Consider the following 112,173-nt stretch of genomic DNA (forward strand, 5'->3'; position numbering starts at 1 on the left):
CGGATCCGGCGGTCTACGGCACGGCGAAGAACGGCGGCAAGGCGGCCGGCTCCTGTGTGACCACCTCGCTCGGCGATCACACGGACACGTTCTTCGACTCCTTCCGGCGACTCCAGGAAGACAGCCCGCGGGTGCATATCGGCTCGGTCCTCGGCAGCGTCGGACAGTCGCTGGTGAACCGTACGGGCGGCCGCGCGGGCCCGCTGGAAGGGGCCTATCTCACGGGCTGGTACCCCGTCGCGAGCGATTCGCACTGGCAGCCGATGCGCAAGGTCGTCAACGATTTCGCCTTCGACGACAACCGCATCGACCCCGCGGACCAGGGCGTCCAGACGACCTGGATCGCCTATACGGTCCTGCACGCGGTGATCGAGCAGCTCGACGACGCGGGTGTCGAGGACATCACACCGCATGCCATTCAAAAGACGCTGGACGACGGCGACCATGCCATCGACACCGGCGGTCTGACCCCGAAGCTGCGCTGGCGCGAGGACGATCTGCTCGCCGTCCAGAACTTCCCGCGCATCGTGAACGGGACGGTGACCTATCAGGTCGTACGGGACGGGCAGTTGGTCGCGGCGCAGGACGGCTTTGTCAATGTCACCAAGACGCTGGAGCGGCGGGATGCGGACGAGGCCGGCTGAGCGCACGCGGTGAGCGGGGGCCGGGCGGAGGTGATCCGCCCGGCCCCGTCGCCGTTCACAGCGCTTCGGGGCGGCGCTCCGTCAGGCCGTACTTCTTGGCGATCGGGTTCCAGATCTGCGCCGCCTGCTGCTTGGCCTTGGTCGCCTGGGTGCTGGCCGCACCGCCCTGCACGGTCTGCTTGGTGCCCCTGGCCCTGCCCTTGTGGCAGTCCTTCTTGCCGCCGACCTGACCGGCCCAGGCCGCGAAGTGGTTGTCGGCGGCGGCCGAGGACTGCCAGGCCTTGGTCAGCGCGGCGGTCAGCTGCGCGTTGTTCGGGATCTTGTCGACCGGCAGCTGCTTCAGCCGCGTCACCAGGTTGTTGCGCTGTCCGGCCGCGTCCCGCAGATCCTTGGCCGCGACGCCGAGCTTGTCGCAGGACTTGATGCTCTGGACGGCGTTGACCACGGAGGAACGGCTGTTGCCGCTGTCGGCGAGCAGCGCGTCCAGGCCCTTGGCCTGCGCCTCCGCCGGGTCGGCGGACGGCTTCGGCTGCGCCTTCTCCGTCGCCGTCTTGGTGGTGCCCGTACCCGCGTCCTTCTTCTTCGCCGTGTCGTCACCGCCGCCGCTGAGCATCCAGCCGACGCCGAGACCGGCGCCCGCCAGGGCGACCACGATGATGCCGATGATCGCGGCGGCGGGCAGCCCGCGGCGGCGCCCGCCCTCGTCGTCATACGGCTGGTCGTCATAAGGCTGCTGGTAGCCCTGCTGACCGTAACCCTGCTGCCCGTAGCCCTGGCCCTGCTGGCCGTACGGCGACGGGCCCGGGTCCTCGAAGCGCGGCAGCTGCGCGGTGGCATCCGGCGCCCCGGCAGGTCCCGGCGCGCCCGGCCCGTCGCGGAAAAGTCCGTCGAACTCGGCGGGGGTCGGACGGTCCCCGGGCGCACCGGGGCGGATCCCGAACGGCGCGCCGGGCGGCGGGCCCGGTACACCGCCGCCTACCGGGGAGATCAGCTGGGTGGCCTCGGAGTCGTTCGGCGGGGCGGCCCCGGGCATCGGCTGCGGTCGGCCGCCCTGGGCCTGGCCCTGCGACGGCTTGATCACCCGCAGCATCGTGGTGGACTCGCCGGGCGTCTCGGCGCGGCCGGCCGCCTCGGACGGCAGCGGCGCGGCACCGGGGGCGCCCGGCCGGTCGGCTATCGGGGATATCAGGGCGGTGGCGTCCGCGTCGCCCGTGGTCGGGGGCAGCGGGGCGCCGGCCTGGGGGGTCGCGCGCACCAGCTCGCCGGACCGCTCGGGCTGGGGCTGCGGGGGCTGCTGGCGGTACGGCTCCGGGTGGGGTGCCTGCGGCTGCTGGGCGTACGGCTCCGGTTGCGGCTGGGGCTGCGCCGGGGACTGCCCGCCGTACGGATCGGCCGGGGGCTGCGGGGCCTGATGGCCGTACGGGTCCGGCTGCGGCGCCTGCGGCTGCCCGCCGTACGCCTGCGGCTGACCGGCTCCGTACGACGGTCCCTCGGGCGGCAGCGCGGCGGCCGGGGGCTGCGGCGCGGGCGCCTGCTGCTGCGGCATCGACGGCGGCATGGGCGGCACCGGCGGCTGCCCCTGGGGCGGCGGCGGGTAGGCCTCGCCCTGCGGCGGGAGCGCCTGCTGCGGCACCGGGGGCTGGGCGGCCGGCTGGGGTGCGTAGCCCTGCCCGGGGGCCTGGGGGTAGCCCGGCGCCGGGGCGTGGGCCGGGGCCTGGCCGTACCCCTGCTGCTGGGCGGGCGGCTGGCCGGCCTGCTGGTCGGGTCCCCAGGGCTGGCCCCAGGGCTGACCGGCCGACGGTGCGGCCTGCTGGTCGGGCACCCACGGCTCACCGTTTGCGGGCAGCACAATGCCCTCTCGCGCGGGGCCGGCCGCAGAATTCTGCGGGTCGTGGCCCTGTCCGCTCTGCGTCACCGGGACTCCTACCATCGTGCAACCTACGGAACCGTCGGCTCACGCTACCGGGTCGCAGCAACGTTCGACCACGAGCCCTGGTCACCGCCCCGCCCGCCCCTCGGCCGCGCCGGGCGGGCCGGAAATCCGGCCCACTCCGCCGCCGCACGACCTGTGCCTCCGCTGCCTTCCGTACGCCTGCGGGCCGCGCCGCCGTTACGCCGCCGCGTCCCGCAGCTCCATCCGCGCGCTGAATTCCCGTACGACCGGTTCCTCCCGGTACGGCTCGAGGCGCAGCTGGAAGTCCTCCAGATACTCCACACCCCGGTCCGAGCGCAGTCCGCTGAGCAACTCCACGGCCTGGGTGCCCGTATGGCAGGCCTGCTCGATCTCGCGCTGCTGCACTTGCGCGCCGGCCAGCAGCACCAGCCCGATGGCGCGCCGCCGCGCCCGGCTCTCCGGATGCCCGTCCAGCGCCTCCTGTGCCCGCTGTGCGGCCGGTCCGGGCTGCCCCAAGTCCCGGTGGCAGTGAGCGAGTTCATCGGCCAGATACGCCTGGTCGAAGTGGCCGATCCAGGCCGGGTCGTCGCCCGCGTCGCTGACCGCCTCGGCGCGTTCCATCGCCGCGAGCGCCCGGCCGGCCACCGTCTGGAAGGCCCGCGCGTCGCCCATCAGGGCGTGCCCGCGCGCCTCCGCCGCGAAGAACATCGCCTCCGCCCGCGGCGTGACCTGCCCGCGCGCCCCCTCTTGCGCGGCGCGCGCGAGCTGGGCGATCTCCCGTGGATTGCCGAGCGAGGCGGCGAGATGGCTCATGCTCGCGGCCAGCACATAGCCGCCGTAGCCGCGGTCGCCCGCCGCCTGGGCCAGCCGCAGCGCCTGGATGTAGTAGCGCTGCGCGAGGCCCGGCTGCCCGGTGTCGACGGCCATATAGCCGCCCAGTTCCGTCAACCGCGCGACGGCCGCGAAGAGTTCCCGGCCCACGGACTCGCGGTACGAGCCGGCGAGCAGCCCCGAGACGACGCTGTTGAGGTAATGCACCACGACCGGCCGGACATGTCCCGCCCCGAAGCGGTGGTCGAGGTCGCTGAGCGCCGCGGTCGTGGCCCGTACCGCCTCGACGTCCGCCGCCCCGACCCGCGCCCCTGCATTCCGCGCCACCTGCGTGTCCGCACCGGTGATCAGCCAGTCGCGGCTCGGCTCCACCAGGGCCGAGGCGGCCACCGTGGAGCCGCTGAGGAAGTCGCGCCGCCCGACGTCGCTGCGCCACAGCTCACAGACCTGCTCGATCGCCCCGAGAACGGTCGGCGAGAACTGGAGCCCCACCCCCGACGCCAGATTCTTGCCGTCGGCCATCCCGATCTCGTCGATGGTGACCGTACGCCCCAGTTTCCGGCCCAGCGCCTCCGCGATGATGGCCGGGGCCCGGCCGCGCGGCTGCTGTCCGCGCAGCCATCGGGCCACCGAGGTCTTGTCGTACCGCAGGTCGAGTCCGTGCTCGGCACCGCACATATTGACGCGGCGGGCCAGCCCGGCGTTGGAGCAGGCGGCTTCCTGGATCAGCGCCTGCAGCCGTTCGTTGGGCTGCCGCGCGACGAGTGGCCTGGCGGCCATGCTGTACCCCCTGTTACTGCTGCGCGTTCACCGTCGAACGCCGTTCTCCGCGATCAATTCCCCACCCATATGCCGGATATCCGAGACATCCCGGATACGCGCGATACGACCCGAGAAACACCGGTCCAGTGGTACGGGCGCCGGCCGGTGCGGCCTGGTGTCAAGTGCGCGGCGCTGGTCCAGGAACTGGGACTGATCCAAGAAGGAGAACGGTGGCGCGCGGTGCCCGTGCTCGGATCGCGGCGCCGCCATGGCCCGGACTCTCCGGTGTGCACCGCGGGCTGCCACGCGGGCGGCCTCTCCGCCCGTCAGGCAGGTGGCTACCCGCTCCCCGGACCACACCCCCATACGCGCCCCCGCCCATGCATCCATGCGCCCCAGGTGCATGAACGATGCGCCGGGGGTGTCCCCCATTCGGCCGTAACCCTTGGTGACAAGCGAAGTTGTCCTCTGCGTGGAAGAGACCATCGGAGTCACAGGAGCCCCGCAGATCCCTCAGCAGCGCGGCGAGCGGCTGCTCGAGATCGCGGTGCGTTACGCGGAGGAGCGGCATTGGGATGTGTTCCCCGGCGCATGGCTGGAGCACGGCGGTGAGAGGCCGCGCTGCTCGTGCGACGCCGCCGACTGCGCCGCACCCGGCGCACACCCCACCGCGCCCGGCTGGGCCGGCCAGGCCAGCGGCAGCGCGACGGCCATCCGCCGGATGTGGACCAAGCACCCGCACGCCTCGATCCTGCTGCCGACCGGCCGCACCTTCGAGGCGCTCGACGTGCCCGAGACCGCGGGCTGCCTGGCGCTGGCCCGTATGGAGCGGATGGAGCTGCCACTCGGCCCGGTCACCCGTACCCCCGGCCGCCGGATGCTCTTCCTCGTACTGCCCGGCGCCTCGGCGAAGGTGCCGGATCTGGTACGCAAGCTGGGCTGGCCGCCGGCCGCGCTGGACCTGATCTGCCGCGGCGAGGGCGAGTACATCGCCGCGCCGCCGACCCGTATGGGACCCCATGGCTCGGTGCAGTGGGCGCGCCGCCCCACCGCCACCAACCGCTGGCTGCCGGACGCGGAGGAGCTGATCAGCCCGCTGGCCTACGCGTGCGGGCGGGAAGCGGCGGCGGTCCGAGGTCGCTGAGCGCGCGGCCCGATCCGGCCGTGTCGGTGGCCGCCCGTATCGTTGACGGCGTCGGACGGAGGCTCGACCGGGCCTCTGCGGGGACGTCGGAAGGCAGGACCGGTGGGCAACGAACCGGAACACATCGGATCGCGGGACAGCGATGAGCGGGCCGCCGGGCCGGCCGGGCCCCCCGGTGGTGCCGCGCCCGGCTCGCCGCCCGCCGTCCGGGTCCAGGGCCTGTGGAAGAAATTCGGCGAACAGGTCGCCGTCTCCGGCATCGACCTGACCCTCCCCGCGGGCCGCTTCATCGGCCTGGTCGGCCCCAACGGCGCGGGCAAGACCACCACCCTGTCCATGGTGACGGGGCTGCTGCGGCCCGATGCCGGGCAGGTCGAGATCGGCGGCCATGACGTCTGGGCCGACCCGGTGTCCGTCAAGTCCCGGATCGGCGTACTGCCCGAGGGACTGCGCCTCTTCGAGCGGCTGTCGGGCCGCGAACTCCTCGCCTACATAGGGCGGTTGCGCGGCCTTCCCGGCGACGAGGTCGACAAGCGGGCCGGTCAGCTGCTGGACGTCCTGGACCTCTCCGGCTCCCAGAACAAACTGGTCGTCGACTACTCCACCGGTATGCGCAAGAAGATCGGCCTGGCCGCCGCGCTGCTGCACAACCCCGAAATCCTCTTCCTGGACGAGCCCTTCGAGGGCGTCGACCCGGTGTCGGCCCAGACCATCCGCGGCGTCCTGGAGCGCTACACCGCCTCCGGTGCGACGGTCGTCTTCTCCAGCCATGTGATGGAGCTGGTGGAGTCGCTGTGCGACTGGGTCGCGGTGATGGCCGCCGGACGGATCCGCGCGCACGGCCCGCTCGCCGAGGTGCGCGGCGATGCGCCCTCCCTCCAGGACGCCTTCCTCGAACTCGTCGGCGCGAACGACCGCGGCGCGAGCCAGAATCTGGACTGGCTGGGCGGCGGCGCCCGATGACCACCGAATCCCCCACGGCACCGCCCCTGACCTCCGTCTTCGTACAGCTGAAGCTGTCGCTGCTGCGCAACGGCCTGCGCCAGTCGACGGGCCGCACCCTCGCCTATGTCGCCTCCGTCATCGTCGGTCTGCTCTGCGCGGCCGGAGTGGTCCTCGCCCTGATCGCGCTCCGCGGCAACCCGCACACCGGCGCCCTCGCCGTGCTCCTCACCGGCATCCTCACCCTCGGCTGGGCGGTGATGCCGCTGTTCTTCCCCACCGGCGACGAGACCCTGGACCCGACCCGGCTCGTCATGCTGCCGCTGCGGCCACGTCCGCTGATCGTCTCGCTTCTGGTGGCGTCGCTGATCGGCATCGGTCCGGTCTTCACGCTCGCCCTGGTGGTCGGCTCGGTGATCTCCGTCGCCCACGGAGCGGTCGCCGCGGTGGTCGGCGTACTGGCCGTCGTCCTGGTGGTGTTGGTGTGCGTGTCCCTGGCACGCGCGGTCGCCACGGCCTCGGTACGGCTGCTGACCAGCCGCCGCGGCCGCGATCTCGCCGTACTGGGCGGCCTGTTCATCGCGATCGGCTCGCAGGGCGTCAACATCGCCGCCCAGCAGCTGGGCCGCCCGGACGGCCTGTCCGTGCTGGAGCCGCTGGGCGACGTGCTGCGCTGGGTGCCGCCGGCCTCCGCGATCAGCGCGGTGGACGACGCGGGCCAGGGGGCCTACGGGCGCGCGGCGGCGGGCCTGGCCCTGACGGCGCTGGCCCTGGTCCTTCTCCTGTGGTGGTGGCAGCGCACGCTGACCACCCTGATGACCTCCCCCGATTCCTCCACCCTCCAGGCCGTCGAGAAGGACAGCGCGCGGGGGTCCGGTACCGGTGACCGCGGGCTCGCGCGCCTGTTGCCCGACGGCCGCACGGGCACGGTCATGCTCCGTACCCTGCGCTACGCCTGGCGCGACCCGAAGTCCAAGATGGCCTGGGCCATGGCGCTCGGCGTGGGCCTCCTGGTCCCGCTCGCGTCCTCCGTACAGGGCAACGGCAGCATCTACACCGCCTTCTCGGCGTCCGCGCTGCTCGGCCTGCAGATGTACAACCAGTTCGGCCAGGACACCTCGGCCTTCTGGATGGTCGCCTCGACCATCGCCACCCCCCGGGACGCGTACGAGGAGCTGCGGGCCCGCGCGTTGACGCTGGCCCTGGTGGCCGTCCCGTACGTCACCCTGGTCGTCGTCGGCGCCGCGGCCTTCATCGGCCCCTGGTCGGACTTCCTCGAGGTGTACGGACTCTCGCTGGCCATGCTGGGCGCCCTGCTGGCCACCGGCGCGCTGTCCTCGGCGGTCTTCCCGTACTCGATCCCCTCGGAAGGCAACAAGAACATCGCACCGGGGCAGGGTGCGATCGCCTGGTTCAGCCTCTTCGGCGGGCTGCTGGTGGGCGCCGTACTGTGCTCGCCGCTGCTCGGACTGACGATCTGGCTGCATGTGGCCGGGCTGCACGGCCTGTTGTGGGTACTGCTGCCGGTCGGCTCGGTCTACGGCATCGTCGTGGCGGAACTGGGGCTGCGGGTGGCGGCGCCCCGGGTGGCGGGGCGGCTGCCGGAGATCTTGGCGGCGGTCAGTAAGGGGTGAGGGCCGCGCGCTCCGGTCGGCGGGCCCGCGCGCGCCGGGCCCTCGCCGGCGACCGGGCTTTGCCGGGACGTTATCCACAGGGCTCGGCGGGCTGTTCGCCTCGGCGGTAGCGTCGTGGGAACGACCGGACGAGGGGTGGTGGGGGCGGTGCTGCGCGCCGGGATGGTGCTGGTGATGGGGTGGCTGGCGGTGCTGTGCGCCGCCGGGGTGGGGCAGGCTGCGCCCGCGGGTGGCGATGCCCCGCCCCGGACCGCGTATCTCACCGAGCGGCTGCGGGAGAATCCGGTCTATGTGACCGATCAGCTGCCGCGCTCGGTGCCTCGCTCCACGGCTCCCGAATTCGCCCAAGAGGCCCGGAAGCTGGGCGTCCCGACGTATGTCATCGTCCTGCCGAGCGATGTCGAGAGGGGCTCCGACGGGCTGCTTCCCGGCGTACACGACCGGTTGGGGCGTAAGGGGCTGTACATCTCGCTGGACGAAATGGGCCTGTCGGATGTGCAGACGTACGGCGTGAGCGTGCCCGGCGCCAAGGACGCGCGCTGGGCGACGATGTACGAGCTGCCGGATGACGCCACGCCCCGCGAGGCGTTCCGGCATTTCGTCGATGTTCTGAAGTCGGGCCAGGCGGCGCAGCGGGCCGAGGAAGCCCGGGAGGCATACGGCGGCGCCTATCCGGCGGACGAACCGGCGGAGTGGCACACCTCCCGGACCGACCGCGAGAACGAGAGCTTCGCCACCGGCGTCGCGATCACCGGCATCCCGCTCTTCGCCCTGCTGGTCACCGTCCATGTGCGGCGTCGCCTGAGGCTCCGTCCGGCCCCGACGGCGACGGCTTCGGTCCCCCCGTGGAGCGTCGGTGCGAAGGCCGGCGGCCCCCGCCCCCGGCTGCTCCCGTTCGCCGCGGGCGCCCTCGCCCTCTGCGGGGTGCTGGCGTTCACCGCCGCGCAGATCTTTGACGACACCACCAGCGGCGACGGCACGTTCCCGACGGCCGCCGATATGCGGGCGCGGGTCGACCGGGTTGCCGACGGACTGCGCCGCGACCCCCTCTACGTCGACCCCGAGAGCCCGTCGGTGCTGGACGCCGCCACCCGCGCCCATCTGCGGAAGCGGCTGGGCGCCTCGCGCATCCCCGTGGTGATCGCCGCCCTCCCCACCCCGATGGACGACGAATCCGGCGGCGACGCCCAGCTGCTGGCCAAGGCACTGCACGACCGGCTGCACCGGGATGCCCTGATCGTGCTGGCCGACCCGGCGGGCGGCGCCATCGAAACCGTCAACTTCGGTGCCCCGGTCGACGGCAGCTACCTCTTGGACCGCCCGCACGACCTCTCCTACAGCGACTCCGCCGACGACCTCGGCGCCCGCCTGGACAGACTGCTCGGCTACGTCGCCAAGAGCCCGAGGGCCGCCCCGGGCGATGAGCCGTACCTCCCCTCCCCGGCGCCCGACCCGAAGCAGGAACAGGCGCTGCCCGGCCTCTTCACCGGGGACTTCGCGCCCGGGCTGCTCATCGGCACCCTGCTCGCGGGGCTGCTCTTCGGGCTGGTGGCCGCGGTCGACGCGCTCGTCCGGCGGATACGGCGGCCGAGCGGCCATCGGGCGGACGCCCCCGCCATCCCCTCACCGCGCTGGCTGCGGGAGACCGCCGGCAAGGACCTCGACGCCCTCAGCGAGGTCGTGGACCCGGCCGCCGCGCTGTCCGGGGACGCCCGGCGCCGGGCGTGGGAGAGCCTGGACGCCGCCGTGATGCTGCTCGACGGCTACAGCACCGGCCGGATCGACGCCGATGCCGCCCCGGCCGACCTCGCCTGCGCGATCGTGCTGGCCCGCGCCGGGCTCGCCGCCGTCCGGGACCCGGATCCGACGCAGAACGTCTGCCATCGCAACCCGTTGCACGGCCCCGCCCTGCAGGTGCGGCCCGCGGGACGCGGGGGACGCGGGGGACGCGGGGGTCGCGGGGGACGCGGACTCCCGGTGTGCGCGGCATGCCTGGCGGCTCCGGGACCGGTGCTCCGGCTGCGCCCCTCGGCCTCCGACAGGGCCGGCTCCGAGGCCCCCTACCCCACCCTTCCCGGGCCGCTGGCCACGCTGGCCGACGGCGCCGGAACAGATCAACTCACCCGCGAAATACGGGAGCACTACGGTGTCCACTGACCCCCGCCGCCCGGTGCGGACCGCCCTCGCGCTCGCCGCGTCGTCCGTCACGCTGCTCCTGTGCGCCGCAGGGCCGGGCGCGGCCGCCGAGAGCCCCGGGCAGAAGATCGCCAACGCCCTGAAGGCATCGCCCGTGTACGTCGATCCGTCGCTCGCCACCGCCGTCGACCCCGCCGAGCAGCGGAAGCTGGTCACGCAGATCCGGGGGACGCGGCTGCCGATCAAGGTGGTCCTGGTACCGCTGGTCGAGGGGGACAGCTGGGACGGCGATCCGCAGCAGCTCACCGAGGTGGTCCACGACCGGATGGGCGGCGGCCCGGCCATCCTGATCACGCTCGGGACGTTCCACGACGACATCGCCGCCGGCGAATGGCCGGGCGATGCCCACCAGGCGCAGAACGCCGCCGCCGCGGTCTCCTTCCAGGACGATATGGAGGACGCCGGCGTGCCCCGGCGGATCGCCCGCGCCATCGACATCATCAAGGCAGGGGACGGCGACGCGGAGTACAAGAAGGCCACCGCCGAAGGCCCCGGCGCCCGCGCCGACCGGCCCGCCTCGTCGGGTTCCCCGCTGCCGCGGATCCTGGCCCTGGCCATCGGGCCGGTGCTGCTGCTCGCGGCCGCTGGGCTGCTGCTGCGCCGCCGTTCGCGGCTGCGCGGCGAGCTCGCCACACCGTTCGCGCTGCCCCGCTCCGTCTTCGCCGCCGCCCACAGCGCCGACGAGACCGGGCTCCGGGAGCGCGCCGCCGAAGAAGTCGTACGGCTCGGCGAGGAGGCCCGCGCCGCCCAGGGCGACCCGTCCGCCATCGAGCGGGCCCTGGATGCCTACGCCGCGGCGGGCACGGTCCTGGACCACCACCGCGGAGTCCCGGACCTGGCGGGCGTGTTCGCGCTGATCGCCGAGGGCCGCGCGGCCCTCTCCGGGACCCCCGCCTCGCTTCCCCTGTGCTTCTTCCACCCCTTGCACGGCCCCGCCGCCCGCCGCATACCCTGGCGCCCGCTCGGCCGCCGCGAGCAGCTGCGGGTGGCCGCGTGCGAGACCTGCACACGGGCGGTACGCGCCCGCCGTGCCCCGGAGGTCCTCACCGACCGGCGGGAGGGCCGCCCGGTCCCGTACTTCGAGGTCCCGGCCGAGGACAGCCTCTGGGCGGCCACCGGCTACGGCTCGCTGCTCAGCGGTGACTCCCTCGCCGCCCGCGTCCAACGAGGCGAATTCACCCGCACGTTGACGTAGCGGCTACGGCGCCGGGGGCGCGGCCTGCGCGGTCTCACACCGCCGGCAGGCCGTACACCTCGTCGCCATGGGTGACCAGCAGCCGCCGGCCCGAGGCGACGACATGCCACTGCTCCATGTTCCCGGTGTTGTCGTTGTAGTGCCAACGGGCGTTGCCGGTCTTCGGGTCGAGGGCGAAGATGCCGCCTTCGTCGTCGTACGACGCGCCGTAGAGGGTGTTGCCGACGAGGACGAACTCCGTGGGCGCCCGGCGCGCGCCGGGCTCCTCGCACAGCCACAGCTTCTTGCCGTGTACCGGCTCCACGGCCCATACGCCGCCGCTGTGGTCCGCGGCGTAGAGCACACCGCCGACGACCATGGGCCGGTAGAAGCTGCGGCGCCCCTCGGAGGACAGTGACCAGTCGGCCTTGCCGGTGTCGAGGTGCACCGAGCGCAGCCGGTCGCCGCCCAGGAAGATCCGCTTGGCGTGCACGGCCGGTTGCCAGGCGATGTCGTCGCCGATCTTGCGCGTCCACAGCTGGCGGCCGGTCGCCGTATCGCGCACCGTGACATTGCGGCGGCTGTCGGTGTAGACGAGGCGGCCGTCGGCCGCGGTGCCTTCCAGGTCGTAGTCCTTGGTGCCCTTGTCCCGTGGCTTCTGCCATTCCGGCTTGCCGGTACGGATATTGATGGCGGCGATGGCCGTGAGGTCGATCCGGGTGTCTTCGGTGAGCACCGAGGCGATGACGTAGAGGCGTTCCTCGTCGGCGGCGAGGATGTGCTCGACCTTCAGGTTGCCGCCCAGCCTGCTGCGCCAGACCTCCTTGCCGGTTTCCGGGGCGAGGCCGATGACGTCGCCGTCGTACTCCGTGCTGACGAGGAACAGCTTGCCGGTCGTGAGGATCAGCGGGGCGCCCGGGGACGCGATCCCCTTGCGGGTCCACTTCGGCTTGCCGGTGACGGCATGCCGGGCGACCAGCGGGTCGCCGCTGGCCAGCAGCAGGCCGTTGTGCTCCAGCAGCGGCGGGTCGCTGCTGATGCTGTCGGTCTGCGCGGTGCGGTGCCACAGGACCTGCGGGGCGGTGCCGGGGGGCGGCGTACGGAACTTCTCCTGGTCCGCGCCGCCGGGCACCTTCCCGTCGCCGCCCGCGCCGCCCGCCCCGCCGGCGTGGCCCCTGCCGTGCCCCTTGTCCTTGCCCCCGAACGCCCAGAGCCCGGCCCCGCCGGCGGCCGCGACCCCGGCCGCGGCGCCCGCCGCCAGCCCGAAGAAGCGACGGCGCGAGGGGGCCGCGGCGGGAGAGGCGGCGGTGGCGCCGGGGGTGTCGGCCACGGTGGCACCCGCGCCGCCGGCCGGCGCGGCCCCTGCCTGGGGCGCACCGGAAAGCACATACGTAGGTGCGGTACCGAATCCGCCGTGTGCGGCGCCCGGAGCCGGAGTGGGCGCAGCCGGTGTGCCGGGCGCCGCGACGGTGGGGGTCCCGTGCTCCGGTGTCTCCAGGTCCAGGATGCGCGACGCGTGGGTGGCGATGGTCGAAGCGACCGCCCCCGGAAGCCAGTTGGCGAACACCGCGCCCGTCCCCTGCGGCGCCAGCGTTTCCAGCACCTGCTGGGGCGTGGGCCGCTGCGCCGGTTCCCGGTGGAGGCAGGCCGCGATCAGACCGTGCAGCCGCTCGGGGACACCGGTCAGGTCCGGCTCGCCGTGGACGACCTGGTAGAGGACGGCGGCCGGGGTCGTGTCCCCGTAGGCCGTATGGCCGGTGGCGGCATAGGCGAGAACGGCGCCGAGCGCGAAGATGTCGCCGGCCGTGCCGACCTGCTGCCCGAGCGCCTGCTCCGGCGGGATGTAGCCGGGCGAGCCGACGACCACTCCGGTCTGGGTCATCCGGTCGCCGTCGACGGCGCGTGCGATGCCGAAGTCGATCACCCGCGGGCCGTCGGCGGCGAGCAGCACATTGGACGGCTTGAGGTCGCGGTGCACCAGGCCGACGGAGTGGATCTCGGTGAGCGCCGCGGCCAGCCCCGCGCCGAGGGCGCGCACGCTGTGTTCGGGCAGCGCCCCGTGCCCGTCGACCACTTCGGTCAGCGAGGGGCCGAGGACGAAGGCGGTGGCGAGCCAGGGCAGCGCGGCTTCCGTATCGGCGTCGACGACCGGTGCCGTATAGCGGCCGGACACCGCCCGCGCGATCTCGACCTCCTGCCGGAACCGCCCCCGGAACCCGGGGTCCTGCGCCAGATCCGGGCGTACGACCTTGACCGCGACCGTGCGCCCGCCGGTCGACCGCGCCAGGTACACCCGGCCCATGCCGCCGGCGCCGATGCGGCCCAACAGACGGTACGACCCGAGGGTTTGCGGATCGTCCGGAAGCAGCGGGTCCATCTCGGTCTCCCCCATCGAGCGAACGTGGCACGACGCGCCGCACACACTGCGCGGAATGCGGGCCGCCAGGCCGGGACAGTGCATCGTAACGTCGCGTCCCCGGCCGCCCCTTGCCGAGGTCCGGAAGGGCCCGAGCGCTTCCTGACGGAATTAATTGCCAGGAGAGCAATGCCGCTGAATTCATACGCAATGGGGTGCGGGAGTTGGCGGAACACCACAACCGTTCGCGGCGAATTACCGCGAATCCCCTCCGTGTGCCGCCGCGGGATCCCGAACGACCGCTTCGGCAAAGCCGAAAGGGCGCTTATGCTCCGCTCACAGCCGTTCGCGGGTACACGGGGGATTGGCCAACTGTGTGGCGTGACGGGGGAATCTGCGAGGAGACACGTTTTGCTGCACACGAAGACTGCCTGGCTGCGCGCCGCCGCGCCCGTTGCCGTACTGGCCCTGGCCCTGACCGGCTGCGGCGGCAAGAAGGACGCATCCGGCGCCAAGGACGGCGCAAAGGACGACAAGGCGAGCAGCGGCTCCCAGGCCACGACGGAGAAGAACGCGGGAGACTCCGCGGCAGACGGTGAACTGAAGCCCGGACAGGGCGGAACCCGGCAGTTCAAGGAAGAGTCCGGGAAAGTCAATATCACCTACGAGATCACCGCACAGAAGATCCACGTGGGCACCGAGGCCGAGACCAAGAAACTGGTTTCGGACCCCAAGGACGCCAAGGGTCTTGTTGCCGCGACCGCTTTCGTGAAGTACACGAACAAGGGCGGCGGAGTGGTGAAGGGCCTGCCCAACGTGGACAACAACTCCGAGATCTATGCGGACGGCCGTCGCGGCGGTCTGCTCATCGGCGCCGCCGAGGACCTGCCCGGCTGCGAGGACCCGGTCGACATCGACAGCTGGAAGTCGGGCCAGAGCCATGTCATCTGCCAGACCTACATGATCCCCAAGGGCGCGAAGTCCGTGGAGGTCCACTGGGCGGAAGAGGACAGCAAGAACCCGCTCATCTGGAAGTTCGCGAACGCCGGCTGACCGGCCCGGAACCGGCCGAGCCCCGTATCCGCCGGAGCACCGCACCCGACGGAGCGCCGCACCTGACGGCTCCTCAGCTCCGCGCGCCACGGCCCCTGGGAGCGCCGTGGCGCGCGGCGCGCGGGGCTCAGCCGGGTGCCGTGGTCGTACGGAGGAACGGTTCGATGGCGTGGCACCAGGCGTCGGGCTGCTCCCAGGGGAGCAGATGCCCCGCGTCGGGGATCTCGGCGTACTCGCCGCGCGGGAGCACCCGGACCATTTCCTGGGCCTCGGCGCGGCCCAGCTCGGCGTCCAGGCCGCGGACGACCAGGGCCGGACACTGCACCTGCACCAGCTCCTCCCAGTGCGCGTCAAACACCCATGTCTCGCGCGCCCGGAGCATCTGGCGGCGCGAGAAGACCGGCCGCCAGCCGTCGGCCCGCTCCGCCATCACCTCGGCGAAGAACTCACCGCGGACCGGCTTGGGCCGCTCCAGCGTCGGATCGTCCTCGCCGAACCACTTACGGACGTCGGCGAGCGTCGCGAACGGCACCGGCCAGGAACGGAACCACTCCGTCCATTCGCGCTGCGAGGCCGCGCCCAGCGCCGAGGCCCGCATATCGCAGATGACCAGCGCGCTCACCAGATCCGGCCGCCGGGCCGCCACCTGCCACGCCGTCAGGGCCCCCATGGCATGGCCGATGAGAGCGACCGGGGCCAGCCCGAGCTGCTCGATGGCGGCGATGGCGTCATCGACATAAGCCTCGCGGTCGTACGGCCCGTCGCCGGGTTTCTCGCTGCGGCCGTGGCCACGCTGATCCAGCCCGACCGGGCGATGTCGCGCGCTCAGCCGGCGCGCGGTGTCCGCCCAGTGCGCCGCGCGTCCCATCAGGCCGTGGAGCATCAGCACGCTCGGGCCGCGCGCGGCCCCGCCCGCCCCGCCGCCGCTCTTGGGCGGGTCGGTGAACTCCCAGGCCGCGAGCCGTACGCCGCCGGCCCCTGTCACATCGATGCGCCGCACCATGTGCCCCGGCACCCCCAATCGTCCTTGGCCTGCCCCACACCCACACTATCGAACCTCTATTCGAACGCGCCGTTCTCGCGGCCAATACCCCTCGTTCGAGTGACCTCGCCCAAGGATTGACCGCGCCCGGCACGGGGAGACATCTGCCGGGAGGCGGGCCCTACCGGGAAGGGGGCCCGAAGGGAAAGACCCTGGGAGCTCGGGGCTCCGGGTCTTGTAGGGGGGACATGGGGAGGCAGGGCCCTGGCTGCTCGCAGCGCCGGGGCCCTGACCGTCCCACGGCACGGCCATCAGAGGCACCCGAGTCCCCTCCCCACCCCGGAGAGCCGACACCCCACACCTGCGCAATACGCCTCGTGCCGACATATGCCATTGCGTCAGCGCCAGCGTGGCACGACACCGGCCGAATCGCACGGGTTCCCACAAGTTCGTTCAATGCACAAACAGTTGACGAGCCCGCTGAGCGGCGCATCGGCGCAGCTCAGCGGGCTCGCGGGGAAAAACAGAAGAACGCTGCAAAAAGAAGCGGGGACAGGCGGAAGAGCCGGCAAGGGCTTCAGCCCAGACCGCCCGGCTCAGCGCTTGGCGACAAAGACATGCGAGGCGATATCGGCCTGCAGCTCGGCCGCCTCGCCGCTGCTGCCGACCAGCACACCGGCCGGCGACTCCGTCACGCTCACCACGGCGCCCGGCTGCACACCGGCCCGCCGCAGGGTGTACATCAGCTGTGCGTCGGCCTGAATCGGCTCACCGATACGGCGTACGACGACCGTCTTGCCGTCCGCCCCGGGGTCCAGATCCATCAGACTCACCATGCCGGCGTCCAGGAACGGGTCGGCCTCGGACTTCTCGCCGAGCTCCTCAAGACCCGGGATGGGGTTGCCATACGGCGATTCCGTCGGGTGCCGCAGCAGCTCGAGGACGCGGCGCTCGACCGCCTCGCTCATCACATGCTCCCAGCGGCACGCCTCGGCGTGCACCTGCTCCCACTCCAGCCCGATGACGTCGACGAGCAGGCACTCGGCGAGGCGGTGCTTGCGCATCACCCGCGTCGCCAGCCGCCGGCCCTCTTCCGTCAGCTCCAGATGACGGTCGCCGGCGACCGTCAGCAGGCCGTCTCGCTCCATGCGCGCCACCGTCTGGCTGACCGTCGGGCCGCTCTGTTCGAGCCGCTCCGCGATGCGGGCGCGCATGGGGACCACACCTTCCTCTTCCAGCTCGAGGACGGTGCGGAGATACATCTCCGTGGTGTCGATCAGTCCGGACATGCGTGCCCCTCGATGTGTCGTGCGGTGGCCCTGAACTCAATTCTGACGCATCCCACCGACAACGGTGCCTCCTCGTCCGTACACCGGACCCCGCGCACCGAGTTGCGCCGTATTGACAGGGCACTGGTCCAGACCGCAACGTGATCCGCGCCACGACTGATCCCCCGCTGCTACGCAACTGTTCCGACGCTTGTACGAGACCCGACGAGAGGGCCCGCGGCGATGCCTGAGAGCGACCAGAGTGACCAACTGGCCGGGAAGTACTTCGACGCCGCGATCGATCTGCTGCGGCGCGTACGGGACGAGACGGGCGGCCGGATCACCGCCGCCGGACAGCTGATCGCCGACACCGTCGAGGCCGGCGGCCGGGTGTTCTCCTTCGGCGCCGGGCACTCCTCGCTCCCCGCCCAGGACACCGTCTACCGGGCGGGCGGCCTGGCGGTCATGAACCTGCTGTCCGTCCCCGGGGTCGTCGGCGTGGACGTACGGCCCGCGACGCTCGGCAGCGCCCTGGAGCGCGTCGACGGGCTCGCCGCGGCCGTCCTGGACACCAGCCCGCTGCAGGCGGGCGATGTGCTGGTGATCATCTCGCTCTCCGGGCGCAATGCGCTGCCCGTGGAGATGGCGATGAACGCACGGGCGCTCGGCATCAAGGTCATCGGCGTGACATCGGTGGCGTACACGAAGGAGACCAGGTCCCGGCACACCTCGGGCACCTACCTCAAGGACCACTGCGACATCGTTCTGGACAGCGCGATCGCGGTCGGCGACGCCGAGCTGACCCTGCCGGGCATCGACGCGCCGTTCGCCCCCGCCTCCACGGTCGTCACCAGCGCGATCATGCAGGCCATGGTGGCGACGGCCGCGGGCACGCTCGCCGAGCGGGGTATCGACCCGCCGCTGCTGCGCTCGGGGAACGTCGACGGCGGCCACGACTGGAATGCCCGGGTGATGAACGAGTACGCGGACCGGATCTTCTACCGGCAGTAAGCGGCAATGAGCGGGGGCCGCGGCCTCAGCCGCCCGCCCCCGCGAGGTCCAGCGCCGCCGCGATCCGGCCCGCGACCTCCTCCGCGTAGTCCGCGTCCGCGCGGTCGAAGGGGCGGCGCGAGGGCACCCGCAAGAACGTGGCGACGCCCAGCGTGCGGCCGCGGCTGCGCAGCACCACACACAGACCGTGGACCGTGCCGTCCGGCCATTTCCGCGCTGCCGCCCAGCCCTCGGCCGCCTCCGGGCCCGCGCTGGTGCGCACCGACCCGCGCCGCTCGTACGCCTGCGCCGCCGGATGCCCCGGCGGGTACGCCACCGGGAAACCGGCCGCCGGAAACACCTCGGCGGGCCCCGGCGCCCCGGCCGGGGAGGCCAGCGCCCGCACCAGCCGCGGCGCCCGCCCCCGCCCGGCCCTGGCGGCGGCACCCATGGCCACGTCCCACTGCGCGTCCACGTCCTCCTCGTCCACCGCGCCGTACGGCGCCGGTACGGGGGCCTGGGCGAGGTCCACCAGGCCGTGATCGGCAAACCCGGCCAGGGCGAAGTCCAGATGGACGGCGGCGGCCTCGGACGGGTCCGGGCACTCCGCGGCCGCGCGGCCCGCGCGGTGCAGCTGATGGGCGCGAAAGCGCAGCAGGGAGTTGTCCTGGTCGGCCCGCTTGGCATCCGTCACGTCCTGGAACAGCCAGGCGACGCCGAGCGGCACCGGCTCCTCCGCCAGCGGCGAGGCCAGCCGGACGAAGCCGCTGCGCCAGCACCGGCGCGGATGGTCGGCCTCCTCGGAGCGCAGCGTCACCCACAGCTCGGCCACGGCCGGCGGCGCGCCCTCGGCGAGTACGTGCTGCAGCGCACCCTCCAGCTCCTCCACGCCCTGCGTCAGCAGATCGCCCAGCGGGCAGCCCAGCCGGGCCGTCCGCCCGACGCCCAGGGCGCGGGCGGCGTGCGCGTTCAGGACGGCGAGCCGCAGGTCGGCGTCCACCAGGACCACGCCCCAGGACCCGTCGTCGAACAAGGCCTCGCTGAGCGCGATGGACCGCTCCAGGTCGAGCTGGGCGTGCACCTCGCTGAAGGCGCAGTACACCCCGCCGGGCCGGCCACCGGGGCCGAGGACCGCCGAGACCTGGGTACGGACGAGGACGCGCCGGCCGTCCTTGGTCAGCAGGGCGAATTCCTGCACCTGGCGGCCCGGGGAGCGCATCGCGGCCGCGAGCACCGCCTGGATCTCCTCGGCGTCCTCGGTGCGGGCCGCCCAGCCCGCCAGGCCTCTGCGGCCGATCGCCTCGGCCGCCGTCCAGCCCAGGATGCGCTCGGCCTCGCCGTTCCAGTGGGTGACCGTGCCGTCGGCACCGAAGGCGGCGAGGGCGGCATCCATACCGTCCAGGAGCGCGGCGAGCAGGGCGGAGTCGCCGGGTCTTGCGGTGTCGCCGGTCCCGTCGGCGGAGCGGCGGGCGGCGGCCGGTGAGCCGGCCGAGGCAGATGACGACGCAGAGGAAGCGGACGAGGCAGACGAAGCCGACGAAGCAGTCACTGGCACCCCTTAAGAACACGGCCGCACGTGCTGCACCTCGCCTTATTCAACTGGAACGTGACCCAGCACACACCCGATTCACGGAAATCGTTGCGTACGGGAAATTCGGTTGTACAGGGCTGGACGGCTGCCTAACGTGTAGCGCACACGAGAAGGGAGGTGGTTCGGCAGATGATTTCGCACCGGACGCGTGAGGTGGCTGCGGGCTAGCGGCCCGTCGCTTCACCGAAGTGCAGCGCCGGACCAGCGCATTCTGCAGATGCGCAGCCGGCCAATTCCCAGCAGTCACCCGACCCGCGGGCTGCCGGTTCGTCCGACCGGCCCTTCGCGCCACCGAGCGCGGAGGAAACAGCCCGCGGGTCGTCTGCGTGCAGGGCGATGACGAGGCGTGCGCCCCCGACGGCGGACCGTACACACGGCCCGCATCACAACGGCCCGCCTCGCGCACGGCCCGCATCACAACGGCCCGCCTCGCGCACGGCCCCTCTCGTCAGGGCGCCAGCCGCTCGACCCGCCAGCCGTCAGCGGGCCCGTCGTGGACGTACCGCAGCCGGTCGTGCAGCCGGTTGTGCCGCCCCTGCCAGAATTCGACCGCCTCGGCGGCGACCCGGTAGCCGCCCCAGTGCGGGGGCGCCGGGACCTGCTCGCCCTCCGGGTAGCGGGCCGCCAACTCCTCGTAGGCGTGCTCCAGTTCGCCGCGCGAGCCGACGACCGCGGACTGGTCGCTGGCCCAGGCGCCCAGCTGGGAGCCGTGCGGGCGGGTACGGAAGTAGGCGGCGGTCTCATCCCGGCCGATGCGTTCCGCGATGCCGCTCACGATGACCTGGCGGGCGAGCGGGTGCCAGGGGAACAGCAGCGAGACATGGGGATTTTCGGCCATTTCGCGGCCTTTGCGGCTGGAGTAATTGGTGTAGAAGACAAAGCCGCGGGCGTCGAATGCCTTGAGGAGTACGGTCCTTGAGCTCGGCCGGCCGTCGGCGTCCGCCGTCGAGACGACCATCGCGTTCGGCTCGTGCAGACCGGCCGCGACCGCTTCCTTGAACCAGCGCGCGAATTGCTCGTACGGATCGGCCGCGAGATCGGCTTCGGCGAGCCCCTCGGCGCGGTAGTGCGCGCGCATGGGCGACGGGTCGGGGGTCTCGTAAAAGGGCGCGTCGGCAGGGTGCACGGCCTCATCTTGCAGCATCACCTCCGCCCGGGGCAGCCGGAAGGGGCGGAAGTCTGCCCGCCGTCGCCCGGACGTAACCCTCGCGTCAGCGAATCGACCGGTGTGCCGGATGTCACCTGCCCGTCAGGTGACGAACCCGCCAAAATCACGGGCCTGCCCACTGTGGCGTGTGCACATCGGAAGCTATCGTGTCCGGCCTGAAGGGACGCATCGCGCGCCCTGAAGAGCCCGGCACCACAGCAGCACACCGACGCAGCACACCGACGCCCCACCGCACACCGTGCCCGCCCGCGGCCCGACCCACCACGAGCGGCACCCTCGCGTGACCCATGCCCTGGCGGGGCATCACCCGGGTGACCGGTACGGACCGCGAGCTGCCCCGCGCAGCCGCGTAACCGCGCCGGCGCCCGCATCAGACTCGACTGCACGGCATCCGGTCCCAGGCCGTGTGCCGTCCCCATCATGAGGAGCCGCTTGATGTCCGACTTCGTACCCGGACTTGAGGGAGTCGTCGCGTTCGAGACGGAGATCGCCGAACCGGACAAGGAAGGCGGCGCGCTGCGCTATCGCGGCGTCGACATCGAGGACCTCGTCGGGCAGGTGTCCTTCGGGAACGTCTGGGGGCTGCTGGTCGACGGGGCGTTCAACCCCGGTCTGCCGCCCGCCGAGCCGTTCCCGATTCCCGTGCACTCGGGTGACATCCGGGTCGATGTGCAGTCCGCGCTGGCCATGCTCGCGCCCGTGTGGGGCCTGAAGCCGCTGCTGGACATCGATGAGAAGACGGCCCGCGACAATCTCGCGCGGGCGGCCGTCATGGCGCTGTCGTACGTCGCGCAGTCGGCGCGCGGGCAGGGCCTGCCGATGGTGCCGCAGCAGGAGATCGACAAGGCGGAGACCGTCGTGGAGCGCTTCATGAAGCGCTGGCGCGGCGAGCCCGACCCCAAACACGTCAAGGCCGTCGACGCCTACTGGACGTCGGCCGCCGAGCACGGCATGAACGCCTCCACCTTCACCGCCCGGGTCATCGCCTCCACCGGCGCCGATGTCGCGGCCGCGCTCTCCGGTGCGGTCGGTGCGATGTCCGGCCCGCTGCACGGCGGCGCGCCCTCCCGCGTCCTGGGCATGATCGAGGAGATCGAGCGGACCGGCGACGCCACCGCGTACGTCAAGAAGGCCCTGGACCGCGGCGAGCGGCTGATGGGCTTCGGCCACCGCGTCTACCGCGCCGAGGACCCGCGGGCCCGCGTGCTGCGCCGTACGGCCAAGGAGCTGGGCGCGCCGCGCTTCGAGGTCGCCGAGGCGCTGGAGAAGGCCGCCCTGGAGGAGCTGCACAACCGCCGCCCGGACCGGGTGCTGGCCACCAACGTCGAATTCTGGGCCGCCATCACCCTGGACTTCGCCGAGGTCCCGGCGCACATGTTCACCTCGATGTTCACCTGCGCCCGCACGGCCGGCTGGAGCGCCCACATCCTGGAACAGAAGCGGACGGGCCGCCTGGTCCGGCCGTCGGCCCGCTACGTCGGCCCGCCGTCCCGCAGCCCGCGCGAGATCGTGGGCTACGAGGGCATCGCGGGCTGATCCGCCCGGCCGTGGCGCTCGGGGGCTCTCAGAGCTTGCCCTCGAGCGCCACGGTGCGGTGTCCGCCGAGGCGCCGGATGAGCTCCGTGACGAAATCGGCCCGCAGGACGTCCCAGTTCCAGAACGAGAACCCGAGGTGGCCGAAGGTGTAGTAGTCGCCCTCCCATATCCACTGGTGCACGGGTGCCCGGACGTCACACGACGGGCAGCGCACAGGCGCGGGGTCCTCGGACTCGGCCCAGGTCTGGACGGCTTCCGCGAACAGCCCCCAGGCCTCGTCCTCCAGAACCCTGTCCTCGTCCATCAGCTCAACCCGCGTCGAGCAGTGCGGACAGGTCACGGCCTCGGGGTCGCCCTGGCCGGCGTCGAAAACCGTCCGGCCGACATGTATGGACAGCCCGAGGGCCCGGTCCGGATCGCCGTGGAACGCCTTCCCGCACTGCGGTCCGGGGGCGTAGCCGTCGCCCTCGATGTCGAACGCAGGCGCACTGGGCTCCGGCTCCACGATGCCCTCGGCCACCAGCCAGCTCAGCACCTCCGCCGCGAGCCGCGGCGCGTCCTCCGCGGTGGCATCGACGTCCACGACGGTGTCGAAGTAATTTCCCATGTCCCCCTGCACCCCCGGCCGTTGTTGCGGTTCATTCTTCTTCCCCCTGACCCGACATGGCGGACGGGGCCTCAGGACCTGGCAGAGCCTAGGGGTTCAGCACGTCATCGATGATCCTCGCCCACTGCTCCACCACCCGGTCCCGGCGGGCCGAGTCGTCCGTCAGCAGGTTGGCCAGGCCCAGCCCGCGCGCCATGTCCAGCAGTCCCTGGACGGTTTCCCGTACACCCGGCACCGTCTCGTCGGCCTCCAGCAGTGCCACCGCCGTACGGTGCGCCTCCCGCCCGACCCGGGCCTCCAGGGCCGTGACGCGGTCGCGCAGCTGCTCCTCGTCGGAGGCGGCCACCCACAGATGGAGCGCGGCGCGGAACAGCGGGCCCGTGTAGAGGTCGACCAGTTCCTCGACGATGATCCAGGTGCGGGCGATCGACCCGGCCGGCGGCAGATTGTGCGCGACCGCCTTCAGGGCGCCCTGGCGTTTCTCGGCGACATGCTCGACGGCCGCCGTGAACAGGTCCTCGCGGGTACGGAAATGGTGCTGGGCGGCGCCCCGCGACACGCCCGCCCGCTCGGCGACCACGGAGACCGTGCTGCCGCTCCAGCCGCGCTCCGCCAGGCAGGAGATGGCCGCTTCCAGGAGCCTCATCCGGGTGGCGCGGCTGCGTTCCTGCTGGGGCTGCTTGGGGCCGCGGGCGGGGGTCAGCGCGCCCATGCCGGGGCCCGTCGCTCCAGGAAGGCCGTCATGCCCTCGCGCGCCTCGGCGGAGCCGAAGAGCCGCGCGGACTGCTCGGCGAGCGCGTCGGTGTCGCGGTCGAAGGCGCGCAGTACCTCGGCCGTCACCAGCTTCTTCGACTCGGCCAGGCCCTGCGGTGAGCCCTTGCGCAGCCCCTCCAGTACGGGCGCGAGCCCGGCGTCCACATCCTCCGCCGCCAGTGTCACCAGCCCGATCCGGGCCGCCTCCGCCGCGCCGAACTTCTCGCCGGTGAGGTAGTAGCGGCCGGCGGCGCGCGGGTCCAGCCGCGGCAGCAGCGGCAGGGAGATGACGGCCGGCGCCAGCCCGAGCCGCGCCTCGGTGAAGGCGAAGGTGGCGTCCGGCCCGGCCGCCGAGATGTCGCAGGCGCCGAGCAGTCCCAGCCCCCCGGCCCGTACGTGGCCGGTGACGCGGGCGACGACCGGCCTGGGCAGCTCCACGATGGCGCGCAGCAACCGGGCCAGCCCCAGCGGCCCGTCCTTCGCCGCCCCGGAGGTGGCCTCGGAAAGGTCCGCACCGGCGCAGAACGTGCCGCCCGTGTGCGCGAGCACCACGGCGCGGGTGGCGTCGTCGGCCGCGGCGGCCGCGAGCCCCTGGTGGAGTTCGGCCACCAGGCGGGCGGAGAGCGCGTTGCGGTTGTGCGGGGAGTCCAGGGTGAGGGTGGTGATGCCGCACTCGTGGGAGCGGACCACAAGGGGTGTGGCGGGTGCGTCGGTGGTGTCCGAGGATGCGTCGGTCATCAGGCCGTAGAGCTCCTTTCCCTGCGCGTGGATCGCGCCGCGGAATCCTGTACGGGGCAGCCTGACCGGCAACGTACGCGATGACGTCACCTGCGCCGGGCGCGGCCCCCGCAACGGGCGTCCTGCCCTCAGTACGACTTGGGCAGGCCCAGCGACTGGTGCGAGACGAAGTTGAGGATCATCTCGCGGCTGACCGGCGCGATCCGCGCCACCCGGGCCGCCGTGATCATGGAGGCCAGGCCGTATTCGTGGGTCAGGCCGTTGCCGCCGAGGGTGTGGACGGCCTGGTCGACGGAGTGCACCGCCGCCTCGGCCGCCGCGTACTTGGCCATGTTGGCGGCTTCCCCGGCGCCCATGTCGTCGCCGGCGTCGTAGAGATGGGCGGCCTTCTGCATCATCAGCCGGGCCAGTTCCAGCTCGATATGGGCCTGTGCCAGCGGGTGTGCGAGGGCCTGGTGGGTGCCGATGGGCTCCTTCCAGACCTGGCGGGTACGGGCGTAGTCGACGGCCCGGTCGAGGGCGTAGCGGCCCATCCCGAGGGCGAACGCGGCGGTCATGATCCGCTCGGGGTTGAGCCCGGCGAAGAGCTGCAGGAGGCCGGCGTCCTCGTCGCCGACCAGCGCCTCGGCGGGCAGCCGCACATCATCCAGGGTCAGCTCGAACTGCTTCTCCGGGGCGGCCAGTTCCATGGCGATCGGGCTGCGGCCGAAGCCGGGGGTGTCGCGCGGGACGATGAAGAGGCAGGGCTTGAGGCGTCCGGTCCGGGCGTCCTCCGTGCGGCCGACGATCAGCGTCGCCTCGGCGATGTCGACCCCCGAGATGAACACCTTCCGCCCGTTGAGGATCCAGTCCGTGCCCTCCCGCCGGGCGGTGGTCGTGATCCGGTGCGAGTTGGAGCCGGCGTCCGGTTCGGTGATGCCGAACGCCATCTTGCGGGAGCCGTCGGCCAGGCCCGGCAGCCAGGCCCGCTTCTGCTCCTCGGTACCGAACCGGGCGATGACCGTGCCGCAGATGGCGGGTGAGACGACGAGCATCAGCAAGGGGCATCCCGCGGCCCCCAGCTCTTCCAGGACGATGGACAGTTCCGCTATGCCGCGGCCTCCGCCGCCGTATTCCTCGGGGAGGTTCACACCGAGATAGCCGAGCTCGGCCGCCTCCGTCCACAGGTCGTCGGTGTGTTTGCCCTCGGCGACGACGCGGGCGAAGTACTCACGGCCGTAGCGCTTGCCGAGGGCGGCGACGGCGGCCCGCAGGTCGCGGTGTTCCTCGGTCTCGATCACAGGGTTGCTCATGACGGCTCCTTCTGTGGGTGGATGAGGGTCGTACGGGAGCGGAAGTGCGACGGTGCGGTTCAGTCCGTGACGACGGCGAGCAGCGCGCCCACCTCGACCTGCTGTCCGGTGCGCACGGGCAGGGAGGTGAGGGTTCCGGCGGCCGGCGCGGTGATCTTGTGTTCCATCTTCATCGCCTCCAGCCACAGCAGCGGCCGCCCGGCCTCGACCCGGTCCCCCTCGGCGAGCCCCGCCGCGATCCGTACGACCGTGCCGGGCATCGGTGCGAGCAGCGAGCCGGGTTCGGTGCGGGCGGTGGGGTCGGGGAAGCGGGGGCGGGCGGTGAGGGTGCGGGTGGCCGGGGTGGGGGCGCTCCCGCCGGAGGCGGGCGGTGCGTCGACGTAGACCTGGTCGCCGTGGCGGGAGACGGTGAACTGCCGCCGCAGACCGTCGACTTCGAGCACCACCTCGTCCGGGGCGTGGCCGATCAGCCGTACGTCGGGGAAGCCCTCGGCGATCAGCCCGTCGCGCCCGAGCCGGTAGCGGATCTCGTACTCGGTGTCGGCGCAGGCATATGTCTTGACCTGCGGCCCCGACGGCACATTGCGAAAGCCCCCGAAGCGGGAGCGGCCGTGCGCGTCGGCGAGGGCGGCGGCGAGGGCGAAGACGCCGGCGCCGGCCGCTTCGGGCTCGGTCAGCGCGGCGAGATTGCGGTCGTAGAAGCCGGTGTCCAGCCCGGTGACGTCGGCGAACTCCGGGTGCCGCAGGGACCGTACGAGCAGCTCGCGGTTGGTGACCGGGCCGTGGATACGGGCCCGATCCAGGGCTCCCGCCAGCTTGCGTACGGCCTCGTCGCGGGTCGGCGCCCAGGCGATGACCTTGGCGAGCATCGGGTCGTAGTGGACGGTGATGGTGTCGCCGTCGGTGACGCCGGAGTCCAGGCGTACGCCGTCGGGCAGCGCGAGCCGGTACAGGGTGCCGGTCTGCGGGCGCCAGCCGGCCGCCGGGTCCTCGGCGTAGAGGCGGGCCTGGACGGCGTGCCCGGAGGGGGCGGGCGGGCGGGCCGGCAGCGCCCGGCCCTCGGCCACCTGTATCTGGAGGGCGACGAGATCGAGGCCGTGGATCTCCTCGGTGACCGGGTGCTCCACCTGGAGCCGGGTGTTCATTTCCAGGAAGTGGGCCCGGCCGTCGGCCGAGACCAGGAATTCCACGGTGCCCGCGCCCCGGTAGTCGATGGCGCGGGCCGCCTGGGCCGCGGCCTGGTACAGGGTCTCGCGCAGCGTGTCGCCAAGCCCCGGTGCCGGGGCCTCCTCGATGACTTTCTGGTGCCGTCGCTGGAGGGAGCAGTCACGGGTACCGAGCGTCCAGACGGTCCCGTGGGCGTCGGCGAGGATCTGCACCTCGACGTGGCGGCCGCCGACGACGTACGGCTCGACGAACACCTCTCCGTCACCGAAGGCGGCCGCCGCCTCGGCCTCGGCGGCCTTCAACTCACCAGGCAGATCGGAGAGTTCGGTGACCACGCGCATACCCCGGCCGCCGCCGCCCGCCGCCGCCTTCACCAGCAGCGGCAGCTCGGCCTCGGTGGCCGCCGCCGGGTCGACGGGCGCCAGCAGCGGCACCCCGGCCGCCGCCATCAGCTCCTTGGCCCGGGTCTTGGACGCCATCGCCTCGATGGCGGCGGGCGGCGGACCGATCCAGGCCAGGCCCGCGCCGGCCACGGCGGCCGCGAACCCCGCGTTCTCGGAGAGGAAGCCATAGCCCGGGTGGACGGCGTCCGCGCCCGCCGCCAGCGCGGCCCGCACGAGCAGATCGGCGCGGAGGTAGGTGTCGGCCGGGGCGTCGCCGGGGAGCCGTACCGCCGCGTCCGCCTCGTGTACGTGCGGCGCGCCGGCATCCGCGTCCGAGTGCACGGCGACGGTGGAAATGCCCAGCTCACGGCAGGTACGGAAGACTCTCCGGGCAATTTCCCCACGGTTGGCGACAAGTACGGAACGGATCACTTCTGCCTCACATCCGGAAGACGCCGAAGCCGCCCCGCGCGCCCTCGACCGGCGCGGTATGGAGGGCGGACAGACACAGGCCGAGGACGGTACGGGTGTCGCGCGGGTCGATGACGCCGTCGTCGTAGAGCCGCCCGGACAGGAACATCGGCAGGGACTCGGACTCGATCTGCTGCTCGACCATGGCGCGCAGTCCGGCGTCGGCCTCGTCGTCGTAGGGCTGCCCCTTGGCGGCGGCCGAGGCGCGGGCGACGATCGAGAGCACGCCGGCGAGCTGCTGCGGGCCCATGACGGCGGATTTGGCGCTGGGCCAGGCGAAGAGGAAGCGCGGGTCGTAGGCGCGGCCGCACATGCCGTAGTGCCCGGCTCCGTACGAGGCGCCCATGAGGACGGAGAGGTGCGGGACCTTCGAATTCGACACCGCGTTGATCATCATCGCGCCGTGCTTGATGATGCCGCCCTGCTCGTATTCCTTGCCGACCATGTAGCCGGTGGTGTTGTGGAGGAAGAGGAGCGGAATATCGCGCTGGTTGGCCAACTGGATGAACTGCGCGGCCTTTTGGGATTCGGCGCTGAACAGCACACCCTGCGCGTTGGCGAGGATGCCGACCGGATATCCGTGCAGCGCGGCCCAGCCGGTGGCCAGGCTCGGCCCGTACAGCGGCTTGAACTCGTCGAAGTCGGAGCCGTCCACGATCCGGGCGATGACCTCGCGGGGGTCGAACGGCGCCTTGAGGTCGCCGGGGACGATGCCCAGCAGCTCGTCCTCGTCGTGGAGGGGTGCGGCGGCCGGCCCCGGATCGGCGTGCGCCTTGCGCCAGTTGAGGCGGGCGATCACCCGCCGGGCCTGCCGTAGCGCATCCGGTTCGTCGAGCGCGAAGTAGTCGGCGAGTCCGGAGGTACGGGCATGCATCTCGGCGCCGCCCAGCGACTCGTCGTCGCTTTCCTCGCCCGTCGCCATCTTCACCAGCGGCGGGCCGCCGAGAAATACCTTCGCCCGCTCCTTGACCATGATGACGTGGTCGGACATTCCGGGGACATAGGCGCCGCCCGCGGTCGAGTTGCCGAAGACGACGGCCACGGTCGGAATGCCGGCCGCCGACAGCCGGGTGAGGTCCTTGAACAGCGCCCCGCCGGGAATGAAGATCTCTTTCTGGCTGGGCAGATCCGCGCCGCCCGATTCCACGAGCGAGACGACCGGCAGGCGGTTGGCGTAGGCGATCTCGTTCGCCCGCAGCGCCTTTTTCAGCGTCCAGGGGTTGCTGGCGCCGCCTCGTACGGTCGGGTCGTTCGCCGTGATCAGGCATTCGACGCCCTCGATCACCCCGATGCCGGTGACCAGCGAGGCCCCCACCGCGTAGTCGCTTCCCCAGGCCGCGAGCGGCGAGAGCTCGAGGAAGGGGGTGTCGGGGTCCAGGAGGAGTTCGATGCGCTCGCGGGCGAGGAGCTTGCCGCGCCCCCGGTGCCGGGCGACGTACTTCTCGCCGCCGCCCTCGACCGCCTTGCCGTGTTCCGCCTCGACCTCCGCCAGCTTCGCGAGCATCGCCGTACGACGCTCGGCGTATTCGGCACTCGCCGGGTCCAGCCCGCTTCCGAGCACGGTCAACACAACACCTCCGGTATGTCCATGTGCCGCGAGCGCAGCCACTCCCCCAGGGCCTTGGCCTGCGGATCGAACCGGGCCTGCGCCGCCACGCCCTCGCCGAGCAGTCCGTCGATGACGAAGTTCAGGGAGCGGAGGTTGGGGAGCAGGTGGCGGTCGATGGGCAGGTCGGCGCATTCGGGGAGGAGTTCGCGCAGCCGGTCCGTGGTGAGGGTGTGCGCCAGCCAGCGCCACGCCTGGTCCGTACGCACCCACACGCCGACGTTCGCCGCACCTCCCTTGTCGCCACTGCGGGCACCGGCGAGCAGGCCCAGCGGCGCGCGGCGGGTGGGAAGAGCGGAGTCGAGGGGCCCGGGGGGTTCCGGGTCGGGAAGCCGGGTCAACTCCCGGAATTCGGTGGCGGGTTGGATGTCGGCCCGGGTGCCGTCCGGCAGTACGGCCGTATGCGGCACCTCGGCCGCATCCACTGCCACCGCCTCGAAGACGCCGTACGGGGTGCCCTTGCCGGGCGGCGCGGTGACGTGGAAGCCGGGGTAGCCGGCCAGCGCCAGTTCGATCGCGGCGCCGCTGACCACCCGCCCCACCGCGTCCTGATCGGCGTCCCGCACGACCAGCCGCAGCAGCGCGCTCGCCTCCTCCTGGACGTCCGCGTCCTCGCGGTCGGTGCGGGCGAGCGTCCAGCGCACCTCGGCGGGGCGGTGGGCCGCGGCGTCGAAGGCCGCCTCCATCTGGGCCCGGACCAGCTTCGCCTTGGCCTCGACGGCAAGTCCGGTCAGCACGAAGGTGACCTCGTTGCGCCAGCCGCCCAGGCGGGTCAGTCCGGCCTTGAGCGTCGGCGGCGGCGCCTCGCCGCGCACGCCCGCGATCCGGACCCGGTCCGGCCCCTCCGCCGTCAGCCGCACGGTGTCGAGCCGGGCCGTCACATCCGGCCCCGCGTACCGCGCACCGGCCGTCTCGTACAGCAGCTGGGCGGTGACCGTACCGGCCGTGACGGCGCCGCCGGTACCCGGGTGCTTGGTGATCACCGAGCTGCCGTCGGCGGCGATCTCGGCGAGCGGGAAGCCGGGGCGCAGCAGGTCGGGGGCGTCGTCGGCGTCGAAGAAGGCGTAGTTCCCGCCGGTGGCCTGGGTGCCGCACTCCAGCACATGCCCGGCGACGACGGCGCCGGCCAGCTGGTCCAGGTCCTGCGGCCGCCAGCCGAAGTGCGCGGCGGCGGCCCCGCTGACCAGCGCCGCGTCGGTCACTCTTCCGGTCACCACCACATCGGCCCCGGCCCGCAGACACTCCGCGATCCCGCCGCCGCCCAGATAGGCGTTGGCGGTCAGTACGCCGTGCCCCCACCGCCGGTGCCGCATCAGATCGTCGCCCTCGACATGGGCCACCCGGACGGGGACGCCGGTCTTCTGCGCCAACTCCCTTACCGCGTCGGCCAGTCCGGCCGGGTTCAGGCCCCCCGCGTTGGTGACGATCCGCACCCCGCGCTCGGCGGCCAGCCCCAGGCCCTCCTCCAGCTGCCGCAGAAAGGTCTTGGCGTAGCCGCGCCCGGGGTCCTTGAGGCGGTCCCGGCCGAGGATGAGCATGGTGAGCTCGGCGAGATAGTCGCCGGTCAGGACGTCGAGGGGGCCGCCGGTGAGCATCTCGCGCAGGGCGTCGAAGCGGTCGCCGTAGAAGCCGGAGGCGTTGCCGATGCGCAGGGTGGCGGGGTCGGCGCCTATGGGGCCGCCGGTCATCGGCCGCCGCCCTTCGGCGCGGGCGCCCGGCCCTTCCCCGGCGGCCCCGCGAAGGCCTGGGCGATCCCCAGCCACCGCTCCGCGTCCGCGCCTTCGGCCCGTACGGTCGGCAGATCGCCGCGATGCGCCCGCTGTGTCACCAGCAGACAGAACTCCAGCGCGTCCGCGGTCACCCGCTGCGCCGCGTCCGGCGGCCCGTATGCCCAGACCTCCGGGGCTCCCGACGGCGTCCGCAGCTCCACCCGGAACTCCTCTTCGGGCGGGGTGAGTTGGTGGACGGAGTAGGCGAAGTTGCGGGTCCGCACCCCGATCCTGGCGATATGGCGCAGCCGGTCCGTGGGGATACGCGTCACCCCCAGCGCATCCGCGACATCCTGGCCGTGCGCCCAGGTCTCCATCAGCCGCGCGGTCGCCATCGAGGCCACGCTCATCGGCGGCCCGTACCAGGGCAGTTTCTCGCCCGCCGGCCACCGCCCGAGCGCCTCCCACAGCGCCTCGCGCCCGCCCCGCCAGCCCTCGAGCAGCTCAGCCGGTGACGCCTTCGCCCCTTCCTCCGCCCCCTCGTCGACGAAGGTCAGCGGCGAGGCGAGCGCCTCCGGCACGGCCTCCCGGGCGAAACGGTCCGGGTCGGTGGCCGCGAGCAGCGACTTCCGGTCGGTCCAGGCCAGATGCGCGATCTGGTGGGCGACGGTCCAGCCCTCGGCGGGTGTCGGCGTCGCCCACCGCTCGGCCGGGAGGCCGGCGACCAGGGTGTCCAGCTCCTCGCTCTCGTCCCTGAGGTCCGCCAGTACGGCGCCGGGATCGGACACGCGACACTCCCCTCGTCACCCCAACTGCCGTGCTGTCAGGGCATGTTGACATCGACGTACAGGCAGACGGATGTGCTGCTGGTTCCGGTGCTGGTGCGCTCCGAGCGTGGCAGCGGGGACAGAAACAATCAAGCACGCCTGCATGATTTTCTGTTTCGGCGCCGACCGGCATTCCCGCCAAGTCGGCGCATACGGCGCAGGGGCGCGGCGGCCGAGCGCCTACGGGGCTGCGGGCTACGGGCTACGGGCTACGGGCTACGGGCTACGGGCTGTCGTACCTCTCCGGCACGCGGCCGTGGCTTGCCTGAGCGAGGCCGTCACGGTCACCGGTCGGGGCCGGGCCCGTTCCGGCCCGGCCCGGCTCGGCTCGGCTCGGCCATCCGAGGGAGACCGCTCAGCCGTGCGCCGCCGCCCCCGCGCTCCGTACCGCCCCCACACTCGCCACCACGACCAGCCCGATCGCCACGACCTCGGCCCAGCCCAGCGACTGGTGCAGGACGAGGAATCCGGCGGTGGCCGCCGCGGCCGGCTCCAGGCTCATCATGACCGCGAAGCCGGAGGCCGGGAGCTTGCGCAGGGCGAGCAGTTCCAGGGTGTAGGGCATGACGGACGACATCAGGGCGACGGCCGCGCCCAGTCCCAGGGTGACCGGGTCCAGCAGGGCGGAGCCCGCGGTGGAGATGCCGAGCGGCAGGCTGAGCAGCGCCGCGACGGTCATCGCCAGCGCCAGCCCGTCCGCCTGCGGGAAGCGCTGTCCGGTACGGGCCGAGAGCAGGATGTACGCGGCCCACAGCCCGCCGGCCGCGAGCGCGAACGCGGCCCCGACGAGGTTGAGACCGTCGAACCCCTCGCGCCCCAGCAGCACCACACCGCCCAGCGCGAACGCCGCCCACACCAGGCTCAGCAGCCGGCGCGAGGTGGCCACCGACAGGATCAGCGGCCCGAGGAATTCCAGGGTGACGGCGGCCCCCAGCGGAATGCGGTCGATCGCCTCGTAGAAGAGCGAGTTCATGCCTGCCAGTGCGACGCCGAAGGCGAGCACGGTGGCCCAGTCGCCGCGCGTATAGCCACGCAGCTTGGGGCGGCAGGCGAGCAGCAGCACCAGCGAGGCGGCGACCAGCCGCAGCGTGACGACGCCCAGCGCACCGGCCCGCGGAAAGAGCAGCACCGCCACCGAGGCGCCGAACTGCAGCGAGATGATCCCGCCGATCACCAGCGCCGCCGACCCGAGCCGCCCGCGCGCGCCCGCGGCCCCGGCGGTCCCGGCCTGGGCCTCCGCCGTCAGCACCTCGGGCGAGGCCGGCACGGGCTGCGGGATACCGCCGTCGCCGGGGTGCGCGGATGCGGCGGCCGTGCCGCCGGGGTGATCGGAGGGGCGGGTGGGAGCAGAAGCGGGACCGGCCGATATGGGGCCGTCAGGGCTGCCGGGACTGGGATTCACATCCCCCACGCTAAGGCCCGCCCTTCCGCTCCGTGAAATGCCGTTTCCCTTGTTGTTATGCTCCGCACGCATGAGCATCGAGCTGCGTCATTTCCGCTGCTTTCTCGCCATCGCCGAAACACTCAGCATCACCCGCGCCGCCGAGCGCCTCCGCCTCACCCAGCCCGCCGTCTCCCGCACGCTCCGCCAGCTGGAACAGGAACTGGGCAGCCGCCTCGTCGACCGCTCCACCCACCACCTCGCGCTCACCCCGGACGGCGTCGCCTTCCGCGACCAGGCGGCCATCGCGGTCACCGCCTTCGACCGCGCCCTCGCCCGCCCCCACGGTGCCACCTGGCCGCTGCGCCTGGGCCACGCCTGGTCGGCCGCGGGCACGTACACCACCTCCCTCCTCCGCCGCTGGCACGAGGAGCACCCCGACACCCCGCTCGAACTCCTCCGCATCGACGACCGCACGGCCGGCCTCGCCCGCGGCGACGTGGACGCGGCCCTGCTCCGCGGCGAGGTATGGGCCCCGGGCCTGGTCACCGAGCAGCTGACCACCGAAACCCGGGTAGCCGGCCTCCCCGCCGACGACCCGCTCGCCCAGCGCTCCGCCCTCACCCTCACCGACCTGACCGACCGCACCATCGCCCTGAACACCGTCTCCGGCACCACCACCCTCGACCTCTGGCCCGCGACCGCCCGCCCGGCCACCACGATCACCATCGGCAACACCGACGACTGGATCGCCGCCATCACCGGCGGCCGCGCGATCGGCATCACCACCTCCGCCACCGCCGGCATGCACCCCCACCCCGCCATGGCCTACGTCCCCCTCACCGACGCCCCGCCCGTCCCCGTGGTCCTGGCCTGGCGCGACGGCCCCGGCCATCCCCGCATCCCGGACCTGGTCAGGCTGGCCCGCGAGGTCCTGGGGCACCCGCCCGAAGGGGCCTACCGCAGAGGGCACGCATAGTCCGTACGCACGCGATGCGGACTGCAGGCAATCAGATTGAGCGAGAGGAAGCGGCCGCCCGTCACCCACCACCCGCCGACTCGGTCCTCACCGGCGGACAGGACTCGTACGGTCTCGTCGTACGAAGGCTCCCCCGCATACGAACCGTCGAGGAGCTCGGCGTACTGGGCGATGTACCCGGCGTACCAATCGGCCCCTCCCTTCGGTTCGTAGAACGTCTCCTCAATCCGGAAGGCCGGCTTCAACAGCCAGTCCGCGCACTCCAGCGGCATCACCTGAGCGGACGCGAACTCCTTGTGCCCCGGCCGCCGATGAGCGTCCCCCGGCTTGACGAGAACATCCCCATGGCCGAGCCAGATGTAGGCATGGTGATGGCGCGTGCCCATCGTTCTCCCTTGGTTCCAGTGGCCCAACTGGCCTGCCTGGACGGCAAGGCGGCCCGCGCCCAGGAGAACGGGACCGCCCTGACTTGGTTCACGGACTACTGGCGGCCGCACCCATCGCCGTCGTCGTGACACGGGAACTGCTCGTCGACTTCGGCCCAAAGGAGATCACCCGCGTGCCCCACATCATCGACAAGTCCGAGTTCCGCCAGCTCTTCAAGACGTTCGAACACTCGGCATGGCACCTGGAATGCCGCCAAGGCTACGCTTCCGACCGCGAGGACGAGGCGTACGGCGAGTTCCTCAAAACAGGAACTGTGGCGTGGGATCTCGACAGCGAATGGTGCAAGAACATCAGCGCACAGACAGCAGCGGGTAAGCGCGTCGGCCGGGTGCGTATCGTCGACAACCCTCCGACAACCGGCCAGCTCTTTCTCCTCGGCTACGCGCAGTGCAATGCGGCCACAGGCGAAGATGTGCGAAACCTATGGCGCACCGACGCCGAGCAACTGCAACTGCCCACCGAAGATTTCTGGATCTTCGACTCCCGCCTGGTCGCACTGCTTCATTTCGACGACGAGGACACTTTCCTCAATGTTGAATTGATCACGGAGCCCACAGAGGTAGTGCGCTACACCCAAGTACGCGATGCCGCGCTGCATCGCTCTGCCCCCTTCGAAGAGTTCGCGGCGCAGGTGGCCGCAATCAAGGAATAATACGTAACCGGTGAGCACGGACTACCAACAAGCGCGAGCCGCGCTCGGAGTACGCCTGCGTGAACTCCGTGTCTCGCGTCCTGGAGGCCGGCTCACTGGAACCCAGCTGGCACAGCGCCTCGGGTGGCCACACTCAAAGATCTACAACCTGGAAAACGGGAAGCAGACAGCAACACCGGAAGATCTGCGAGCATGGACAAATGCCATCGATCAGCCCGAGACATTTGACGAGCTGTATAGGCGCCTTAGGGGATTTGAATCCCAGATTCGGTCGTGGCGACGTCAACTTGCCTCGGGTCACCGTCCAGTGCAAGAGAACTGGAACACCGAGATCGCACGGACCAAGGTCATTTACGCATGGGAAGAAGCCGTCATCGAGGGAATGCTTCAGACTGCCGATCCATGTCTACGACGACAGGAACGTGTCGGTCGAGCTGGTGTCAGCGAGTCTTAAGGTCAATCAGCAGGCCGAGATCGCTCTGTACCTCAAGGCATTCGAGCAGCTCCGAGGCATGGCCGCTTACGATGCGCAGGCGCAGACGCTCATCCTGAAGGCGCACGAGGCATTGCGCTGAGTCGGTGACGTAGGCGCGGAAGGCGTCCGGGAGTGAGCGCGGGTCGTCCCGCTTCAGCGTTGCCAGGAACCACCGCAGCGTCATAGCCATCACGACCCTGCATGTGCCCGCGCTCTCTTTCGGGCACCCGCCGGGGTCTGGTGCGTGCGGACGGCCCCGGCTCTCCAGGGGAGCCGGAGCCGCGACGATTGGTGGCTCGACCCGGTGCTCGGAAGAGCACCGGGTCGAGCCTGCTTCCCTCACCGCATAACGCGAGCGGCATCCGTGAAGAGCGCGCCTAGGACTGCGCTCCGCGAGTCCACACAACCCCCGATGATCACGCGGTGACCGTACCCGTCCGCACCCGCGTCCGTGTGCCGAAGTTGTCACCAACGAGAGCAGCCGATCTGCTGGTCTGCCAGCGGCGAGGGAGGGCGATCGTCACCGGGTAAGCACACTGCTTGCCACAACCGGCTCGGGCAGCACGGCATAGTCACCGGCACCAGCTGCCACGTTCACGTCACCGCTGGCGCAACTCACCGAACCAGCGCACGATCGCCGACGTGGCCGCGACATTGGACCCCAGGTGACGGGATCCGTGGTAGTCGACAGCACCAAGATCAACGACCGGGGCGTCCACGCCATTCCTGAGCAGAGCATCCTGGCAGTGCTCCGTATTGGCGGTGGCGGCCTGCTCGTCCCCAGTCGCCATATAGAGCCGGACCGGGGCGTGGGGGGCCCAGTCGGTGCATACGGCATCGGTTGTGCGCAGCGCCGCTGCCAGCGGCCCCGTCGGATGCGCGAGTAGCTCGCGGCCGTGATCGGTCAGCAGCTCGCCGACAGTGCCCGGGGTACCCCGCATCAGCTGCTCCCCCGTGTGCGCGCCGTCGAAGAGCGCCTCCACAGTGCTGTCATACGGGGCTCGAAAGACCTCGCCAGGGCTGTCGTAGACGTGGTGGAGCCGGTTGAACGCCACCAAGGTGTAGGCCGCGTACAGCACACCGGACTTGGGTTCCAGCCTGCCCTCGAACAAGGCGGGCAACTCCGCGCCACTGAAGTCGTAGGCGCCGCTGACCGGTGCCAGCGCGCCCAGCCTGAACCAGCGGTCCTCACCCGCCTGAAGAGCCCGGCCCAGCCCCAGTGCCGCCGAGGCGCCCTGTGAGAAGCCAGTGGCCATGACCTTCCGCTCCAGCACATGTCCGGTGCGCGGCGCGAAGGCGCGGGCCGCCCGCAGCATGTCCAGAGATGCCGTGGTCTCGGAGCCGATGTCCATCCAAGGGTGCAAACCGGGACCCTTACCCATCCCCAGATAGTCGGGCGCGACACCCGCGGCACCCGCCGACGCATGCGCGATCACCGGCGCGGACACGAAGGCGCCGCGACGCATGGACGGGGAATCGTCCTTGTGAATGCCCGTGCCGTGCGCGAAGGAGACAGCCTGCAACCGTCTCTCACTGTTGAGCGGCAGCACGAGCAGCCCGCTCGCTGTGGTGGGCCTTCCATGCGGATCGACGGTCTGGTAGACCAGCCGGTACGCGACCACGCCGTACCGAACGGTGCCGTCATCGAACCCGGCACCGCGCAGCTCGGCGGCCACGGCCCGCGGGGTCGCGAGCGTGTACAGCTTCTCGGCGGAGACCAGCCGGCCCCGGCCACGCTCCTCGTGCTGCGCCTGGGCATGGGCGGCGTGCGCAGCGGTGGCGGTGGCGGTGGCGACGGCCGGCCCGCTCAGCATCAGGCCGCAGCAGACGGCTGCCCCTACTGCCAGGAGGCCGCCGCGGTACCGCGTTGCCCTGCGCGAGGATGGTGAGACGGAGATGACCACAAGTTCCTCCAAACGTGGCTCGTCAAAAGCCAGTTCAGCCTCACGCATACCGAACTACGACGCACTGGTGCAGACCCCCGGGTCTTCCTGGCGCCTACCCCCGTTCGCGTACCGCCCGAAGACGGCCAGCACCATGCTCTGTTTGGGAGGTGCAGCTGACCCCGCCGACCCCGCACAGGGTCTCTCCTTGATGCGCCTGCTGCGATCTTGGTGACAACAAGTCCGCCTGCGTGACAACCATCGTGCTTCGGTTCAGTCCGCCGCAAGATCGCGAAGTCAGACTGGAGTACTAGGCCGGAAGATCAAGCAGAAGCAGTTGGGCAGATCGACGGGCTACTCGGAGTCGTACATCAGTCAGGTCGAGTCCGGGAAGATCATGCCGAGTGAGAAGTTCGCGAGCGCCTGTGATCTGACCTTCGGGACGAACGGGCTGTTCACAGGCTTGCTCCACCGGATCGAAGAGGGGGACCACCCCACACAGTTCGTGCCCTACGTCCAGTTGGAACAGAGGACTTTGGGCATCCTGGGCTTCGCGACGACGACCCTGATGGGATTGCTGCAGACCGAGGAGTACGCGTACGCCATCTTCCGCGCTGGTCATCCGTGCCAACCGGAGGAGGTGATCCAAGGGAAGACAGCTGCGCGCATGAGGCGACGCGAAGTCCTCAACCGAGACAAGCCGCCGACGCTGTGGGCCGTGCTTCACGAGGCGTGTCTGCGCACTCATGTGGGAGGCTCGTCCATCATGGCCGGTCAGCTTGAGTACCTGGTGGAGCTAGCCGCTCGCCCCGGCCTCGATCTCCAGGTGATCCCCTTCACGGCAGGGGCCGCGGCCGCACACTCAGCGCCGTTCACCCTGCTCACCTTCAGGGACTCACCCACGGTGCTGTACTCGGAAGATCCGCAGGGAGGCCGACTCTGCCGCAGGGCGGCGCCGGTTGTGGCTGCCATGCAAAACTACGATCGGCTGCGGGCGCACGCGCTGCCCCCTGACGAGTCGCTGGCCTTCATCAAGACTGTGCGCGAGGAGTACACGCCATGAGCCCTGACCGGGACCTCACGTCTGCCGTATGGATCAAGTCGTCGTACAGCACATCATCCGGCGGCGAATGCATCGAGCTCTCCCGAAGCTTCGCAGTATCCGGGCTAGTTCCTGTCAGGGATTCGAAGAACCAGTATGGTCCTGTGCTGGTCCTCTCTACGGACGGCTGGTCGTCGTTTATCTCCGCCGTCAAGCGCGAAGAGTTCCGAGCCTGAGCCACGTGCAAAAGTTCAAAGTCGACGGCCCTCGTGATCGCGGGGGCCGTCGTCGTGTCAGCAGGCCAGCGGGGGTGGGTGGCGGACTGCGCTGTCCGCAGACCGCCCCCGGATCATCGCTCCCCCGTCTCCCCCAGCCCCTCCGCCAGCACCTCCGCCAGATGCCGCCCCCGGCGGTCGGCCAGCTGGGCGAGCTGCGTGCGGCAGGAGAAGCCGTCGGCGAGGATTTCCGTCTCCGGCCCCGACTCCCTCACGGCGGGCAGGAGCTGGTCCTCTGCGCAGGCGGCGGAGACTTCGTAGTGGCCGCGCTCGAAGCCGAAGTTGCCGGCCAGGCCGCAGCAGCCGCCGCTCAAGTCGCCGGTGAGGCCGGCCTGTTCTCGTAGGTGGCGGTCGGCCGCGTCGCCCAGTACGGCGTGCTGGTGGCAGTGGGTCTGGCCGGCGACGGGGCGGTTGATGCGGGGCGGGCGCCAGTCGGGGGTCAGGGTCACCAGGGCTTCGGCGAAGGTCATGACGGAGGAGGCGAGGCGGGCGGCGCGGGGGTCGCCGGAGAGGAGTTCCGGGAGGTCGGTGCGGAGGGCGGCGGCGCAGCTCGGCTCGAGGACGATCAGGGGGCGGTCGGCCGAGAGCAGGGGGTCGAGGATGTCGACCGTACGGCGCATGACGGCGCGGGCCTGGTCGAGCTGGCCGGTGGAGACGTAGGTCAGGCCGCAGCACAGGGGGCGGTGGCGGCGGGGCAGGGTCCCCGCGGAGCGCAGGGGTGCGGTCGGGGGGAGGAGGGGGCGGAGGCCGGCCGCCTCCAGGACCTTGACCGCGGCCCGGCCGACCTGCGGGGAGAGGAAGTTGGTGAAGGTGTCGGGCCAGAGGATCACGGTGCGGCCCGCGGCCGGGGCGGCGTCGGACTTCCGGCGGCGCCACCACCAGCGGGTGAAGGGTTCGGAGGCCAGGGAGGGGATGGTGCGCTCGGGGGCGATGCCGCCGAGGCGTTTGGCGACGGCGGCCAGGGGGGTGCGGGCGAGGGCGTTGAGGGCGGGGGCGGCGGGGGCCGCGGCGTGCAGCCACTGCGGGAGGCGGCCCATGGAGTAGTGGGCGGCGGGGCGGCGGCGGCCCTCGTAGTGGTGGTACAGGAATTCGGCCTTGTAGGTCGCCATGTCGACGCCCACCGGGCAGTCGGTGCGGCAGCCCTTGCAGGACAGGCAGAGGTCGAGCGCGTCGTGGACTTCGGGCGAGCGCCAGCCGTCGGTGATCACCTCGCCCGCCAGCATCTCGTGCAGGAGGCGGGCCCGGCCGCGGGTGGAGTGCTGTTCCTCGCCGGTGGCGCGGAAGGAGGGGCACATGACGTCGGAGGAGCCGGAACTCAAGGTGGTGTTACGGCATTTGGCGACACCCACGCAGCGGCGTACGGCGGCGGAGAAGTCGCCGCCGTCGTGCGGGTAGCCGAATTCCACCGGGACCGGGCGCCTGGGCAGTACGTCGAAGCGGAGGTTCTCGTCGAGGCGGGCGGGGCGGACGAGCATGCCGGGGTTGAGGCCGGCGGCCGGGTCCCAGAGCGATTTGAACCGCTCGAAGACGCCGACCAGCTCCGGGCCGTACATCTTGGGGAGAAGTTCGGCGCGGGCCTGGCCGTCCCCGTGCTCGCCGGAGAGGGAGCCGCCGTGGGAGACCACCAACTCTCCCAGGTCGTAGGAGAATTCGCGGAAGCGGCGGATTCCGGGCGCGGTGAGCAGGTCGAAGTTGATGCGGATGTGGATGCAGCCGTCGCCGAAGTGGCCGTAGGGGGTGCCCCGTAGGCCGTACTGACCCAGGAGGGCGCGGAAGTCCCTCAGATACGCCCCCAGTTGGGCGGGCGGCACGGCGCAGTCCTCCCAGCCCGGCCAGGCCTCTCCCCCGTCCGCCGTCCGGGTCGCCGTGCCCGAGGCGTCCTCGCGGATGCGCCACAGCGCCCGTTGGCCGGCCGGGTCCGTGACGACGGTGTGGTCGGTGGTGCCCTCCGCCGCCCGGCACAGCGCCTCGGCGTGCGCCCTGGCCTCCTCGGGGCTCGCGCCGCCCATCTCGACGAACAGCCAGGCGCCGCCCTTGGGGAGGCCGGCGGCGGAGCCCACGAGGTCGGCGGCCATCCCCTCGACGGTCATCGGATGATGCGGGAGGAGGGTGTGGGCGGCCTCGGCCGCGGCGCTCTCGTCGGGGTAGGCGAGGACGGCGAGCACCCGGGCCGCCGGGGTCTCCACCAGCCGTACGGTCGCCTCCGTCAGCACGCCGAGGGTGCCCTCGCTGCCGGTGAGCGCGCGGGCGAGGTCGGCGCCGGCCTCGGGCAGCAGGGCGTCGAGCGCATAGCCGGAGATGCGGCGGGGAAGGCCGGTCGGGTATCCGGTGCGCAGCAGGGCCAACTCCCGCTCCACCAGGGCCTTTACACCATCTCGAAGGCGTGGCGGCAGTCCGGTGGGTGCGCCCGTGGCGTCCGTGCCCCGCCCGGCCCGCACCCGCTCGCCGCCGTATGTCAGCAGCTCCAGCTCGCCCACGCTGTCGGCGGTGGTGCCCCAGGCCACCGAGTGGGAGCCGCAGGAGTTGTTGCCGATCATGCCGCCGAGGGTGCAGCGGCTGTGGGTGGAGGGGTCGGGGCCGAAGGTCAGGCCGTGCGGAGCGGCGGCGGCCCGGAGGTCGTCCAGGATGACGCCCGGCTGCACGACCGCGGTACGGGCCTGCGGGTCCAGCGCGACGATGCGGCGCATATGGCGGGTGAAGTCGAGGACCACGCCGACGCCGGTCGCCTGCCCGGCGATACTGGTCCCGGCGCCGCGGGGTACGACCGGCACGCCGTGCTCCCGGCACACCCGCAGCGCCGCGGCGACGTCCTCGGCGTCCCGGGGCGCGACCACCGCCCGGGGCACCCGCCGGTAGTTGGACGCGTCCATCGTCATCAGCGCCCGGTCGGCGGCGGCGAACGAGACCTCCCCTCGTACCGCCGCCGTCAGCTCCTTCTCCAGGGTCCGGTTCTCCGTCTCCGTACGATCAGCCATGTCCCCAGCCTGCCCACTGGAGCGGGTTCATGGCCCTTCGACGGGCCCGTTCAGTGCGCAGGAATGGTGGCGGCGGCCGGCGTACGTTCCTCCGCCGCGGCCCCGGCCGGGTGGAAGCGGAAGACGTTCTTTGGGTCGTGGACGGCCTTGAGGGCCGCCAGCCGCCGGTTCTCATCGGCGTCGTGCACGCTGCGCGCCACCTCCGCCGCATCCGGCCGCTCTCCGTGTCCGCCGAAGAGGAAGTTCACGCTGCGGCCGAGCCGCCAGGGCGCGACGGCCGCGAACGCCTCGGCGTGCCGTGCCCGTACCGCCGCCGGATCCGTTCCGTTCAGCGGCGACAGCAGCCGCAGCGCATACCGGGCGTCCCGGTGGCCAACGGCACCGCCGCGCCCGCCCATTGCGCCCCCGAGGTGGTTGAGCTGGACCACGACCATCATCGGGGCGGCCGGCCCGGTCAGCGCGGCCACCCGGCGCAGCGCCGCCGCGTCCAGCCCGCTGAGCAGCGCATTGTCGCCGTCGTAGGCGTGCGGGTCGCTGGGGTCCCGGTGGATGGTGCCCGACTCGGCGTACGGCATCTCGCGCAGATCGTCGCTCACCCGCGGGCCCACCGCACGCAGCGGCGCCACCAGCCGCTCGCCGTCCTCCGCGCTCCCCGTGTACGCGATCCGGATCTGCGCGAGATAGCGGCCGCGCAGGGTATCCGGCAGCTGGGGGATGTCGGGGTACGCGATCAGCGCGACCGACGAGGTCAGCTCGTCCGGGATGGTCTCGGTCCAGCGCAGATACGCCGCCAGCGCCTCGTCGAGGTGCTCACCGCCGAAGACCAGCTGCCCGCCGTACAGCCGGGCCACCGGCACCAGCGCGAACTCCATCGCGGTCACCACCCCGAAGCCGTGGCCGCCCCCGAGGAGCGCCCCGAACAGCTCGGGATCGCTCTCCGCGGTGAGGTGCAGCAGCCGGGCGTCGGCGGTGACCAGGTCGAGGGAGCGGACGTGGTCGGCGGCGAAGCCGTAGGTGCGGGCCAGCACGCCCACCCCGCCCCCGAGGGTGTACGAGATCACGCCGACGCCCGGGGAGGAGCCGTTGAGCGGCGCGAGCCCGTGCGGGGCGGCCGCCTCGATGACCTGGCCCCAGACCACGCCCGCCTGGACCCGTGCGGTGCCGGCCGCCGTGTCCACCGTCACCCCCGACATCCGCCGCGTACTGATCAGCAGCCCGCCGTCGGTGGCCGCGGACAGCCCGTGTCCGGTGGCCTGGACGGCGACCGGCAGCCCCTGGTCCCGGGCGAAGCGCACCGCGGCGACCACGTCGTCGGCGTCCTGCGCGCCGACGATGACGGCCGGGCGGTGGGCGTAGGCCGTCTGGAAGCCGGACCGTTCGGCGTCATAGCCCTCGTCGGCGGGGAGGAGGACCGGGCCGCGGACACGGCGGGCGAGGTCGGTGAGGGCGGCCGGGTCGAGCGCCGTGGTGGCGGTCCGGTCCTGGGCGGGTGCGGTGGTCGTCGTCTGCATGCCCCGCACTCTGGCGCCATAACTTGACACCTGCCGTCATATATAAAACCGGATATGAAGTCCGACCGTCTCCTGTCCGTCCTGCTGCTGCTCCAGACCCGCGGCCGGGTCCCCGCCTCCGAGCTCGCCGAGCGGCTGGAGGTCTCCACCCGGACCGTCTACCGCGATATCGAGTCGCTGTCGGCGGCGGGGGTGCCGGTGTATGCGGAGCGCGGGCGGCACGGCGGGATCGCGCTGCTTCCCGGCTTCCGTACGGACGTGACGGGGATGACCACCGATGAGGCGCGCGCCCTGTTCATCCTGGCGGCACAGGGCGCGCACACCGCGCTGGGGCTGGACGACGCGCTGGGTTCCGCGCTGCGCAAGGTGATGGCGGCGCTGCCCGCCCCGCACCGCCCGGCCGCGGAACTGACCGGCCGCCGGATCCTGGTGGACCCCGACAGATGGCTGGCGGGCCCCCGCCCCGCCGTCGACCTGAACGAACTCCACACCGCCGTCTTCACCGACCACCGGCTGCGCATCCGTTATCGCCACAGCGGCGAGACCCGCCCACGCACCTACACCGTCGATCCGTACGGCCTGGTGGCCAAGGCGGGCACCTGGTACCTGGTGGCCGACCGGCGCGGCACCCCGCAGCTCTTCCGGGCCGACCGGGTGGCGTCGGCGACGCTCACCGACGCCCCGGTGCGGCGCCGGGCGGGCGTGGAGCTGGCCGAGGTGTGGCAGCAGCTGCGGCGCAAGGTGGAGGAGCGGCCCGCGGGCGTACGGGTGACCGCCCGGATCCGCCGCGACCGGCTGGATCTGGCCGTACGCATCCTGGGGCCCGCGCTGACCGGACCGCCCCGGACGGGTGAGGATGAGGATGAGGACGGCTGGGCCGTCGTCGAGCTGGCGTACCCGGTGGTCGAGGCCGTCCGCCAGCTGCTGCAGTTCAGCGACTCCCTGGAGGTGCTGGACCCGCCGGAGGCCCGGCGGGTGATGGCGCGGGCGGCGGCGGCCCTCGGCGATATGTACGGCGGGGACGAGACGGGCCCGTAGGGCGAGCGTCCAACGGGCCGGGCGGTGTGAGCCCGTCTCGGCGAACGACTGATCTCCATCTCACCGGGTGGACGCGCCGCCGAAGCACGTACCGTGACGGATTAGGCTTCCTCCGTGGCTGATATCCAGATTCCCGCTGACATCAAGCCCGCCGACGGACGCTTCGGCGCGGGCCCCTCGAAGGTGCGTACGGAGGCGCTCGGCGCCCTGGCCGCCACCGGTTCCTCTCTTCTCGGCACGTCCCACCGCCAGGCCCCGGTCAAGAACCTGGTCGGCAAGGTGCGCGACGGCGTACGTGACCTTTTCCAGCTCCCCGAGGGCTACGAAGTCGTCCTGGGCAACGGCGGCTCGACCGCGTTCTGGGACATCGCGACGCACGGTCTGATCGAGAACAAGTCCCAGCACCTGTCCTTCGGCGAGTTCTCCTCCAAGTTCGCCAAGGCCGCCAAGCTGGCGCCGTGGCTGGCCGAGCCCACCGTCATCTCCGCCGACCCGGGCAGCCACCCGGACCCGGAGGCCGAGGAGGGCGTGGACGTCTACGCCTTCACCCACAACGAGACCTCGACCGGCGTCGCGGCCCCCATCCAGCGCGTCGCGGGCGCCGACTCCGGTTCCCTGGTCCTGGTCGACGCCACCTCCGGCGCCGGCGGCCTCCCCGTGGACATCGCCGAGACCGACGTCTACTACTTCGCCCCGCAGAAGTCCTTCGCCTCCGACGGCGGTCTGTGGCTGGCGGCGTTCTCCCCGGCCGCCCTGGAGCGCGCCCGCGCCATCCACGCGTCCGGCCGCCACATCCCGGAGTTCTTCTCGCTCCCGACGGCGATCGACAACTCCCTGAAGAACCAGACGTACAACACCCCGGCGCTGTCCACCCTCTTCCTGCTCAACGAGCAGCTGGAGTGGCTCAACGGCCAGGGCGGCCTGGACTGGGCGGTCCGCCGCACCGCGACCTCCGCGCGCACCCTCTACGGCTGGGCCGAGGACTCCAAGTACGCCACGCCCTTCGTCGTCGACCCGGCCAAGCGCTCGGCGGTCATCGGCACGATCGACTTCAACGACGACATCGACGCGTCCGCCATCGCCAAGGCGCTGCGCGCCAACGGCATCGTCGACACCGAGCCGTACCGCAAGCTCGGCCGCAACCAACTGCGCGTCGCGATGTTCCCGGCCATCGAGCCGTCGGACGTCGAGGCGCTGACGGCCTGCATCGATTACGTCATCGAGAAGCTGTAGCGTCCGCCGCCGTTCACGGATTTCCGTAGCGCGCATCGCCATAGGCCCCGGCAGGAAACTGCCGGGGCCTATGCCTTTCGTTTCTCCAGGTACCAGCGGCCCCACCTGTCGAGGTGCGCCGCGATGTCCCGCAGGGATGCGCCGGTCTCCGTCAGGGAGTACTCGACCTTCGGCGGCACCTCCCCGTAGACGGTGCGTATGACCAGGTCATCGGCCTCCATCTCGCGCAGCTGACGGGTGAGCATGCGCTGGGTGATGCTCGGCAGGGCGCGCCTGAGTTCACCGAAGCGCAGGGTGCCGTGTGTCAGCAGCAGATTCAGTACGGCCAATTTCCAGCGGCCGCCCAGCACTTCCATGGCGATTTCGATGGCGCAGTATTCCTGGGTGTTCGGTACGTCGCCGCGCACGCAACCTTCCTATCCACGTCGGTATACAGAGTGGTACTACGGCACTTTTCTGACCGTACTTGTTTCCCTGTTCAGTAGAGCAGAGGGTTTCCGCATGGCAGACAGCGATACGGAATGCCTTACCGCGGCGCGAGTTGACGGAAGGGAACCTTCGAGGAATCGATGGGCGGTACTGGCCGTCCTGTGCGTCAGCCTGCTGCTGTGCGGCATCGATCTGACGGTCCTGCATGTCGCGGTGCCCACCATGACCAGGGAGTTGCACCCCAGCAGCACGGCGCTGCTGTGGATCGTCGATGTCTACGCCCTCACGGTCGCCTCGCTCCTCGTGACCTGCGGCACCCTGGGCGACCGGATCGGCCGTAAACGCATGGTGCTCGGCGGGTTCGCGCTGTTCGGGCTGGCTTCCGCGGCGGCGGCCTGCTCCTCGACGACGGGGGAGCTGATTGCCGCCCGGGTCGCCCTCGGTGCCGGAGCCGCGATGATCATGGCGTCGACGGTGGCCGTCATCCGCGTCGTCTTCCCCGACGCCCGCGAGCGCTCCGTCGCCCTCGGCATCTGGACGGCGGCCCACAGCGTGGGCGCGGCCATCGGCCCCCTGGTGGGCGGCGCGGTGACCGAACGCTGGGGCTGGGGCGCGGCGTTCCTCGTCAATGTGCCGATCGCCGCGGCCGTTCTGGTCATCGGCGCCCGGGTCATCCCCGAGTCGAGGAATCCGACGCCGTGCCGCTGGGACCTCACCAGTGTCGTCCTGTCGATCGCCGGGCTGGCGGCCGTCGTCCACTCCCTGAAGCAGGCGGGCGGGCACCTCGCGGTGAGCCCCGCCACGCTCCTCACCGCCCTCGCCGGCGCGCTTCTCCTCCGCCTCTTCATCCGGCGCCAGCGCCGGCTGGCCGAACCGCTCCTGGACTTCTCGCTCTTCTCCGACCGCCGCTTCTCCCTGGCCACGATCTGCGTCGTCGTCTGCTTCGGCAGCTATGTCGCCCTGCTGTTCTTCTTCACCCAATGGCTGCAGCAGGTGGGCGGCTACTCCCCGCTGCGCGCCGGTCTCGCGCTGATGCCGCTGGCGGCGGCCAATGCCGGCGGGGCCGTCAATGCGCCATGGATAGCGGGCCGTTGGGGCCATCGGTGGTCGCTGACCGGGGCTCTCGCCGCCTTCGCGGCCGCACTGGTCGCGCTGGCGGCGCCGGCGGCATCCGGCGACACCGGCGCCTACGGGCCGCTCGTCCCCCTGCTCATGGTGGCCGGTTACGGCGCCGGCATCGTCATGACACTGGGCGCCGACGCCATCATGGGCGCGGCCCGCCCGGAACGCTCCGGCGAGGCCGCCGCCGTCCAGGAGACCGCCTTCGAACTGGGAGCGGGCCTGGGCGTCGCCGTTCTGGGCACCGTGCTGAACGCGGCCGGCGGTGTCCATGGCGCCGGGTTCGCCGCGGTGTGTGCCGTGGCGGCCGTGGGACTGGCCGTTACGGCGGGGCTGGTGGCGGTGGCGCGGAGGCGCGATACCGGGGCGGGCCAGGACAGGCCCTAATCACCGAACCATGCGTCCTCGATGTCGCTCTGGGCCTGTTCCGAGCGGCGGACCCGGAAGACCGACACCTCCAGGGCGGACATGGCTTCATAGGCGATGTCGGAGAAGTCGCCGAGGAACAGGCCGGTGTACGCGTCCCAGAGGCAGTGGTCCAGGTCGGTGAAGTCGATGCCCTCGTCCTGGACCGATGCGGGATCGATGCCTATGGCGCGCAGCATCCGGGCCGGGTCGCCGGCGACCTGAAGGCCGTTCTCGTCGTTCCATCCCGCGATCTCCAGATCGCCGGCCCCGGGCAGATCCACCACGTGATGGTTGTAGGTCAGCCCGTAATCCATGGACACCGTCCCGACGATCCGGGCCTCGGGGTACAGCTGTCGCAGGCCATGGACCTCTTCCTGGATCGGGCACGAGAGGCCGTGGTCACCCAGCGCGGGCTCGGTGATCTGCACGATGCCGCCCCAGCATCCGACCGCGACGATCTCGAGGTCGTCGCGTACCTCGGGCGCCTCCAGATCCTCCACGCGGCAGTCCGGGAGCTGTTCCAGGACCTCCGCGACGGTGCTCAGCGACTCGATGATCCGGCGGGCGCGCACCGGGTCGTGCCGGTCCGGGGCCGGCGGGCCGCCAGGCGCATCCGGGTGGGTGAACGGCGGGAAGAACAGGGTCAGTTCGGTGTGGCTGTCATTCGGTCTGACCCAGTCGAGCTCCTCCTCGGGGCCCTCCTCGGGGTCCTCCTCGGGCTTCGCGTCCGGCATCTCTTCATCGTTCGCGTTCGGCATGGCCGGAACCCTAACTGCGGCCACTGACACCACACTTCGGACGCCGGTCCAGGCCGCGCCACTGGAGGGCGACGCGGCGGATCGTCGCCCGTACCACTCGCACGAGCGTCCGAAAAAACACCCGAACGGACGCATCGCGGAGTGACGAAACGGGCCAGATGTGCCTGTATGGAGCCATGACGACTGCACCGAGCCCCGGCCTCGCCGAGTTCGCACGCCAGGGGGCGATCCTGCTCACCACGTACAAGCGGGACGGCACCGGCGTCGGGACACCGGTCAATATCGCCGTCGACGGCGACCACGCCTATCTCCGCACCTACGGCAGCGCCTGGAAGACCAGGCGGATGCGGAACTTTCCGGAGGTGGAGATCTGCGCGGCCACCTGGCGCGGCCGTCCGACCGGTCCCACCCATAAGGCCCGGGTACGGCTGCTCGACCCGCAGACCCGCGAATACCGCCGCGCCGAACGCTCGCTGACGCGTAAGTATCCGTTGATCCATGGGCTTCTGGTGCCGCTGGCGCACCGCCTCAAGAAGGAGAAGACGCTCCATTACGAGCTGCGGCTCATCGACGGGTGATCAGCTGACGGTGCCGCGACGGCAGGCCATCACCACACCGAGGACGGCGTCCGCCGGGACATAGCCGAAGCGGCGCAGCTCCGCGACGTCCATGGTGCGGATGTCCACGCCGTCCCAGAGGATCGCTCCGCGCACCGGATCGTAGAACCGGCACAGCAGCTTGACCAGCGTGCTCTTGCCCGCGCCGTTCTTGCCTACCAGGCCGACCGCCGTGCCGGCCGGGACCCGCAGGGTCACCCCGCGCAGCACCCAGGGCCTGGTCGGGTCGTAGCGGAACCACACATCGCGCAGCTCGATCATGTCCTTGAGCGGGCCGGCCGGGGCGTCGCCGGAGGAGAGTTCGTCCGGGGTGTCCATCAGGTCGAGGTAGTGGCCGAACAGCCGGATGCCCTCGACGGCCATGCCGGCCTGCAGCACGATCCCGCCGAAGGTCGCCTGGATTCCGGCCGCGGCGGCGATGAACTCGGCAGCGGCCTCATGAGCGCCGGCGCAGCACCTTCCGGAGCACGACGATCAATGCCGCCGCCACCACGAGCACCGGCACGCCCTGGGTGAAACCCGGCTTCGACTCCGCACCGCCGCCCTTTCCCGTTTCGCCGTGGTCAGGGGACCCCGGCGCCGCATCGTCCCGCGCCGACTCCGGCAGCTGCGCATCGCTCAGCCCGACCGGCTTGACCTCGCTGTCGTTGCCCTCGGACCCGTACATCAGCGTCCGGCCGTCCGGGGTGAAGGTCACCGACTCCCCCTGCTGCTGGATCGGCACACCCACACTGCCGATGTCCTTCGGCCGGCCGTCCTGCCAGCGATACATCCGGGCCCCGAAATAGCTGCGCATCACCAGCCGGGAGCCGTCCGGCGAGAACGCCCCGTCGGTCACCCACAGATCGATCGGCGCGACCTTGCGGAAGGTGTTGGTGCCGGTGGCCGTCAGCCGCCGCGGACCCTCGTAGAGCGCGCCGCCGCCGTCCTGCTTCTTGCTGGCGATATAGACCCGGCCGGTCTTGGGATGCACCATCAGCGCCTCCGCATCCCGCGGCCCGTCGGCGTACTTCACGGTGAACTGGGCGGCGGTGACGGTGGCATCGCGCAGCCGCTTCGGCTCGGGGAAGCGGTAGATCCATACGTGGTTCCATGTGCCGCCGAGGTTGTCGCCGATGTCGCCGACGTAGATGTTCCCGTCCGGACCGATCGAGATCGCCTCCACATCGCGCGGCGAGCCGATGCCGCGCAGCGTGATCCGGGCGACCGTACGGCCGGACTTGCCGTCGACGGCGTAGACGTACGGGCCGTCGTCGCTGTCGTTGTGGGTCCAGTAGATCCCGGGGTGCGCGCGGCTGGCGGCCAGCCCGCTGGATTCGGTGATCCGGGAGTCGCTGATGGTGAAGCCGTCGGGCTCGGCGGCGGCGGCCGGACCGACCGCCGCCCACAGAATCCCCGCGGCACCGGCCGCGCACAGAAGCGAACGCATGGGCAAAGACTGCCATCCCGGACCGCCGGACGCGGAGCGTGTCCAGCGTCACGTACCGGGCAGTAAGGTTTCTCGGCCATCATGACCGGATGAGGATCATGTGCGTCGGTGACTCGATGACCATCGGCACCACCGGCGATTTCACATGGCGCTACCGCATGTGGCAGCACCTGAACGCGACGTTCGACGGCCCGTACCGCATCGTCGGACCGCGCCACGCGCTCCACGACACCGCCCGGGACACGCTCACCTCGTACGACTACGGGGACCCCGGCTTTCCCGAGGAGGCGCGCGGGCACCTCGCCGGATGGGGCGAGGGCTGGCTGCACATGGCGCCGCTCATCGGCGACGCGGTGCGCCGGTACGAGGCCGACACGCTGCTGGTGTCGCTCGGGCTGATAGACCTCGGGTTCTATACGAACGCCGAGCAGACCGCGGAGAATGTGCGGCGCTTCATGACCGGGGCGCGGGCGGCGGCCCCGCACATACGGGCGGTGCTGATGCCCGTGATACGCAATGTGCGGGCCGCGACGGATACCGCGTTCGGGGCGGAGCGGGAGCGGTTCAACGAGCTGCTGGCCAAGGCGGTCGCCGATCTCTCCACGCCCGGCTCGCCGTTGCTGCTGACCTCCGAGCCAAACGAGTGGCAGATCGAGAGCGCTACGTATGACGGGACGCATCCGTCGGCCCTGGGGGAGCATCTGCTGGCGGGGGCGTTCGCCGATGCGATGCAGCAGGCCTGGGGAGTCGGCGGGCCGTACAAGTACCGGTAGGCGTACGGGTACGGGTACGGGTACTTGTACGGGTACGGGTCGCGCCGGGGTTCCGGGGCCGGCGGCGGAGCCGGGGTCCGCGGCGGGCGCCGCCTCTGTTCGATGACCCCGCCGGACCCGCCGCCCCTTCGCGGCCGCCCGCGAAACCACCCGACGCACCCGTGCCCACCCTTGATTCGAGCGCACTCCAAGGCGTTGGCTGACCAACCATGAAGTACACGCAGCTCGGACGCACCGGACTCCAGGTCAGCCGACTGGTCCTCGGCACCATGAACTTCGGCCCGCAGACGGACGAGGCCGACAGTCACACGATCATGGACGCCGCTCTCGAGGCGGGCGTCAACTTCTTCGACACCGCCAATGTCTATGGCTGGGGCGCCAACAAGGGCCGCACGGAGGAAATCGTCGGCTCCTGGTTCGCCAAGGGCGGCGGCCGCCGCGACAAGACCGTGCTGGCCACCAAGGTCTACGGGAACATGGGGACCGAGGGCGACCCGGTCTGGCCCAACCACCACAAGCTCTCCGCGCTCAACATCCGGCGCGCGGTCGACGCCAGCCTCAAGCGCCTGGGCACCGACCACATCGACCTCTACCAGTTCCACCACGTCGACCGGAACACGCCCTGGGACGAGATCTGGCAGGCCATCGACGTCCTCGTCCAGCAGGGCAAGATCCTCTATGCCGGGTCGTCCAACCACGCCGGCTGGCATATCGCCCGCGCCAACGAGACGGCCGCGCGCCGCGGTTCGCTCGGCCTGGTCAGCGAGCAGTGCCTCTACAACCTCGCCGAGCGGCGGGCCGAGATGGAGGTCATCCCGGCCGCCGAGGGGTACGGCCTCGGGGTCATCCCCTGGTCGCCGCTGCACGGCGGGCTGCTGGGCGGCGCCATCCGCAAGGAGCAGGAGGGCGGCGCGGGCCGTACGAACTCCGGGCGCTCCGCCGACGCGCTGGCCAACTCGGTGATCCGCGCGCAGATCCAGGCGTACGAGGACCTGGCCGACAAGCACGGCCTGCGGCCCGGCGAGGTCGCGCTGGCCTGGCTGCTGACCCGGCCCGCGGTGACCGGCCCGATCGTCGGCCCGCGCACCACCGAACAGCTCGCCTCCGCACTGCGCGCCGTCGAGCTGACGCTGCCGGAGGAGGTGCTGACGTCCCTCGACGAGATCTTCCCGGGACCCGGCCCGTCCCCGGAGGCCTTCGCCTGGTGAGCGAGGCGCACCCGGTGGCCGGCTCAGGCTGCCCACCGGGTGTCGCCGTACGGCCGGCCGGGGCCGCCGGGCGCCCTCGGCACGTCCACCGGCCCTTAGCGCATGGCCGCCGCCACAATCACGACGACAAGCAGCACGGCAAAAAGTCCGGACATGATCCGGTTACGGGTTTTGGGGTCCACCCGATGAGCGTAACCGGAACGGATCCGAGCGCCTCGGCGGCCCGGGGCCGGTCAGTGCCCCAGGGGCCAGGAGGCCAGCTTCTCGTACCGCGGCTGACTGCCCTCGACGCCCGGCACCGGGGGATGGCTGCGCATCAGCGCCAGCTCCCGGACGGTCCACGGTGTGCCCTCGAAGCCGTCCATGCCGGCCGCGAAGGCGGCGAGATGCAGGTGCTCGACGCGGTTCCTGGCAAGCGTGAGATGCGGGTGATACGGGCGGTATGTGCGGTGCTCGTCCCTCTCCACTCCGGCCCGGCGCGCCCCCGCCTCCGCCGAGTCCGCCAGCTTCCGCATGACGGCCAGCTCACCCTCGGCCCCCGCCCACACCACCCGGTCGCCGAAGCGGCCGCCGCCGACGATCCGCAGCTCGTACGGCGCATGCCGCCGCGCGGCCCGCGCCAGCCGCTCCCGCAGCTCGGGCAGCACGTCGTCCGCCACCTCGCCGTAGAACGCCAGCGTGAAATGCCACCCGTCCGGCCCGGTCCAGCGCAGCCGCTCCGCCTGCGGCAGTGCCTTCAACTGCGCTACCTCGTCGGCCAGTTCGGCGATGACGGGCGCGGGCGGCAGTACGGCGGCAAAGAGTCTCATACGGTCCAGTCTCGCCCAGGGGGCGGTCGCGCCGCAGGGATTGACGCCGTCCCGGCGCCGGGGTCCGAGTCCGGGGCCCGGCGCAGAAGGACGAGCCCCGGGCAGGGCGCGTACCACCCCCATGACCCCGAGTCAGGGCCATGGGCCAGGGCCTGCAGGGCCTGCCGCCGGCCGCTTTCCCGGCGCCGGCCCCGGCCGCCGTGCGCGAGCGCCCGGGGCCACGGCACGCACCGCTCTCAGGCCGTCACGGCGACCCGCTTCCCCTCGGATTCCCCGGCTTCCTCAGCTGCCCCGGCGTCCCCGGGTTCCGCCGCCCCGGCAGCCCCGCCGGATGCAGCGACCGTGGGCCCCGGCACTCCCCGCGCCACGAACGCCACATGCCGGCGCCCCCGCCGCAGGTCTATCTTCAGCCGCAGCCCGCCCACCCGGGCGAGGATCAGACCGATGGCCGCCGCGGCTCCGGCGGAGACCACGCCGCCCGCCACGAAGCCGGTCCGGGCGCCGAAGGTGTCGGTGACCCAGCCGACCAGCGGGGCGCCGAGCGGTGTGCCGCCCACGAAGACCATCATGAACAGGCTCATCACCCGGCCGCGCATCAGCGGATCGGTGGCCATCTGGATGCTGGAGTTGGCGGTGACATTGATCGTCAGGCCGAAGACGCCGATGGGGACGAGCAGCGCCGCGAAGATCCAGAAGGACGGCGCGAGCGCGGCCATGACCTCCAGGGCGCCGAAAATCACCGCCGCGCCGACCAGCAGCCGCAGCCGGGAGGCGGCGCGCCGGGCCGCGAGCAGTGCGCCGATCAGCGATCCGGCCGCCATCAGGCCGTTGAACAGGGCGTATGTGCCGGCACCGGCGTGGTAGACGTGGTAGACGAAGGCGGTCAGCCAGATCGGGAAGTTGAAGCCGAAGGTGCCGATGAAGCCGACCAGGACGATGGGCCAGATCAGCTCGGGTCGCCCGGAGACATAGCGCAGGCCCTCCCGCAGCTGGCCCTTGCCGCGGGCGACGGTTGTGACCTTGTGGAGCTCGGACGTCCGCATCATCAGCAGTCCGATGACCGGCGCCGCGAAGGACAGGCCGTTGAAGAGAAAGGCCCAGCCGCTGCCGAAGGCGGTGATCAGCACGCCGGCGACGGCGGGGCCGATCAGCCGGGCGGACTGGAAGTTGGCGGAGTTGAGGCTGACGGCGTTGCGCAGATCCTCCTGGCCGACCATCTCGGAGACAAAGACCTGCCGGGAGGGGTTGTCGACGACGGTGACCAGGCCGAGGAGGAAGGCCACCAGGTAGACGTGCCAGACCTGCACCTGGCCACTGAGGGTGAGCACCGCCAGGACAAGTCCGGTCAGCCCCATCGCGGACTGGGTGAAGAGCAGCAGCTTGCGCTTGGCGAAGCGGTCGGCGATCACGCCGCCGTAGAGCCCGAAGAGCAGCATGGGCAGGAATTGCAGCGCCGTGGTGATACCGACGGCCGCGGACGAGCCGGTCAGGCTCAGCACCAGCCAGTCCTGGGCAATGCGCTGCATCCAGGTGCCGGTGTTGGACACCACTTGGCCGGTGGCGAAGAGGCGGTAGTTGCGGATCCTCAGCGAACTGAACGTGCCCTTGCGCGGTGTGGCGGCGGGGTCGGCGGCGACACCCGGGGCGGGGCCCGGCGTGGTCGCGGTCGCGTCGTCGGAAACCGTGTCGTGGTCGGAGTTCGGTGCGGGGGCGGAGTGTGCTCCGGATCCCGTACTCAAAGTGGCTTCGCCTCCTAGGCCTGGGGTTTTACAGCTGGGCGAGTTTCTCCAGCACGGGAGCTGCGGCCCGTACCTTGGCCCACTCGTCATCGTCCAGCCCGGAGGCCAGCTCGGCGAGCCAGGCATTGCGCTTACGGCGGCTCTCCGCGAGCATCGCCTCGGCCTGTTCTGTCTGCGTGACGACCTTCTGGCGGCGGTCGTCGGGGTGCGGCTCCAGCCGGACCAGCCCCTTGGCCTCCAGCATCGCCACGATGCGGGTCATCGACGGCGGCTGCACATGCTCTTTACGGGCCAGCTCGCCCGGCGTGGCGCTGCCGCACCGGGCGAGGGTACCGAGCACCGACATCTCGGTGGGGCTCAGCGACTCGTCGACCCGCTGGTTCTTGAGTCGACGGGACAGGCGCATCACGGCGCCCCGCAGAGCACTCACGGCGGCAGCGTCGTCGCCGCTGGACAGTTCCGGCATGGTCGTTAGCATAACTCATTACCTTTTCTAAGTAAAGCCATGAGCGGGCGCCGCCCCGAGCTCCATCGGAACGCCCCCTCGCTCACCCATATGGGTGAGGACGCAGCCGAAAGCGGCCCGCCTGACCGGCTCGTACCGAGACCGTGTCCCTATGGGATCGAGAGTGCTCAGCCTGCGCGTGGACGGGGAGCTGCTGGAGCGCATTCGGCAGCACGCCGCAAAACGCGGAATGAGCGTCCAGGACTATGTGGTCCGGACGCTCATCCGTGATGACTTCGACGAACGCTTCAAGACGTCGGTCGACGAGACGGAGCGGTTCTACGAGGCGCCGCCGTTGTGAGGCCCTCCGGCGCGCCGCCCGCACGAGGCGGCCCGCCGTCGGTCACTTGACGCCCAGTGCCTGCTCGATCGGATGCAGCAGGAAGTAGACGAGGAAGCAGAGCCCGACCACGTCCAGCAGCCACGGGATCTGCTTGAACCGGCCGGTCGCCGTGCGCAGCAGGATGTACGACAGCACACCGATGCCGATGCCGTTGGTGATGCTGTACGTGAACGGCATCGAGATCACCGTCAGGAACGCCGGGATGCCGACGGTGAAGTCGCCCCAGTCGATGTCCTTGACGTTCGCGGCCAGGATCAGGAAGCCGACGACGAGCAGCGCTGGCGTGGCGGCCTGTGACGGGACGACCGTCGCCAGCGGCGTGAAGATCAGCGCGAGGAGGAACAGCCCGCCGGTCATGAGGTTGGCGAGGCCCGTACGGGCTCCCTCGCCGACACCGGCCGTGGACTCCACGAAGCAGGTGTTGGCGGAGGCGGAGCCCGCGCCGCCGGCCGCGACCGCGATGCCGTCGACCATCAGGATCCGGCCCATGTTCGGCAGCTGGCCGGTCTCGTTGTTCAGCAGCCCGGCCTCCTCGCCGACACCGATGATGGTGCCCATCGCGTCGAAGAAGCCGGACAGCAGCACCGTGAAGACGAACAGGCAGCCGGTCAGCACGCCGACTTCCTTGAAGCCGCCGAAGAGGCTGATGTGGCCGATCAGGCCGAAGTCCGGCGCGCCGATGATCTTCTCGGGGACGTTCGGGACGGCCAGCCCCCATGCCGCGTCCGGAATATCTGCGACGGCATTGATGATGATCGCGACCACGGCCATCGTCACCATGCCGATGAGGATCGCGCCCTTGGTCTTCCGTACGGTCAGGACGAACATCAGCACCAGACCGATGACGAACACCAGCACCGGCCAGCCCTGGAGCTGACCGCCCTGGCCCAGGCCCATCGGCACGGTGGTGTGCGCGGCGTCCGGATTACGGGTCACGAAGCCCGCGTCCACCAGGCCCACCAGCGAGATGAACATGCCGATGCCGATGGCGATGGCGCGCCGCAGCCCGCCGGGGATCGCGTCCATCACCCGCTGCCGCAGGCCGGAGGCCACCAGGATCATCAGCACCAGACCGGCGAGCACGACCATGCCCATCGCGTCCGGCCAGCTCATCTTGGGGGCGAGCTGGAGCGAGACGACGGCGTTGATGCCGAGGCCGGCGGCGATGGCGATCGGGACGTTGCCCATCAGGCCCATCAGGACGGTGCTCAGCCCGGCCATCAGCGCGGTGGCGGTGACCAGCTGGCCGTTGTCGAGGTGATGGCCGAACTTGTCGACGCCGGCGCCGAGGATGATCGGGTTCAGCACGATGATGTAGGCCATCGCGAAGAACGTCGCCAGTCCGCCGCGGAGTTCGCGGCCGACCGTCGACCCCCGCTCGGAAATCTTGAAGAAGCGGTCGAAGCCGCCTTGCGGCTTCGGAGCCGGGTTCTTGACGGTGTCGACCGGCGTGGTGGCCGAGGGGGGCATGCGGGACCTCAGTCGGACGGGCCTTGGAGCAGGCGCGGGGGGGGCCATGTGCCCGGAACACGAACACAAGCGAAAGCACAATCAACCGGATCAGATTGGATGAATCAACGATCGAATCCCGTCAGACCCAGAAAGGTTCAGTATGAATAAACAATGCTTTGATCGCTATCTCCGCGCGTAGACCCTTGCGCCGTACGGCCCCGAATCCGGCACCGGCACCGTCGGCACCCGCCTCTCCCCCTCCCCGTAAGCTTGCTCCCATGTGGAAGAAGTCCGAACTGCGCGAGGCCCCGGCGCCCCTCGAAGGTCCCGTCGTCGGCACGATCATCGGCGGCACCGTCATCTGGTTCGTGCTCTTCCTCGCCCAGCTCCCCTTCTACGGCTGGTACGCCGACCACGACCGCACCGAGCTGATCTGGACCTGCCTGGCCGGTGGCGCCCTCGGCCTGCTCGGCATCTGGTACGTGCGCAAGCGCGACGCCGCCATCAAGCGGGACGCCGCCCTCAAGCACGCGGCGGCGGACGAACCCGCTTAGGGCCTGTCGTCACACTCCCGGCAGGTGCGGGCCGCGTTCCCCCCGTACCGTCGAGTACATGACGGATCGGGCGAGGACCGAGGTCAACGAACCCGGACCGGGCGACGGGCGGCCCGGCCGCCGGCCCCCCGCCCGCCGGCCCGTCCACGCAGTGGCGCACCCCGGCCTGACCTCCGCCGAGGTCGCCGAACGGGTGGCCAGGGGCGAGGTCAATGACGTCCCCGTACGTTCCTCCCGCTCCGCCGCCGAGATCATCCGCGCCAACGTCTTCACCCGGTTCAACGCGATCATCGGCGTGCTCTTCGTGATCATCCTCGTCGTCGGCCCGATCCAGGACGGCCTGTTCGGCTTCGTCATCGTCGCCAACACCGGCATCGGCATCGTCCAGGAGCTCCGCGCCAAGAAGACCCTGGACAACCTGGCGGTCATCGGCGAGGCCCGCCCGACCGTCCGCCGCGACGGCGCGGCCGCCGAGATCCCCACCTCCGAGGTCGTCCTCGACGACGTCATCGAACTAGGGCCCGGCGACAAGGTCATCGTCGACGGCGAGGTCCTGGAGACCGACGGCCTGGAGGTCGACGAATCGCTGCTGACCGGCGAGGCCGACCCGGTCCTGAAGAAACCCGGCGACCCGGTGATGTCCGGCAGCTTCGTCGTCGCGGGCAATGGCGCCTTCACCGCCACCAAGGTCGGCCGCGAGGCCTACGCCGCCCAGCTCGCCGAGGAGGCCAGCCGGTTCACCCTGGTCCACTCCGAACTGCGCACCGGCATCAGCCAGATCCTCAAATACGTGACCTGGATGATGATTCCGACCGCCCTCGGGCTCATCCTCAGCCATCTGCTCACCCTCCGGCTGCCGATCGACGAAGCCATCCGCCGCATGGTCGCCGGCATCGTTCCCATGATCCCCGAGGGCCTGGTCCTGCTGACCTCCGTGGCCTTCGCCATCGGTGTCGTCCGGCTCGGCCGCAAACAGTGCCTCGTCCAGGAACTGCCGGCCATCGAGGGCCTGGCCAGGGTCGATGTCGTCTGCCTCGACAAGACCGGCACCCTCACCGAGGGCGGCATGGACGTCCGCGAACTCCGCCTCCAGGACGGCGCCGAGGAACCGTACGTCCGCCACGTACTGGCCGCCCTGGGCGCCTCCGACCCCCGCCCCAACGCCTCCCTCCAGGCCATCATCGACGCCTGCCCCGCCACCGGCGCCACCTGGACCACGACCGGCTCCCTCCCCTTCTCCTCCGCCCGCAAATACAGCGGCGCCTCGCTCCAGGCCCCCGACGGCGACCGCACCGCCTGGCTCCTGGGCGCCCCCGACGTCCTGCTGCCGCCCGGCCACCGGGCCCTGGCCGAGGTCGACACCCTCAACGCGCAGGGCCTGCGGGTCCTCCTCCTCGCCGCCGCCGACCGCGACCTGGAGGACCCCGAGATCACCCGGAACGTCCGCCCCACCGCCCTCGTCGTCCTCGAGCAACGCCTGCGCCCCGACGCCTCCGACACCCTCCGCTACTTCGCCGACCAGGGCGTCCAGGCCAAGGTGATCTCCGGTGACAACGCGGTCTCGGTGGGCGCGGTGGCCGGCACACTCGGCCTGCCCGGCGCCGACTCCCCCGTGGACGCCCGCGAGCTTCCCCCCGATACGGCCGCCATGGCCGCCGCCCTCGACAAGGCCACCGTCTTCGGCCGCGTCACCCCCGGCCAGAAGCGCGACATGGTCACCGCCCTCCAGTCACGCGGTCACAACGTCGCCATGACCGGCGACGGCGTCAACGACGTCCTGGCCCTCAAGGACGCGGACATCGGCGTCGCCATGGGCGCCGGCTCCGAGGCGACCCGCGCAGTGGCCCAGATCGTCCTCCTCAACAACAGCTTCGCCACGCTCCCCTCCGTCGTCGCCGAGGGCCGCCGCGTCATCGGCAACATCACCCGAGTAGCCACGCTCTTCCTCACCAAGACCGTCTACTCGGTTTTTCTGGCAATCCTGGTCGCCTGCTGGCAGATCCCCTACCCCTACCTCCCCCGCCACCTCACCCTCCTGTCCACCCTCACCATCGGCGTCCCGGCCTTCTTCCTCGCCCTCGCCCCCAACAAGGAACGCGCCCGGCCCCACTTCGTCCGCCGCGTCATGCGCTACGCCATCCCCTCCGGCCTCATCACCGGCACCGCCGCGTTCGCCACGTACCTCCTGGCCCGCAGCTACTACACCGGCCCCGGCGCCCTACCCGCCGAGACCAGCGCCGCCACCCTGACCCTCTTCCTCACCGCCCTGTGGGTCCTGGCGATCATCGCCCGCCCCTACTCCTGGTGGCGTATCGCCCTGGTCCTGGCCATGGCGCTGGGCTTCCTCGTCGTCCTCGTCACCCCATGGCTGCAACGCTTCTTCGACCTACGCCTGGTCGGCACGACGATGCCGTGGGCCGCCGTCGCCGTCGCCGCCGTCGCCGCCGCGCTCCTGGAGACCACCTGGCGCTGGGTCGCGCGGCGCCACCCCGCCTGAGGAAACTACGGAATTGGCGGTTCCGCCTGCCTCGCCCTAGGGTCCATGCCCATGACATTCACAGCGGGGGATCACCTCAAGTACGAAATCCTGGCCAGGGGCCACCACCACGGCGGAGGCGGCACCTACTCGGGCACCGGCGACGGCACCATGGAGTGGTGGATGTGGGTGGTGCTCGCCATCGGCGTGATCGCCATCCTCTGGAGCGTCGTGAAGAAGTTCACGAACTGACCCGGCACCCACCATTCATCCCGCAAGGGCGGCCCGACTCCTCACCATCGGGCCGCCCTTGCGGCCTTCCGCAACGCGACGCAGGCCGGTGGCGGCGCGCGGCACCCGCGAGGGTGGCGCTCCGGCCCCTCTCCCCCTAGGGTCCCTCCCCATGAAGCTCACTTCGGGGGATCTGACCTACGAAATCCTGGCCCGTGGCCACCACTCGCACCACTACTCCCACCACTACGGCGGCAGCCACGGCAGCGGCAACGGCGTCATGGACTGGTGGGAGTGGCTGATCCTGGCCGTCGGCGCGGTCGTCGTCATCTGGACCCTGGTGAAGAAGTTCACCTCGGACTGAAGCGGCCGGTCCCGGGGTGGCCGTAGCCTTTCCGGGGCCATGAACGCGCGGACCAGCCGGAGGACGGCATGACGATTCACCAACCGGGGCTACCGGGGGACTTGCCGCCGGCGGAGGTGCTGTGGGCACGGTGGGCGCTGGTTGCCGTGCTGCAGGCGAGTACCGCGGCGGAGGGGCTCGGGGTGCACCGCACCGGCTGCTGGATCGACGACGGGGGCCTGCACCTCGACGACAGCGGCTGCACGTGGTGGACGCTGGCCGACAGGGGCGAAGGCCGGTTCGTGCTCTTCGGCGAGGACGAGTCGAGCGACGTCAAGTGGCACCAGCCGCCGATCGACATGCTGGCCGGTGCCCCGGACTGGCTCCCGTACGAGACGCTGCGCGACCTGCTCGAAGGGTACGAACTGGGCTGCGTCTACTGGTACGAGAACGGCGCCTGGGCCCGCGCGCCGTACCCCGACAGCCTGGACGACGACGGCCTCGACTGCGGCCTGAACCGCTTCGCCGACAAGGACGAGGCCCTGGGCATGCTGGACGGCAACGACTTCGGCACGGCCGCCGGCCACAGCGCCGAGACCCTCATGGACCGGGCGGAGCGGTACCGGCTGACGCCGGAGCTGCTGGAATCCCTGGTCGCCGACTCCGACGCCGGACACTGGGACCTGCCCGCCATGACCCGGGCGCTCCGGCAGGCAGGGCTCACGGGGCTCGCGGGCGAGGAAGTCCCGGCCTAGGGCCGGCAGGCCGTAGCCCCGCCGGCCCCGCGCCTCAGTCGAACCACCGGGCCTCCGCCAGCTCCTCCCCCCGCTCCGGGTCCTCGAGGAGCGCCGCCACCTCGAAACGGCGGGGCCATTGGGCCGCGGCCCAGGAGAGGCCGGCGGCGACGCCCTCCAGGGTGGCGGCGTGGAGGGTGGCGTCCGGCGTCCAGCGCCAGTCGAGTTCGGTGCCGTCCTCCAGGACGAGCGCTTCGTGCTCGACGTAGAAGGTGGGGGTGGCCGGGCCGAGCAGCACCCGTACCGCCTCCGGCACCTCGTGGCGGGTGCCTTCGGAGCGGACCTCGGCGGTGACGGCCTCGCTCAGGCGGCGTACCTGGAGGAGTTCGGCCAGCTCGGCGGCGTGGGACGGGCGGACCGGGAGGAGGGGGAGGCCGGTGGCCAGGGGCATCAGGTCGGGCGCGTCGGCGACGACCGCATCGCCGGCGTCCACCACCCGGATCTCGCCGTCGACGACGGCCCTGAGCTCGTCGGGCAGGGTGACATCGTCGGGGTCCATATCCGTCAACGCGCCGTAGAGGGCGTGGAGCTGGGCGGGACCGACGGTCCCCTCCGGGTCGGCGAGCCGGGAGAGCAGCTCCGCGGCGCCGCCCGGTTCGTCCAGCAGGGCGGCGACCGTGGTGCGGACGCCGAGGGCGCGCAGGACCTGGTCGTCGACCTCGCCGGCGTCCGCGGACTCGTACAGGCCGGCAAGGAGCGGGTCGCCGCCGGCCGAGCGCAGGCCGGCGGGGCGGCGGCCGTCCAGGACGGGATGGCCGCGCAGCCACCAGGCGGTGTACGAGCGTACGGACTCCGTGGTGCCGTCGGGCAGGAGTACCCGTACGGGGGCGGTCAGCGCATCACGCAGCGGCGGCTGGGAGAGCATCGCAAGGACCTGGGGCCAGGAGTCGTCGTCCACCAGATCGAGGTCGCGTACCGCTACGAGTTCGGTGACGACGGGGGGAACGGGCGTCTCGGGCAGGGCGTCGAGGATGTCCTCGCACCAGACGTCGACCGCGTCCAGCAGGCCCGGGTCGTCGGGCTCGGCGAAGTCCCCGTCCCGCGGCTCCAGTTCGTCCGGGTCCAGGACGACGTCGGTGGCGCGGACGAGGGCGAAGGCGGCCAGGACACCCACGGCCGTCAGCGGCTGCTCCCCCCAGCGCTCGGCCAACTCGGCCTCACAGGCGGCGAGTTCCCCCTCACGGATGACGCGCTCGAAGGGGCTGCCGGGATACACCAGCTCACCGGCGGGCGCCAGCTCCCCCTCCTCGTCCGGCAGGGCGAGGGCGGCCAGCCAGGGCTCGTCGCCGGGGGTGAGGTTGGCGTCGCGGACGAGGCCGAGGACCGCCTCGGCCAGTTCCTCGGCGCCGAGCGGGGCGCCGAAGCCGCCGCCCAGCTCGTCCGCGAAGACGTCGTAGGCGTCCTCGTCGGCGTCGAGGGAGTTCTCCACCGCCGCGCGCACCTGGGGTGTGGTGAGTACGGCGCGCGGGGAGGCCGGGGTGGCGCCCAGTTTTTCCAGCAGCGGGTGGACGGCGTCCGGGTGGGCGACCTTCAGGCCGAGGCGGGCCAGGGTGCGATGGCGGGCCTCGGAGTCGCCGTCTTCGTACGGGCCGCCGTCGGGCAGCGGCAGCAGGACCTGACGCGGTCCGATCGTGGTCCGTACGCTGCCGTTCGCGCCGCCCGGCCCCTGGCCGTTTGCGCCCGCGAGCGGCACCGGCAGCCCGCTCAGCCGGTCCGGGTCCGTGCCGGCCAGCGCGTCATAGAGGCGCCACCACCAGCCGGGGGCGCGTTCGACCCCCGCCAGCCGGTCGATCATCTCGCTGAGCGGCACCCTCGCCACACTCAACGCCCGCAGTTCCGGCCGCCGTTCGAGACCGGCCGGCAGCAGGCTGGGGAACAGCTCGGCCAGTACGCCGACCGTGGCCGCGCCCGCGCCCTCCAGGAGTTCGGCGTCCACGGGCCGCAGCACGTAGCGCTGGGCATCGTTCTCGTCCTCGTCCCACTCGTCCGGCGCCGCCGGCTCCTCGGGCGTGCCCGCGCTCGGCAGGAAACGGACCCGGGGCAGCAGTTCCAGCACCTGTCGGCGCAGTTCGCCGTCCAGACCGCCCTTGCCCAGGGGGCCCGGGACCAGATCGAGGGTGCCGACGGACACCGGCTGCCAGTCACGGAGCAGCGAGGCGTAGGCCGCGGCGGCCCGCTCCACCAGGAAGCCGGTCAGCGGGCCCGGCGCGACATGACGGCGGGTCGGCTCGAGGGGGAAGGACGCGATCAGCAGCGCGGGCAGGTCCAGGGGCTCGTCCGTCGGGGTCGGCGCATGCACCACGGCGGCGGTCGACGGGCGGGCCGGCGCGCCCTCCTTGTCCACCGGTACCGCCCAGGTCACCGACCATGCCGGGCGCAGCCGTTCCTCGACGGGGCGGTCGGCGAGCAGCGCCGGGTCCAGCGGGCCGCCGTCCGTGGCCACCCGCCACCGGGTGGCACCGCGCTCGCTGTCCTCGATCAGGACGTGGTCGCCGTCCTGACTGCGCTTCAGCTCCCGTACGCCCTCCGGGGTCTCGATCACGACCTCGGCCAGGCCCGGCAGGGTGAGCAGCAGCGCCGCGTCGATCCCGGCCAGCAGCCGCTCGGCGAGGTCCTGTGCGGCGCCGTCGCGCAGCGGCAGCACGACCGCGGTGTCATAGCCCTCCGGCGCGCCGCCCTCCGCGGGCAGCGGGAGGCGCAGCAGCGGTACATGGCCGTCGCGGCGGCGCAGCTCGCCGCCCAGGCCGGGGCTGTGCGCGGCCACCTCCTGGGCCAGCGCGCGGGCCTCGGCGAGCGACCAGCGGACGCCGCCGGTACGGCCCACCAGCGCGGGCTCGTCGCTGACGGACAGCACCGCGGCGAACCCGACCCCGAACCGGCCGACCGCACCGGTCGCGGCGCTCGCCTCTCGCTTGGCGGAGGCCCGCAGGGTGGACAGGGACTCCACCCCGGTGGCGTCCAAGGGGGCACCCGTGTTGGACGCCACGAGGACGGCGGCTCCGGTGTCATCGGCCGGGTGCAGGGTCAGGCGCAGCCGGCCGGAGACGCCGGCGCGAGCGGCCGCGTCGGCGGCGTTCTGGGCCAGTTCCACGGCGAGGCGGTCGCGGTAGCCGCCGAGAGCGAGGTCTTCCTCGGCGTTGGCATCCTCCCGGAACCGGGCGGGCGACGCGGCCCAGGCGTCCAGTACACCGCGCCGGAGCCGGGCGGTTCCGAACGGGTCGGCGCCCTCGGCTGCGCCTCGCACCCACGACCTAGCAGCCACGTGTCTGTCTCCCTCTGGATGGTCTTGGCCCGACGGTATCGCTCCGCCTTGCCGGGTGGCGCGCCGTGCCCGCAGCTGTGGTCCGTTTCCCGCCTTCGGCGGGATCAGGGTGGGTTGTGGGGCCCGTCGTAACCCCTCCCCGGCCGGAGGTCGACACCGTACGGGAGGGGGCGCTCCGCAGGGACGGAGTACCGGAGGAGAGCCCCCGCACCCACCCCTACGCACAAACGACCGCTACGGCCAACCCCACCCCGCCCGCCGAAGGCGGGCAAAAAACAACAGACGAGGTACGGCGGAGTCACCCGACACCGTGGGGCGAACCCCGAAGGGCAACGTGGGGCGAACCCCGAAGCACGCCTAGCTGTGCCCGAGCTCATCCGCGGGTCCGGCCTCCGGGACGGACCCGCCCGGCTCCGGCCGCAGAGACAACGGCTCGATGACCGTCTCGTCGAGAACCGGCTCGGCCGGCCGCGGCGGTGCCGGCATCACGGCGGCCTCCGAGTGGGCTCCGCAGCCGTACGCGAGGGAGACGACCCGGCCGTCCGCCGGAGCGAACTCGTTGGCGCAGACACCGAAGGCCTGGCGCAGCGAGCCGGTGAGCGGGGTGAGGAAGCCGCAGGTCATGCACGTGGCGGGGGCCGCCTGGGCCATGGGCGTCTTGGCGCCGTAGGACTCTTCCCAGCGGTCGGCGGCGGCGTGCAGGCCGTAGCGGGAGAGGACCCGGGCGCGGCGCATGCCCAGCTCCTCGGCGAGGTCGGCGATTCCGCCGCGCGCGGGGACCGGCTGGACGGCGGGTGAGCCCGGGACGACGTCCGCCTCCTCGGAGTCGGCGACATCGGCTGCCATGCCTTCGGCGACCACGGAGTTCGGCGGCGGGCCGTCCTCGCCGGAGTAGCCGGGCTCCAGGCGCAGATCCTCGGCCTCGGTGGGCAGGAGGTCGCCGGGGCCCATGTCGCCGGGGCGCAGCCGTTCGCTCCAGGGGACCCACTCGGGCGCCAGCAGCGCGTCGGGGCCGGGCAGGAGGACGGACTCGTCGAGGGTGACGAGCTTGGCGCGGGAGGCCCTGGCGACCGTCACGGCCCAGCGCCAGCCCCGGTAGCCGGGCTCGTTGCAGGCGAAGAGATGGGTGACGACGCGGTCTCCGTCGGCGACGGCGTCGAGGTGCTCGCCGACCATGCCGGGAAGCGCGGTTTCCTCCGCCGCCGCCCGTGCAAGGTCGACCGCCTCGGCGCACAGGCGGTCAGGGGTACGGCTTCGCATCGCAGCACTCACAAGAATCGATTCTCTCTTCCACGCCGTCTCACGAGTGCGCCAGCCAAGGCTGTCCTGTCTGTCCGGACGACCGGCGGGGCCGGGGCGGGCGGAGCGGACCTGGGGACCGCGTCGACGTCCGCGCCCGATCGGTTTCGGTCGAGCGCACCTCTTACGTCCCATTCTGCGGGATAGCAATGAGGCACGCGGCCAAAAACGACCGCCGGTGGCGCGCTACACACGCTACCCCTTCAATGGTGTACGACCCCTCGGCGGGAGCGGCAAATGTCACCGACGGCCCGCCGAGGCCGGTGCGCCCCGCGCGCCAGGGCGGAGAAAGCGCCATCTGTCGGGCGAGTTGGGGCAATATGGCCAGGTGGTCAGAGGCGGGGATGGAGGCAACCGGGCCCGCCGGGCGGGTCGGGCGGCCGGGCGCGCGCTGCGCACACCGTTCACCGGCGCGGCCCGGGGCCTGCGCCGCGCGACCCATGCGCACGGTGCGGGCGAGTCGGGCCTGGGCAAGCTGATCGAGCTGCACGCGGTGAATTCCGCGGGCGACATGATGATCACGATCGCGCTGGCCTCGACGGTGTTTTTCTCGGTGCCCACGGATCAGGCGCGCGGCCGGGTGGCGCTGTATCTGGCGGTCACGATGGCGCCGTTCGCGCTGCTCGCGCCCGTGATCGGGCCGCTGCTGGACCGGGTGCCGCACGGCCGGCGGGCGGCGATGGCGGGCGCGATGCTGGCGCGGGCGCTGCTGGCGCTGACGATGTCGGGAGCCGTGGCGACCGGCGGGCTGGAGCTGTATCCGGCGGCGCTGGGGGTGCTGGTGGCGTCGAAGGCGTACGGGGTGGTGCGCAGCGCGGTGGTGCCCCGGCTGCTGCCGCCACGGATTTCGCTGGTCAAGGCCAATTCGCGGGTGACCCTGGCCGGATTGCTGGCGACCGGGGTTGCGGCGCCGGCGGGTGCCGGGCTGCATCTGATCGGGGCGAGCTGGCCGCTGTACGGGGCGTTCGTGGTGTTCGTGGCCGGCACGTTCCTGTCGTTCTCGCTGCCGCACAAGGTCGACTCGGCCAAGGGTGAGGGCCGGGCCCGGCTGGCGTCGCGGGACGCGGTGGCGCCGGGGGGCGGCAAGCCGCCGAAGCCGGGGCTGCGTACGGTCGGCCCGTCGGTGCTGCACGGCCTGCAGGCCAATGCCTGTCTGCGGGCGCTCTCCGGCTTTCTGACGTTTTTCCTGGCCTTCATGCTGCGCGAGCATCCGCTGGGCGGGCTGGGCCCGGCGACCTCGCTGGGGCTGGTGGTGGTCGCGGCCGGTGCGGGCAATGCGCTGGGTACGGCGGTGGGTGCCTGGCTGAAGGCGCGCGGCCCGGAGGCGATCATCGCGGCGATGCTGGGCCTGGCGCTGGCCGCGACGGTCTTCGCGGCGGTCTTCTACAACGTGCTGGCGATCGTCGTGGTCACCGCGGCGGCGGCCACCGCCGGCCTGTGCCAGGCGCTGGCGAAGCTGTCGCTGGACGCGATGATCCAGCGCGATGTGCCGGAGGCCGTACGGACCTCGGCCTTCGCGCGGTCGGAGACGGCGCTGCAGATGTCGTGGGTGGTCGGCGGCGCCATCGGCATCTCGCTGCCGCTGGTCGGCATGCTGGGCATGTCGGTGGCCGCGGGCCTGGTGGCCATCGGGGTGCTCGTGGCCGTACGGGGACTGCTCGGCGCGGCCCGGCGCGGCGGCGCGTCGCGCGCCCGTGTGGCCTGACCCGCGCGGCACGCCGCACCCGCGCGTGGCGTGAGCTGAGGCGCCCGATAGCCTGCCCGTATGACCGCTGCGTTGATCTCCCGGGGCAAGGGCCGCCGTGCCGCTGCCGCCATTGGTGTCGTGTCCCTGGGCCTCCTCACCCTCTCCGCCTGTGAGAAGCCGACCTCGCTCGCTACCGTGACCGCCGGCTCCTCGACGGTGTCGGCCGAGGCGACTCCTGGCTGCGACGGCGGCGGCAAGGCCCTCGACAAGGTGAAGTTCACCGCCTGCATCTCCAAGCAGGGCGGCAAGACGATCACGGTGAGCCCCGGCGAGAAGGTGCGCATCGGCGTGGAGCCGGAGATCGCCAAGCGCGGCTGGCTCGCCTTCGCCGGAGAGGGCGGCCAGGGGGTGTCCAAGACCCATCAGACCTACCGCACGATCGACAGCAGCGAGCTGTTCATGAAGCAGGACCCGCAGACCCGGCAGACCATCAACCTCGACAAGGTCACCCTTCAGGTCGCGGAGTACCCCAAGGACGGCGGCCAGATCCCCTCGGCCCTCTTCCACTTCACGCTGAAGCAGAAGGACTGAGGACCTCTGACCGGGACCGGGGAACGGCCGCGCGCCGTACGGACCGTCTGATGCGCGTCCTGGTGGTCACCGCGGTGGCCGCCGAGCGTGACGCGGTGTGCGCCGCGTCCGGGCCGTACGAAGCGACGGAGCTGCCCGGCGGGTACGCGCTGCACCGGACGCACCGGCCCGCCGCGCCGGCCCTCGACGTCCTTGCCGCCGGTGTCGGACCCGCCGCCGCGGCCGCCGGTACGGCCACCGCACTGACCGCCGCCGCGCTCGCGGACGAGCCGTACGACGTGGTGGTCTCGGCCGGAATCGGTGGCGGCTTCGCGCCCCGCGCGCCGTTGGGCTCGGTCGTCATCGCCGAGGCGATCGTCGCCGCCGATCTGGGCGCCGAGACCCCCGAGGGGTTCGTCCCGGTCACCGGACTCGGCTTCGGAACGGACGCCCACCACCCCGATCCGGCGCTGGTCAAGGCCATCGCCACGGCGACCGGCGGCGCGGCCGGCCCCGTGCTGACCGTCTCCACCGTCACCGGCAGCGCCGCCCGTACCGCCGAGCTGGCGGCCCGTCACCCGGGTGCGCTGGCCGAGGCGATGGAGGGCTTCGGCGTCGCCGAGGCGGCCGCCGCGCACGGTGTCCCCGTGCTCGAGATCCGTACGGTCTCCAATGCCGTCGGGCCCCGCGACCGTGCCGCCTGGCGGATCGGCGAGGCGCTGGCCGCCCTGACCGAAGCCTTCCGCGCGCTGCCCGCCGCCCTTGCACCATCCCCGAGGAGGACCCCGTGACCGCGCCCCGGCCGCTGAACACCGCGTACTCGCCGTGCCCGAACGACACCTTCGTCTTCGACGCGCTGGCGCACGGCAGGGTCCCGGGCGCGCCGGAGCTCGCGGTCACCTTCGCCGATATCGACATCACCAACGGGATGGCCGAACGCGGCGAGTTCGACGTACTGAAGGTCTCCTACGCCGTCCTGCCCTGGGTCCTTCAGGAGTACGCGCTGCTGCCGTGCGGCGGGGCGCTGGGGCGCGGCTGCGGGCCGCTGGTGCTGACCCGTGAGGAGGGTACGGGTGGGGGCCTGAAGGGGAAGACCGTCGCGGTGCCCAGCGAGCGGTCCACCGCGTATCTGCTGTTCCGGCTGTGGGCGGCGGCCGAAGTGCCGGGCGGCGTGGGCGAGATCGTGGTGCTGCCGTTCCACGAGATCATGCCGGCGGTGCGCGACGGCAGGGTGGACGCGGGCCTGGTCATCCACGAGGCGCGCTTCACGTACCAGGATTACGGGCTCACGTGCCTGGCCGACATGGGCGAGCACTGGGAGGCCACCACCGGCCTGCCGATCCCGCTCGGCGCGATCATCGCCAAGCGGTCGCTGGGTGAGCGGGCGCTGCGCGATCTCGCGGCGGCGATCCGCGATTCCGTACGGATGGCCTGGGACGACCCCGAGGCGTCCCGGCCGTACGTCCTGGAGCACGCCCAGGAGATGGATCCGGCCGTCGCCGACCAGCACATCGGGCTGTACGTCAATGAATTCACCGCCGACCTCGGCGAGGACGGCTATGCCGCGGTGCGCGGGCTGCTCACCCGCGCCGCGGCCGAGGGGCTCGTACCGCCCCTCGGCCGCGATGCGCTCAATTTTGTGGATATCCCCTAGGGGCATCTCCGGGACATCCCGGGGGACTTCTCCCGGGGTGTCGTCAGACGTCCAGCTGGTCGGCCACCGCGCGCAGCATTCCGGCGATCTTCGAACCGTGTGCCTTGTCGGGGTAACGGCCGCGCTCCAGCTGCTGGGTGACGTTTTCCAGCAGCGTGGTGAGGTCCTGCACGATCGACGCGAGTTCGTCGGGCTTACGGCGCTGTGCGGCTGCTACGGAGGGTGCGGGATCGAGGAGCGTCACGGTCAGCGCCTGGTCGCCACGCTGGCCGGCGACCACGCCGAATTCGACGCGCTGGCCGGGCTTGAGTGCGTCCACGCCGTCGGGCAGCACCGACGAATGCACAAAGACGTCACCGCCGTCGTCGCGGGAGAGGAAGCCGAAGCCCTTCTCGCTGTTGAACCACTTGACCTTGCCGGTAGGCACGTCTGTCCTCGTCCTCGTACTCGTCGGAAAATGCCGGAAAAAAAATTTGCTAGCGAAAGGCGTGGGCCGGGTCCGCCGCGGAATCCGCGGAAGAACCGGGTCTGGATAAATGGGTCTGGATAGCACTGCAGCGGGCCATCTGACCCGCCACCACCAAGGCTAATGGTCCGGTGCCCGGTGACAAGACGTCGCAGGGGGGATCCTCGGTGCCTCTGGCCCGGACTTACCCTGGTCAGGTGTCTGACGAAACGCCCCAGGCCGGGGATCTGCTGGTCCGAATCGGCGCGATCATGTTCCTAGTTGGCGCAGTGGCCACTCTCGCCACGGTGATGCCGCTGTTCCTCGGGACCGATCCGCTGCCGTCCGTCTTCTACTGGGTATGCATGCTGATGGGCGCCGGGTTCGCGGTCGCCGCGGCGGGCGTGATCCGGTCCGCCAGGGCCCAGCGGCATCAGGCGGATGCGTCCGCCGCCCCCGCCCCGTCCGCCCCCTCTGCAACGTAGCGATCCAGCCACGCCGGGAACTCCGTCAGGTCGCCGAGCACGACGTCGGCCCCGGCCGCGCGCAGCTCCTCCGCGGTGCACGGGCCGGTGGCGACCGCCACCGACAGCGCGCCCGCGGCGTGCGCCCCCCGGACGTCTCCGATGTGGTCGCCGACGTAGATCCCCGCGCCGTGCTCGCGCAGCGCCTGGGCCTTGCCCTCCGCCCACAGCGAGCCGATCACGGTGTCCACAGCGAGGTCCAGGTGCGCCACATGCAGCTTGGCGTTGGGCTCGAACTTGGCGGTGACGACGATGGCGCGCCGGCCCGCCGCATGCACGGCGGCGATGGCCTCCCGGGCGCCGGGCATCGCCGGCGTCGGCTCGATCGCGTGGTCCGGATACAGCGCCCGGTAGAAGTCACTGACCTCGGCCACCCGCTCCTGCGGGAACCACCGGCGGATCTCCTCCTCCAGCGGCGGCCCCAGCCGCGTGATGGCCTCGTCGGCGTCGACGCGGGTACCGGTCCTGGCGGAGAGCTCCTGATACGTGGCCTTGATGCCGGGACGGGAGTCGATCAGCGTCATGTCGAGGTCGAATCCGACCGTGAGGGGGTGCGCCATTTGAGCATCGTCCCACGTTGCCCTTCGGGGTTCGCCCCACGTTGCCCTTCGGGGTTCGCCCCACGTTGTCGGGTGACTCCGCCGTACCTCGTCTGTTGTTTTTGCCCGCCTTCGGCGGGCGGGGTGGGGTTGGCCACAGCGGTCAGGTAACCCGCGGGGCGGGTGCGGGAGCTCTCCTCCGGGACTTCGTCCCTGCGGAGCGCCCCCTCCCGTCCGTCGTCGACCTCCGGCCGGGGAGGGCAGAGGTTACGACGGGCCGCCCACTTGACCTCCCGGATCAGCCACAGCCGACCCCACCCCCACCCAGGGGCGGTCGCGCAACGGCGGGGAGGTGCCGGGCCGTAGGGACGAAGTCCTGGAGGCCTGGCACCGCACCCCGCACATCACATCGCGACCAGCCCCACAACCTCCCCCGATCCCGCCGCCAGGCGGGGCACAAAACCACAGAAGAGACACGGCGCCGCACCCGGCAACGTGGGGACGAACCCCGAAGGGTCCGGCAACGTGGGGCCCTTAACGCCGCCGCATCCGCCACACCAAGAACACGGCCGAAGCGACGGCCGCGACCCGCGTCATCACCGGCAGCCCGTCGAGCAGCTCCTGCCCCAGCCGCCCCTGGGCGATCGGTTCGCCCCAGCGCCCGGCGGACCGCCCCCACAGCCACACCGCCAGCCCGCCGACGACGGTCCCGGGCACGCCCAGTACCGCGAATTTCGCCTCGCCCCGGGTCAGCCGCCGCGACAGGTAGGCCAGCAGCCAGCCGCCTCCGAGCGCGATCCACGTGCCGAGCACGGCACCGGCGAGCAGCAGGACCACGGCGAGCGTGAGGACGGGGCTCAGCCATGCCCAGGGAGACACCGGCGCCGCCACGGCCTCGTCCTCCGGCTCTTCGGCCTCGGGCTCCACGGCCTCGGTGGCGCGCCGCCCGCCGAGGGCCCGGCGCAGGAGCCGGGGAAGCGGACGCTTGCCGTCCGCCTCCGCCCCGCCGGCCTCCGGGGCGTCGTCCTTCTCCAGGGGGTCGTCCGCCGCCCGGCCGCCCGTGCCCCGGTCGCCCTCCGCTGTCCCGCTCTTGTGCTGTTCGTCCCCGGGCCGGTCCCAGATCTCCGGGATCTCGATCCCGCCGACGAACCCCTGCACCGTCTCCTCCGGCCCGTACGGCGACGGCTCCGGCCCGTACGGCGACGGCTCCACCCGCCACCAGTCCGGCGGATCGTCCGCGTCACCCAGTTCATCGGCGCCGGCCAGATGCGGCGGTGCGGCGGCCGGCTCCGCCTCCGGGACGGCGGGCCGGGCACCCTTTCGCAGGAATCCGGGCCGCGCCGGGCCCGTCCCGTCGCGCGGCGGGGGCACCGTGCCGCTCCACCCACGCCCGCGGAGGCCACTGCGCGGCGGGTCCGCCGCCGGGGGCGCGTCCCCGTTCCGTGCAGCGCTCACCACGGCCTCCGGCGTGCCCAGCCGCGACAGCAGCCGCTTCACGCCGGGCACCGTGTCGGGCTTCTGGGCGTCTATCTCCGCCCGCAGCCCGGCCACCAGCCGCATCCGTGTGGCGGCCGGCAGCCCGCGCTGCTGGGCCAGGTCGCCCACCCGGCTCAGATAGTCAAAGACGAGCTGATCGCTCTCGATCCCCACGAAATCCCCTGCGGCGTCCGCTGGTTGCTGTCCCGACCGTACCGCCCGGCGAGACGGCGGGGCGCACGGGCGGACACGCCGGGCGTGCGCCCCTCGGCGCCATGGCCGCCAGACGGTGCCCCCGGATCCCTCGCCCCGCTAACGTAGGACGGATGACCGATACACCCCGCACCCTGGCCGAGGAGCTCAGAACCCGCACCGACAGCGGGCTCATCGGCCTGCTGCGGACCCGGCCCGATCTGCTCAATCCGGTGCCGGGGGATGTCACCCAGCTCGCCACCAGGGCCGGCACCCGGGCGTCGGTGGTGCGCGCGGTGGAGCGGCTCGACCGGTTCGCGCTGCAGACCGCCGAGGCGCTGGCGGTGGCACCCGATCCCTGCCCGTACGAGACGCTCGGCGGGCTGATGGGCGGGGACGCCGGCGACGAGGCGGTCGCCGCGGAGCTGCCCAGGGCGGTGGCCGCGCTGCGGGCGCAGGCGCTGGTGTGGGGCCCGGACGACCGGCTGCGGCTGGTGCGTACGGCCCGTGAGCTGCTCACGCCGAGCGCCACGCACCCCTCGCCCACCGGGCTCGGCCCGACCGTCGCCGAGGCCATGGCCGGGATGTCCCCGGGGCGGCTGCAGGACATCATCGCCGCGGCCGGGCTGCCCGCCACGCACGACCCGGTCACCGCGGCCGCCGCCCTCACCTCCCTGTTCTGCGACCGCACCCGGATGGCAGCGCTCCTCGACGCCGCCCCCGCCGAATCCGTGGCGGTCCTCGACAAGCTGCTGTGGGGGCCTGCGTACGGCGGCGTCACCGACCGGCCGGCCGCGCATCTGCGGTGGCTGCTCGACCGCGGTCTGCTGATCCCGGCGGGCGGGCGCAATGTCGTACTGCCCCGGGAAGCGGCCCTGCACCTGCGCGCCGGGCGGGCCCACCACACACCCGAGCCGGTGCCGCCCGCCCTCTCCCCCGTCACGGAACGCGATCCACAGCTTGTGGACAACGCCGCGGCGAGCCAGGCGTTCACGGCGCTCGCGACCGTCGAGGAGCTGCTCAAGGAGTGGGACCTGGGCGGCCCGTCCGTGCTGCGCGCCGGGGGCATGAGCGTCCGCGACCTGAAGCGGACCGCCACCGCCCTGGACACCACCGAGCAGCTGGCCGCCTTCTGGCTCGAACTCGCCTACGCGGCGGGGCTGATCGCCTCCGACGGCGAGGCCGACGAGCGGTACGCCGCCACGCCGGCCGCCGAGGAGTGGCTGCAGCTGCCCGACCAGGCGCGCTGGGCCACGCTCGGAGCCGCCTGGATCTCCGCGACCCGGACCGCGGGCCTGGTCGGCACCGCCGACCCGAAGGGCCGCGCCCTGGCCGCCCTCGGTCCCAACCTGGACCGCTCCCCCGCCCCCGAGGTCCGCCGCCGCGCCCTCGCCCTCCTGGCCACCCTCCCGCCCGGCACGTCCGTACCCGCCTCGGCGGTCCTGGCCCGCCTCCGGTGGGAGCGGCCACTGCGCGGGGCGGCGGGTACGGGGCCGGCCACAGCGGCCAGGGCGGCGGGCACGCCGGAAGGCGCCTCCCCCGCCCTCGGGGCACCCTCCCCCCTCGACTCCGACCTCCGCTCCCGCCTCGCCCAATGGACCCTCGACGAGGCCGAGTTGCTGGGCGTGACCGGCCGCGGAGCGCTCGCCACCCACGCTCGCGCCCTGCTCGGCACCGCGCAGGACGGGCCCGCCCCCACACCCGCCGAGAACGACATCGCGGCGGCCCGCGCCGCTGCCCTCCTCGCCCCGCTCCTCCCCGAACCCCTCGACCACGTCCTCCTCCAGGCAGACCTGACCGCCGTCGCCCCCGGTCCGCTGCACCGCCCGCTCGCCGAGGCGCTCGGGGTCCTGGCCGACATCGAGTCCAAGGGCGGCGCGACGGTCTACCGCTTCACCCCGTCCTCGGTGCGGCGCGCCCTGGACGCCGGCCGCTCCGCCGCCGAACTGCAGGAATTCCTCAGCAACCACTCCCGCACCCCGGTCCCCCAGCCACTCGCCTATCTCATCGACGATGTGGCGCGTAAACACGGCCAGTTGAGGATCGGCGCGGCCGCCGCGTACATCCGCTGCGACGACGATGCGCTGCTCGCCGAAATCCTCGCCGATCGCCGCGCCGCGGGCCTGCGCCTCCGCCGCCTGGCCCCCACGGTGCTGGCCGCGCAGACCAGCCCCGACCATCTCCTGGACGGCCTGCGGTCCATGGGCTACGCCCCCGCCGCCGAGTCCGCCACCGGCGACGTCCTGATCGCCCGCGCCGATTCCTACCGCACCCCGCCCCGCACCGCCCCCGCCCCGGTCCCCGAGGGCCCGCCGTCCCCCGACGCCACCCTCCTCGAGGCCGCGGTACGCGCCATTCGCGCCGGTGACCTGGCCGCCACCGCCGAACGCAAACCCCTGCACGCCCCCGCCCCGGCCACGGGCGCTCTGCCGCGCACCACCTCGGCCGAAACCCTCGCCACCATGCAGGCCGCCGTCCTCACCCACTCCGCCCTGTGGATCGGCTACGTCAACGCCGACGGCGCCGCCAGCCAGCGGGTGATCGCCCCCGTCCGCGTCGAGGGCGGGTTCGTCACGGCGTACGACCACACCTCGGACGAGGTGCGTACGTATCCACTGCACCGGATCACCGGGGTCGCGGAGCTGGCGGACGACGCGGTGTGAGGCGGCGGGCCGCCGCCCACGGGCCGGCTGCCCGTCGCGGGTCAGCGGCCCCTCCCGCGGCCGTCGCCCTTGCCCGCCCGGCGCCAGATCACCGTCATGCCGAGCACCAGCACGGCCACGGCGACGAGGACGATGACGGCCTTGACGGCGAGGTCCGCCAGGAGGTGCGGGACGAGGTCGGACGACGTCATCGCGAGACTCGGCCGCACGGGGTCCGGCACGACGGGGTGGGTCATCACGGGGTGGGTCATCACCGGCCGCCCCTCCGGCCCGAGCGGCCGGGCCCGTCCTCCAGCCGCCGGGCGGCGGCCCGCAGCGCCGCACGCAGCGCCGGGTCCGCATACCGGCGGGCCTGATCGAGCCTGCCGCGCCGCTTGAGAGTCAGGGCGACGGCGAAGACCACCAGGGCGAGCACCACCAGTCCACCCGCGATCAGCCCGAACCTGACGAGCATGAGATTGAGATAGCTCTCCACGCTGCCCTCCTTTTTATATCACGTCTGTGATACAAAACAATTTATCACGCTCGTGATACAAAGAATCCATGCCGAAGCAAGTGGACCCGGACGCCCGCCGCCGCGAAGTTGTCGACGCCCTCTTCCGTGTCGCCGTCCGCGACGGCCTGCAACGGGCCTCGCTGCGGGCCGTCGCCGACGAGGCCGCCCTCAACATCGGCTCGGTCCGGCACTACTTCGCGGGCCGCCAGGAGCTGATGCGCTTCGCGATGCAGTCGATGCTCGACCGGGTCGGCGGCCGCCTGCTGCGGCGCATCGAGGAGATCGGCGAGCTCGGCAGCCACTCCCCCGCACAACAGTTCCGGCTCGCGGCCGGGCTGCTGGAGGAGCTGCTCCCGCTCGAGGAAGACCGCCGGGCCGAGGTCATCGTGTTCCTCGACTTCAGCGCCGCCGCCCGCACCGACCCTGCCCTCGCCGACCTCGCCGAAGAGGCCGCCACCGGCACCCGCAGGCTCCTCCGCCGCATCCTGGAGCGCCTGAAGGAGACCGGCGCCCTGGGTGCCGGCCGCGACCTCCCCCTCGAGACCGAGCGCCTGGCCGCGCTCCTGGACGGCCTGGGCCTGGGCGCCGCACTGCACCCGCACGTCCTCGCCCCGCACACCGCCGCCAAGGCGCTGCACACCCACCTCGCCGACCTCGCCGCCCCCGCTCACCGGCACCCGGGTACCGAGGCCTGAGAACCCGGCCCCGCCCCCCGTGCCCGCTCGATGCGGCACACTGGAGATTTGGCCGTACGGGACCATCCCGCGCGGACCGTACGGGACCATCCCGTACGGCTACGGCCGGCCGGTGACCGGAAAGGGCGAGGCGCGTGAACGGACCTCTCATCGTCCAGAGCGACAAGACGCTGCTCCTGGAGGTGGACCATGAGCTGGCGGACGCCTGCCGGCGGGCCATCGCGCCCTTTGCGGAGCTGGAGCGGGCGCCGGAGCACATCCATACCTACCGGGTGACGCCGCTGGGGCTGTGGAACGCACGGGCGGCCGGGCACGACGCCGAGCAGGTCGTGGATGCGCTGGTGCAGTTCTCGCGGTATCCGGTGCCGCATGCGCTGCTCGTCGATGTCGCGGAGACGATGTCGCGGTACGGGCGGCTCACGCTCACCAAGCACCCCGCACACGGGCTGGTGCTGAGCACCACCGACCGCCCGGTGCTGGAGGAGATCCTGCGCTCGAAGAAGGTGCAGCCGCTGGTCGGGGCGCGGCTGGATCCGGAGAGCGTGGTGGTCCATCCCTCCGAGCGCGGGCAGATCAAGCAGACGCTGCTCAAGCTGGGCTGGCCCGCCGAGGACCTGGCCGGCTATGTCGACGGTGAGGCGCATCCGATCGAGCTGCGGGAGGACGGCTGGGCGCTGCGGCCGTATCAGCAGCAGGCCGTGGAGGGGTTCTGGCACGGCGGCTCGGGCGTCGTCGTCCTGCCGTGTGGAGCGGGAAAGACGCTGGTGGGGGCCGGTGCCATGGCCCAGGCGAAGGCCACCACGCTGATCCTCGTGACGAATACGGTCTCGGCGCGGCAGTGGAAGCACGAGCTGGTCAAGCGGACCTCGCTGACCGAGGACGAGATCGGCGAGTACAGCGGCACGAGGAAGGAGATCCGGCCGGTCACCATCGCCACGTATCAGGTGCTGACGACCAAGCGGAAGGGCGTGTATCAGCACCTGGAGCTGTTCGACTCCCGGGACTGGGGCCTGATCGTTTACGACGAGGTGCATCTGCTGCCCGCGCCGGTCTTCAAGTTCACGGCGGATCTGCAGGCCCGGCGGCGGCTGGGGCTGACCGCGACGCTCGTCCGGGAGGACGGGCGGGAGTCGGATGTGTTCTCGCTCATCGGGCCCAAGCGGTTCGACGCTCCGTGGAAGGAGATCGAGGCGCAGGGATACATCGCCCCGGCCGACTGTGTCGAGGTGCGGGTCACTCTGACCGACGCGGAGCGGCTGGCGTATGCGACGGCGGAGACCGAGGAGAAGTACCGGTTCTGCGCGACGACCGACAGCAAGCAGCGGGTGACCGAGGCGCTGGTGCGCCGGCATCAGGGCGAGCAGACGCTGGTCATCGGGCAGTACATCGATCAGCTGGATGAGCTGGGCGAGCATCTGGATGCGCCGGTGATCAAGGGGGAGACCTCCAACGCGCAGCGGGAGAAGCTCTTCGGCGCGTTCCGGGAGGGGGAGATCTCGGTGCTCGTCGTCTCGAAGGTGGCGAACTTCTCCATCGACCTGCCGGAGGCCACGGTCGCGATCCAGGTATCGGGGACGTTCGGGTCGCGGCAGGAGGAGGCGCAGCGGCTGGGGCGGGTGCTGCGGCCGAAGGCGGACGGGCACGAGGCGCGGTTCTATTCGGTCGTCGCGCGGGACACCATCGATCAGGACTTCGCGGCGCACCGCCAGCGCTTCCTGGCCGAGCAGGGGTACGCGTACCGGATCGTGGACTCGGATGAGCTGCTGGCGGCGGACGAGGAGTCCTGAGGCGGGTCTGAGGGGTCCGGGGACGCGGGGGCCCGGGCGCGGGCCGTGGGGCCCGGGGCGTGGTGGCTCGGGGGCCGTGGGGTGCCTGGGGCGTGGTGGCGCGTTCCGGACCCCGTGACTTCGGCTGCGGCTCCGGGGCCGGGTCCGGCTCTCGTCCGGCCGTCGCGCCTCCGGCCGGCCGGAGGCCTGGCTAGCCCGTACCGGAGCGGGTGCTCAGTGGCTCGGCCGCGCGCGGCAGGGGGATCCGGCCCGGGTCGGCCGGGCGGCCCGGGGCGTTGCGGGTCCACCACGCCAGCGCGGCCATCAGCGCCAGCCCGAACAGGGGATACGGCGCGGCGAGCGGCTGCTGCCACCAGGGGAGATGCAGGTCGAGGTCGCCGGCGTGCGGCACGATCCACATGGTGCGGGCGGCGAAGGCGAGGGTGACGGCGGCCAGCAGCGCCCGGCGCCAGGGGATGCCGCGGGTGTGCGCGGCGAGCGTGGCCAGCAGCGGTACGCACCAGACCCAGTGGTGCGACCAGCTGATCGGGGAGACCAGCAGCGCCGTGACGGACGTGACGAGCACCCCCCAGGTGTCCAGGCCGCGCCGCAGATAGACGCGGCGGGCGACAGCGAGCCCGGCGGCGGCGGTGACCAGCGCCGCCACGGCCCACAGGATGCCCGGCTCGGGGTTGTGCAGGACCCGGGCGATCAGGCCCTGAAGGGATTGGTTGTCGACGATCCAGACCTTGCCGACCCGCCCCGTCTCGAACATCCGCCGGGTCCAGAACTCGACGCTGGCATCGGGCAGGAACAACAGGCCGACCAGCACCGAGACGGCGAACCCGGCGAGGGCGCCGAAGGCGGCCTTCACCCGGCCGGTGATCAGCAGGTAGACGGCGAAGATCGCCGGGGTGAGCTTTATGCCCGCCGCGATGCCGGTGGCGAAGCCCTTGAAGCGGGCGCCGTCGGGGCGCGAGAGGTCCCACAGGACCAGGCACGCCAGGGCGAGGTTGACCTGGCCGAAGACAAAGGTCTGGAAGACCGGCTCGAGCCAGAGGCCGAGTGCGGTGGCGGCGAGGAGGGTGGGCGCGGCGTAGGCGGCCTTGCGCAGACCGGCGGCTTTGCAGGAGAGGTGGATCAGCAGGGCGAGGAGGACGGCGTTGAGGAGAACGCAGACGACCTTGAGCGCGGTGAGCGAGATCCAGGTCGTGGGGATGAAGAGCAGCGCGGCGAAGGGCGGGTAGGTGGCCGGAAGGTGCCATTTGGTGACGGTGAACCCGTAGAGGTCACCGCCGGTCGCGGCGGCCGCACCCTCCGCGCGGTACACGACTATGTCGGACATCGGGAGCGGCTGGACCTCGTACAGCACCCACAGTCCCGCGAACGAGGCCACGAGCAGTGCTGCCGCGATCACCAACCGTCGGGGGTCGGCGACGCTCTGCGCCCAGGTCCGTCTCCATGTCCAGGTCCCCGTCCCGTCGGCGGCAGACACCCGTTGACCCCTCCCTCGTCACCCTGAGCGCGCGCTCTGCGGCGACGCTAGTGGATCGAGACCGACAGTCCGTAACGGTTTCCGGTCATCCGGATGTCGAGGCGGGGGCGGGCTCTTGCGCCCGATTGTGCAGGGTTTGGGTAGGTGACGTCACAGGGCGGACGCGTTCGGGTGCAGGTGGTGCGCGCAGGGGGCGGGTTACGGACGTCAATCCTCGGCGTACTCCCCCATGACCACGACGCTGAAGGCCGCCGTCGCGAAGACCTTGACCGCGCGGAGGGCGTTGCCGATCACATGGTGGTTCTCGTGGGCGTGCTCGGCGCCACGAGCGGGGTCGGGGCCGAGGGCGGTGGCGCCCTCGACCGGGGTCAGGGAGACGGGGTGGATGGATGCGGGGTGAAAGGATGCGCTGCTCATGCCTCCATGATGGATTTCACGCGATTGCCGCACATCGGTCTATGGGTCCATTCTTCGCGGGCCGCGAGTCAGCCTCTGGAGCTATGCCAACCCCTACGGGAGACCCAGAGGCCTACGGGATGTCCCTCTCCGCTCCTACCCGCCTCCCGCGCCCCGCGCTTCGCCGAATATCCGTTGGCGCCCCGAATAGGTGCGAACTACAATCGCGCGTCTGCCCAGCCTCCCGTGAGGAGTGCCGCCGGCCGGACGGAAACCGGCCGGCCCCGCCGTGCCCGCTCTCCGCGACACGCGCCCGCCGCAGTACTCCACCGGATCCACCGGACACTCCCCACCGGAGGCCACGCCGTGCCCTCGCCCGCCCACCCGTCACCCGACCACCACCCCTCATCGACGGCGCTACGCACCGAAAGCCCCGATCCGTCACCCGACCACCACCCCTCCACGACACCACCACGTACCGAACCCCCCGCCCCGGACCCCCTCCAGCGCGAACGGTCCCACCTCGCCGCCTCCCGCGCCGCGCTCCGCGCGATGCGCGCGGACGCCGAGGCGCTCAACATCGCCGACGTCACCGCGAACTGGGTCAACGCCGAGGTCCTCCAGGGCGAGATCGACGCCCGTATCAAGGCCCTCGCCGACCTCTCCCACACCCCGCTGTTCTTCGGCCGCCTCGACTATCTCCACGCCCCCGGCATCGACCTCGCCGAAGGCGCCGCCGGGGAGAACTTCTACATCGGGCGGCGGCATGTCCACGACGCCGACGGCGACCCGATGGTCATCGACTGGCGCGCCCCCGTCTCCCAGCCGTTCTACCGGGCCTCCAAGAAGGACCCGATGGATCTGAAGCTGCGCCGCCGATTCGGCTACACCGGCGGCGAGTTGACGGCATACGAGGACGAGCACCTCACCGACCCGGCAGAGGCGGAACACACCAGCCGGCTGCTCCAGTCGGAGATCGAGCGGCCGCGCGTCGGCCCCATGCGGGACATCGTCGCCACGATCCAGCCGGAGCAGGACGAGATCGTGCGCGCCGGGATCGGTGGTTCGGTCTGTGTGCAGGGTGCGCCGGGCACCGGCAAGACGGCGGTCGGCCTGCACCGTGTCGCCTATCTCCTGTACGCGCACCGGGAGCGACTGGCCCGCTCCGGCACCCTCGTCATCGGCCCGAACCGCTCGTTCCTGCACTACATCGAGCAGGTGCTGCCCGCGCTGGGCGAACTGGAGGTCAAGCAGGCCACGGTCGACGACCTGGTGGGGCATGTGGAGGTACGGGGCACGGACGAGGCGGCCACGGCGACGGTCAAGGGCGACGCGCGGATGGCTCAGGTGCTGCGCCGGGCCGTCCGCTCGGGCATCACCATGCCGCAGGAGCCGTGCATGGTCGTCCGGGGCTCCCGCCGCTGGCGCGTACCGGCGTATGAACTGGAGCAGATCGTCCGGGAGTTGATGGGGCGGGAGATCCGTTACGGCGCGGCGCGCGACGCGCTGCCGCAGCGGATCGCGCATGCCGTTCTGGTGCGGATGGAGCAGGCGGGCGAGGCGCCGGACGACCGGGTGCAGGATGCGGTGGCCCGTAATGCCGCCGTGAAGGCCACGGTCAAGGCGGTCTGGCCGCCGGTGGATCCGGCCAAGCTGGTGCTGCGGCTGCTGGGCGACGCGGAGTTCCTCGCCGAGCAGGCGGAAGGCATCCTGACGCCCGAGGAACAGAAAGCGGTGCTGTGGGCCAAGCCGGCCCGGAGTGTGAAGAGCGCCAAGTGGTCTGCCGCGGACGCGGTGTTGATCGACGAGGCGATGGACCTGGTGGCGCGCACCCACTCACTGGGCCATGTGGTCCTCGACGAGGCGCAGGACCTCTCCCCGATGCAGTACCGCGCGGTGGGCCGCCGCTGCACGACCGGTTCGGCGACGATCCTCGGCGATATCGCGCAGGGGACGACCCCGTGGGCGACCGACACCTGGGAGCAGGCGCTGGCCCACCTGGGCAAGCCGGCCGCGGCCGTCGAGGAGCTGACCCAGGGCTTCCGAGTACCGCGCGAGGTCATCGCGTACGCGTCCCGGCTGCTGCCCGTCATCGCTCCCGACCTGATGGAGGCCACCTCGATCCGCGAGTCCGCAGGCGATTTCGCGGTCCGCCGGGTCGCGACGGAAGACCTGGACACCGCCGTCCTCGCGGCCTGCGACGAGGCGCTGACGAAGGAGGGGTCGATCGGCCTGATCGCGGCGGAGGCCCGTATTCCGGTGCTGCGCGCGGCCCTGGAGGCGGCGGGCGTGACCTGCCTGGCGCCGGGCGAGGAGACGTCGGCCGAGTCCCGCCTGACGCTGGTGCCCGCCACGCTGGCCAAGGGCCTGGAGTACGACTATGTGGTGCTGGACGAGCCCGCGGCGATCGTCGACGGCGAGCCGGATGAGCGGACCGGGCTGCGCCGGCTGTATGTGTGCCTGACGCGCCCGGTCTCCGGCCTCACGGTTGTGCACGCGGCCCAGCTGCCGGAGCGGCTGGACGCCGGAGCCTGACGGGCGCCCCAAGGGCCCGGCGGCAGCCGACGCCGTCAGAATCCCGCGCCGTCCGGACCCCGCGCCGCCAGGCCCCGCGCCCTCAGACCCCCACCCCGTCGAGCACCCCGTCCAGCGCGTCCCGCCACTCCCGTACCGCCGCCGCGTCCACCGGGGCGGACCACCCGGCGGGACGCGCCGCGCCGCCGATGTGGAACGCGTCGAGGCCCGCCGCCCGCAGCCGGGGCAGATGTCCGAGGGTGAGCCCGCCGCCCACCAGGATCCGCGGCGCGTACCCGGGCTCGCCCGCCGCCGTACGGGCCTGCTCCGCGACCAGCGTCGCCAGCCCGTCCTCGACCCCGTGTACGGAGCCGGCCGTCAGGTAGGTGTCGGGCCCGGCCACCCCGGAGAGCCCCGCGAGCTCCCGGCGCAGTGCGGCCCGGTCGGCGGCCCCGTCGATGGCCCGGTGGAAGGTCCAGCGGCAGCCGTCGATCGCCGCCGCCACGGCCCGCACGGCCGCAAGGTCCGGCCGCCCGTCCGGGGTCAGAAAGCCCAGCACGAACGCGTCGGCACCCGCCTCCCGCAGCGCCGCGGCGTCCGCGCACAGGGCCGCGACATCCCGGGCGTTCCCGGCCGCGAAGCCGTCGGCGGCCCGCAGCATGACCCGCAGCGGGATGTCGACGGCCGCCCGGATCGCCGCGAAGGCGGCCCGGGGCGGGGTGAGCCCGTCGGCTGCCATGTCGGTGACCAGTTCCAGGCGGTCGGCTCCACCGGCCTGGGCGGCGATCGCGTCCTCCGGGCCGAGCGCGATCACCTCCAGGAGCGCGCGCTTGCTCATATGACCCCAATCCGGGCAACGACAGGTCTAGTCCAATATCCAGCGTAAGGCCTGGTCAGTCCCGCGGGGGCCGCTTCGCCGCCGGACGCGCCCGGAATCCGCCCGGCAACCACCCGTACGGCCACCCGCACGGCCGTCCATACAGCCGTCCATCCGGCCGTCCATGCCGCCGTCCATGCAGCCGTCCATGCAGCCGTCCATGCGGCCATCCGCCCCTCCGCGCGTTTCGATGCGCGATCACCCGCATCCCACCCGGCAGCCGAGGCCAAAACCGACCCGAAACCCCTCATTGGTGCAGGTGTGGATCAGCCCCCACATGGGTAACACGCCTTTCCGGTAAGGCCGTTGCGGCGTAGCGCCTGCGCCCGACGCTGTTCTTTGCGATCGTGTTCGACGCTGCTTTGTAATCGCCGCTGTTTTTGTGATTGCCGCTGTTTTTGTGATTGCCGCTGTTTTTGTGATTGCCGCTGTTCTTGTGATCGACGATGTGCCCTGTGACCCACGATGCATCCGTGACCGCCGCTGTGCCCGAGCTCGCCGATGCGTCCCTGACCGACGAATGCGCCTGTGACCCATGAGCGTTGGGAGAGCCGGATGTCCGACCTGGCGACCGTGTCCGCCGAGATCGCTCCCTATCTCGCCCTGGCCGCGAACAGCCTGGGCGCCTCCGTGATCGACGCCGCCCAGCAGCGGATCGCCGAACGCACCGTGACGGCCGGTGAGGGCTTCTTCCGCCGGCTGCTGCACCGCGGCGGTGACGGCGGTCTCGGTGACGGCACCACCCAGCCGCTCCTCGATATCGACCGCGCGGACGCCCTCGATGACCTGCTCGCGACCCTCGACGACCGGGAGCGGCAGCTGCTGTCCGCCGCGGTGACGGCCTGGCTGCGCGCCCCCGCCGACCGGCGCGACGCCCCTCACCTGCTGGAACACATATCCCAGCTCGCCTCGTCCGCGGGCGCGCGGACCATCTACAACGTCCCGACCGCGACCGGCCAGGGCTCCATCGCGGCCGTCGAGATCCACGGCACCATCAACATGGGGGGCAGCACCGGCACCCGGGACGGCTCATGACCCGCCCAGGGGGAACGGGCGCGCAGCGCGCGGGCGAGGGCACGGGTGAGGGCACCGTCCACAACAGTCCGACGACGCACGGCGACCACTCCATCGCCGCCAACGACATCAAGAACGTGATCATCAAGTGGGTGATGCACCCCAGCGCCCGCTGGGTGCCCCTCCTGCCGGCCTGCGCCGGTCTGGTGATCGCCGGCAGCACCTGGCCCGACGGGCCCGCGAGCCAGTACACCCTGTGGGGCGCGCTGGCCGGGCTGTCGGTGGCCACGGCCGCCGCCCGCGTGCTCAACCGCAGGCCGCGCGACGCCCGGGTGGTCGGCACCCTCTCCCTCGTCTCCGTCCTGGCGACGGTCGGCGCCTGGCTGGCGTTCCAGAGCGTCGTCGCCCACGGCGAGATCGACGTGACCGGGCAGGTACGCACTCAGGGCACCCAGCCCCTGGACAAGACCGCCCACCGCTCCCTCGCCCTCCTCCTGGACACCGCCGCCCTGAAGGAACCGCGCAACGCCCTGCGCATGACGCTGGCCATCGACGACCACGATCCGGCCGGCCCCACCTGCCTCCCGGACACCAGCGCCATCGTTTCCCTGTTCACCTCGGGCGTCGCGGCGCAGACGCAGACCGTCCGGCCGGGCGGCACCGCCGACTTCAGCCTGGGCGCGCGGACCCGCTCCGTCCGGATCGAGGTGCGGCTGCGCACCGCCCCCGGCTGCCGCATGGACGTACGGGCGACGGGCGCCGTACTCCACGACCGGTGAACCGGCGCCACCTCTTACGACCGACAGAAAACGGGGACCCACATGGCCACCAGACACCCGCACACCGGCCCCAGAGGCCGCACCGGCCGCACCGGCCACCGCGCCACCCGCCTGGCGGCGCTGTTCGCCCTCGCCGCCCTGACGGCGACCGCCTGCGGCACCGACCAGCCGCCCTCCCTCTTCGCGGACGGCACGGTCCAGGTCGGCACGAAGAACGACCAGCCCGGCACCGCCGTGGTCGACAAGTACAAGTTCTCCGGCTTCGACACCGCCGTCGCCCGCCGGCTCCTCAAGACCGTCGGCGCCGTGCCGGACTTCGGGATCGTGCCGTCGGAGGACCGCCGCGCGGTGCTCACCGACAAGACGAAGGACCTGGTCATCGCGACGTTCTCGATCACCGTCGACCGGATGAAGGACCTGGACTTCGCGGGCCCGTACGCGACCACCTACCAGGGCATCATGGTCCGCCGGAACGACCACCGGATCACCAAGCCCGCCGATGTCGACGGCAAGCGCGTGTGCACCTGGCCGGGGACCACCTCCGCGACCACCCTGGAGGGCCCGGAGTACGAGCGGATCGTGGTCTATGAGCAGCCGGACGCCTCCAGCTGTATCAAGGACCTCAAGGAGAAGTACGCCGACGCGGTCTCCACCGACCAGATGATCCTCTACGGCTTCACCCAGGTGAACCCGGATCTCAAGGTCGTCCCCCACATCACCTACGGATCCGCCAACCAGTACGGCATCGCCATGGCCAAGGGGCACCGCCAGGACTGTCTCAAGCTGCGCGACGCCCTGCGGGACTACCTCGGCGACAACGCCTGGAGCCAGGACTTCGCGACGTCCCTGCCGTCGATACCGGCGGCCGACCCCTCCTGGGAGACGAACTTCAAGCCGCGGCAGGAGTCCGTCGACTCCCTCTCCTGCCGCGACAGCCCCAGAACCTGACGCGCCGCGCGGGGCTCACGCACCGTCCGGGCTCACGCGTAGATCGCCAACAGCCGCCCGGCAACTGGGCATCGCCTGCCCCGCCCGCAGGGCTTTCCCGGACCTGGCGGATCTTGACCCGCGAGGCACAATGACTCCCATGACCTCCGAGTCCCCCAAGGCGCACCCCACCGCCCCGGCGGACCTGATCCGCCGCTGGGCCGCCACCGTTGCCAAGGCCCGCGGCGGGCACGCCGCCGAGGGCCCGGACCCGGCCCCCTACGCGGACAACCTCCTCGCCCGGTGGGCCGAACCGCAGCGCCGCTATCACACCGTCGCGCATCTGACCGCCGTCCTTGACCGCATCGACGAACTGGCCGAACACGCCGACGACCTGCCCGTCGTCCAGTTGGCGGCCTGGTTCCATGACGCGGTCTACCGCCCCGACCGCTCCGAGAACGAGGAACGCAGCGCCGCCCTCGCCGAACGCGCCCTGCCCGAACTGGGCATCGGCGCGGCCCGTACGGCCGAGGTGGCCCGCCTGGTGCGGCTGACGGTCACCCATGACCCGTCTCCGGACGACCCGGACGGCGAGGTGCTGTGCGACGCCGACCTCGCGGTGCTGGCCGGTTCGCCGGACCGGTACGCGGCCTACGCCGCCGCCGTCCGGGAGGAGTACGCCTTCGTCCCCGACCCCGATTTCGCCGCGGGCCGCGCCGCCGTACTGCGTCAACTCCTCGCTCTGCCACGCCTGTTCAGGACACCGCTGGCGTACGACCGGTGGGAGCACACGGCGCGCCGCAACATCGGCACGGAGCTGGATCTGCTGGCCGGCTGAGCACGGGCGGGCAGGCGCTCCGGGGGCCGGGCGGCGGCTACTGCTGCTGCCGCCGCCGGTGCACCCGCGGCAGCCCGTCCGGTCCCAGCGCCACCCTCGCCTCGCTCTCGCTCACGTCCGCGTGCCGCTCGTCGCGCAGCACACCGTGCGCCGGGCAGGCGCACCGGCCGGACAGCGGATCCGGGCAGTCCGCGAGCCCCTGCCGCAAGTGGACGAAGTCCTCCGGCTCCAGCTGCCACGTCCAGTCCATGTCCCACGGCTCGTCCGTCAGCCACGGCTCCAGATAGCAGTCGTGGCTGAAGTGGTAGAGCACCCCGTGCCCGCACTCCGGGCACTCCAGGAACCGCGTGTAGTCGTGGACCTGGTTGTGGTCCGGCCCGGATCCGTGAGGCACGCCCCGCTCATGGATCTCCACCACCGGCCGCCGTACCGCCCCGCACCGCTCGCACCCGCTGTTCAGCCCCATGCGCGGCAGCCTAGATGCGGCCCGGCACCGGGCGCGGGCCGCCTCCGAAATATTCCCGCGGCAGGAATGTCAGGGGTCCTACCGCTGTTAGTACCTGACATGCCAGCCCGTCCCGAACGCGCCGAACGCGTCCGCATGCCCATCGCCGTCTACGTCCTGGGGCTGTCCGTCTTTGCCCTGGGGACGTCCGAATTCATGCTCTCCGGCATCCTCCAACCACTCGCCCGCGATCTGAAGGTCTCCATTCCGCAGGCCGGGCTGCTGGTCTCCGCGTTCGCGATCGGCATGGTGGTCGGCGCGCCCGTCCTCGCCGCGGCGACGCTGCGGCTCCCGCGCCGTACGACCCTGATAGCCCTGCTCGGCCTCTTCGGCCTGGGCCAGGTGGCCGGCGCCCTGGCGCCGACGTACGGCGTGCTGTTCGTCTCGCGGGTGGTGAGCGCGCTGGCCTGCGCCGGTTTCTGGGCGGTCGGCGCGGCGGTCGCCGTCTCGCTGGTGCCGGTGACCGCCCGTGCCCGTGCGATGGCCGTCATGGTCGGCGGGCTGAGCATCGCGAACATCGCCGGCGTCCCGGCGGGCGCGCTGCTCGGCCAGCACGCCGGCTGGCGGTCGGCCTTCTGGGCGGTGGCCGTGCTGGCCGCGGTCGGTTTGGTCGGAGTGATCGCGCTGGTGCCGCGTACGGCCGTGCCCACCGGCGACGAGCGCCCCCAGCTGCGCCGCGAGCTGACCATCTACAAGGACAAGCAGGTCTGGCTGGCGCTGGCCGCCACGGCCATGAACGGCGCGGCCGTCTTCGCGCTCTTCTCGTACCTCTCACCGCTGCTGACCGACACCGCCGGCCTCGCCGAGAGCTGGGTGCCGACGGTGCTGGCCCTCTTCGGCGTCGGCGCGCTGATCGGTACGTTCATCGGCGGCCGGATCGCCGATGCCCACCTCTTCGGGACGCTGTTCGTCGGCATCTCCGCCTCCACGGCCGTACTGGCCATCCTGGCGCTCACCGCACACAACCCGGTGGCCGCCGTCGCGCTCTCCCTGATGCTCGGCGTCACTTCGTTCACCACCGCCCCGGCGCTCAATGCCCGGATGTTCAACGTGGCCAACGCCGCGCCGACGCTGGCCGGCGCGACCACCACTGCCGCCTTCAACATCGGGAACACCCTCGGCCCCTGGCTGGGCGGCCTGGCCATCGGCGCCCACTGGGGCTACCCGTCCGTGGCCTGGACCGGCGCGGCACTGGCTGCCGTGGCGGTCGTCGTGACGGCCATCGCCTTCCGCCTCCACCGGTCGGCCGGCCACCCCTCCAAGCTGATCGCCTCCTCGGCCGCCGTCACCCCCGTCCCGGAGAACGCGGCCGCGGAACAGCGCTGAGGCGGGGCGGCGCGGGGCAGGACGGGGCGGGGCAGGACGGGGTCCGGTACGGCGCACGCTGACGGCGGGCCCTTACGGACGGTCCCGCACCCCCGGCGACGCCCGGTTCTTGGGCCGTCGCAGCCCCGCCGCCGTCAGCCGCCGCAGCAGTTCCTTGCAGCCGACCTCCACCGCCCCGGCCCGTACCGCGTCGGTATACCGCTCCGCGGGCAGGTCGTAGTGATCGCGCTCGAAGGCCCGCTGCGGCGCGCCTATCCCGGCCGCGAACCGGTGCAGTTCGTCGAATGAAGTGTCGCTGACCAGGTGCGACCACATCCGGCCGTGACCTGGCCAGGTGGGGGGATCTATATAGATCGCCACTCAGCCCTCCAAGGGAGCACGCAGCCTGCCGACGCGGGCCACCGCGACAGACGTCTTGGGGCAGACCCAGTGCGGATCGGGCCCCAGCTCCGGCTCGATGTCGAGTGCATGCGGATCACCGGACGTGGTGCACACCGGACACAGCGGCCAGCGGCCGTACCGTTCGAGCAGTGCGTCCTGCACATCCTGGGCTATCAGTCCGGCGACAAATTCCGCGCCCTCAGGCCACTGCTCCACCCACCAACGGCGGTGGGCGACCGCGTCCTCGACGAGCGAGACGATGTCGGCGTCGGCGACGTCGTCCGCGATCAAGTCGGCGAGCACCAGCGCCCGCGCGGCATGCAATGCCTGTTCCAGCTCCATGCCGCCCATTGTCTCGCGGACGGCCGGGGCCGACCCGCTCGTCATCCACAGGCCTCCCCAACTGCGCGGCTTTTCCACAATCCGGCACGGCGAGTGTTGACGCGCATCGCAGATGAAATTACTTTTCACACGTGAGCAGCAGCGTGAAGGAAACTTTCAAGGATCCGACCAAGGGCGTCGCGAAAGACGCGGCGGCCGAGTCCCGGCCGGCCCCGCCGCCACCCGCCCCCGCGGCCCTGGCCGCCAAGGTCCGTACTCTCAGCCCGACGATGACCCGGTCCATGCAGCGAGTCGCGGAAGCGGTCGCGGGCGACCCCGCCGGCTGCGCCGCCCTCACCGTCACCGGCCTCGCGGAGCGCACCGGCACCAGCGAAGCCACCGTCGTGCGCACCTCCCGCCTCCTCGGCTACCCCGGCTACCGCGACCTGCGCCTCGCCCTGGCCGCGCTCGCCGCGCAGCAGGCGGCCGGCAGCGCACCCGTCGTGACCGCCGACATAGCGGTCGACGATTCCCTCACCGACGTCGTCGCCAAGCTCGCGCAGGAAGAGCAGCAGTGCCTGGCCGACACCGCCGCCGGGCTGGACGTCAGCCAGCTCGAGGCGGCCGTCGCCGCGCTCTGCACAGCCCGCCGTATCGATGTGTACGGCATCGGGGCCTCCAATCTCGTCGGCCAGGACCTCACACAGAAGCTGCTGCGCATCGGCCTGATCGCGCATGCGCACAGCGACCCGCACCTCGCCGTGACGAACGCCGTACAGATGCGCACCGGCGATGTCGCCATCGCGATCACCCACTCCGGCCGGACCACCGACGTCATAGAGCCGCTGCGGGTGGCGTTCGACAACGGCGCCACGACGATCGCGATCACCGGCCGCCCGGACAGCGAGGTCGCCGCGTACGCCGACCACATCCTGACCACCTCCACGGCCCGCGAGAGCGAGCTGCGACCGGCCGCGATGTCGTCCAGGACGAGTCAGCTCCTCGTCGTGGACTGCCTGTTCATAGGCGTAGCGCAGCGTACGTACGAGACCGCGGCGCCCGCGCTGTCCGCCTCCTACGAGGCCCTGGCACACCGCCACCAGCCCTGACCACCGCTGTGGGCACGGGCTTGCCCGACCCCGGAAAGAGCCGCCACGCCATGACCTCCACCGCCGACTACGCCCACCTGCGCGCCCAGCTGGACACCCTCACCACCGAGGCGTTCCGCCCCGAGCTCGCCGATATCGACCGCCGCTCCACCCTGGAGATCGCCCGCACGATGAACGACGAGGACGCCAGCGTCCCCGCCGCCGTCGCCGCGCAGCTCCCGCGGATCGCCGCCGCCATCGATGCCACGGCGGAGCGGATGGCCCACGGCGGCCGGCTGATCTACGCCGGCGCCGGCACGGCGGGCCGGCTCGGTGTGCTGGACGCCAGCGAGTGCCCGCCGACGTTCAACACCGACCCGTCGGAGGTCCTCGGGCTGATCGCGGGCGGCCCGTCCGCCATGGTCACCGCCGTCGAGGGCGCCGAGGACAGCAAGGAATTCGCCGCCGAGGATCTGGCCGCGATCCGCCTGACCGCCCAGGACACCGTCGTCGGCATCTCCGCCTCGGGCCGCACCCCGTACGCCATAGGGGCCGTCGAGCACGCCCGCGCCCTGGGCGCACTCACCATCGGCCTGTCCTGCAACGCCGATTCCGCGCTGGCCGCGGCCGCCGAGCACGGCATCGAGGTCGTCGTGGGCCCCGAGCTGCTGACCGGCTCCACCCGGCTCAAGGCCGGCACGGCCCAGAAGCTCGTGCTCAACATGCTCTCGACCCTCACCATGATCCGCCTGGGCAAGACCTACGGAAACCTGATGGTCGACGTCCGCGCCTCCAACGACAAGCTACGGGCCCGCTCGCGCCGTATCGTCGCGCTGGCCACCGGCGCCTCGGACCCGGAGATCGAGGCCGCCCTCGCCGCGACGGACGGCGAGGTCAAGAACGCCATCCTCACCATCCTCGGCAAGGTCGACGGCCCCACCGCGGCCCGCCTGCTCGATACGTCGCACGGCCACCTCCGCGCCGCCCTCGAAACCGCCGACAAGCCCTGACAGACACGCCGCCGCTCCCCCTCCTCCGCTCCCCCGCCGCTTCTCCCTCCCCCCTCTTCCCGCCCCCTCCTCCCCCTCGTCCTCGTTGTCCGCACAGCAAGGCACCCCACATGTCCGAAGACAAGAACCGCGCCCTTGCCGCCGCGCTCCTCCCCCTCGTCGGCGGCGCCGGGAACCTCACCTCCATCGCCCACTGCATGACCCGGCTCCGCCTCGGCATCCAGGACCGCTCGCTGGTCCAGCACGACGCCCTCAGGGCGGTGCCGGGCGTCATGGGCGTGGTCGAGGACGACACGTACCAAATCGTGCTGGGCCCCGGGGTCGTCGCCCGGGTCACGCCCGAGTTCGAGAGCCTGGTCGCGGAGGCAACCCTCGCGGACACCAAGCCCCTTGAGGAGCCCCAGCCCCCCACGGAGAGCACGCCGGCCACGACCACGGTCACCACTACGGCCCTCACCACCACCGCCGCTGCCGACCTGGCCGCCCAGGGCGCCGCGCTCAGAGCGAGCCGGAAGGCCAAGAACGCCACCCCGTTCAAGCTCTTCCTCCGCCGGATCGCCAATATCTTCGTCCCGCTGATCCCGGCCCTGATCGGCTGCGGCATCGTCGCGGGCATCAACGGCCTGCTCACCAACCTCGGCTGGCTGCCCACCGTCGTCCCGGCCCTGGCCGCCATCGCCTCCGGCTTCATGTCGTTGATCGCCGTATTCGTCGGCTACAACACCGCGAAGGAATTCGGCGGCACCCCGATCCTCGGCGGCGCGGTCGCCGCGGTCATCGTCTTCCCGGGCATCGCCAACATCACCGCCTTCGGCCAGAAGCTCTCCCCCGGCCAGGGCGGCGTCCTCGGCGCACTGGCCGCCGCCCTCCTCGCCGTCCAGGTGGAAAAACGCTGCCGCAAGCTGGTCCCCCAGGCGCTGGACGTCCTCCTCACCCCGACCCTCACGGTCCTGGTCACCGGCCTGGTCACGGTCTTCGGCCTGATGTACGTCGCCGGAGAGGTCTCCACCGCCATCGGCTCCTTCGCCAACTGGCTGCTCGCGCACGGCGGCGCGATCGCCGGCTTCATCCTGGGCGGCCTCTTCCTCCCCCTGGTCATGCTGGGCCTCCACCAGGCCCTCATCCCCATCCACACCACCCTCATCCAGGAGCAGGGCTACACCGTCCTGCTCCCCATCCTCGCCATGGCCGGCGCGGGCCAGGTCGGCGCCGCCATCGCCGTCTACCTCCGCCTCCCCCGCAACGGCTCGATCCGTACGACCATCAAATCCGCCCTCCCCGCCGGTTTCCTGGGCGTCGGCGAGCCGCTCATCTACGGCGTCTCGCTCCCCCTCGGCCGCCCCTTCATCACCGCCTGCCTCGGCGGCGCCTTCGGCGGCGGCTTCGTCGGCTTCTTCAACCAACTCGGCGACGCCGTCGGCTCCACCGCCATCGGCCCCTCCGGCTGGGCCCTGTTCCCCCTGGTCAAGGGCAACCAGGGCATCGGCACCACCATCACCGTCTACGCCCTGGGCCTGCTGGTCGGCTACCTCGTCGGCTTCCTCGCCACCTACTTCTTCGGTTTCAGCAAGCAACAACTCACCGAGCTGAACGCCGCACCCGCTGCCACCGCACCCGACGCCGCCTCCCCCGCCCCGGCCGCGACCCGCGACGACCCGGCGCCCGACGGCCCGGCTCCCGACGACTCCCCGCCCGGCAAGGAGCCGGTCTCCGCCTGAGGACCACGGACCGCACTCCCCCGTCCGTGCCGGTCGGCGCCCGGCACCGTACCCCTCTCACGGCAGCCTGCTCACCTGATTCAACTCGGCCACCTTGGCCCGCAGTTCGTCCCACGTCCCGGCGGGGCGCAGCACATCCGGCGGACAGTCCCACTCCCGCCCGCCCCCGGGCGGCCGCAGCTGCACATACGGCCCCTCGTGCCCCATCACCTTGCCGATCCGGCCGTCCCGCCCGTCCACGGCGTAACGGCCGCACGCCACCCTCACGGCCGCCGCCCGGCCAGCACCTCCAGGAGCCGGCGGGCGGTGCCGAGGTTGCACCGCCCCAGCTCCACCAGCGGCTCCATCACCCGGCTGGCGTCCGACACCGGATCGACGCACAACGACGGCAGAACGACGCCCAACGCCCCCAGCGTGCCCTCCAGTTGCGCCACGATCTCGTCGGCGCCCGGCGCCTCATCCCCTGCGGTTTCCACGCTCTTCACTGCCGCCCTCACCTTTCACGCTGGGTTCTCCATTACGTACCCAGCGTGGCGAACGCGCGGCTAGCCTGGACAGAGGCGCAGGCCAACAACCGCACGTGTTCAGCCTGGGAGCTGCGATGTCAGGACCCAAACCTCTCGACCCCTCCTCATCACCGCGCGCCATGCTCGGCGCCGAATTACGCCACCGCCGCGAGGCCGCCGGAATGACGCAGGAAGAGCTGGGCGCCCCCCTCTTCGTCAGCGGCTCGTTCATCGGCCAGCTGGAGGCCGGTACGCGGCGCATGCAGCGGGATTTCGCCGCGAAGATAGACGAAGTGCTGGGCACCGACGGCTACTTCCTCCGCAACTGCGTGGCAGCGTCCAAGTCCAAATACCCGGATCACTTCGCGGAAGCCGCGGAGGCGGAGGCCGTCGCGGTGGCCATCCGCGAGTACGCGCCGCTGCTGATCCCGGGCCTGGTGCAGACGAGGGCGTACGCACGGGCCGTCTTCCGCGCGTACCAACCGACGGCGACCGAGGACGTCATCGACCGGCTGGTGGAGGCGAGGATCGAACGAGCCGAGCTGCTGAGCGATCCAACAAAGCCGTTGTTTTGGGCCGTACTGGACGAGGCGGCGCTCCGGAGGGAGGTCGGCGGCCCGGGGGTGATGGCGGAGGCGTTGCGGCATGTCGAGGCGCTGATCCGGCGACATCGGGTCATCGTGCAGGTGTTGCCGTTCGGGGCGGGTGCGCATGCGGCCATGATTGGCGCCCTTAAGTTGATGGCCTTCGAAGATGCGCCTCCGCTCGCCTACATCGAAGGTCCTGAAGCAGGGCGGCTGGAGGACAATCCAGCAACGGTTGCCCGCCACGAACTGACCTACGATCTACTCAGGGCCTCGGCACTGTCGCCGAAAGAATCCCTGGCCCTGATCGAATCAGTGGCGGAGGATTACGCCCATGAGGATCAGCCCTGAGTACGACCTGACTGCAGCCACGTGGCACAAGTCCAGCTACAGCGGCGGCGATGGCGGCAACTGCCTAGAGGTCGCCACCTGGCGTAAGTCCTCGCACAGCGGCGGAAGCGGCGGCAACTGCCTCGAAGTAGCCGAGGACTACGCACCCGAGGGCCTCATCCCCGTCCGCGACTCCAAAAACCCGACCGGCCCGGGGCTCGTATTCCGGGCCCCGTCCTGGTCGGCATTCGTCGACGGCATCAAATCGGGTGCTCTGCACGGCGCCTGACACACCCGCTCGCGGACCGGGGCTCAAGCTCCGGACTGCGAGCTCTCTTTCCAAGGAACGGGCGGGAGAAAACTACCCACCCACCCCCCCAACCCCCGCGCGCACCAGCGCACATGACCTTCCGTGATCGGCTTGCAACGACGCGTCGCATCGGTCTAGCGTGCGTCACAACAGCACCCGCACATGCGACGGCCCCGACAGGTGGTAGCACACCTGCCAGGGCCTAGCCCGCAAGATCGAAAAGAGCGATCTCATGGCTTCGGAAGACTTTAGCGCTGCGCTGCCCGCGCCCGCATCCCACCCGTCCCACCCCGCCGCGAAACCCGGCTACGGCAAACGCAGCGCGCCGGACCAACACCCCCACCGCCCCACCGACTTCGCCCACCTCCCCCGGCGCGAGGCCTCCATCGCGGCCTACCTCGACCGCCTTCCCGACGGCGCGGACATCTCCGTAAAGACGCTGGCCAAGGTGTTACCGGACTACGGCCAATGCGCCCTCCGCACCGCCCTCCGCCGCCTCTCCGAGGCCGGTCATCTCCGCCGCATCACCGAGACCCTGCCGAGTGACGACGGCAGCGTGCGCTGGGTGACGCGGACGTACTTCTCCCGAACCGCCCGCGACGACGCCTGGTGGGCGGCCTTCCGTGCCGGAAACGTGCCCCGCACGGACCCGACACCGCCCCCTGGACCAATGCAGCGGCCGCCCCGCTCCCGCGCCTACGACCTCCTCGCCACCCTCGGCCGCGCCGAACCCCGGATGACGCTCTCGGCCGCCGACTGCGCCTCCCTCGAAGCGCTCGCCGAGGAATGGCTGACCCGCGGCGCCACCCCGGACCAGCTCCTGCACGCCCTTATCTCGGGGCTACCACCAAAAGGTGTCCACCACCCGGGCCGCCTCGCCCGCAGCCGCCTGCTGAGCAAGATGCCGCCACCCGCCCCCGAGAGCGTCCCGGCCGCGCGCCCACCGCTGCGCATCATGGAGTGCACCGTGTGCCGGGCGCCCGGCCGCCCCGAAGTGCTCCCCGGCGGCATCTGCGGGGCCTGTCGCGGCGAGAGCGCACCCCCGCTCCTCAGCAGCCAGTCACCCGACGACGTCCACGCCCGCGTCCAACGGCTGCGCGCCGCGGCCCGCGGGAACGATCATGAACCATCCACCGGGCTCGTTCCGTATATCTCATAGATCTGCCCTGATACCTCATAGATCTGCCCTGGCGAGTCCCAGGAGGCCCAGATGTCTTCCCATGCTGCCGAAGCTTCGCTGAGGGGGGCCGCCGCACTCTGCGCACTCCTCAGCGCCGTCGCCCATCTCCTCATCACCCCCGAACACCTTCAGGAGGTGACCTACATAGGAATCCTTTTCCTTGTCGGCAGCATTGCGCTGCTCCTCGCCGCCGCAGGTCTCGCCCGGCGGAACCCCGTACCGGCATGGCTTCTGGGAGCGCTGGTCAGCGGCGGCATGATTCTCGGCTTCGCGCTGTCCCGTACCGTCGGGCTGCCGGACTACCAGGAACAAGGCTGGGACCCTCCCTACGGGATCCTGTCCGTCGTCTCCGAAGTCGCGTTCATCGCCGCCTTTGCCGCCTGGTGCGGCGTGATGAAGACGCGCCCGTCGCCGCCTGCGGCCACCGGCTCGGTCACGTCCGTGCGCGTTCAGTAACCGGATTCTCGGAACGGGCGACCGGGGACACCGACATCGCGGCCTGACTGGCCTAACGCTCAGCCGCTGACCGGCACCTGCACTTCGTCCCGGATCTTGCTCGCCGTATCGGCCAGCGCCTGAAGATCGAACGACTTCGGATCCTTGGCCGGGTCGGCGGCGTCGACCAGGGCGACGCTGGCGGTCGTACTGGACGTCCCCCAGACACAGAACGGGAAGGTGACCTTCTGTCCCGCCTGGTTCTTCACGTCAACCCCGCAGGTCAGGGGCTTCCCGCCCCCACCGGGCGTGAACTTCTTCTCGGGAACACCGACTTCGGCGCCCGGGGCATCCGTCATTCCCTCAATCATGTGGTCAACGCTCGCGTCGGCGTCATCGATGGTGCCGTATATCCCCATCACCACCAACGACTTGGTACCCGAGGTGTACTGACCGCCCACCGTACGCAGACCGTGGGCATCCGCTGAATCATGTGGCACCTGAGAATCCGCCTGCTGGGATATGTCCTTGGCGAGCGTGTACTCCCCACCAACAAGCGACTTCGGCACCGTGATCTTGTACTTCGGCCCGGCAGAAGGCTTACCCGCACCCCCACTGCCACCCGCCACAGAAATCGCGGCTACGGCCACCCTCCCAATCACCAACACCCCGACAACCGCCCCGATAATCCCCCACACCTTCCCGGCATTCCGCTTCGGCGGAGGCGGCGGCGGCGGCACCATCCCGGGCCCGCCATATCCATACGGCCCCGGCTGCGGCCCCCCATAGGGCCCTTGCGCCGGCACCCCGTAGGGCCCTTGCCCCGGCGCCCCATAGGGACCTGGCTGCCCATACGCCCCCGGCGGCACTTGCCCACCGGGCCCCTGCGGCGCACCTGCCGGCGTTCCGTACCCCGGCGCGTTCCCGAAGCCGGGTTGCGGCTGCTGCGGTGTGCTCATTCCATTCCCCCACTTGACTGCTTCCCCCGATATGGGGGCCTTCGCCATGGCCCGTGATGTAATGCGGGATCAGGGTCGGCATTGTTAATCCCCATTGATTCATCCTCTTGAAAGAGGATGAGGGCCGGCCTATCGCCCCCCGCCAGTTCCGGGGCCAGGTTACTTCCCATGGGCCAACTCGCCTGCTTCGTTTCCGTGTCCGGTGCTACGAAAGCCAACCTGATGGCGGGTGGTCCGGGACCCGGCCGCACAGCCCGACCCGACCGGACCGGGCACAGAATGTCGGGTGAGGCGCCCTTGCTCCTCCCTAGCGTAATGATCACAAGGGAAGGAGACCGGGGTGCTGGAGCGGCTGAACCAGGCCATGGAGCACATCGAGCGCCACCTCGACCAACAGATCGAGGTGTCCGAACTGGCGCGGATCGCGACGACGTCGGAGTACCACTTCCGGCGGCTGTTCTCCGCACTGGCGGGGCTTCCGCTGTCGGAGTACATCCGGCGCCGGCGGCTGACCGTCGCGGGTGCGGAGGTGCTCGCCGGCGAGCGGACGCTGCTGGAGGTCGCGGTGCGCTACGGCTACGGATCGGGCGAGGCGTTCGCCCGCGCATTCCGTGGCGTACATGGCGTCGGGCCCGGTGAGGCCAGGCGGACGGGTGCGGCACTGCACTCCCAGCCCCGGATGTCCTTCCATCTCATCATCGAAGGGAGCAGCAGCATGCGATACCGGGTCGTGGAGAAGGAAGAGTTCCGGGTGGTCGGGAAGAGGGCGCGGGTTCCGCTCGTGCACGCGGGGGTGAACCCGGCGATCGCCGAGTTCATCCGGAGCATCGGGACGGAGGACATACAGCGCATCGCCGCACTGTCCGAGCAGGACCCCGAGGGAATCGTCTCGGTGACCGACAACCTGGACCCCAGCCGCGCCGAGGGCACCGAACTGGACTACTGGCACGCCGTGGTGACGGGGACGGGCTCCCCCGTCCCCGAGGATCTGGACACGCTCACCGTCCCGGCCGGGACCTGGGCCGTCTTCGAGAACTCCGGGCCGTTCCCGCAGTCGCTGCAGTACCTCTGGCGCGACGTGTTCACGCAGTGGTTCCCGTCCAACCCGTACGAGAGCCGGCCGGGTCCGGAGATCCTGCGCACCCGGCCGTCGGAGGACGGGACGCAGGCGGACTCGGAGCTGTGGATACCTGTGGAACGGACTCGCTGACCGTCCACCCACAACCTGACCCTCAGCGCGAACCCGCCCGTCGGCCCCTGGTGTTCTCATCAGGGGCCGACGTGAAGCCGCGTCAAGGGCTAGCCTGGGCCTGACAACTCGACGGCTGGGCATGGGTGAATGCGGACCGGTGGACGACACGGCGGGGGACCTCGGACAGGAGTTACGGCGGCTGCACGCGGCCGCCGGAAGTCCCGTTCTGGACAAGCTGGTTGAGCTGTCCCACGACCGGCTGCCGCCCGGCCACCGGCTCACGGCCTTCACCGTCCACGGCTGGCTGCACGACGGCGCGGCGCCCAACTCCTGTGCGGTACTGCTGGCGTTCGTGGCCCTGCTCAACGACCTCGCCCGGCACGCCGACGGCGATGCCCCGGGTCTGCCTCCGCAGCCGCCGGAATGGTGGGAATCCCTGTGGCACCGGGCGACCCGGCCGCCGGAACCACCCCCCGCACCGCAGGCTCCGGCGGCACCGCCCCTCAGCGGGACCGGCAACGTCATCGACGGACATGCCCACATCGTCGGTCCGACCGTCCAGGCCGGCACCATCAGCGGCGGCCTGCACGTCCACCCGCCCGCAGAACCGGCCGCCGCGCCGCCGCCACAAGCCGACGTTCCGCAGCAGCGGGACGCCCGGGTGGTCATCCGCGTCGAGCGGGCCGGCGAGACGATCGAGTTCTACGACGAGGGCCTGGCGCGGATTTGGATCACCGCGGTACTCGATCAACGCAACAGCTCTGCAGGCGGGGGGAATAATGCACAGTGACGACATGACCAGTGGCGACGCGAACAGTGGCGACGCGAACAGTGGCGATATGAACAGTGTCGCCGAGAGCACGGCCGGCGATCACGAGATCGACACCGCCACCGCATTGCGCGCGGCCGAAATCCTGGAATCCCCGCACGGTTTCCGTTCCAGCCTCGAGCAGACCGACGATGCCATCGACACCTTGAGCAAGGTGCTTTCCGCCACCCCGGCCGGACCGCTGCGCATCACGATCCTTTCCAATCTCGGTCTGATCCGGATGGTGCGATTCCAGCTCACCGCATCCCTGACCGAGCTGGATTCCGCCATTTCCTGTTTCCTGGAAGCGCATTCGGCCCATGCCGCACAGCCACCGCAGCACAGCCGCCCCGAGCTGAGCGCCACCATCCCCAATCTGATCAGCGCCCTGCACACCAGGGCCGAGGTCACCGGCGACTGGGACGACCTCGACGAAGCCATCAAATTGGGCCGTGAGGCGGTCGTGAAGATGCCGCCGAGCGTGTCCCAGCGGGCGGCCGCGCTGGCCAGCCTGAGCAGCGCTCTGCGCATTCGGTACGAACAGTCGCGGTACGAGGGCGATCTGACCGAAGCGATCGATCTGGGGCGGCAGGCGACCGTCGATCTGCCCGAACAGCACCCGCGGCAGGGATCCGTCCTGTCGAATCTCGGCAGCGCATTGATGGCGGCGGGCCTGTCGGAGGAATCCGTCACCGTCTACCGGAAAGCCGTCGCCGGTTTCGCCGCATCCGGAAACCGGCACGGCCGGGCCCGTACGCTCAACAACCTCGCGGGCGCATTGATACAGACCGGCCGGCTGGACGAGGCCACGGAGACCTATCGCGAGGCGCTGCGGGAATTCCAGGGCGTCGGGGATCAGGCGGGCGAGGACCGGGTCAGGAAGAACCTCGCGGCGTCCCGTGCGATGTCGCGGAGCGGCAGGGACGCGGAGAATTCCGAGACCGCCGCCGCGCGAAAGCCGTGAAACCCGTGCGATGCTCCCGCGCCCCTGAACAGCGCCCCCGAACGCCGCCGGGGCGGCACCCCCTGAGAGAGGGGTACCGCCCCGACGAACGTCTGGACGTGTGATCCGGGAGGATCAGCGATCCGATCCGATGACGGATCAGAAGTCCATGTCACCGCCCGGCATGCCGCCCGGAGCGCCGCCCGCGGCGGCCTTCTCCGGCTTGTCGGCGATGACGGCCTCGGTGGTGAGGAACAGCGCGGCGATGGACGCGGCGTTCTGCAGTGCGGAACGCGTGACCTTCGCCGGGTCGAGGATGCCCTCGGCGATCATGTCGACGTACTCGCCGGTGGCGGCGTTCAGACCGTGGCCGACGGCCAGGTTGCGCACCTTCTCCACGACGACGCCACCCTCGAGACCACCGTTGACGGCGATCTGCTTGAGCGGGGCCTCCAGGGCGAGCTTCACGGCGTTGGCGCCGGTCGCCTCGTCACCCTCGAGCTCCAGCTTCTCGAAGACCGCGGAGGCCTGCAGCAGGGCCACGCCACCGCCGGCGACGATGCCCTCCTCGACGGCCGCCTTCGCGTTGCGAACGGCGTCCTCGATGCGGTGCTTGCGCTCCTTGAGCTCGACCTCGGTGGCGGCACCGGCCTTGATGACGGCCACGCCGCCGGCCAGCTTCGCCAGACGCTCCTGGAGCTTCTCGCGGTCGTAGTCCGAGTCGCTGTTCTCGATCTCGGCGCGGATCTGGTTGACGCGACCCTGGACCTGGTCGCTCTCACCGGAGCCGTCGACGATCGTCGTCTCGTCCTTGGTGATGACGACCTTGCGGGCGCGGCCCAGCAGGTCGAGACCGGCGTTCTCCAGCTTGAGGCCGACCTCCTCGGAGATGACAGTGCCACCGGTGAGGATGGCGATGTCGCCGAGCATGGCCTTGCGGCGGTCACCGAAGCCCGGAGCCTTGACGGCAACGGACTTGAAGGTGCCACGGATCTTGTTGACGACCAGGGTCGACAGGGCCTCGCCCTCGACGTCCTCGGCGATGATCAGCAGCGGCTTGCCGGACTGCATGACCTTCTCGAGCAGCGGAAGGAGGTCCTTCACGTTGCCGATCTTCGAGTTGACGATCAGGATGTACGGGTCGTCGAGCGACGCCTCCATACGCTCCATGTCGGTGGCGAAGTACGCCGAGATGTAGCCCTTGTCGAAGCGCATACCCTCGGTGAGCTCCAGCTCCAGACCGAAGGTCTGGGACTCCTCGACGGTGATGACGCCTTCCTTGCCGACCTTGTCCATGGCCTCGGCGATGAGCTCGCCGATCTGGGTGTCGGCGGCGGAGATGGAGGCGGTGGAAGCGATCTGCTCCTTGGTCTCCACGTCCTTGGCCTGCTCGAGCAGGGCGGCGGAGACGGCCTCGACGGCCTTCTCGATGCCGCGCTTGAGGGCCATCGGGTTGGCACCGGCGGCCACGTTGCGCAGACCCTCGCGCACCAGGGCCTGGGCCAGGACGGTCGCGGTCGTCGTGCCGTCACCGGCGACGTCGTCCGTCTTCTTCGCGACCTCCTTGACCAGCTCGGCGCCGATCTTCTCGTACGGGTCCTCGAGCTCGATCTCCTTGGCGATGGATACACCATCGTTGGTGATCGTGGGGGCGCCCCACTTCTTCTCGAGGACGACGTTACGGCCCTTGGGGCCGAGGGTGACCTTGACGGCGTCGGCGAGCTGGTTCATCCCGCGCTCGAGACCGCGCCGTGCCTCCTCGTCGAACGCGATGATCTTGGCCATGTGAAGTGGTCCTCCCGGACATCGGGGTGGATTGCTCCGGACCGCGCTGGCGCCCGCGACGGACGGTCTGCACGCCGTGTGGTTCCTTGCCCCACCCGGCCCGCGGACCTCACCGACCCGATCCTTGGTTATCACTCTCACCCGGAGAGTGCTAACGCCAATGATTAGCACTCGACCCCCGAGAGTGCAAGCGGCTCCGGCAGGAGCCTCCTTACGGGGTGGTGGTCGGGCGACGGGTGGGAGCAAGCGGCTCCGAAGGAGTCTCGACCAGGGGTGGTGGTCGGGTGACGGGTGGGAGCAAGCGACCGAAGGGGCTGCCACCCCTCGCACGCCAGAAGGCCCGCACCCTCTCAAGGGTGCGGGCCTTCCCAACGCTGCAGTCGGTCGGCGCCTCAGGCGGCCACCCGGACCATGTCCGCCTGCGGCCCCTTCTGGCCCTGCGAGATCTCGAACTCGACTCGCTGACCCTCCTCAAGGGTGCGGTAACCGTCCATCTGGATCGCGCTGTAGTGGACGAATACATCCGCACCACCGTCGACCGCGATGAAGCCGTACCCCTTCTCCGCGTTGAACCACTTGACGGTGCCCTGAGCCATGCCTAACTCCCCTATTACTGGCCCTTGCGCAGGACCGCACTCCGCGGACCCGGGTCAGACCTCACCCCCCGAGAGGCCCGCGGGGTGTGCGCCGGAACGCGTCGACCGCCGCTGAATGTATCTGCACCAATGCCCAGCGCAACAGGTCAATCGGACGAGAATTATGGCGCCGGAGAATCGGCAATTATGCGGTGAAGTCCCGTTACGCCGGGGCAAGTCGGGCCGGGCATAGCTCAGATATCCGGCAAATGCTGCACACGCTTTGGGCACAACTGATCGCGATCACATATGCGTTCGGCACGCGCGCAGAGTTGCACGAGGGTCATACGGGAGTGGTACGAGGGCTCGCACGAAGGAGATCGCCCTCATGGTATCGCCTTTCACGACACGGAATTGCCCCATCCGCTTTTGGGCGGATGGGGCAATTTCCGTCACTCAAGGCGAGAGATGGCGCATTTCAGCGCCTGAGCCGCGGCTGGTCGCCGGCCCTTCAGCAGCCTCCGGCCACCGCCGGGATGATGGAGATGCCCGCGCCCTCCGGCGTCGGCGTCTCCAGGCCCTGCTCGAAGCGGACGTCGTCGTCGTTGACGTAGACGTTCACGAACCGCCGCAGCTTGCCCGCGTCGTCCAGCACTCGGGCCGCGATGCCGGTGTGGTTCTTCTCCAGGTCGGAGATCACCTCGGAGAGGGTCGCGCCCTCGGCGGGCACCTCGGCCTGGCCACTGGTGTAGGTGCGGAGGATGGTGGGGATGCGGACCTTGACGCTCATGGGTTCTGCCTTCCAGCGACTGCGGGATACGAGTTCAGGAGGTGCGGGCGGACCGGGGCTCAGCCGGCCAGACCGGCCGCGCGGAACGCGTCCAGGTTGGGCCGGATGGTGGCCGTGGGCCCGGATGCGACGGCGTCAAGCGTCTTGAGGCCGTCACCGGTGTTGAGGACGACGGTGGTCAGGGTCGGGTCGAGCAGACCTTCCTCGATGAGCTTCTTGGTGACGCCGACGGTCACACCGCCCGCGGTCTCCGCGAAGATCCCCTCCGTCCGCGCCAGCAGCCTGATGGCGTCCACGACCTGCTCGTCGTTGACATCCTCCACCGCACCGCCCGTACGGCGCGCGATGTCCAGGACATACGGCCCGTCGGCCGGGTTGCCGATCGCCAGCGACTTGGCGATGGTGTTCGGCTTCTGGGGGCGTACGACGTCGTGCCCGGCCTTGAAGGCGGCCGAGACCGGCGAGCAGCCCTCCGCCTGGGCGCCGAAGATCTTGTACGGCTTGTCCTCGACCAGGCCGAGCTGGATCAGCTCCTTGAGCCCCTTGTCGATCTTCGTCAGCTGCGAGCCGGACGCGATGGGGATGACGATCTGGTCCGGGAGCTGCCAGCCCAGCTGCTCACAGATCTCGTACGCCAGCGTCTTGGAACCCTCGCCGTAGTACGGACGGAGGTTGACGTTCACAAAGCCCCAGCCCTCGCCGAGCGGGTCGCCGATGAGCTCCGAGCAGAAGCGGTTGACGTCGTCGTAGTTGCCCTCGATGCCGACCAGGTCGCCGCCGTAGACCGCGGCCATGACGACCTTGCCGGCCTCCAGGTCGTGCGGGATGAAGACGCAGGACTCGAAACCGGCACGCCGGGCCGCGGCGCCGACCGCGCCCGCGAGGTTGCCGGTGGAGGAGCAGGAGAGCGTGGTGAAGCCGAAGGCGCGGGCGGCCTCGACGGCGATCGCGACGACACGGTCCTTGAAGGAGTGCGTCGGGTTACCGGAGTCGTCCTTGACGTACAGACCGCCGGTGACACCCAGCTCGGCGGCGAGCCGGTCGGCCTTGACCAGCTTCGTGAAGCCGGGGTTCAGGTTCGGCTTGTCGGCCACATCGGCGGGGACGGGCAGCAGCGGGGCGTAGCGCCAGATGTTGTTCGGGCCGGCCTCGATCCGCTTCTTCAGCCCTTCGGGGTCGCCGCTCGGCAGGTCGTACGCCACTTCGAGCGGCCCGAAACATTCCTGGCACGCGAAGATCGGGCCGAGCGGGAAGCGCTGTCCGCACTCGCGGCAGGAGAGGGCGACGGCCGGACCCAGAGCGACGGCGGACGCGTTCTCGGTGACATCGGCGTTTTCGGTAACTTGCACAGCCATGGAGGCGAGGCCCTTTCTCCTCATCTTCCTCGCGACGCATCTCGTCGCGAGACGGATTTGGCACCTTCCCTAGCCGGGAGCCTCGCGCGCGCTGTAGCTGCGGCGGAGACCGGCTGGAGGGTTGCCGGGGCTTCAACGGGCCGTATCCCTCTGCCCCTCTGGATGAGCGGTATGGCACTGGGCCGAAACCCAGGCGTTTATGGCGGTGACCCCGGCATGCGACGGTCATCCGCGTTGTTCAAGACTGTAACCGAAGGCACTGACGGTTGAGATAGTCGTCCGAACCGCGAGATGGATCACACAGCGGCCGCAGATCCGGCGGCCACCGAGGAGTCGTAGACGTGCTGGAAGAGGTGGAGCGCTGGCTCAGCAGCCGCTCCTGGTCGGCGGCCGACCGCCCCCTCGGGCAGCTGCTGGAGGCGAAGCGCCAGACCGGCCAGACGGTCAGCGTCGTCCTGCCCGCCCTGAACGAGGAGGCGACGGTCGGCGCCATCGTCGCGGCGATCCGCCAGGACCTGATGACCGATGCGGTGCCCCTGGTGGACGAGCTGGTGGTGCTGGACTCCGGCTCCACCGACCGTACCGCCGAGGTCGCGGCGGCAGCCGGTGCCCGTGTCGTCCACCGGGACGCCGTACTGCCCCGCATCCCGGCGCTCCCCGGCAAGGGCGAGGTGCTGTGGCGTTCGCTGCTTGCCACCACTGGCGACATCGTCTGCTTCACCGACGCCGACCTGCGCGCCTTCTCGTCCACCTTCGTCTCCGGCATCGTCGGCCCGCTGCTGACCGACCCCGGCGTCCACTTCGTCAAGGCGATGTACGACCGCCCCCTGGAGGCCGGCGGCCACCGGGACGGGAGCGCGGACCGCGGCCCGATTGCGGGCGGTGACCAGGGAGGACGGGTCACGGAGCTGGTGGCCCGGCCGCTCCTCAACCTCCACTGGCCGCAGCTGGCCGGGTTCGTCCAGCCCCTGGGCGGCGAGTACGCGGCCCGCCGCTCCCTCCTGGAACGCCTCCCCTTCCCGGTGGGCTACGGCGTGGAGCTCGGCCTCCTGGTCGACGCCCTGCACACGGTCGGCCTGGACGCCCTCGCCCAGGTGGACGTCGGCGTCCGCAAACACCGCCACCAGGACAGCCAGGCCCTCGGCCGGATGGCCGCCGCCATCTACCGCACCGCCCAGCTCCGCCTGACCCGCGGCCATCTCATCCGCCCCCGCCTCACCCAGTTCGAGCGCGGCGAGAACGGCTTCGTCCCACGGACGACGGCCGTGGACACCGAGGAACGCCCGCCGATGGCGGAGATAAGGGAGTACGCGGAGCGGCGGGCGGCCTGAACCGCATCCCCTCGGCTGGTTTCCGTACGTTTGCGCGGATCCGTTGCGGGTTACCTTCGCGACATGGTCTCCGAGACGGTCGCCGAGCGCAGTGTGGTCCAGTCAGGTGCCGAGGTTCTGGTCGCGTCCAATCGCGGTCCGGTCTCCTACGCCATCGGGGAGGGCGGCGCGCTGACCGCCAAGCGGGGCGGCGGCGGGCTGGTGTCCGGGCTGTCGGCCATCGGGCCCGATACGGATGCGCTGTGGGTGTGTGCGGCGCTCGGCGAGGGCGACCGGGAGGCCGTACGGCGGACGGGGGGTGCCCTCGATCCCGCGGATACCGGCGGACAGCGTGTCCGGATGCTGGATATCCCGGCGGATGTGTATGCGGCCGCCTACAACGGAATTGCCAATTCCGTGCTCTGGTTCGTCCATCACATGCTGTATCAGACGCCGCTTGAGCCGGCATTCGACACGGAATTCCGTGTGCAATGGGCGTCGTACGAGGCGTACAACGCGGCCTTTGCGGAGGCGCTGGCCGAGTCCGCGGCGCCCGGTGCGGCCGTTCTCGTGCAGGACTATCACCTGGCGCTGGTACCGGGAATGCTCCGCGAGCGCCGCCCTGACCTGCGGATCGCGCATTTCTCGCACACGCCGTGGGCGCCCGCCGAATACTTTGCGATGCTGCCCGATGACGTCCAGCGGAAGCTGGCGATGGGCATTCTCGGCGCGGACCGGGCGAATTTCCTGACCGAGCGGTGGGCGCGGGCCTTCATGGGCTGTTGCCGGCAGGCGCTGGGGGCGGACTGCGAGGTATACCGGCCGGATGAGGGGCCGGCGTATCTCCTCACGAACCCGCCGGGGCTCAAAGGACGCACGACGTGGATCGGGGTGTACGGGCTCGGCGCCGACGCGGAATTCCTGCGCGAGCGGGCGCACCGGCCGGATGTCGAGGAGCGGCTGGCGGCGCTGCGTGAGCAGATCGGCGGCAGGGACCGTAAGACCATCGTGCGGGTGGACCGCACGGAGCTGTCGAAGAACATCGTGCGCGGGCTGCTCGCCTACCGCCGGCTGCTCGCCGACCGGCCCGAGTGGCGCGAGCGGGTGGTGCATATCGCGTTCGCCTATCCCTCCCGCCAGGACCTGGCCGTGTACCGGGAGTACACCGCGGCGGTCGGGCGGCTGGCCGACGAGATCAACGCCGAGTACGGGACGGCGACTTGGCTGCCGGTGGTGCTGCATGTCAAGGACGACTTCGCGCGTTCGCTCGCCGCCTACCGGCTGGCGGACGTGGCACTGGTCAACCCGATCCGGGACGGGATGAATCTGGTCGCCAAGGAGGTGCCGGTGGTCTCCGAGCGCGGCTGTGCGCTGGTGCTCTCCCGGGAAGCGGGCGCCCATCAGGAGCTGGGCAAGGACGCGATCAGCGTCAATCCGTATGACGTCAGTGCCACCGCGGAGGCGCTGCACGAGGCGCTCTCGATGGACGACGGGGAGCGGGCCGCCCGCGCCGAGCGGCTGGCCGCGGCGGCCACCGCGCTGCCGCCGGCCCAGTGGTTCCTGGACCAGCTGCAGGCGCTCAGGAGCTGAGCCGGGTGCCCCGCCGGTAGATCGTCCGGGGGCGGGGCTAGCGTAGTGGTCCGTGACATTGACCATGCTTGCGGCCGGTTTGCCGCAGCTCACCCCGGCGCGGTTGGCCGGCAGCTGGCGACTCGACCCGTATGCGCTCGCGCTGGTGGTCGTACTGGGTGGGCTGTACGCCTGGGGCGTCGTGCGGCTGGTGCGGCGCGGTGAGCGGTGGCCGGCGGCGCGGACGGTGGCGTTCGCGGGCCTCGGGCTCGGCGCGATCGTGGTGGCGACCATGTCCGGGCTGGCGGTCTACGACCATGAGCTGTTCTGGCCGGCCGCGGTGCAGAACATCGTGCTCGACCTGGTCGCCCCGCTCGGCCTGGCGCTCGGCGACCCGCTCGCGCTGGCGCTGCGGGCTCTGCCGGAGCGCGCGGGGGCGGCGCGGCGGCTGCGCGCGGCGCTCTCCGGCCGGGTGCTGCGACTGCTGACGTTTCCCCTGGTCAGCACGGTTTTGGTGCTCTCCTCGGAGCTGGCGATCTATTTCACGCCGTACTTCCCCACGGCGCTGCGGCACGGCCCGCTGCACGAGCTGATGTATCTGCAACTGCTGGTCACGGGGAGCCTCTTCGTCCTGCCGATGCTGACGGGCGAGGAGCTGCTGCCGGCATGGTGCAGCCACCCGGTGCGGGCGCTTCTGGTGCTGCTGGACGGGCTCGTCGACGCGGTGCCCGGCATCGTCGTGATGACCAGCGGCACGCTGATTGCCGGCGGCTGGTACGCCTCGCAGCACCGCCCCTGGGACCCGGGTCTGCAACAGGACCAGATGATCGGCGGCGGGCTGATGCTGACGATCGCCGAGCTGGTGGGGCTGCCGTTTTTGATCGCGGTCTTCGCGGAGTGGGTGCGGTCGGAGCGGGCGAGGACGGCGGCGTTGGATGCGCGGCTGGACCGGGAACTGGACGCGGCGGGCCCGCCGCGTCCACCGGCCGCAGGGGAGGGATCACCGGCGTCGCAGCCGGAGTTGACGCGGCCTTGGTGGGAGACCGACCAGGGCGCGGTCGGCGATCGCTTCCGCAGCGGCGGCGCATAGCCACCGGGCGGCGGCCGGCCGCGTCTCAGGCGAGGTGGTCCGCCAGCGCTTCCAGCAGCCCGACGACGCCCGTGGGGCCGTCCACCACCAGGTCGGCGCGTTCGGCCAGTTCGGTGACCTCGTTGCTGCCGCTGCAGACCAGGACGCCGGTGAGGCCTTCGGAGCGGAGTTTTTCGACGGCGCCGAAGGCGGCCAGGTCGCCCAGGTCATCGCCGGCGTAGAGGACCGTGGCGGCGCCGGTTTCGTGGATCCAGTCGGCCAGCGCCACGCCCTTGTCCATGCCCGGGGGGCGGATTTCCAGCACGTAGCGGCCCGGCTCGACGATCAGGCCGTGGCGTTCGGCGAGGACGGCGAGCGGACCGCGCAGCCGGTCGAAGGCGCCTTGGGGGTCGGTGGCGCGGCGGGTGTGGACGGCGATGGCGTGGCCGCCCTTGGTCTCGATGGCGGTCTCCACCCAGGTGCCGTGCCAGACGCCGGAGGAGTCCAGTACGCCGGGGAGTTCGGCCTGTATGGCGGCGATGCCGGGGTGCGGCGGCGGGGCGTGGACAGTGCCGGTGGACGCTTCCCAGCGCTCGGCGCCGTAGTGGCCCAGGACGGTGAGGCGGTCCAGGCCGGGGACGGAGGCGAAGCCGCCGAGGCGGACCGCGACGGCGGCCGGGCGGCCGGTGATCACGGCGGCGGCGCGCAGCCGGGGGACGAGACGGCCGAGGGCGGCGACCGCGCCGGTGTGGGCGCGGGCGTTCTCCGGGTCGGGGACGATGTCGGCGAGGGTGCCGTCGAAGTCGAGGGCGATGACGGCGCGTTCGGGGTGGGCGAGGAGAGCGGCGAGGCCTTCCCGGCCGGCGGGTGTGTCCGGGGCGGGGAGGGGGTGCGGTGGCGGGGCGGACTGCGGAGTCGGTTCGGAGTTCGGCGTCGGCGCGGCGTTCCCGGGGCTGCCCATGGCGCCGACCCTACCGGCGGGGCGTGGGCGCATGCCGGGTGTACGGGGGCATCGGGGCGGCGCGGGGCACCGGGTCAGCGGCGGGCGCGGCGGGCGTCGCGTATCCGGCGCAGGCGGTTGATGGTGACCGGGTCGTGGGCGAGCGCGCGGGGGTCGTCCAACAGGGCGTTCAGGAGCTGGTAGTAGCGGGTCGGGGAGATGCCGAGCCGCTCGCGGATGACGCGCTCCTTGGCGCCGGGGCCGGGCCAGGAGCGGCGCTCGACGGCGAGCACCGCTTCGTCGCGGGAGGAGAGCGGGGCGGCCTCGCGCTCCCCGCCCGTACCGCCCGTCATGTCCGTGCCACCCGTCATCACATTCCCACGATAAGCCCACGGTCGGACAACGCCCGGCCGGCCGCCCCCGCCCCCGCAGGCGCCCTCACTCGGCGGTGTTGTCGGCCGTGTCCGCCGCGTTCTGGATGTCGCTGAGTACGGCGGACGGGTTGCCGTCGGGGCCGACGGCGGCGCCCATCTTGGCCTTGACGGTCTTGGAGACCAGCGGCCAGGAGATCTTGTTGGCCGGGTAGAACTCGGCGTTGCCCAGCTGCTTGAGGAAGCTGTGCAGCTTGGCGTACTTGTCGTCGGCCATCATCGTCTGGGAGGCGGCGGCGGTGACCGGCAGCAGCCCGTAGGTGCCGGAGAACTTCAGCACGTTCTTCTCGCTGTAGACGAAGTCGAGGAACTTGCCGATCTGCGCGCGGTGGCCGTTCTGCTTGAAGGCCATCATCCAGTCGGCGACGCCCATGGTGGCCTTGGCCTTGCCGTCGATGCCGGGCAGTTCGGTGGTGCCGTAGTCGATGCCCTTGGCCTCGGCCTGGTTCATCAGGGTGGGGTGGCCGTTGAGCATGCCGACGTCACCGTCGGCGAAGCCCTGGAAGGCGTCGGCGCGGTTGACCTTGGCGGGGTCGGCGCCGGTCAGGCCCTTGCCGACGAGGTTCTTCTGGAGCCACTCGAAGGTCTTGACGTTCTCCGGCGAGTGGATCGTGTACTTGCCGATGCTGTCGGTGTAGCCGCCGCCGCCGCTGAGCATCCACATCAGCGTCTCGGCCTGGGTCTCCTCCGGGCCGAGCGGGAGCGCGAACGGCATCTTCACGCCGTGGTCCTTCAGCAGCCGGGCGTCGTGGGCGATGTCGTCCCAGGTCTTGGGCGGGGTGGTGATGCCCGCCGCGGCGAAGAGCTTCTTGTTGTAGAAGAGCCGCCGGGTGCTGGCGCCGAAGGGCATGCCGTACTGGATGCGGTTGTACTCGCCGGCGTCCGCGAGGGCGGGGGTGAAGTCCGCCTGGGTGGGTATGGAGAGCAGCTGGTCGGCGCTGTAGAGCTTGTCGTGGGCGGCGTAGTCGGCGTACGCGCCGATCTGCGCCATGTCGGGGGCCTTGCCGGCCTTGACCAGGCCCTCGACCTTCTTGTCGACGTCCGTCCAG

Annotated in this window: 103 protein-coding genes, 2 pseudogenes and 1 riboswitch (2 of these 106 running past the window's edge); of the genes and pseudogenes, 54 read left to right on the forward strand and 51 right to left on the reverse strand. The window is 71.6% G+C overall.

What is annotated here, in order from left to right:
- On the forward strand, window positions 1-644 hold the final stretch of the coding sequence (locus ACZ4S3_RS27370) for an ABC transporter substrate-binding protein (RefSeq protein WP_467938621.1). Its footprint begins 715 nt before the window's first position; 644 of the gene's 1,359 nt are visible here — the last part of the coding sequence; the start codon falls outside the window, past its left edge; the stop codon is at window positions 642-644.
- A gap of 55 nt (window positions 645-699) precedes the next feature.
- On the opposite strand, the gene ACZ4S3_RS27375 is transcribed toward ACZ4S3_RS27370, so the two are convergent.
- Window positions 700-2,559 (reverse strand): hypothetical protein, encoded by a 1,860-nt coding sequence (locus ACZ4S3_RS27375; protein ID WP_467938623.1) that lies wholly within the window; start codon window positions 2,557-2,559, stop codon window positions 700-702.
- A 195-nt stretch (window positions 2,560-2,754) separates the two neighbouring features.
- Window positions 2,755-4,149, reverse strand: a complete 1,395-nt coding sequence (locus ACZ4S3_RS27380) for a transcriptional regulator (protein WP_467938625.1) — start codon at window positions 4,147-4,149, stop codon at window positions 2,755-2,757.
- Window positions 4,150-4,603: 454 nt separating this feature from the next.
- Between ACZ4S3_RS27380 and ACZ4S3_RS27385 the strand changes: the two genes are divergently transcribed.
- The 5 genes from ACZ4S3_RS27385 to ACZ4S3_RS27405 all read left to right on the forward strand — a co-directional run bounded on the left by ACZ4S3_RS27385 (window position 4,604) and on the right by ACZ4S3_RS27405 (window position 11,242).
- Window positions 4,604-5,275: a bifunctional DNA primase/polymerase gene (locus ACZ4S3_RS27385; RefSeq protein ID WP_467938627.1), complete on the forward strand. Its 672-nt coding sequence runs from the start codon at window positions 4,604-4,606 to the stop codon at window positions 5,273-5,275.
- A gap of 102 nt (window positions 5,276-5,377) precedes the next feature.
- Complete coding sequence (locus ACZ4S3_RS27390) at window positions 5,378-6,238, forward strand: ABC transporter ATP-binding protein (RefSeq protein ID WP_467938629.1); 861 nt, start codon at window positions 5,378-5,380, stop codon at window positions 6,236-6,238.
- Complete coding sequence (locus ACZ4S3_RS27395; RefSeq protein ID WP_467938631.1) at window positions 6,235-7,851, forward strand: transporter; 1,617 nt, start codon at window positions 6,235-6,237, stop codon at window positions 7,849-7,851. Before ACZ4S3_RS27390 ends, ACZ4S3_RS27395 begins: the two co-directional genes overlap by 4 nt.
- A 114-nt stretch (window positions 7,852-7,965) precedes the next feature.
- A complete protein-coding gene (locus tag ACZ4S3_RS27400) occupies window positions 7,966-10,008 on the forward strand; it encodes a hypothetical protein (RefSeq protein WP_467938633.1) in 2,043 nt (680 codons plus the stop codon).
- Window positions 9,998-11,242, forward strand: coding sequence for a hypothetical protein (locus ACZ4S3_RS27405; protein WP_467938635.1), 1,245 nt, complete (start codon window positions 9,998-10,000; stop codon window positions 11,240-11,242). The genes ACZ4S3_RS27400 and ACZ4S3_RS27405 overlap by 11 nt, the downstream gene beginning before the upstream one ends.
- Window positions 11,243-11,276: 34 nt before the next feature.
- Here ACZ4S3_RS27405 and ACZ4S3_RS27410 read toward each other — a convergent pair whose 3' ends face one another.
- On the reverse strand, window positions 11,277-13,613 hold the full coding sequence (locus ACZ4S3_RS27410) for a serine/threonine-protein kinase (protein WP_467938637.1): 2,337 nt from the start codon (window positions 13,611-13,613) through the stop codon (window positions 11,277-11,279).
- 375 nt (window positions 13,614-13,988) lie between these two features.
- On the opposite strand from ACZ4S3_RS27410, the gene ACZ4S3_RS27415 reads away from it, so the two are divergent.
- Window positions 13,989-14,630: a hypothetical protein gene (locus ACZ4S3_RS27415; protein WP_467938639.1), complete on the forward strand. Its 642-nt coding sequence runs from the start codon at window positions 13,989-13,991 to the stop codon at window positions 14,628-14,630.
- Window positions 14,631-14,757: 127 nt separating this feature from the next.
- Here ACZ4S3_RS27415 and ACZ4S3_RS27420 read toward each other — a convergent pair whose 3' ends face one another.
- Together ACZ4S3_RS27420 and ACZ4S3_RS27425 are read right to left on the reverse strand one after the other, a co-directional pair.
- Window positions 14,758-15,633, reverse strand: coding sequence for an alpha/beta fold hydrolase (locus ACZ4S3_RS27420; RefSeq protein ID WP_467938641.1), 876 nt, complete (start codon window positions 15,631-15,633; stop codon window positions 14,758-14,760).
- Between the two features lie 575 nt (window positions 15,634-16,208).
- The gene (locus tag ACZ4S3_RS27425; protein ID WP_467938643.1) at window positions 16,209-16,901 is read right to left on the reverse strand and encodes a metal-dependent transcriptional regulator; all 693 of its coding nucleotides are present in this window, start codon (window positions 16,899-16,901) and stop codon (window positions 16,209-16,211) included.
- A 222-nt stretch (window positions 16,902-17,123) separates the two neighbouring features.
- Between ACZ4S3_RS27425 and ACZ4S3_RS27430 the strand changes: the two genes are divergently transcribed.
- A complete protein-coding gene (locus ACZ4S3_RS27430; protein ID WP_467938645.1) occupies window positions 17,124-17,891 on the forward strand; it encodes an SIS domain-containing protein in 768 nt (255 codons plus the stop codon).
- Between the two features lie 25 nt (window positions 17,892-17,916).
- Here ACZ4S3_RS27430 and ACZ4S3_RS27435 read toward each other — a convergent pair whose 3' ends face one another.
- The gene (locus ACZ4S3_RS27435; protein WP_467939017.1) at window positions 17,917-19,263 is read right to left on the reverse strand and encodes a PAS domain-containing protein; all 1,347 of its coding nucleotides are present in this window, start codon (window positions 19,261-19,263) and stop codon (window positions 17,917-17,919) included.
- Window positions 19,264-19,909: 646 nt separating this feature from the next.
- Window positions 19,910-20,605 (reverse strand): pyridoxamine 5'-phosphate oxidase, encoded by a 696-nt coding sequence (gene pdxH / locus ACZ4S3_RS27440; protein ID WP_467938647.1) that lies wholly within the window; start codon window positions 20,603-20,605, stop codon window positions 19,910-19,912.
- 459 nt (window positions 20,606-21,064) lie between these two features.
- Here pdxH and ACZ4S3_RS27445 point away from each other — a divergent pair, with 459 nt between their 5' ends.
- Window positions 21,065-22,165 carry a citrate synthase 2 gene (locus ACZ4S3_RS27445; RefSeq protein ID WP_467938649.1) on the forward strand — a complete coding sequence of 367 codons (1,101 nt, stop codon included), beginning with the start codon at window positions 21,065-21,067 and terminating at the stop codon, window positions 22,163-22,165.
- A 28-nt stretch (window positions 22,166-22,193) separates the two neighbouring features.
- Here the strand turns inward: ACZ4S3_RS27445 and ACZ4S3_RS27450 are convergent, their stop codons facing one another.
- The 9 genes from ACZ4S3_RS27450 to ACZ4S3_RS27490 form a co-directional block, all read right to left on the reverse strand.
- Window positions 22,194-22,772, reverse strand: coding sequence for a hypothetical protein (locus ACZ4S3_RS27450; protein WP_467938651.1), 579 nt, complete (start codon window positions 22,770-22,772; stop codon window positions 22,194-22,196).
- 88 nt (window positions 22,773-22,860) lie between these two features.
- The gene (locus ACZ4S3_RS27455; RefSeq protein ID WP_467938653.1) at window positions 22,861-23,484 is read right to left on the reverse strand and encodes a TetR/AcrR family transcriptional regulator; all 624 of its coding nucleotides are present in this window, start codon (window positions 23,482-23,484) and stop codon (window positions 22,861-22,863) included.
- Window positions 23,472-24,263 (reverse strand): enoyl-CoA hydratase family protein, encoded by a 792-nt coding sequence (locus ACZ4S3_RS27460; protein WP_467938655.1) that lies wholly within the window; start codon window positions 24,261-24,263, stop codon window positions 23,472-23,474. The genes ACZ4S3_RS27455 and ACZ4S3_RS27460 overlap by 13 nt, the downstream gene beginning before the upstream one ends.
- A gap of 128 nt (window positions 24,264-24,391) precedes the next feature.
- The gene (locus tag ACZ4S3_RS27465; protein ID WP_467938657.1) at window positions 24,392-25,555 is read right to left on the reverse strand and encodes an acyl-CoA dehydrogenase family protein; all 1,164 of its coding nucleotides are present in this window, start codon (window positions 25,553-25,555) and stop codon (window positions 24,392-24,394) included.
- A gap of 59 nt (window positions 25,556-25,614) precedes the next feature.
- Window positions 25,615-27,537, reverse strand: coding sequence for an acetyl/propionyl/methylcrotonyl-CoA carboxylase subunit alpha (locus tag ACZ4S3_RS27470; RefSeq protein WP_467938659.1), 1,923 nt, complete (start codon window positions 27,535-27,537; stop codon window positions 25,615-25,617).
- Between the two features lie 7 nt (window positions 27,538-27,544).
- Window positions 27,545-29,143 carry an acyl-CoA carboxylase subunit beta gene (locus tag ACZ4S3_RS27475; RefSeq protein WP_467938661.1) on the reverse strand — a complete coding sequence of 533 codons (1,599 nt, stop codon included), beginning with the start codon at window positions 29,141-29,143 and terminating at the stop codon, window positions 27,545-27,547.
- Window positions 29,140-30,870 (reverse strand): acyclic terpene utilization AtuA family protein, encoded by a 1,731-nt coding sequence (locus ACZ4S3_RS27480; protein WP_467938663.1) that lies wholly within the window; start codon window positions 30,868-30,870, stop codon window positions 29,140-29,142. Before ACZ4S3_RS27480 ends, ACZ4S3_RS27475 begins: the two co-directional genes overlap by 4 nt.
- Complete coding sequence (locus ACZ4S3_RS27485) at window positions 30,867-31,679, reverse strand: TIGR03084 family metal-binding protein (RefSeq protein ID WP_467938665.1); 813 nt, start codon at window positions 31,677-31,679, stop codon at window positions 30,867-30,869. The genes ACZ4S3_RS27480 and ACZ4S3_RS27485 overlap by 4 nt, the downstream gene beginning before the upstream one ends.
- A gap of 394 nt (window positions 31,680-32,073) precedes the next feature.
- Complete coding sequence (locus tag ACZ4S3_RS27490) at window positions 32,074-32,967, reverse strand: EamA family transporter (RefSeq protein WP_467939018.1); 894 nt, start codon at window positions 32,965-32,967, stop codon at window positions 32,074-32,076.
- 223 nt (window positions 32,968-33,190) lie between these two features.
- Between ACZ4S3_RS27490 and ACZ4S3_RS27495 the strand changes: the two genes are divergently transcribed.
- A complete protein-coding gene (locus ACZ4S3_RS27495; RefSeq protein WP_467938667.1) occupies window positions 33,191-34,078 on the forward strand; it encodes a LysR family transcriptional regulator in 888 nt (295 codons plus the stop codon).
- Here ACZ4S3_RS27495 and ACZ4S3_RS27500 read toward each other — a convergent pair.
- The gene (locus ACZ4S3_RS27500) at window positions 34,057-34,464 is read right to left on the reverse strand and encodes a hypothetical protein (protein ID WP_467938669.1); all 408 of its coding nucleotides are present in this window, start codon (window positions 34,462-34,464) and stop codon (window positions 34,057-34,059) included. The two genes, ACZ4S3_RS27495 and ACZ4S3_RS27500, sit on opposite strands and share 22 nt — an antisense overlap.
- Before the next feature lie 32 nt (window positions 34,465-34,496).
- On the opposite strand from ACZ4S3_RS27500, the gene ACZ4S3_RS27505 reads away from it, so the two are divergent.
- From ACZ4S3_RS27505 to ACZ4S3_RS27515, 3 genes and pseudogenes are all read left to right on the forward strand, one after another.
- Complete coding sequence (locus ACZ4S3_RS27505) at window positions 34,497-35,177, forward strand: DUF6879 family protein (protein WP_467939020.1); 681 nt, start codon at window positions 34,497-34,499, stop codon at window positions 35,175-35,177.
- 10 nt (window positions 35,178-35,187) lie between these two features.
- Window positions 35,188-35,577: pseudogene (locus ACZ4S3_RS27510) on the forward strand (helix-turn-helix domain-containing protein); the annotation flags it as partial.
- Between the two features lies 1 nt (window position 35,578).
- Window positions 35,579-35,752: pseudogene (locus ACZ4S3_RS27515) on the forward strand (transcriptional regulator); the annotation flags it as partial.
- 499 nt (window positions 35,753-36,251) lie between these two features.
- Here ACZ4S3_RS27515 and ACZ4S3_RS27520 read toward each other — a convergent pair.
- Window positions 36,252-37,466: a lipase gene (locus ACZ4S3_RS27520; protein ID WP_467938671.1), complete on the reverse strand. Its 1,215-nt coding sequence runs from the start codon at window positions 37,464-37,466 to the stop codon at window positions 36,252-36,254.
- Window positions 37,467-37,857: 391 nt separating this feature from the next.
- Between ACZ4S3_RS27520 and ACZ4S3_RS27525 the strand changes: the two genes are divergently transcribed.
- Both ACZ4S3_RS27525 and ACZ4S3_RS27530 read left to right on the forward strand, forming a co-directional pair.
- A complete protein-coding gene (locus ACZ4S3_RS27525; protein WP_467939022.1) occupies window positions 37,858-38,598 on the forward strand; it encodes a helix-turn-helix domain-containing protein in 741 nt (246 codons plus the stop codon).
- Entirely contained in the window at window positions 38,595-38,813 is a 219-nt protein-coding gene (locus ACZ4S3_RS27530) for a DUF397 domain-containing protein (RefSeq protein ID WP_467938673.1), read from the forward strand. The genes ACZ4S3_RS27525 and ACZ4S3_RS27530 overlap by 4 nt, the downstream gene beginning before the upstream one ends.
- 113 nt (window positions 38,814-38,926) lie before the next feature.
- On the opposite strand, the gene ACZ4S3_RS27535 is transcribed toward ACZ4S3_RS27530, so the two are convergent.
- Both ACZ4S3_RS27535 and ACZ4S3_RS27540 read right to left on the reverse strand, forming a co-directional pair.
- Window positions 38,927-41,827, reverse strand: a complete 2,901-nt coding sequence (locus tag ACZ4S3_RS27535) for an FAD-binding and (Fe-S)-binding domain-containing protein (protein WP_467938675.1) — start codon at window positions 41,825-41,827, stop codon at window positions 38,927-38,929.
- A gap of 50 nt (window positions 41,828-41,877) precedes the next feature.
- A complete protein-coding gene (locus ACZ4S3_RS27540) occupies window positions 41,878-43,338 on the reverse strand; it encodes an FAD-binding oxidoreductase (RefSeq protein WP_467938677.1) in 1,461 nt (486 codons plus the stop codon).
- 54 nt (window positions 43,339-43,392) lie between these two features.
- On the opposite strand from ACZ4S3_RS27540, the gene ACZ4S3_RS27545 reads away from it, so the two are divergent.
- Window positions 43,393-44,376, forward strand: a complete 984-nt coding sequence (locus tag ACZ4S3_RS27545) for a helix-turn-helix transcriptional regulator (RefSeq protein WP_467938679.1) — start codon at window positions 43,393-43,395, stop codon at window positions 44,374-44,376.
- A gap of 114 nt (window positions 44,377-44,490) precedes the next feature.
- Window positions 44,491-45,609 (forward strand): phosphoserine transaminase, encoded by a 1,119-nt coding sequence (serC, locus tag ACZ4S3_RS27550; protein ID WP_467938681.1) that lies wholly within the window; start codon window positions 44,491-44,493, stop codon window positions 45,607-45,609.
- A gap of 68 nt (window positions 45,610-45,677) precedes the next feature.
- Here serC and ACZ4S3_RS27555 read toward each other — a convergent pair whose 3' ends face one another.
- Window positions 45,678-46,016 carry a winged helix-turn-helix transcriptional regulator gene (locus ACZ4S3_RS27555; protein WP_467938683.1) on the reverse strand — a complete coding sequence of 113 codons (339 nt, stop codon included), beginning with the start codon at window positions 46,014-46,016 and terminating at the stop codon, window positions 45,678-45,680.
- Window positions 46,017-46,110: 94 nt separating this feature from the next.
- Between ACZ4S3_RS27555 and ACZ4S3_RS27560 the strand changes: the two genes are divergently transcribed.
- The gene (locus tag ACZ4S3_RS27560) at window positions 46,111-47,544 is read left to right on the forward strand and encodes an MFS transporter (RefSeq protein ID WP_467938685.1); all 1,434 of its coding nucleotides are present in this window, start codon (window positions 46,111-46,113) and stop codon (window positions 47,542-47,544) included.
- On the opposite strand, the gene ACZ4S3_RS27565 is transcribed toward ACZ4S3_RS27560, so the two are convergent.
- Window positions 47,541-48,323, reverse strand: a complete 783-nt coding sequence (locus ACZ4S3_RS27565) for a DUF6333 family protein (protein ID WP_467938687.1) — start codon at window positions 48,321-48,323, stop codon at window positions 47,541-47,543. The genes ACZ4S3_RS27560 and ACZ4S3_RS27565 overlap by 4 nt on opposite strands.
- Before the next feature lie 176 nt (window positions 48,324-48,499).
- On the opposite strand from ACZ4S3_RS27565, the gene ACZ4S3_RS27570 reads away from it, so the two are divergent.
- On the forward strand, window positions 48,500-48,901 hold the full coding sequence (locus ACZ4S3_RS27570) for a PPOX class F420-dependent oxidoreductase (RefSeq protein ID WP_467938689.1): 402 nt from the start codon (window positions 48,500-48,502) through the stop codon (window positions 48,899-48,901).
- Here ACZ4S3_RS27570 and ACZ4S3_RS27575 read toward each other — a convergent pair whose 3' ends face one another.
- Both ACZ4S3_RS27575 and ACZ4S3_RS27580 read right to left on the reverse strand, forming a co-directional pair.
- Complete coding sequence (locus ACZ4S3_RS27575; protein WP_467938691.1) at window positions 48,902-49,318, reverse strand: ATP-binding cassette domain-containing protein; 417 nt, start codon at window positions 49,316-49,318, stop codon at window positions 48,902-48,904. It abuts the gene before it with no gap.
- A 58-nt stretch (window positions 49,319-49,376) separates the two neighbouring features.
- Entirely contained in the window at window positions 49,377-50,369 is a 993-nt protein-coding gene (locus ACZ4S3_RS27580) for a hypothetical protein (protein WP_467938693.1), read from the reverse strand.
- A gap of 98 nt (window positions 50,370-50,467) precedes the next feature.
- Between ACZ4S3_RS27580 and ACZ4S3_RS27585 the strand changes: the two genes are divergently transcribed.
- Both ACZ4S3_RS27585 and ACZ4S3_RS27590 read left to right on the forward strand, forming a co-directional pair.
- Window positions 50,468-51,142 (forward strand): GDSL-type esterase/lipase family protein, encoded by a 675-nt coding sequence (locus ACZ4S3_RS27585; RefSeq protein WP_467939024.1) that lies wholly within the window; start codon window positions 50,468-50,470, stop codon window positions 51,140-51,142.
- 209 nt (window positions 51,143-51,351) lie between these two features.
- A complete protein-coding gene (locus tag ACZ4S3_RS27590) occupies window positions 51,352-52,350 on the forward strand; it encodes an aldo/keto reductase (RefSeq protein ID WP_467938695.1) in 999 nt (332 codons plus the stop codon).
- A 233-nt stretch (window positions 52,351-52,583) separates the two neighbouring features.
- Here the strand turns inward: ACZ4S3_RS27590 and thpR are convergent, their stop codons facing one another.
- From thpR to ACZ4S3_RS27605, 3 genes are all read right to left on the reverse strand, one after another.
- Entirely contained in the window at window positions 52,584-53,159 is a 576-nt protein-coding gene (thpR, locus tag ACZ4S3_RS27595; RefSeq protein WP_467938697.1) for an RNA 2',3'-cyclic phosphodiesterase, read from the reverse strand.
- Window positions 53,160-53,395: 236 nt separating this feature from the next.
- Window positions 53,396-54,898 carry an MFS transporter gene (locus tag ACZ4S3_RS27600; RefSeq protein WP_467938699.1) on the reverse strand — a complete coding sequence of 501 codons (1,503 nt, stop codon included), beginning with the start codon at window positions 54,896-54,898 and terminating at the stop codon, window positions 53,396-53,398.
- 28 nt (window positions 54,899-54,926) lie between these two features.
- Window positions 54,927-55,364: a MarR family winged helix-turn-helix transcriptional regulator gene (locus ACZ4S3_RS27605; protein ID WP_467938701.1), complete on the reverse strand. Its 438-nt coding sequence runs from the start codon at window positions 55,362-55,364 to the stop codon at window positions 54,927-54,929.
- Between the two features lie 151 nt (window positions 55,365-55,515).
- Between ACZ4S3_RS27605 and ACZ4S3_RS27610 the strand changes: the two genes are divergently transcribed.
- Complete coding sequence (locus ACZ4S3_RS27610; protein WP_362706092.1) at window positions 55,516-55,704, forward strand: ribbon-helix-helix protein, CopG family; 189 nt, start codon at window positions 55,516-55,518, stop codon at window positions 55,702-55,704.
- 42 nt (window positions 55,705-55,746) lie between these two features.
- Here the strand turns inward: ACZ4S3_RS27610 and ACZ4S3_RS27615 are convergent, their stop codons facing one another.
- Entirely contained in the window at window positions 55,747-57,216 is a 1,470-nt protein-coding gene (locus ACZ4S3_RS27615; RefSeq protein ID WP_467938705.1) for an NCS2 family permease, read from the reverse strand.
- Between the two features lie 260 nt (window positions 57,217-57,476).
- Between ACZ4S3_RS27615 and ACZ4S3_RS27620 the strand changes: the two genes are divergently transcribed.
- From ACZ4S3_RS27620 to ACZ4S3_RS27640, 5 genes are all read left to right on the forward strand, one after another.
- Window positions 57,477-57,752 carry a DUF2530 domain-containing protein gene (locus ACZ4S3_RS27620; RefSeq protein WP_467938707.1) on the forward strand — a complete coding sequence of 92 codons (276 nt, stop codon included), beginning with the start codon at window positions 57,477-57,479 and terminating at the stop codon, window positions 57,750-57,752.
- Window positions 57,753-57,810: 58 nt separating this feature from the next.
- Window positions 57,811-60,249, forward strand: a complete 2,439-nt coding sequence (locus ACZ4S3_RS27625; protein ID WP_467938709.1) for an HAD-IC family P-type ATPase — start codon at window positions 57,811-57,813, stop codon at window positions 60,247-60,249.
- A gap of 51 nt (window positions 60,250-60,300) precedes the next feature.
- Window positions 60,301-60,480: a hypothetical protein gene (locus ACZ4S3_RS27630; protein WP_467938711.1), complete on the forward strand. Its 180-nt coding sequence runs from the start codon at window positions 60,301-60,303 to the stop codon at window positions 60,478-60,480.
- Between the two features lie 151 nt (window positions 60,481-60,631).
- A complete protein-coding gene (locus ACZ4S3_RS27635) occupies window positions 60,632-60,823 on the forward strand; it encodes a hypothetical protein (protein ID WP_467938713.1) in 192 nt (63 codons plus the stop codon).
- Between the two features lie 68 nt (window positions 60,824-60,891).
- The gene (locus ACZ4S3_RS27640; protein ID WP_467938715.1) at window positions 60,892-61,557 is read left to right on the forward strand and encodes a hypothetical protein; all 666 of its coding nucleotides are present in this window, start codon (window positions 60,892-60,894) and stop codon (window positions 61,555-61,557) included.
- A gap of 34 nt (window positions 61,558-61,591) precedes the next feature.
- On the opposite strand, the gene ACZ4S3_RS27645 is transcribed toward ACZ4S3_RS27640, so the two are convergent.
- Window positions 61,592-64,840: a sacsin N-terminal ATP-binding-like domain-containing protein gene (locus ACZ4S3_RS27645; protein WP_467939026.1), complete on the reverse strand. Its 3,249-nt coding sequence runs from the start codon at window positions 64,838-64,840 to the stop codon at window positions 61,592-61,594.
- A 375-nt stretch (window positions 64,841-65,215) separates the two neighbouring features.
- The gene (locus ACZ4S3_RS27650; protein WP_467938717.1) at window positions 65,216-66,118 is read right to left on the reverse strand and encodes a DUF3027 domain-containing protein; all 903 of its coding nucleotides are present in this window, start codon (window positions 66,116-66,118) and stop codon (window positions 65,216-65,218) included.
- A gap of 349 nt (window positions 66,119-66,467) precedes the next feature.
- Between ACZ4S3_RS27650 and ACZ4S3_RS27655 the strand changes: the two genes are divergently transcribed.
- From ACZ4S3_RS27655 to ACZ4S3_RS27670, 4 genes are read left to right on the forward strand one after another with little or no spacing between them, the layout of a single operon-like run.
- Window positions 66,468-67,862, forward strand: a complete 1,395-nt coding sequence (locus ACZ4S3_RS27655; protein ID WP_467938719.1) for an MFS transporter — start codon at window positions 66,468-66,470, stop codon at window positions 67,860-67,862.
- 60 nt (window positions 67,863-67,922) lie between these two features.
- Window positions 67,923-68,435: a hypothetical protein gene (locus ACZ4S3_RS27660; RefSeq protein WP_467938721.1), complete on the forward strand. Its 513-nt coding sequence runs from the start codon at window positions 67,923-67,925 to the stop codon at window positions 68,433-68,435.
- 50 nt (window positions 68,436-68,485) lie between these two features.
- Window positions 68,486-69,205 (forward strand): futalosine hydrolase, encoded by a 720-nt coding sequence (locus tag ACZ4S3_RS27665; RefSeq protein ID WP_467938723.1) that lies wholly within the window; start codon window positions 68,486-68,488, stop codon window positions 69,203-69,205.
- Window positions 69,202-70,068 carry a 1,4-dihydroxy-6-naphthoate synthase gene (locus ACZ4S3_RS27670; RefSeq protein WP_467938725.1) on the forward strand — a complete coding sequence of 289 codons (867 nt, stop codon included), beginning with the start codon at window positions 69,202-69,204 and terminating at the stop codon, window positions 70,066-70,068. Before ACZ4S3_RS27665 ends, ACZ4S3_RS27670 begins: the two co-directional genes overlap by 4 nt.
- Before the next feature lie 43 nt (window positions 70,069-70,111).
- Here ACZ4S3_RS27670 and ACZ4S3_RS27675 read toward each other — a convergent pair whose 3' ends face one another.
- The gene (locus ACZ4S3_RS27675) at window positions 70,112-70,495 is read right to left on the reverse strand and encodes a cold-shock protein (protein ID WP_136740898.1); all 384 of its coding nucleotides are present in this window, start codon (window positions 70,493-70,495) and stop codon (window positions 70,112-70,114) included.
- 236 nt (window positions 70,496-70,731) lie between these two features.
- Between ACZ4S3_RS27675 and ACZ4S3_RS27680 the strand changes: the two genes are divergently transcribed.
- Window positions 70,732-70,998, forward strand: a complete 267-nt coding sequence (locus ACZ4S3_RS27680; RefSeq protein WP_467938728.1) for a hypothetical protein — start codon at window positions 70,732-70,734, stop codon at window positions 70,996-70,998.
- Here the strand turns inward: ACZ4S3_RS27680 and ACZ4S3_RS27685 are convergent.
- Together ACZ4S3_RS27685 and ACZ4S3_RS27690 are read right to left on the reverse strand one after the other, a co-directional pair.
- The gene (locus ACZ4S3_RS27685; protein WP_467938730.1) at window positions 70,947-71,597 is read right to left on the reverse strand and encodes an HAD family hydrolase; all 651 of its coding nucleotides are present in this window, start codon (window positions 71,595-71,597) and stop codon (window positions 70,947-70,949) included. The two genes, ACZ4S3_RS27680 and ACZ4S3_RS27685, sit on opposite strands and share 52 nt — an antisense overlap.
- Before the next feature lie 513 nt (window positions 71,598-72,110).
- Entirely contained in the window at window positions 72,111-73,226 is a 1,116-nt protein-coding gene (locus ACZ4S3_RS27690; protein WP_467938732.1) for a hypothetical protein, read from the reverse strand.
- Window positions 73,227-73,378: 152 nt separating this feature from the next.
- Here ACZ4S3_RS27690 and ACZ4S3_RS27695 point away from each other — a divergent pair, with 152 nt between their 5' ends.
- Window positions 73,379-75,907 carry a helicase-associated domain-containing protein gene (locus tag ACZ4S3_RS27695; protein WP_467938734.1) on the forward strand — a complete coding sequence of 843 codons (2,529 nt, stop codon included), beginning with the start codon at window positions 73,379-73,381 and terminating at the stop codon, window positions 75,905-75,907.
- Window positions 75,908-75,948: 41 nt separating this feature from the next.
- On the opposite strand, the gene ACZ4S3_RS27700 is transcribed toward ACZ4S3_RS27695, so the two are convergent.
- Both ACZ4S3_RS27700 and ACZ4S3_RS27705 read right to left on the reverse strand, forming a co-directional pair.
- Window positions 75,949-76,158 (reverse strand): hypothetical protein, encoded by a 210-nt coding sequence (locus ACZ4S3_RS27700; protein ID WP_467938736.1) that lies wholly within the window; start codon window positions 76,156-76,158, stop codon window positions 75,949-75,951.
- Window positions 76,158-76,382 carry a hypothetical protein gene (locus ACZ4S3_RS27705; protein WP_467938738.1) on the reverse strand — a complete coding sequence of 75 codons (225 nt, stop codon included), beginning with the start codon at window positions 76,380-76,382 and terminating at the stop codon, window positions 76,158-76,160. The genes ACZ4S3_RS27700 and ACZ4S3_RS27705 overlap by 1 nt, the downstream gene beginning before the upstream one ends.
- 68 nt (window positions 76,383-76,450) lie before the next feature.
- On the opposite strand from ACZ4S3_RS27705, the gene ACZ4S3_RS27710 reads away from it, so the two are divergent.
- Window positions 76,451-77,098, forward strand: a complete 648-nt coding sequence (locus ACZ4S3_RS27710) for a TetR/AcrR family transcriptional regulator (protein ID WP_467938740.1) — start codon at window positions 76,451-76,453, stop codon at window positions 77,096-77,098.
- A gap of 134 nt (window positions 77,099-77,232) precedes the next feature.
- Window positions 77,233-78,885, forward strand: coding sequence for a DNA repair helicase XPB (locus ACZ4S3_RS27715; protein WP_467938742.1), 1,653 nt, complete (start codon window positions 77,233-77,235; stop codon window positions 78,883-78,885).
- A gap of 190 nt (window positions 78,886-79,075) precedes the next feature.
- On the opposite strand, the gene ACZ4S3_RS27720 is transcribed toward ACZ4S3_RS27715, so the two are convergent.
- Both ACZ4S3_RS27720 and ACZ4S3_RS27725 read right to left on the reverse strand, forming a co-directional pair.
- Window positions 79,076-80,359: a glycosyltransferase 87 family protein gene (locus ACZ4S3_RS27720; protein WP_467938744.1), complete on the reverse strand. Its 1,284-nt coding sequence runs from the start codon at window positions 80,357-80,359 to the stop codon at window positions 79,076-79,078.
- Between the two features lie 207 nt (window positions 80,360-80,566).
- Window positions 80,567-80,776, reverse strand: a complete 210-nt coding sequence (locus tag ACZ4S3_RS27725) for a hypothetical protein (protein WP_467938746.1) — start codon at window positions 80,774-80,776, stop codon at window positions 80,567-80,569.
- A 345-nt stretch (window positions 80,777-81,121) separates the two neighbouring features.
- On the opposite strand from ACZ4S3_RS27725, the gene ACZ4S3_RS27730 reads away from it, so the two are divergent.
- Complete coding sequence (locus ACZ4S3_RS27730; protein ID WP_467938748.1) at window positions 81,122-83,290, forward strand: HelD family protein; 2,169 nt, start codon at window positions 81,122-81,124, stop codon at window positions 83,288-83,290.
- 82 nt (window positions 83,291-83,372) lie between these two features.
- Here ACZ4S3_RS27730 and ACZ4S3_RS27735 read toward each other — a convergent pair whose 3' ends face one another.
- Window positions 83,373-84,107 (reverse strand): copper homeostasis protein CutC, encoded by a 735-nt coding sequence (locus ACZ4S3_RS27735; RefSeq protein ID WP_467938750.1) that lies wholly within the window; start codon window positions 84,105-84,107, stop codon window positions 83,373-83,375.
- 594 nt (window positions 84,108-84,701) lie between these two features.
- On the opposite strand from ACZ4S3_RS27735, the gene ACZ4S3_RS27740 reads away from it, so the two are divergent.
- The 4 genes from ACZ4S3_RS27740 to ACZ4S3_RS27755 all read left to right on the forward strand — a co-directional run bounded on the left by ACZ4S3_RS27740 (window position 84,702) and on the right by ACZ4S3_RS27755 (window position 87,704).
- Entirely contained in the window at window positions 84,702-85,181 is a 480-nt protein-coding gene (locus tag ACZ4S3_RS27740) for a hypothetical protein (RefSeq protein WP_467938752.1), read from the forward strand.
- On the forward strand, window positions 85,178-85,939 hold the full coding sequence (locus tag ACZ4S3_RS27745; protein WP_467938754.1) for a hypothetical protein: 762 nt from the start codon (window positions 85,178-85,180) through the stop codon (window positions 85,937-85,939). The genes ACZ4S3_RS27740 and ACZ4S3_RS27745 overlap by 4 nt, the downstream gene beginning before the upstream one ends.
- Before the next feature lie 42 nt (window positions 85,940-85,981).
- Window positions 85,982-86,887, forward strand: a complete 906-nt coding sequence (locus tag ACZ4S3_RS27750) for a transporter substrate-binding domain-containing protein (RefSeq protein WP_467938756.1) — start codon at window positions 85,982-85,984, stop codon at window positions 86,885-86,887.
- 139 nt (window positions 86,888-87,026) lie between these two features.
- Window positions 87,027-87,704: an HD domain-containing protein gene (locus ACZ4S3_RS27755; protein ID WP_467938758.1), complete on the forward strand. Its 678-nt coding sequence runs from the start codon at window positions 87,027-87,029 to the stop codon at window positions 87,702-87,704.
- Window positions 87,705-87,741: 37 nt separating this feature from the next.
- Here ACZ4S3_RS27755 and ACZ4S3_RS27760 read toward each other — a convergent pair whose 3' ends face one another.
- On the reverse strand, window positions 87,742-88,170 hold the full coding sequence (locus ACZ4S3_RS27760) for a hypothetical protein (RefSeq protein ID WP_467938760.1): 429 nt from the start codon (window positions 88,168-88,170) through the stop codon (window positions 87,742-87,744).
- 135 nt (window positions 88,171-88,305) lie between these two features.
- On the opposite strand from ACZ4S3_RS27760, the gene ACZ4S3_RS27765 reads away from it, so the two are divergent.
- Window positions 88,306-89,535: a Cmx/CmrA family chloramphenicol efflux MFS transporter gene (locus ACZ4S3_RS27765; protein WP_467939028.1), complete on the forward strand. Its 1,230-nt coding sequence runs from the start codon at window positions 88,306-88,308 to the stop codon at window positions 89,533-89,535.
- Window positions 89,536-89,607: 72 nt separating this feature from the next.
- On the opposite strand, the gene ACZ4S3_RS27770 is transcribed toward ACZ4S3_RS27765, so the two are convergent.
- Window positions 89,608-89,895, reverse strand: coding sequence for a DUF4031 domain-containing protein (locus ACZ4S3_RS27770; protein WP_467938761.1), 288 nt, complete (start codon window positions 89,893-89,895; stop codon window positions 89,608-89,610).
- Complete coding sequence (locus ACZ4S3_RS27775; protein WP_467939030.1) at window positions 89,896-90,258, reverse strand: hypothetical protein; 363 nt, start codon at window positions 90,256-90,258, stop codon at window positions 89,896-89,898.
- 131 nt (window positions 90,259-90,389) lie between these two features.
- Here ACZ4S3_RS27775 and ACZ4S3_RS27780 point away from each other — a divergent pair, with 131 nt between their 5' ends.
- From ACZ4S3_RS27780 to ACZ4S3_RS27790, 3 genes are all read left to right on the forward strand, one after another.
- Window positions 90,390-91,346, forward strand: a complete 957-nt coding sequence (locus ACZ4S3_RS27780) for a MurR/RpiR family transcriptional regulator (RefSeq protein WP_467938763.1) — start codon at window positions 90,390-90,392, stop codon at window positions 91,344-91,346.
- 50 nt (window positions 91,347-91,396) lie between these two features.
- Window positions 91,397-92,335: an N-acetylmuramic acid 6-phosphate etherase gene (murQ, locus tag ACZ4S3_RS27785; RefSeq protein ID WP_467938765.1), complete on the forward strand. Its 939-nt coding sequence runs from the start codon at window positions 91,397-91,399 to the stop codon at window positions 92,333-92,335.
- Window positions 92,336-92,445: 110 nt separating this feature from the next.
- Entirely contained in the window at window positions 92,446-94,053 is a 1,608-nt protein-coding gene (locus tag ACZ4S3_RS27790) for a PTS transporter subunit EIIC (RefSeq protein ID WP_467938767.1), read from the forward strand.
- A 57-nt stretch (window positions 94,054-94,110) separates the two neighbouring features.
- Here the strand turns inward: ACZ4S3_RS27790 and ACZ4S3_RS27795 are convergent, their stop codons facing one another.
- Both ACZ4S3_RS27795 and ACZ4S3_RS27800 read right to left on the reverse strand, forming a co-directional pair.
- On the reverse strand, window positions 94,111-94,320 hold the full coding sequence (locus ACZ4S3_RS27795) for a hypothetical protein (RefSeq protein WP_467938769.1): 210 nt from the start codon (window positions 94,318-94,320) through the stop codon (window positions 94,111-94,113).
- A complete protein-coding gene (locus tag ACZ4S3_RS27800) occupies window positions 94,317-94,538 on the reverse strand; it encodes a hypothetical protein (RefSeq protein WP_467938771.1) in 222 nt (73 codons plus the stop codon). The genes ACZ4S3_RS27795 and ACZ4S3_RS27800 overlap by 4 nt, the downstream gene beginning before the upstream one ends.
- A gap of 116 nt (window positions 94,539-94,654) precedes the next feature.
- Between ACZ4S3_RS27800 and ACZ4S3_RS27805 the strand changes: the two genes are divergently transcribed.
- From ACZ4S3_RS27805 to ACZ4S3_RS27820, 4 genes are all read left to right on the forward strand, one after another.
- On the forward strand, window positions 94,655-95,494 hold the full coding sequence (locus tag ACZ4S3_RS27805) for a helix-turn-helix domain-containing protein (protein ID WP_467938773.1): 840 nt from the start codon (window positions 94,655-94,657) through the stop codon (window positions 95,492-95,494).
- Window positions 95,478-95,762: a DUF397 domain-containing protein gene (locus ACZ4S3_RS27810; protein WP_467938775.1), complete on the forward strand. Its 285-nt coding sequence runs from the start codon at window positions 95,478-95,480 to the stop codon at window positions 95,760-95,762. Before ACZ4S3_RS27805 ends, ACZ4S3_RS27810 begins: the two co-directional genes overlap by 17 nt.
- A 253-nt stretch (window positions 95,763-96,015) precedes the next feature.
- Window positions 96,016-96,942, forward strand: a complete 927-nt coding sequence (locus tag ACZ4S3_RS27815; RefSeq protein WP_467938777.1) for a hypothetical protein — start codon at window positions 96,016-96,018, stop codon at window positions 96,940-96,942.
- 51 nt (window positions 96,943-96,993) lie between these two features.
- On the forward strand, window positions 96,994-97,419 hold the full coding sequence (locus ACZ4S3_RS27820) for a hypothetical protein (RefSeq protein ID WP_467938779.1): 426 nt from the start codon (window positions 96,994-96,996) through the stop codon (window positions 97,417-97,419).
- A gap of 59 nt (window positions 97,420-97,478) precedes the next feature.
- Here ACZ4S3_RS27820 and ACZ4S3_RS27825 read toward each other — a convergent pair whose 3' ends face one another.
- Window positions 97,479-98,048 (reverse strand): hypothetical protein, encoded by a 570-nt coding sequence (locus tag ACZ4S3_RS27825; RefSeq protein WP_467938781.1) that lies wholly within the window; start codon window positions 98,046-98,048, stop codon window positions 97,479-97,481.
- 649 nt (window positions 98,049-98,697) lie between these two features.
- Between ACZ4S3_RS27825 and ACZ4S3_RS27830 the strand changes: the two genes are divergently transcribed.
- The 3 genes from ACZ4S3_RS27830 (at window position 98,698) to ACZ4S3_RS27840 (ending at window position 101,321) form a co-directional block, all read left to right on the forward strand.
- The gene (locus ACZ4S3_RS27830) at window positions 98,698-99,567 is read left to right on the forward strand and encodes a GyrI-like domain-containing protein (RefSeq protein ID WP_467938783.1); all 870 of its coding nucleotides are present in this window, start codon (window positions 98,698-98,700) and stop codon (window positions 99,565-99,567) included.
- 139 nt (window positions 99,568-99,706) lie between these two features.
- Entirely contained in the window at window positions 99,707-100,339 is a 633-nt protein-coding gene (locus tag ACZ4S3_RS27835; protein ID WP_467938785.1) for a hypothetical protein, read from the forward strand.
- 4 nt (window positions 100,340-100,343) lie between these two features.
- Complete coding sequence (locus ACZ4S3_RS27840; protein ID WP_467938788.1) at window positions 100,344-101,321, forward strand: tetratricopeptide repeat protein; 978 nt, start codon at window positions 100,344-100,346, stop codon at window positions 101,319-101,321.
- Window positions 101,322-101,459: 138 nt separating this feature from the next.
- Here the strand turns inward: ACZ4S3_RS27840 and groL are convergent, their stop codons facing one another.
- The 4 genes from groL to thrC form a co-directional block, all read right to left on the reverse strand.
- The gene (groL, locus tag ACZ4S3_RS27845; protein ID WP_467938790.1) at window positions 101,460-103,085 is read right to left on the reverse strand and encodes a chaperonin GroEL; all 1,626 of its coding nucleotides are present in this window, start codon (window positions 103,083-103,085) and stop codon (window positions 101,460-101,462) included.
- A 392-nt stretch (window positions 103,086-103,477) separates the two neighbouring features.
- Entirely contained in the window at window positions 103,478-103,681 is a 204-nt protein-coding gene (locus ACZ4S3_RS27850) for a cold-shock protein (protein ID WP_003949956.1), read from the reverse strand.
- A 490-nt stretch (window positions 103,682-104,171) separates the two neighbouring features.
- Window positions 104,172-104,450 (reverse strand): MoaD/ThiS family protein, encoded by a 279-nt coding sequence (locus ACZ4S3_RS27855; protein WP_467938792.1) that lies wholly within the window; start codon window positions 104,448-104,450, stop codon window positions 104,172-104,174.
- Between the two features lie 59 nt (window positions 104,451-104,509).
- Window positions 104,510-105,805: a threonine synthase gene (gene thrC / locus ACZ4S3_RS27860; RefSeq protein WP_467938795.1), complete on the reverse strand. Its 1,296-nt coding sequence runs from the start codon at window positions 105,803-105,805 to the stop codon at window positions 104,510-104,512.
- Between the two features lie 17 nt (window positions 105,806-105,822).
- Window positions 105,823-105,974: riboswitch (SAM riboswitch) on the reverse strand.
- 172 nt (window positions 105,975-106,146) lie between these two features.
- Here thrC and ACZ4S3_RS27865 point away from each other — a divergent pair.
- The 3 genes from ACZ4S3_RS27865 to ACZ4S3_RS27875 all read left to right on the forward strand — a co-directional run bounded on the left by ACZ4S3_RS27865 (window position 106,147) and on the right by ACZ4S3_RS27875 (window position 109,774).
- Window positions 106,147-107,136 (forward strand): glucosyl-3-phosphoglycerate synthase, encoded by a 990-nt coding sequence (locus tag ACZ4S3_RS27865; protein WP_467938797.1) that lies wholly within the window; start codon window positions 106,147-106,149, stop codon window positions 107,134-107,136.
- A 63-nt stretch (window positions 107,137-107,199) separates the two neighbouring features.
- A complete protein-coding gene (locus ACZ4S3_RS27870) occupies window positions 107,200-108,705 on the forward strand; it encodes an alpha,alpha-trehalose-phosphate synthase (UDP-forming) (RefSeq protein ID WP_467938799.1) in 1,506 nt (501 codons plus the stop codon).
- A gap of 64 nt (window positions 108,706-108,769) precedes the next feature.
- On the forward strand, window positions 108,770-109,774 hold the full coding sequence (locus tag ACZ4S3_RS27875) for a cytochrome c oxidase assembly protein (RefSeq protein WP_467939032.1): 1,005 nt from the start codon (window positions 108,770-108,772) through the stop codon (window positions 109,772-109,774).
- Window positions 109,775-109,799: 25 nt separating this feature from the next.
- Here ACZ4S3_RS27875 and otsB read toward each other — a convergent pair whose 3' ends face one another.
- From otsB to ACZ4S3_RS27890, 3 genes are all read right to left on the reverse strand, one after another.
- On the reverse strand, window positions 109,800-110,714 hold the full coding sequence (otsB, locus tag ACZ4S3_RS27880) for a trehalose-phosphatase (protein ID WP_467938801.1): 915 nt from the start codon (window positions 110,712-110,714) through the stop codon (window positions 109,800-109,802).
- A gap of 74 nt (window positions 110,715-110,788) precedes the next feature.
- Window positions 110,789-111,064, reverse strand: a complete 276-nt coding sequence (locus ACZ4S3_RS27885; RefSeq protein ID WP_467938803.1) for a DUF3263 domain-containing protein — start codon at window positions 111,062-111,064, stop codon at window positions 110,789-110,791.
- 67 nt (window positions 111,065-111,131) lie between these two features.
- A protein-coding gene (locus ACZ4S3_RS27890) for an extracellular solute-binding protein (protein ID WP_467938805.1) crosses the window boundary here: on the reverse strand, window positions 111,132-112,173 show its 3' portion. 227 nt of this gene lie beyond the right edge of the window; only the last 1,042 of its 1,269 coding nucleotides appear in the window; the start codon falls outside the window, past its right edge; it ends in the stop codon at window positions 111,132-111,134.

The organism is Streptomyces sp. NPDC028368, assembly GCF_055565615.1.

What these genes read in the sequence shown, in the direction of transcription:
- ACZ4S3_RS27745 (WP_467938754.1), top strand. Translation starts at nt 85,178, where the DNA reads ATGACCCGCCCAGGGGGAACGGGCGCGCAGCGCGCGGGCGAGGGCACG.
- ACZ4S3_RS27875 (WP_467939032.1), top strand. Translation starts at nt 108,770, where the DNA reads ATGCTTGCGGCCGGTTTGCCGCAGCTCACCCCGGCGCGGTTGGCCGGC.
- ACZ4S3_RS27430 (WP_467938645.1), top strand. Translation starts at nt 17,124, where the DNA reads ATGCCTGAGAGCGACCAGAGTGACCAACTGGCCGGGAAGTACTTCGAC.
- ACZ4S3_RS27870 (WP_467938799.1), top strand. Translation starts at nt 107,200, where the DNA reads ATGGTCTCCGAGACGGTCGCCGAGCGCAGTGTGGTCCAGTCAGGTGCC.
- ACZ4S3_RS27640 (WP_467938715.1), top strand. Translation starts at nt 60,892, where the DNA reads ATGACGATTCACCAACCGGGGCTACCGGGGGACTTGCCGCCGGCGGAG.
- ACZ4S3_RS27460 (WP_467938655.1), bottom strand. Translation starts at nt 24,263, where the DNA reads ATGACCGACGCATCCTCGGACACCACCGACGCACCCGCCACACCCCTT.
- ACZ4S3_RS27850 (WP_003949956.1), bottom strand. Translation starts at nt 103,681, where the DNA reads ATGGCTCAGGGCACCGTCAAGTGGTTCAACGCGGAGAAGGGGTACGGC.
- ACZ4S3_RS27570 (WP_467938689.1), top strand. Translation starts at nt 48,500, where the DNA reads ATGACGACTGCACCGAGCCCCGGCCTCGCCGAGTTCGCACGCCAGGGG.
- otsB (WP_467938801.1), bottom strand. Translation starts at nt 110,714, where the DNA reads ATGGGCAGCCCCGGGAACGCCGCGCCGACGCCGAACTCCGAACCGACT.
- ACZ4S3_RS27560 (WP_467938685.1), top strand. Translation starts at nt 46,111, where the DNA reads ATGGCAGACAGCGATACGGAATGCCTTACCGCGGCGCGAGTTGACGGA.
- ACZ4S3_RS27435 (WP_467939017.1), bottom strand. Translation starts at nt 19,263, where the DNA reads ATGGATGCCGCCCTCGCCGCCTTCGGTGCCGACGGCACGGTCACCCAC.
- ACZ4S3_RS27735 (WP_467938750.1), bottom strand. Translation starts at nt 84,107, where the DNA reads ATGAGCAAGCGCGCGCTCCTGGAGGTGATCGCGCTCGGCCCGGAGGAC.
- thrC (WP_467938795.1), bottom strand. Translation starts at nt 105,805, where the DNA reads ATGGCTGTGCAAGTTACCGAAAACGCCGATGTCACCGAGAACGCGTCC.
- ACZ4S3_RS27465 (WP_467938657.1), bottom strand. Translation starts at nt 25,555, where the DNA reads ATGAGCAACCCTGTGATCGAGACCGAGGAACACCGCGACCTGCGGGCC.
- ACZ4S3_RS27520 (WP_467938671.1), bottom strand. Translation starts at nt 37,466, where the DNA reads ATGCTGAGCGGGCCGGCCGTCGCCACCGCCACCGCCACCGCTGCGCAC.
- groL (WP_467938790.1), bottom strand. Translation starts at nt 103,085, where the DNA reads ATGGCCAAGATCATCGCGTTCGACGAGGAGGCACGGCGCGGTCTCGAG.
- ACZ4S3_RS27425 (WP_467938643.1), bottom strand. Translation starts at nt 16,901, where the DNA reads ATGTCCGGACTGATCGACACCACGGAGATGTATCTCCGCACCGTCCTC.
- ACZ4S3_RS27410 (WP_467938637.1), bottom strand. Translation starts at nt 13,613, where the DNA reads ATGGGGGAGACCGAGATGGACCCGCTGCTTCCGGACGATCCGCAAACC.
- thpR (WP_467938697.1), bottom strand. Translation starts at nt 53,159, where the DNA reads ATGAGACTCTTTGCCGCCGTACTGCCGCCCGCGCCCGTCATCGCCGAA.
- ACZ4S3_RS27605 (WP_467938701.1), bottom strand. Translation starts at nt 55,364, where the DNA reads ATGCCGGAACTGTCCAGCGGCGACGACGCTGCCGCCGTGAGTGCTCTG.
- ACZ4S3_RS27775 (WP_467939030.1), bottom strand. Translation starts at nt 90,258, where the DNA reads ATGGAGCTGGAACAGGCATTGCATGCCGCGCGGGCGCTGGTGCTCGCC.
- ACZ4S3_RS27615 (WP_467938705.1), bottom strand. Translation starts at nt 57,216, where the DNA reads ATGCCCCCCTCGGCCACCACGCCGGTCGACACCGTCAAGAACCCGGCT.
- ACZ4S3_RS27620 (WP_467938707.1), top strand. Translation starts at nt 57,477, where the DNA reads ATGTGGAAGAAGTCCGAACTGCGCGAGGCCCCGGCGCCCCTCGAAGGT.
- ACZ4S3_RS27750 (WP_467938756.1), top strand. Translation starts at nt 85,982, where the DNA reads ATGGCCACCAGACACCCGCACACCGGCCCCAGAGGCCGCACCGGCCGC.
- ACZ4S3_RS27855 (WP_467938792.1), bottom strand. Translation starts at nt 104,450, where the DNA reads ATGAGCGTCAAGGTCCGCATCCCCACCATCCTCCGCACCTACACCAGT.
- ACZ4S3_RS27725 (WP_467938746.1), bottom strand. Translation starts at nt 80,776, where the DNA reads ATGAGCAGCGCATCCTTTCACCCCGCATCCATCCACCCCGTCTCCCTG.
- ACZ4S3_RS27540 (WP_467938677.1), bottom strand. Translation starts at nt 43,338, where the DNA reads ATGCAGACGACGACCACCGCACCCGCCCAGGACCGGACCGCCACCACG.
- ACZ4S3_RS27790 (WP_467938767.1), top strand. Translation starts at nt 92,446, where the DNA reads ATGTCCGAAGACAAGAACCGCGCCCTTGCCGCCGCGCTCCTCCCCCTC.
- ACZ4S3_RS27815 (WP_467938777.1), top strand. Translation starts at nt 96,016, where the DNA reads ATGGCTTCGGAAGACTTTAGCGCTGCGCTGCCCGCGCCCGCATCCCAC.
- ACZ4S3_RS27685 (WP_467938730.1), bottom strand. Translation starts at nt 71,597, where the DNA reads ATGGCGCACCCCCTCACGGTCGGATTCGACCTCGACATGACGCTGATC.
- ACZ4S3_RS27755 (WP_467938758.1), top strand. Translation starts at nt 87,027, where the DNA reads ATGACCTCCGAGTCCCCCAAGGCGCACCCCACCGCCCCGGCGGACCTG.
- ACZ4S3_RS27700 (WP_467938736.1), bottom strand. Translation starts at nt 76,158, where the DNA reads ATGACCCACCCCGTGATGACCCACCCCGTCGTGCCGGACCCCGTGCGG.
- ACZ4S3_RS27565 (WP_467938687.1), bottom strand. Translation starts at nt 48,323, where the DNA reads ATGCCGAACGCGAACGATGAAGAGATGCCGGACGCGAAGCCCGAGGAG.
- ACZ4S3_RS27495 (WP_467938667.1), top strand. Translation starts at nt 33,191, where the DNA reads ATGAGCATCGAGCTGCGTCATTTCCGCTGCTTTCTCGCCATCGCCGAA.
- ACZ4S3_RS27840 (WP_467938788.1), top strand. Translation starts at nt 100,344, where the DNA reads ATGACCAGTGGCGACGCGAACAGTGGCGACGCGAACAGTGGCGATATG.
- ACZ4S3_RS27480 (WP_467938663.1), bottom strand. Translation starts at nt 30,870, where the DNA reads ATGACCGGCGGCCCCATAGGCGCCGACCCCGCCACCCTGCGCATCGGC.
- ACZ4S3_RS27590 (WP_467938695.1), top strand. Translation starts at nt 51,352, where the DNA reads ATGAAGTACACGCAGCTCGGACGCACCGGACTCCAGGTCAGCCGACTG.
- ACZ4S3_RS27445 (WP_467938649.1), top strand. Translation starts at nt 21,065, where the DNA reads ATGTCCGACTTCGTACCCGGACTTGAGGGAGTCGTCGCGTTCGAGACG.
- ACZ4S3_RS27395 (WP_467938631.1), top strand. Translation starts at nt 6,235, where the DNA reads ATGACCACCGAATCCCCCACGGCACCGCCCCTGACCTCCGTCTTCGTA.
- ACZ4S3_RS27630 (WP_467938711.1), top strand. Translation starts at nt 60,301, where the DNA reads ATGACATTCACAGCGGGGGATCACCTCAAGTACGAAATCCTGGCCAGG.
- ACZ4S3_RS27380 (WP_467938625.1), bottom strand. Translation starts at nt 4,149, where the DNA reads ATGGCCGCCAGGCCACTCGTCGCGCGGCAGCCCAACGAACGGCTGCAG.
- ACZ4S3_RS27535 (WP_467938675.1), bottom strand. Translation starts at nt 41,827, where the DNA reads ATGGCTGATCGTACGGAGACGGAGAACCGGACCCTGGAGAAGGAGCTG.
- ACZ4S3_RS27765 (WP_467939028.1), top strand. Translation starts at nt 88,306, where the DNA reads ATGCCCATCGCCGTCTACGTCCTGGGGCTGTCCGTCTTTGCCCTGGGG.
- ACZ4S3_RS27585 (WP_467939024.1), top strand. Translation starts at nt 50,468, where the DNA reads ATGTGCGTCGGTGACTCGATGACCATCGGCACCACCGGCGATTTCACA.
- ACZ4S3_RS27660 (WP_467938721.1), top strand. Translation starts at nt 67,923, where the DNA reads ATGACCGCTGCGTTGATCTCCCGGGGCAAGGGCCGCCGTGCCGCTGCC.
- ACZ4S3_RS27545 (WP_467938679.1), top strand. Translation starts at nt 43,393, where the DNA reads ATGAAGTCCGACCGTCTCCTGTCCGTCCTGCTGCTGCTCCAGACCCGC.
- ACZ4S3_RS27450 (WP_467938651.1), bottom strand. Translation starts at nt 22,772, where the DNA reads ATGGGAAATTACTTCGACACCGTCGTGGACGTCGATGCCACCGCGGAG.
- pdxH (WP_467938647.1), bottom strand. Translation starts at nt 20,605, where the DNA reads ATGCTGCAAGATGAGGCCGTGCACCCTGCCGACGCGCCCTTTTACGAG.
- ACZ4S3_RS27580 (WP_467938693.1), bottom strand. Translation starts at nt 50,369, where the DNA reads ATGCGTTCGCTTCTGTGCGCGGCCGGTGCCGCGGGGATTCTGTGGGCG.
- ACZ4S3_RS27740 (WP_467938752.1), top strand. Translation starts at nt 84,702, where the DNA reads ATGTCCGACCTGGCGACCGTGTCCGCCGAGATCGCTCCCTATCTCGCC.
- ACZ4S3_RS27500 (WP_467938669.1), bottom strand. Translation starts at nt 34,464, where the DNA reads ATGGGCACGCGCCATCACCATGCCTACATCTGGCTCGGCCATGGGGAT.
- ACZ4S3_RS27530 (WP_467938673.1), top strand. Translation starts at nt 38,595, where the DNA reads ATGAGCCCTGACCGGGACCTCACGTCTGCCGTATGGATCAAGTCGTCG.
- ACZ4S3_RS27420 (WP_467938641.1), bottom strand. Translation starts at nt 15,633, where the DNA reads ATGGTGCGGCGCATCGATGTGACAGGGGCCGGCGGCGTACGGCTCGCG.
- ACZ4S3_RS27805 (WP_467938773.1), top strand. Translation starts at nt 94,655, where the DNA reads ATGTCAGGACCCAAACCTCTCGACCCCTCCTCATCACCGCGCGCCATG.
- ACZ4S3_RS27710 (WP_467938740.1), top strand. Translation starts at nt 76,451, where the DNA reads ATGCCGAAGCAAGTGGACCCGGACGCCCGCCGCCGCGAAGTTGTCGAC.
- ACZ4S3_RS27810 (WP_467938775.1), top strand. Translation starts at nt 95,478, where the DNA reads ATGAGGATCAGCCCTGAGTACGACCTGACTGCAGCCACGTGGCACAAG.
- ACZ4S3_RS27665 (WP_467938723.1), top strand. Translation starts at nt 68,486, where the DNA reads ATGCGCGTCCTGGTGGTCACCGCGGTGGCCGCCGAGCGTGACGCGGTG.
- ACZ4S3_RS27610 (WP_362706092.1), top strand. Translation starts at nt 55,516, where the DNA reads ATGGGATCGAGAGTGCTCAGCCTGCGCGTGGACGGGGAGCTGCTGGAG.
- ACZ4S3_RS27625 (WP_467938709.1), top strand. Translation starts at nt 57,811, where the DNA reads ATGACGGATCGGGCGAGGACCGAGGTCAACGAACCCGGACCGGGCGAC.
- ACZ4S3_RS27885 (WP_467938803.1), bottom strand. Translation starts at nt 111,064, where the DNA reads ATGACGGGTGGCACGGACATGACGGGCGGTACGGGCGGGGAGCGCGAG.
- murQ (WP_467938765.1), top strand. Translation starts at nt 91,397, where the DNA reads ATGACCTCCACCGCCGACTACGCCCACCTGCGCGCCCAGCTGGACACC.
- ACZ4S3_RS27760 (WP_467938760.1), bottom strand. Translation starts at nt 88,170, where the DNA reads ATGGGGCTGAACAGCGGGTGCGAGCGGTGCGGGGCGGTACGGCGGCCG.
- ACZ4S3_RS27635 (WP_467938713.1), top strand. Translation starts at nt 60,632, where the DNA reads ATGAAGCTCACTTCGGGGGATCTGACCTACGAAATCCTGGCCCGTGGC.
- ACZ4S3_RS27820 (WP_467938779.1), top strand. Translation starts at nt 96,994, where the DNA reads ATGTCTTCCCATGCTGCCGAAGCTTCGCTGAGGGGGGCCGCCGCACTC.
- ACZ4S3_RS27695 (WP_467938734.1), top strand. Translation starts at nt 73,379, where the DNA reads ATGACCGATACACCCCGCACCCTGGCCGAGGAGCTCAGAACCCGCACC.
- ACZ4S3_RS27650 (WP_467938717.1), bottom strand. Translation starts at nt 66,118, where the DNA reads ATGCGAAGCCGTACCCCTGACCGCCTGTGCGCCGAGGCGGTCGACCTT.
- ACZ4S3_RS27455 (WP_467938653.1), bottom strand. Translation starts at nt 23,484, where the DNA reads ATGGGCGCGCTGACCCCCGCCCGCGGCCCCAAGCAGCCCCAGCAGGAA.